Origin of the sequence: Kitasatospora sp. NPDC094015, from assembly GCF_040304075.1 — a bacterium.
Classification (GTDB): Bacteria; Actinomycetota; Actinomycetes; order Streptomycetales; family Streptomycetaceae; genus Kitasatospora.
The window spans coordinates 1-114,571 of record NZ_JBEOUL010000020.1; the positions used below are offsets into that span (position 1 = coordinate 1).

At 75.2% G+C, this 114,571-nt stretch carries 93 protein-coding genes and 1 pseudogene (1 of these 94 cut by a window edge); 49 read left to right on the forward strand and 45 right to left on the reverse strand.

The window, feature by feature from the left end; all coding sequences use genetic code 11:
- Positions 1-66: 66 nt before the first annotated feature.
- The gene (locus ABT014_RS22530; RefSeq protein ID WP_350640809.1) at positions 67-441 is read right to left on the reverse strand and encodes a hypothetical protein; all 375 of its coding nucleotides are present in this window, start codon (positions 439-441) and stop codon (positions 67-69) included.
- A gap of 354 nt (positions 442-795) precedes the next feature.
- Between ABT014_RS22530 and ABT014_RS22535 the strand changes: the two genes are divergently transcribed.
- Both ABT014_RS22535 and ABT014_RS22540 read left to right on the forward strand, forming a co-directional pair.
- Positions 796-3,825 (forward strand): hypothetical protein, encoded by a 3,030-nt coding sequence (locus ABT014_RS22535; RefSeq protein WP_350640810.1) that lies wholly within the window; start codon positions 796-798, stop codon positions 3,823-3,825.
- A gap of 253 nt (positions 3,826-4,078) precedes the next feature.
- Positions 4,079-4,606 carry an EF-hand domain-containing protein gene (locus tag ABT014_RS22540; RefSeq protein WP_350640811.1) on the forward strand — a complete coding sequence of 176 codons (528 nt, stop codon included), beginning with the start codon at positions 4,079-4,081 and terminating at the stop codon, positions 4,604-4,606.
- Between the two features lie 53 nt (positions 4,607-4,659).
- On the opposite strand, the gene ABT014_RS22545 is transcribed toward ABT014_RS22540, so the two are convergent.
- The 3 genes from ABT014_RS22545 to ABT014_RS22555 all read right to left on the reverse strand — a co-directional run bounded on the left by ABT014_RS22545 (position 4,660) and on the right by ABT014_RS22555 (position 7,669).
- Positions 4,660-5,328: a hypothetical protein gene (locus tag ABT014_RS22545; RefSeq protein WP_350640812.1), complete on the reverse strand. Its 669-nt coding sequence runs from the start codon at positions 5,326-5,328 to the stop codon at positions 4,660-4,662.
- Positions 5,329-5,447: 119 nt separating this feature from the next.
- On the reverse strand, positions 5,448-7,085 hold the full coding sequence (gene dacB, locus ABT014_RS22550) for a D-alanyl-D-alanine carboxypeptidase/D-alanyl-D-alanine endopeptidase (RefSeq protein WP_350640813.1): 1,638 nt from the start codon (positions 7,083-7,085) through the stop codon (positions 5,448-5,450).
- A 305-nt stretch (positions 7,086-7,390) separates the two neighbouring features.
- Positions 7,391-7,669 carry a hypothetical protein gene (locus ABT014_RS22555; RefSeq protein ID WP_350640814.1) on the reverse strand — a complete coding sequence of 93 codons (279 nt, stop codon included), beginning with the start codon at positions 7,667-7,669 and terminating at the stop codon, positions 7,391-7,393.
- 147 nt (positions 7,670-7,816) lie between these two features.
- On the opposite strand from ABT014_RS22555, the gene ABT014_RS22560 reads away from it, so the two are divergent.
- Genes ABT014_RS22560 through ABT014_RS22570 form a run of 3 tightly spaced genes read left to right on the forward strand, consistent with a single transcriptional unit; the run spans position 7,817 to position 11,649 of the window.
- A complete protein-coding gene (locus tag ABT014_RS22560) occupies positions 7,817-10,159 on the forward strand; it encodes an FHA domain-containing protein (protein WP_350640815.1) in 2,343 nt (780 codons plus the stop codon).
- Between the two features lie 9 nt (positions 10,160-10,168).
- Entirely contained in the window at positions 10,169-10,693 is a 525-nt protein-coding gene (locus ABT014_RS22565; RefSeq protein ID WP_350640816.1) for an SH3 domain-containing protein, read from the forward strand.
- Positions 10,690-11,649, forward strand: a complete 960-nt coding sequence (locus tag ABT014_RS22570; protein WP_350640817.1) for a serine/threonine-protein kinase — start codon at positions 10,690-10,692, stop codon at positions 11,647-11,649. The genes ABT014_RS22565 and ABT014_RS22570 overlap by 4 nt, the downstream gene beginning before the upstream one ends.
- 23 nt (positions 11,650-11,672) lie before the next feature.
- Here the strand turns inward: ABT014_RS22570 and ABT014_RS22575 are convergent, their stop codons facing one another.
- On the reverse strand, positions 11,673-11,978 hold the full coding sequence (locus ABT014_RS22575) for a hypothetical protein (protein WP_350640818.1): 306 nt from the start codon (positions 11,976-11,978) through the stop codon (positions 11,673-11,675).
- 88 nt (positions 11,979-12,066) lie between these two features.
- Positions 12,067-13,281: a streptophobe family protein gene (locus ABT014_RS22580; RefSeq protein ID WP_350640819.1), complete on the reverse strand. Its 1,215-nt coding sequence runs from the start codon at positions 13,279-13,281 to the stop codon at positions 12,067-12,069.
- A 518-nt stretch (positions 13,282-13,799) separates the two neighbouring features.
- On the opposite strand from ABT014_RS22580, the gene ABT014_RS22585 reads away from it, so the two are divergent.
- The gene (locus tag ABT014_RS22585) at positions 13,800-14,873 is read left to right on the forward strand and encodes a DUF6777 domain-containing protein (protein WP_350640820.1); all 1,074 of its coding nucleotides are present in this window, start codon (positions 13,800-13,802) and stop codon (positions 14,871-14,873) included.
- 124 nt (positions 14,874-14,997) lie between these two features.
- On the opposite strand, the gene ABT014_RS22590 is transcribed toward ABT014_RS22585, so the two are convergent.
- Positions 14,998-15,894: a lysophospholipid acyltransferase family protein gene (locus tag ABT014_RS22590; protein ID WP_350640821.1), complete on the reverse strand. Its 897-nt coding sequence runs from the start codon at positions 15,892-15,894 to the stop codon at positions 14,998-15,000.
- Positions 15,891-16,736, reverse strand: a complete 846-nt coding sequence (locus ABT014_RS22595; RefSeq protein ID WP_350640822.1) for a GNAT family N-acetyltransferase — start codon at positions 16,734-16,736, stop codon at positions 15,891-15,893. The genes ABT014_RS22590 and ABT014_RS22595 overlap by 4 nt, the downstream gene beginning before the upstream one ends.
- 350 nt (positions 16,737-17,086) lie before the next feature.
- Between ABT014_RS22595 and mptB the strand changes: the two genes are divergently transcribed.
- The 4 genes from mptB (at position 17,087) to ABT014_RS22615 (ending at position 21,197) form a co-directional block, all read left to right on the forward strand.
- A complete protein-coding gene (gene mptB / locus ABT014_RS22600) occupies positions 17,087-18,511 on the forward strand; it encodes a polyprenol phosphomannose-dependent alpha 1,6 mannosyltransferase MptB (RefSeq protein ID WP_350640823.1) in 1,425 nt (474 codons plus the stop codon).
- Entirely contained in the window at positions 18,508-19,806 is a 1,299-nt protein-coding gene (locus ABT014_RS22605) for a glycosyltransferase 87 family protein (protein WP_350640824.1), read from the forward strand. Before mptB ends, ABT014_RS22605 begins: the two co-directional genes overlap by 4 nt.
- A gap of 97 nt (positions 19,807-19,903) precedes the next feature.
- Positions 19,904-20,614 carry a peptidoglycan-binding domain-containing protein gene (locus ABT014_RS22610; protein WP_350640825.1) on the forward strand — a complete coding sequence of 237 codons (711 nt, stop codon included), beginning with the start codon at positions 19,904-19,906 and terminating at the stop codon, positions 20,612-20,614.
- A 7-nt stretch (positions 20,615-20,621) separates the two neighbouring features.
- Positions 20,622-21,197 carry a DUF1877 domain-containing protein gene (locus ABT014_RS22615; RefSeq protein ID WP_350640826.1) on the forward strand — a complete coding sequence of 192 codons (576 nt, stop codon included), beginning with the start codon at positions 20,622-20,624 and terminating at the stop codon, positions 21,195-21,197.
- 16 nt (positions 21,198-21,213) lie between these two features.
- Here the strand turns inward: ABT014_RS22615 and ABT014_RS22620 are convergent, their stop codons facing one another.
- Positions 21,214-21,954: a FadR/GntR family transcriptional regulator gene (locus ABT014_RS22620; RefSeq protein WP_502895067.1), complete on the reverse strand. Its 741-nt coding sequence runs from the start codon at positions 21,952-21,954 to the stop codon at positions 21,214-21,216.
- A 255-nt stretch (positions 21,955-22,209) separates the two neighbouring features.
- Here ABT014_RS22620 and ABT014_RS22625 point away from each other — a divergent pair, with 255 nt between their 5' ends.
- Genes ABT014_RS22625 through ABT014_RS22645 form a run of 5 tightly spaced genes read left to right on the forward strand, consistent with a single transcriptional unit; the run spans position 22,210 to position 27,956 of the window.
- Positions 22,210-23,754: an amino acid permease gene (locus ABT014_RS22625; RefSeq protein ID WP_350640828.1), complete on the forward strand. Its 1,545-nt coding sequence runs from the start codon at positions 22,210-22,212 to the stop codon at positions 23,752-23,754.
- A complete protein-coding gene (locus tag ABT014_RS22630) occupies positions 23,751-25,109 on the forward strand; it encodes a glutamine synthetase family protein (protein WP_350640829.1) in 1,359 nt (452 codons plus the stop codon). Before ABT014_RS22625 ends, ABT014_RS22630 begins: the two co-directional genes overlap by 4 nt.
- Positions 25,106-25,807, forward strand: coding sequence for a gamma-glutamyl-gamma-aminobutyrate hydrolase family protein (locus ABT014_RS22635; RefSeq protein ID WP_350640830.1), 702 nt, complete (start codon positions 25,106-25,108; stop codon positions 25,805-25,807). Before ABT014_RS22630 ends, ABT014_RS22635 begins: the two co-directional genes overlap by 4 nt.
- A complete protein-coding gene (locus tag ABT014_RS22640; RefSeq protein ID WP_350640831.1) occupies positions 25,804-27,177 on the forward strand; it encodes an aldehyde dehydrogenase family protein in 1,374 nt (457 codons plus the stop codon). Before ABT014_RS22635 ends, ABT014_RS22640 begins: the two co-directional genes overlap by 4 nt.
- A complete protein-coding gene (locus ABT014_RS22645; protein ID WP_350640832.1) occupies positions 27,174-27,956 on the forward strand; it encodes a 3-oxoacyl-ACP reductase in 783 nt (260 codons plus the stop codon). Before ABT014_RS22640 ends, ABT014_RS22645 begins: the two co-directional genes overlap by 4 nt.
- A gap of 75 nt (positions 27,957-28,031) precedes the next feature.
- On the opposite strand, the gene ABT014_RS22650 is transcribed toward ABT014_RS22645, so the two are convergent.
- Positions 28,032-28,388: a hypothetical protein gene (locus ABT014_RS22650; protein ID WP_350640833.1), complete on the reverse strand. Its 357-nt coding sequence runs from the start codon at positions 28,386-28,388 to the stop codon at positions 28,032-28,034.
- A gap of 143 nt (positions 28,389-28,531) precedes the next feature.
- Positions 28,532-32,326 (reverse strand): SpoIIE family protein phosphatase, encoded by a 3,795-nt coding sequence (locus tag ABT014_RS22655; protein ID WP_350640834.1) that lies wholly within the window; start codon positions 32,324-32,326, stop codon positions 28,532-28,534.
- Positions 32,327-32,504: 178 nt separating this feature from the next.
- On the opposite strand from ABT014_RS22655, the gene ABT014_RS22660 reads away from it, so the two are divergent.
- From ABT014_RS22660 to ABT014_RS22675, 4 genes are all read left to right on the forward strand, one after another.
- Positions 32,505-33,422, forward strand: coding sequence for a pseudouridine synthase (locus ABT014_RS22660; RefSeq protein WP_502895068.1), 918 nt, complete (start codon positions 32,505-32,507; stop codon positions 33,420-33,422).
- Positions 33,423-33,831: 409 nt separating this feature from the next.
- Positions 33,832-35,367, forward strand: coding sequence for an MDR family MFS transporter (locus ABT014_RS22665; RefSeq protein WP_350640919.1), 1,536 nt, complete (start codon positions 33,832-33,834; stop codon positions 35,365-35,367).
- 191 nt (positions 35,368-35,558) lie between these two features.
- Entirely contained in the window at positions 35,559-36,881 is a 1,323-nt protein-coding gene (locus ABT014_RS22670; RefSeq protein WP_350640836.1) for an aldehyde dehydrogenase family protein, read from the forward strand.
- A 178-nt stretch (positions 36,882-37,059) separates the two neighbouring features.
- The gene (locus ABT014_RS22675) at positions 37,060-38,157 is read left to right on the forward strand and encodes an NAD(P)-dependent alcohol dehydrogenase (protein WP_350640837.1); all 1,098 of its coding nucleotides are present in this window, start codon (positions 37,060-37,062) and stop codon (positions 38,155-38,157) included.
- Between the two features lie 91 nt (positions 38,158-38,248).
- Here the strand turns inward: ABT014_RS22675 and ABT014_RS22680 are convergent, their stop codons facing one another.
- On the reverse strand, positions 38,249-39,538 hold the full coding sequence (locus ABT014_RS22680; RefSeq protein ID WP_350640838.1) for an FAD-dependent monooxygenase: 1,290 nt from the start codon (positions 39,536-39,538) through the stop codon (positions 38,249-38,251).
- Positions 39,539-40,880: 1,342 nt separating this feature from the next.
- Here ABT014_RS22680 and ABT014_RS22685 point away from each other — a divergent pair.
- Positions 40,881-41,612: a transglycosylase family protein gene (locus tag ABT014_RS22685; protein ID WP_350640839.1), complete on the forward strand. Its 732-nt coding sequence runs from the start codon at positions 40,881-40,883 to the stop codon at positions 41,610-41,612.
- A gap of 309 nt (positions 41,613-41,921) precedes the next feature.
- On the opposite strand, the gene ABT014_RS22690 is transcribed toward ABT014_RS22685, so the two are convergent.
- Positions 41,922-44,231, reverse strand: coding sequence for an ATP-binding protein (locus ABT014_RS22690; RefSeq protein ID WP_350640840.1), 2,310 nt, complete (start codon positions 44,229-44,231; stop codon positions 41,922-41,924).
- A gap of 372 nt (positions 44,232-44,603) precedes the next feature.
- On the opposite strand from ABT014_RS22690, the gene ABT014_RS22695 reads away from it, so the two are divergent.
- From ABT014_RS22695 to ABT014_RS22715, 5 genes are all read left to right on the forward strand, one after another.
- Positions 44,604-46,748, forward strand: a complete 2,145-nt coding sequence (locus ABT014_RS22695) for a WD40 repeat domain-containing protein (protein ID WP_350640841.1) — start codon at positions 44,604-44,606, stop codon at positions 46,746-46,748.
- A gap of 59 nt (positions 46,749-46,807) precedes the next feature.
- On the forward strand, positions 46,808-47,332 hold the full coding sequence (locus ABT014_RS22700) for a hypothetical protein (protein WP_350640842.1): 525 nt from the start codon (positions 46,808-46,810) through the stop codon (positions 47,330-47,332).
- Between the two features lie 66 nt (positions 47,333-47,398).
- A complete protein-coding gene (locus tag ABT014_RS22705) occupies positions 47,399-49,249 on the forward strand; it encodes a WXG100-like domain-containing protein (RefSeq protein ID WP_350640843.1) in 1,851 nt (616 codons plus the stop codon).
- Positions 49,250-49,372: 123 nt separating this feature from the next.
- Complete coding sequence (locus ABT014_RS22710) at positions 49,373-50,356, forward strand: hypothetical protein (RefSeq protein WP_350640844.1); 984 nt, start codon at positions 49,373-49,375, stop codon at positions 50,354-50,356.
- A gap of 1 nt (position 50,357) precedes the next feature.
- Complete coding sequence (locus ABT014_RS22715; RefSeq protein WP_350640845.1) at positions 50,358-55,043, forward strand: WXG100-like domain-containing protein; 4,686 nt, start codon at positions 50,358-50,360, stop codon at positions 55,041-55,043.
- A 93-nt stretch (positions 55,044-55,136) separates the two neighbouring features.
- Here ABT014_RS22715 and ABT014_RS22720 read toward each other — a convergent pair whose 3' ends face one another.
- Positions 55,137-56,678 carry an ATP-dependent DNA ligase gene (locus tag ABT014_RS22720; RefSeq protein ID WP_350640846.1) on the reverse strand — a complete coding sequence of 514 codons (1,542 nt, stop codon included), beginning with the start codon at positions 56,676-56,678 and terminating at the stop codon, positions 55,137-55,139.
- A gap of 230 nt (positions 56,679-56,908) precedes the next feature.
- Between ABT014_RS22720 and ABT014_RS22725 the strand changes: the two are divergent.
- Positions 56,909-57,127: pseudogene (locus tag ABT014_RS22725) on the forward strand (DUF6480 family protein); the annotation flags it as partial.
- Positions 57,128-57,183: 56 nt separating this feature from the next.
- Positions 57,184-58,695, forward strand: a complete 1,512-nt coding sequence (locus tag ABT014_RS22730; RefSeq protein ID WP_350640847.1) for a M1 family metallopeptidase — start codon at positions 57,184-57,186, stop codon at positions 58,693-58,695.
- Here ABT014_RS22730 and ABT014_RS22735 read toward each other — a convergent pair.
- Both ABT014_RS22735 and ABT014_RS22740 read right to left on the reverse strand, forming a co-directional pair.
- The gene (locus ABT014_RS22735; protein WP_350640849.1) at positions 58,631-58,876 is read right to left on the reverse strand and encodes a hypothetical protein; all 246 of its coding nucleotides are present in this window, start codon (positions 58,874-58,876) and stop codon (positions 58,631-58,633) included. The genes ABT014_RS22730 and ABT014_RS22735 overlap by 65 nt on opposite strands.
- A gap of 115 nt (positions 58,877-58,991) precedes the next feature.
- Entirely contained in the window at positions 58,992-60,191 is a 1,200-nt protein-coding gene (locus ABT014_RS22740) for an FAD-dependent oxidoreductase (protein ID WP_350640850.1), read from the reverse strand.
- 240 nt (positions 60,192-60,431) lie between these two features.
- Here ABT014_RS22740 and gnd point away from each other — a divergent pair, with 240 nt between their 5' ends.
- Together gnd and ABT014_RS22750 are read left to right on the forward strand one after the other, a co-directional pair.
- A complete protein-coding gene (gene gnd / locus ABT014_RS22745; protein WP_350640851.1) occupies positions 60,432-61,874 on the forward strand; it encodes an NADP-dependent phosphogluconate dehydrogenase in 1,443 nt (480 codons plus the stop codon).
- 109 nt (positions 61,875-61,983) lie between these two features.
- Positions 61,984-62,463, forward strand: coding sequence for a hypothetical protein (locus ABT014_RS22750; RefSeq protein ID WP_350640852.1), 480 nt, complete (start codon positions 61,984-61,986; stop codon positions 62,461-62,463).
- Here ABT014_RS22750 and ABT014_RS22755 read toward each other — a convergent pair.
- Both ABT014_RS22755 and ABT014_RS22760 read right to left on the reverse strand, forming a co-directional pair.
- A complete protein-coding gene (locus ABT014_RS22755) occupies positions 62,417-62,689 on the reverse strand; it encodes a hypothetical protein (protein WP_350640853.1) in 273 nt (90 codons plus the stop codon). The genes ABT014_RS22750 and ABT014_RS22755 overlap by 47 nt on opposite strands.
- A 106-nt stretch (positions 62,690-62,795) precedes the next feature.
- The gene (locus ABT014_RS22760) at positions 62,796-63,623 is read right to left on the reverse strand and encodes an alpha/beta fold hydrolase (RefSeq protein WP_350640854.1); all 828 of its coding nucleotides are present in this window, start codon (positions 63,621-63,623) and stop codon (positions 62,796-62,798) included.
- 286 nt (positions 63,624-63,909) lie between these two features.
- Here ABT014_RS22760 and ABT014_RS22765 point away from each other — a divergent pair, with 286 nt between their 5' ends.
- Positions 63,910-64,812, forward strand: a complete 903-nt coding sequence (locus ABT014_RS22765) for an AurF N-oxygenase family protein (protein WP_350640855.1) — start codon at positions 63,910-63,912, stop codon at positions 64,810-64,812.
- A gap of 58 nt (positions 64,813-64,870) precedes the next feature.
- Here ABT014_RS22765 and ABT014_RS22770 read toward each other — a convergent pair whose 3' ends face one another.
- Positions 64,871-65,866, reverse strand: a complete 996-nt coding sequence (locus ABT014_RS22770) for a Gfo/Idh/MocA family protein (protein ID WP_350640856.1) — start codon at positions 65,864-65,866, stop codon at positions 64,871-64,873.
- 179 nt (positions 65,867-66,045) lie between these two features.
- On the opposite strand from ABT014_RS22770, the gene ABT014_RS22775 reads away from it, so the two are divergent.
- Positions 66,046-66,267, forward strand: coding sequence for a hypothetical protein (locus ABT014_RS22775; protein ID WP_350640857.1), 222 nt, complete (start codon positions 66,046-66,048; stop codon positions 66,265-66,267).
- A gap of 50 nt (positions 66,268-66,317) precedes the next feature.
- Here the strand turns inward: ABT014_RS22775 and ABT014_RS22780 are convergent, their stop codons facing one another.
- From ABT014_RS22780 to ABT014_RS22795, 4 genes are all read right to left on the reverse strand, one after another.
- A complete protein-coding gene (locus ABT014_RS22780; protein ID WP_350640858.1) occupies positions 66,318-66,731 on the reverse strand; it encodes a hypothetical protein in 414 nt (137 codons plus the stop codon).
- Between the two features lie 3 nt (positions 66,732-66,734).
- Positions 66,735-67,109: an RNA-binding S4 domain-containing protein gene (locus ABT014_RS22785; protein ID WP_350640859.1), complete on the reverse strand. Its 375-nt coding sequence runs from the start codon at positions 67,107-67,109 to the stop codon at positions 66,735-66,737.
- A 30-nt stretch (positions 67,110-67,139) separates the two neighbouring features.
- Positions 67,140-67,673 (reverse strand): GNAT family N-acetyltransferase, encoded by a 534-nt coding sequence (locus tag ABT014_RS22790; RefSeq protein WP_350640860.1) that lies wholly within the window; start codon positions 67,671-67,673, stop codon positions 67,140-67,142.
- A gap of 68 nt (positions 67,674-67,741) precedes the next feature.
- Positions 67,742-68,284, reverse strand: coding sequence for a YbaK/EbsC family protein (locus tag ABT014_RS22795; protein ID WP_350640861.1), 543 nt, complete (start codon positions 68,282-68,284; stop codon positions 67,742-67,744).
- A gap of 82 nt (positions 68,285-68,366) precedes the next feature.
- On the opposite strand from ABT014_RS22795, the gene pgm reads away from it, so the two are divergent.
- Positions 68,367-70,007, forward strand: coding sequence for a phosphoglucomutase (alpha-D-glucose-1,6-bisphosphate-dependent) (gene pgm, locus ABT014_RS22800; protein ID WP_350640862.1), 1,641 nt, complete (start codon positions 68,367-68,369; stop codon positions 70,005-70,007).
- Between the two features lie 67 nt (positions 70,008-70,074).
- Here pgm and ABT014_RS22805 read toward each other — a convergent pair whose 3' ends face one another.
- On the reverse strand, positions 70,075-70,515 hold the full coding sequence (locus ABT014_RS22805; RefSeq protein ID WP_350640863.1) for a hypothetical protein: 441 nt from the start codon (positions 70,513-70,515) through the stop codon (positions 70,075-70,077).
- A 393-nt stretch (positions 70,516-70,908) separates the two neighbouring features.
- On the opposite strand from ABT014_RS22805, the gene ABT014_RS22810 reads away from it, so the two are divergent.
- The 8 genes from ABT014_RS22810 to ABT014_RS22845 all read left to right on the forward strand — a co-directional run bounded on the left by ABT014_RS22810 (position 70,909) and on the right by ABT014_RS22845 (position 79,203).
- Positions 70,909-72,231, forward strand: a complete 1,323-nt coding sequence (locus ABT014_RS22810) for an ABC transporter substrate-binding protein (RefSeq protein WP_350640864.1) — start codon at positions 70,909-70,911, stop codon at positions 72,229-72,231.
- A gap of 115 nt (positions 72,232-72,346) precedes the next feature.
- On the forward strand, positions 72,347-73,354 hold the full coding sequence (locus tag ABT014_RS22815) for a carbohydrate ABC transporter permease (RefSeq protein ID WP_502895069.1): 1,008 nt from the start codon (positions 72,347-72,349) through the stop codon (positions 73,352-73,354).
- Positions 73,355-73,365: 11 nt separating this feature from the next.
- A complete protein-coding gene (locus tag ABT014_RS22820) occupies positions 73,366-74,244 on the forward strand; it encodes a carbohydrate ABC transporter permease (protein WP_350640865.1) in 879 nt (292 codons plus the stop codon).
- 205 nt (positions 74,245-74,449) lie between these two features.
- A complete protein-coding gene (locus ABT014_RS22825; RefSeq protein ID WP_350640866.1) occupies positions 74,450-75,934 on the forward strand; it encodes a GH1 family beta-glucosidase in 1,485 nt (494 codons plus the stop codon).
- Positions 75,935-76,022: 88 nt separating this feature from the next.
- A complete protein-coding gene (locus ABT014_RS22830) occupies positions 76,023-76,643 on the forward strand; it encodes a GNAT family N-acetyltransferase (RefSeq protein WP_350640867.1) in 621 nt (206 codons plus the stop codon).
- A gap of 205 nt (positions 76,644-76,848) precedes the next feature.
- The gene (locus ABT014_RS22835; protein WP_350640868.1) at positions 76,849-77,706 is read left to right on the forward strand and encodes a peptidoglycan recognition protein family protein; all 858 of its coding nucleotides are present in this window, start codon (positions 76,849-76,851) and stop codon (positions 77,704-77,706) included.
- A 49-nt stretch (positions 77,707-77,755) separates the two neighbouring features.
- On the forward strand, positions 77,756-78,793 hold the full coding sequence (locus ABT014_RS22840; protein WP_502895070.1) for a WD40 repeat domain-containing protein: 1,038 nt from the start codon (positions 77,756-77,758) through the stop codon (positions 78,791-78,793).
- A 194-nt stretch (positions 78,794-78,987) separates the two neighbouring features.
- Complete coding sequence (locus ABT014_RS22845; RefSeq protein ID WP_350640869.1) at positions 78,988-79,203, forward strand: hypothetical protein; 216 nt, start codon at positions 78,988-78,990, stop codon at positions 79,201-79,203.
- Positions 79,204-79,222: 19 nt separating this feature from the next.
- Here the strand turns inward: ABT014_RS22845 and ABT014_RS22850 are convergent, their stop codons facing one another.
- Positions 79,223-79,987, reverse strand: a complete 765-nt coding sequence (locus ABT014_RS22850; RefSeq protein ID WP_350640870.1) for an SDR family NAD(P)-dependent oxidoreductase — start codon at positions 79,985-79,987, stop codon at positions 79,223-79,225.
- A 138-nt stretch (positions 79,988-80,125) separates the two neighbouring features.
- Entirely contained in the window at positions 80,126-80,446 is a 321-nt protein-coding gene (locus ABT014_RS22855; RefSeq protein WP_350640871.1) for a hypothetical protein, read from the reverse strand.
- 310 nt (positions 80,447-80,756) lie between these two features.
- Between ABT014_RS22855 and ABT014_RS22860 the strand changes: the two genes are divergently transcribed.
- The 3 genes from ABT014_RS22860 (at position 80,757) to ABT014_RS22870 (ending at position 82,658) form a co-directional block, all read left to right on the forward strand.
- Complete coding sequence (locus ABT014_RS22860) at positions 80,757-81,866, forward strand: PQQ-dependent sugar dehydrogenase (RefSeq protein WP_350640872.1); 1,110 nt, start codon at positions 80,757-80,759, stop codon at positions 81,864-81,866.
- A gap of 153 nt (positions 81,867-82,019) precedes the next feature.
- Positions 82,020-82,148: a hypothetical protein gene (locus tag ABT014_RS22865; RefSeq protein ID WP_350640873.1), complete on the forward strand. Its 129-nt coding sequence runs from the start codon at positions 82,020-82,022 to the stop codon at positions 82,146-82,148.
- 147 nt (positions 82,149-82,295) lie between these two features.
- Complete coding sequence (locus ABT014_RS22870) at positions 82,296-82,658, forward strand: cupin domain-containing protein (protein ID WP_350640874.1); 363 nt, start codon at positions 82,296-82,298, stop codon at positions 82,656-82,658.
- Here the strand turns inward: ABT014_RS22870 and ABT014_RS22875 are convergent.
- From ABT014_RS22875 to ABT014_RS22885, 3 genes are all read right to left on the reverse strand, one after another.
- Entirely contained in the window at positions 82,636-83,556 is a 921-nt protein-coding gene (locus tag ABT014_RS22875) for a hypothetical protein (protein ID WP_350640875.1), read from the reverse strand. The genes ABT014_RS22870 and ABT014_RS22875 overlap by 23 nt on opposite strands.
- Positions 83,549-84,364, reverse strand: a complete 816-nt coding sequence (locus ABT014_RS22880) for a hypothetical protein (RefSeq protein WP_350640876.1) — start codon at positions 84,362-84,364, stop codon at positions 83,549-83,551. Before ABT014_RS22880 ends, ABT014_RS22875 begins: the two co-directional genes overlap by 8 nt.
- A gap of 153 nt (positions 84,365-84,517) precedes the next feature.
- Positions 84,518-84,739 carry a hypothetical protein gene (locus tag ABT014_RS22885; RefSeq protein WP_350640877.1) on the reverse strand — a complete coding sequence of 74 codons (222 nt, stop codon included), beginning with the start codon at positions 84,737-84,739 and terminating at the stop codon, positions 84,518-84,520.
- 184 nt (positions 84,740-84,923) lie between these two features.
- On the opposite strand from ABT014_RS22885, the gene ABT014_RS22890 reads away from it, so the two are divergent.
- Together ABT014_RS22890 and ABT014_RS22895 are read left to right on the forward strand one after the other, a co-directional pair.
- On the forward strand, positions 84,924-85,841 hold the full coding sequence (locus ABT014_RS22890) for a phosphatidylinositol-specific phospholipase C (RefSeq protein ID WP_350640878.1): 918 nt from the start codon (positions 84,924-84,926) through the stop codon (positions 85,839-85,841).
- Positions 85,842-85,958: 117 nt separating this feature from the next.
- On the forward strand, positions 85,959-87,182 hold the full coding sequence (locus tag ABT014_RS22895; protein ID WP_350640879.1) for a saccharopine dehydrogenase family protein: 1,224 nt from the start codon (positions 85,959-85,961) through the stop codon (positions 87,180-87,182).
- 35 nt (positions 87,183-87,217) lie between these two features.
- On the opposite strand, the gene ABT014_RS22900 is transcribed toward ABT014_RS22895, so the two are convergent.
- The 8 genes from ABT014_RS22900 to ABT014_RS22935 all read right to left on the reverse strand — a co-directional run bounded on the left by ABT014_RS22900 (position 87,218) and on the right by ABT014_RS22935 (position 102,411).
- On the reverse strand, positions 87,218-88,585 hold the full coding sequence (locus tag ABT014_RS22900; protein WP_350640880.1) for an FAD-dependent oxidoreductase: 1,368 nt from the start codon (positions 88,583-88,585) through the stop codon (positions 87,218-87,220).
- 177 nt (positions 88,586-88,762) lie between these two features.
- The gene (locus tag ABT014_RS22905; protein WP_350640881.1) at positions 88,763-91,615 is read right to left on the reverse strand and encodes a condensation domain-containing protein; all 2,853 of its coding nucleotides are present in this window, start codon (positions 91,613-91,615) and stop codon (positions 88,763-88,765) included.
- Positions 91,612-93,417 (reverse strand): non-ribosomal peptide synthetase, encoded by a 1,806-nt coding sequence (locus ABT014_RS22910; protein WP_350640882.1) that lies wholly within the window; start codon positions 93,415-93,417, stop codon positions 91,612-91,614. The genes ABT014_RS22905 and ABT014_RS22910 overlap by 4 nt, the downstream gene beginning before the upstream one ends.
- Positions 93,418-93,474: 57 nt before the next feature.
- Positions 93,475-95,349 carry a non-ribosomal peptide synthetase gene (locus ABT014_RS22915; protein WP_350640883.1) on the reverse strand — a complete coding sequence of 625 codons (1,875 nt, stop codon included), beginning with the start codon at positions 95,347-95,349 and terminating at the stop codon, positions 93,475-93,477.
- Positions 95,350-95,376: 27 nt separating this feature from the next.
- Positions 95,377-96,549 (reverse strand): acyl-CoA dehydrogenase family protein, encoded by a 1,173-nt coding sequence (locus tag ABT014_RS22920; RefSeq protein WP_350640884.1) that lies wholly within the window; start codon positions 96,547-96,549, stop codon positions 95,377-95,379.
- Complete coding sequence (locus tag ABT014_RS22925) at positions 96,546-99,665, reverse strand: non-ribosomal peptide synthetase (RefSeq protein ID WP_350640885.1); 3,120 nt, start codon at positions 99,663-99,665, stop codon at positions 96,546-96,548. The genes ABT014_RS22920 and ABT014_RS22925 overlap by 4 nt, the downstream gene beginning before the upstream one ends.
- Positions 99,666-99,741: 76 nt before the next feature.
- Positions 99,742-101,031, reverse strand: coding sequence for a non-ribosomal peptide synthetase (locus ABT014_RS22930; protein WP_350640886.1), 1,290 nt, complete (start codon positions 101,029-101,031; stop codon positions 99,742-99,744).
- Between the two features lie 51 nt (positions 101,032-101,082).
- Entirely contained in the window at positions 101,083-102,411 is a 1,329-nt protein-coding gene (locus tag ABT014_RS22935; RefSeq protein WP_350640887.1) for an MFS transporter, read from the reverse strand.
- A gap of 417 nt (positions 102,412-102,828) precedes the next feature.
- On the opposite strand from ABT014_RS22935, the gene ABT014_RS22940 reads away from it, so the two are divergent.
- Entirely contained in the window at positions 102,829-103,248 is a 420-nt protein-coding gene (locus tag ABT014_RS22940) for a DUF732 domain-containing protein (protein WP_350640888.1), read from the forward strand.
- 107 nt (positions 103,249-103,355) lie between these two features.
- Here the strand turns inward: ABT014_RS22940 and ABT014_RS22945 are convergent, their stop codons facing one another.
- From ABT014_RS22945 to ABT014_RS22965, 5 genes are all read right to left on the reverse strand, one after another.
- Positions 103,356-106,274: a hypothetical protein gene (locus ABT014_RS22945; RefSeq protein ID WP_350640889.1), complete on the reverse strand. Its 2,919-nt coding sequence runs from the start codon at positions 106,272-106,274 to the stop codon at positions 103,356-103,358.
- Between the two features lie 153 nt (positions 106,275-106,427).
- Positions 106,428-107,141, reverse strand: a complete 714-nt coding sequence (locus tag ABT014_RS22950; RefSeq protein ID WP_350640890.1) for a hypothetical protein — start codon at positions 107,139-107,141, stop codon at positions 106,428-106,430.
- 218 nt (positions 107,142-107,359) lie between these two features.
- Positions 107,360-108,112 carry an ArsR/SmtB family transcription factor gene (locus tag ABT014_RS22955; RefSeq protein ID WP_350640891.1) on the reverse strand — a complete coding sequence of 251 codons (753 nt, stop codon included), beginning with the start codon at positions 108,110-108,112 and terminating at the stop codon, positions 107,360-107,362.
- 32 nt (positions 108,113-108,144) lie between these two features.
- Positions 108,145-108,645 (reverse strand): protein-tyrosine phosphatase family protein, encoded by a 501-nt coding sequence (locus ABT014_RS22960; protein WP_350640892.1) that lies wholly within the window; start codon positions 108,643-108,645, stop codon positions 108,145-108,147.
- Positions 108,646-108,759: 114 nt separating this feature from the next.
- The gene (locus tag ABT014_RS22965; RefSeq protein WP_350640893.1) at positions 108,760-109,143 is read right to left on the reverse strand and encodes a MerR family transcriptional regulator; all 384 of its coding nucleotides are present in this window, start codon (positions 109,141-109,143) and stop codon (positions 108,760-108,762) included.
- A gap of 76 nt (positions 109,144-109,219) precedes the next feature.
- On the opposite strand from ABT014_RS22965, the gene ABT014_RS22970 reads away from it, so the two are divergent.
- Together ABT014_RS22970 and ABT014_RS22975 are read left to right on the forward strand one after the other, a co-directional pair.
- Positions 109,220-110,464 carry an MFS transporter gene (locus tag ABT014_RS22970; protein WP_350640894.1) on the forward strand — a complete coding sequence of 415 codons (1,245 nt, stop codon included), beginning with the start codon at positions 109,220-109,222 and terminating at the stop codon, positions 110,462-110,464.
- 80 nt (positions 110,465-110,544) lie between these two features.
- A complete protein-coding gene (locus ABT014_RS22975) occupies positions 110,545-111,408 on the forward strand; it encodes a poly-gamma-glutamate hydrolase family protein (RefSeq protein ID WP_350640895.1) in 864 nt (287 codons plus the stop codon).
- 50 nt (positions 111,409-111,458) lie between these two features.
- Here ABT014_RS22975 and ABT014_RS22980 read toward each other — a convergent pair whose 3' ends face one another.
- The 3 genes from ABT014_RS22980 to ABT014_RS22990 all read right to left on the reverse strand — a co-directional run bounded on the left by ABT014_RS22980 (position 111,459) and on the right by ABT014_RS22990 (position 114,261).
- Positions 111,459-112,304 (reverse strand): pentapeptide repeat-containing protein, encoded by an 846-nt coding sequence (locus ABT014_RS22980; protein ID WP_350640896.1) that lies wholly within the window; start codon positions 112,302-112,304, stop codon positions 111,459-111,461.
- Positions 112,305-112,414: 110 nt separating this feature from the next.
- Positions 112,415-113,071, reverse strand: coding sequence for a response regulator (locus tag ABT014_RS22985; RefSeq protein WP_350640897.1), 657 nt, complete (start codon positions 113,069-113,071; stop codon positions 112,415-112,417).
- Positions 113,068-114,261 carry a sensor histidine kinase gene (locus ABT014_RS22990; RefSeq protein WP_350640898.1) on the reverse strand — a complete coding sequence of 398 codons (1,194 nt, stop codon included), beginning with the start codon at positions 114,259-114,261 and terminating at the stop codon, positions 113,068-113,070. Before ABT014_RS22990 ends, ABT014_RS22985 begins: the two co-directional genes overlap by 4 nt.
- A gap of 131 nt (positions 114,262-114,392) precedes the next feature.
- Here ABT014_RS22990 and ABT014_RS22995 point away from each other — a divergent pair, with 131 nt between their 5' ends.
- Positions 114,393-114,571 carry the beginning of an ABC transporter ATP-binding protein gene (locus ABT014_RS22995; protein WP_350640899.1) on the forward strand. The gene runs 757 nt beyond the window's last position, so 179 of the gene's 936 nt are visible here — the first part of the coding sequence; it begins with the start codon at positions 114,393-114,395; the stop codon falls past the right edge of the window.

Sequence of the window (114,571 nt, forward strand, 5' to 3'; positions counted from 1 at the left end):
CCCGCCCGCGCCGCCCCCGCCGCCGGGCCCCCTACCCGCGCCCGGGCGCGGGTCGGGGCACCGCGCTCACCGCTCCTGCGCGGCCGCGCCGGACGGCCACTCCACCGCGCCGCGCCGGACCACCAGGGGCTCCGCCGCGCCGTCGCCCGGTCGCCTCAACTGGCCCACCACCAAGGGCCCTTGGACGCCGCTGAGCCGCGCCAGCCCGACCAGCAGGGTGTCCAGCGCCGGGAACTCGTCGGCGCGGATCTCCCGATGGGCCGTCACCGCCCAACCGTCGCCCGCCTCGCCCAGCGCCCCGCAGTCCGCCAGCAGCGGCTCCGCAGCCGCCCCACAGCGGTGGTCCGCCTGCCCCAACTGCCATTGCAATTCGGCCAGTTCGCCCGCCCCGACACCGCTCGGCAGCAGCACCGACAGGGTCATCTCGTACGTGTCGCTCACCTGCCCAGCCTAGAGCTCGGTGCAACGGTCCGGGGGAGGACGGGTCCGCGACCCGTCCGACCTCCTGGTTCCGTCCGATCCCGGGCCGCACCACGGGGCGGTGGTAGGCGCGCCCGGGCTGCGTGACGTTCGGATCGGCGGCCCGCCATCCGGGCGTGCGGGTGGTTCCCGGTGGTGCTGGGGAGGGCCGTTGGTACGGCACTGTTTCTGGCCATTTCGCCCGAAGCGTGCTGCTGCTGTGATCGTGCTGTGTAGGTTCGCGATCCGGAAGGCGTCATTCGCCTTGGCGCCCGGCGCAGATGGGGCCCGGTGCCGTGCCGCTCCACCTTCTCCTCTCCGCAGACGGGATTCGTGATGACCACCCCGAGCACCGGAACACCCGCCACCACCCCGACCGCCCCCGCGAGCACGTCGCCCGCGTTCGAGGTGGACAAGGCGATGCTGGACGGCGCGACGCCCAAGGACCTGCTGCCGAGCACGGGCAACTACCCGACGGAGATCGTCCGGTACCGCTCGGTGGTGCTGACCGACATCCCCAACGCGAAGCCGGCCCGCAAGCTGACCGGGGCGATCGACCTCGGCGAGGAGAACCTGCCGTTCTACGACCGGCCGGCCGAAGGCATGATCGTCACGACCGAGCAGAGCTGGTCGGCCCAGGGCGTCACGCTCGGCCGCCTCCTGCACAGCCTCGCACTCGCCCCTGGGGAGAGCACCAAGGTCGCGGTCGTCGACTGGCAGGGCACCACCAAGGCCACCGGCACCGAGAAGACCACCGAGGCCGACACCCTCTCCTCCACCACCGACCAGAACCGCTCGATCAGCGAGGTCGCCAACGCCATCGCCCGCGAGGAGCAGCACGGCGACTCCATGGGGCTCCAGTTCAGCAAGTCGTCCAGCTCCGGCGGCAGCGCCGGCTTCGCGTTGTTCAACCTCGGTATCGGGGGGAACTGGAGCAACTCGGAGAACACGGGCTTCTCGACCGCGGTGTCGCGCTCCACCGGGGTGAAGTCGGTGGCGGACGAGGCGACGCAGCGGATCAGTGCGCGGACCCAGCAGCTGGCGACGGCGGCGCGCAGCCGGAACATGACGGTGGTGCGCGAGACCTCGCAGTCGGAGAAGGACCAGGTGCTGACCCGGGTCGTCACCAACTACAACCACATGCACGCGATGTCGGTGCAGTACTACGAGGTCGTCCAGGTGTACGCCGTGACGACCAGGCCGACCAAGCTGGAGCGCTGCCTTTTCATCCCGCTCCAGGAGTTGACGTTCACCTACTCCAGTCTGCAGCGGTACAAGGAGGTGCTCGCCTCGGCGGCGCCGACCGACTGGGCGGCGAAGATCCGGGCGGCGAACCCCTTCGACACCACCGTGCGCAGGCTCGACGCGCTCACCGCGCCGGAGGCACTCCAGGCGCAGGTCTTCGACGGAGTGGACCTCGCGGAGATCGCCGCCGGCCCCATGGGCGTCCACGGGGTGCGCAAGGCCGACGGCAGCCCGGTGCGGTTCGACCCGGTGGCCCGGCAGTGGAACCCGCTGCCCACCACCGGACTGACCGGCGGCCTGACCCGGATCGCGCCGGGCAAGGACGTCGTCTGGGGGCTGCGGGCCGACCGGACGGTCGTGCACTTCGACGGGACCACCTGGCGCGCCGATTCCCAGGACTTCAAGGGGATCGCTCTGGTCTGCGGAGGCGACGGCACGCTCTACGTCGTCGCGGCGGACAACACGCTCTGGCAGCGGACCCTGAACACCCCGTGGCAGACGTTGAACGTCCAGGCGGACGAGGTCGCCGCCACCGGCAGCAAGGTCTGGTACATCCGGCAGGGGAAGACGTACGAGCGGAGCGCCACCGGCTGGACGGAACGGGCCCAGGGGAGCCTGCAGCGCCTGTTCGGCACCGCCGACGGTGTGCTCTGGGGCTCCGTGAAGACCGCGAACGACGGCGCGGCGGCCCTCGTGCTGGAGCCTGGTGCGGCGAACTGGGCCCAGACCACCAACCCCTACCTCAAGTTGGCCCTGACCGCGACCACGGCGGTGGTCTCCGCCGTCGGCGGGGACTACTGGCTGCTCAGGACCGACGGGACGCTGTACCGCCTCCTCACCGCGCAACGGGAGGCCCCGGCACCGTTCGACGTCCAGCCGAAGGCCGACTCCCCCTACGCCTCCAGGATCGACGTCTGGTACGACGACGCCGGCATCCGCAGCATCCAGGTCGTCTTCCCCGGCCAGACCGCCCGCTGCGGCGACACCGGCGGCTCGGGCGTGCTGCGTCAGGCCTCCTACACCTTCGGCGGCGCCGACAAGCTGATCTCGGTCGACGCCTGGTCCGGCACCGCCGCGCGTGGCAGCCTCGCCGGGCTGCGGCTGACGATGACCTCGGGCGTGGCCAACTTCGGGATCGCCGAGACCGCCACCGTGGCCCCCGACCTGACCGAGGACGCCGGCGGCGCCTCGGCGATCTGCGGGCTGTTCGGTTCGACGGTGAAGACCGGCAGCCGCACCTACGTCTCCTCGCTCGGCTTCTACGTGCGCGGCGGCAACGTCTCGCAGGCGGTCCTGGACCACCTGAACGACAACCGCCGCCACTACAGCCAGGCCGTGTGGGCGAACGCCGACGAGCTGACGCTCAGCCGCATCCTGGCCAACTACTCGTACGCGCCCTCGGGTTCGAGCGCGGCGCCGGTCCCGCTCGGCATGCTGCTGGACCCCAAGCCGATCGCCGCCACCGGCAACTACCTGGGCTTTCGCTGGAACTTCACCAGCGAGCAGGAACGCGAGACCTGGACCAACACGCGGAAGGCGGCCGACAACACCTTCGGGACGCCGGTGACCAGCACGGTCGCGATCGCCACCAAGGGTGTCTTCGCCGAGGCCGTGCTCGGGCGGGCCAACTCGGCGGAGAAGATCGACCTCACCCGGTTCTGGAACTGGAAGGACTCGCCCATCCAGATCACGCCCGCCGACATCGCTCCGGTCTCCACCGCCTCGCGCGCGCAGAACCTGGACACCAAGGTGGCCGCCCTGAGCCCCTCCGAGGCCAGGTACACGCCGCTGGTGGCGATGCCCGACCCGGCCGGCCTCCAGACGGCGCAGGCCATCGCCACCGCCAACCTGTTCCGGGACATGAGCGGCATCAACACCGTCAGCCAGGTGCTCACGAAGGGCATCGAAGCCGCCGCGAGCAACGACAAGGCGGCCGGTGAGCGCGGTCAGGAGGCCCTGAAGACCGCCACCGAGCACCTGCAGAAGATGCAGGAGCTCGCCAACGACGCCGCTGCCAAGGGGGTGTCGGCCGGGGCCGGACTGCCGGCCGGAGGCGGCAACCTCAGTGCCCTCGGCGGCCTGCTGAACCAGGGCGGCAAGGAGGGTTCGGCCAAGAAGTAACCCGGCCGCACCGGCGCCCGGTACGGCGTTCGGCCCGCCCGCGGCCCGCCCCGATCCGTCCGGGCGCGGGTCGCGGACGGTCCTATCGACCGGTTGTCCGACTACTCGGCCGCTCCGGTGACCCTCCTTGACCGGGTGGTTCGTGGCCGAAAGGATGGCGTGAGGATGGCGCCGCGCTCCCGATCGTCCTGTTGGGATGGGGAGTTGACTCCGGCGCGCGCCAACCCCGCGACCACCCATGAGAGGACCGGACATGGCGGACGGCATCCGGGAGCGCAAGCTCCACCGGCACTTCGAGCTGCTCGACTTCGACGGGAACGGTTACATCGAGCAGAGCGACATCGCCGAGTTCGTCGAGCGGATCACCGAGGCCGCCGGCGCCGAAGGCACCCCGCAGGGGCAACGGTTCAAGCAGGACGGCGACCGGCTGTGGCAGCAGCTGGAGCAGGCGCTCGACGCCGACGGCGACCGGCGGATCAGCCGGGACGAGTTCGTGGGCGCGGTGGACCTGCACGCGGTGCTGAACGAGGCCGTCAAGCTCGGTGCCGCCGCCTTCGACGTCACGGACACCGACCAGGACGGCCGGATCAGCATGCAGGAGTGGATCCGCAAGGACCAGAAGCTCGGCGTGCCCCGGGCGGAGAGCGAGCAGGGCTTCCGGTGCCTCGACCTGGACGGCGACGGGTTCGTCAGCAAGGCCGAGTACGTCAAGGGCGTCGAGGAGTTCTACCGCAGTGACGACCCGCAGGCACCCGGCAACTGGGCCTTCGGCAGGTTCTGAACCCCTGACCCCCCGGCCGCCCGCGCCGCCCCTCGCTGCGCCCGGTGCCCGCCTCAGCTCTCCTGCTCGGCCGTTCCCTCGGCCGCGCCGGCGGGTTGGTCCTCGTCGGCGCGCTGGGCAGGGAGGTCCTCGGCGGGGAGATCCTGGGCGGGCAGGTCCTCGGCGAGCAGGGCTCGCGCCGGCACCACGTCCGACTCGTCCGCCTGCTTGCCGAAGTAGATGACCCTGGCCCGCCCGCGCCAGGCCGGGTCCGCGCAGACCAGGCCCTCGGGGTAGGCGGGGTAGCCGTACGACTCGACGTAGTCGGAGCGGCGGCGGTAGCTGCGCAGGTAGACGCCGTCGCCGTTGGGGGAGCCGTTGTCGTTGGTATTGCCCGCCACCACCGTGATGGTGTCGATGGTGTAGGCGATGCAGAGGCCGGTGTGGGTGCCGCCCGGGCCGTCCGGGTTGCCGGGCGCGCCGAAGAACACCTGGGCGCCGATCGCCGGGTAGACCGACAGCCGGCCCCGCTGCTTGAACCAGCCGCGCCCGATCGAGCAGGAGGCGGTGTTCGGGAAGTACGCGGCGTTGCCGGTCTCCCGGGCCACGGCGGCGACGAAGTCGGCGCACCAGCTCTCCGGCGGCCGGTTCAGCTCCGCCGAGAAGCGGTTGGCGTTGCCCGGGCCCTCCCGGTAGCCGATCCAGCTCCGGGCCTTGTCGATCATCGCGCGTGCGCCTGCCATGGTGCTCCTCCCAACGGCGGGGCCCTGCCGACCGGCGTCGACAGGGCCCTGGTCAGGGAGATGGTGCGCCGACGACCGAGTCCGCAAACCGGTCGGCCGGCGACACGCCCGACCGCAGGTCAGCAGCGGGTGAACAGTTCGCAGTCGTCCCAGCGGGTGCCGCCCGGAACCTCGGACGTCGCGGCGGTCGCGGCGGCTGGGGCTTGGGCGGAGCGCGCACCCGGCGCGCCGAATGACTTCACGCCGGGGGCGCTGCTCGGGGTGCTACCGGTGGCGCCCGGGTGGCCGCCGGCCAGTCGGACGGCGATCGAGTCGATCACCGAGCGCGGGCTGGCACCCGCGAAGTTGTTCAGCATCACGGTGAAGGCCAGCCGGCGCCCGTCGGGCGCGGTGGCGTAGCCGGACAGGTTGTCCACGCCGCTCATCGAGCCGCTCTTGGCGTGCACGTTGTTCTCGGCGGCGGTGCCGCGCATCCGCAGCGCCAGGGTGCCGCCGACCAGCCGCTCCGGGTTGCCCGCCACCGGCATCGCGTCGTACCAGGCCTTGAACCACGGCTTGTCCTGGGCGACCTTGAGCAGCCCGGTCATCTTGGCCGGGGTGATCAGGTCGTAGCGGGACAGGCCGGAGCCGTCGACCTGGCGCCCGGCCGGGTTCTCCAGGCCGTTGGCCTTGAGGAAGTTCTTCACCTGCGCCAGCCCGGCGGTCCAGCTGCCCTGGCCGCCCTTGACCTTGCCGAGCTCCTTGGTCAGGTGCTCTGCCAGGCCGTTGTTGCTGATCTTCAGCATCGGCACGATCAGCTCGCCGATCGGCTTGGAGTCGTGCGAGGCCAGCGGCTGCGAGGCCTCCGTCCCGGTGGCGGACGCGACCGGGCGGACCACACGGACACCGTGCCGGGCGAGCGCGCCCGCGAACACCTGCCCGGTGTAGTCGGTCGGGTTCTCGACCGTGGTCAGGAACGAGGAGGGTGCGGCGCCGGCCGCGACCGAGCCGGTCAGCGCCAGCTCGTTGACCCCGCGCCGCCGCTCGACCCCGGCGCCGCCGCCGCTGCCGGCGGCGCCGGTGGTGATCGTTCCGGACAGCTTCACCGGCGCCTCGGCCGGGAACAGCGAGACCTTCGCCGCGTCACCGGCGGCCGCACCCGGGGTCACCGTCACCTTGACGGTGTCCATCGTGTACTCGGTGTCGGTGGCCACGGTCAGGCCGGAGATCTGCGGGCTGTACGAGTACGGCTCGTCGTCCCAGGCCCAGCCGGGGCCGAGTGGGGTGGAGTCGTAGCGGGTGCCGTCGGCCAGCACCCGGCCGGTGACGGTGGTGATGCCGGCGGCCTGGACCTTGGCGGCCAGGTCGTCCAGGTCCTGGGGCAGCAGGCTCGGGTCGCCGCCGCCGCGCAGCACCAGGTCGCCGACCAGGGTGCCGTTGTAGCGGGTGCCGGTGGTGCGCACCTCGGTGGTGAAGCGGTGGTCGGCGCCGAGCAGGTCGAGCGCGGCGGCCGAGGTGACGGTCTTCAGCGTGGACGCCGGCGTGAGCAGGGCGTCGGCCTCGTGCTGGTAGACCACCTGGCCGGTGGTGGTGTCGATGACCTGGACGCCCGCCTGGGCGTTCGCCAGCCTGGCGTCCGCGAGGATCGCGTCCAGGTCGGCCACGAGGGTCGGGTCGGCCGGGGTGGCGGTGTCCGCGGCGGCGGAGCCGACCAGCAGGGAGGCGGCGATCGCGGCCGCCGCCAGGGGCAGGGCGCGGCGCTTCAGGCGTGTGGGCAAGACTGCTCCATGGTCCGGACGGCGGGGAGCGCATCGCCCGGTGCCGTGCCCGGTGACCGGACACGGTCGGCCACAACCCCCCGTTGGCGTGTGCCGGACAGATCATAACCTGACAAACCATCAGCGAATTCCCAGGTCGGCCCACCCGCGGACGGCCCACGACAGCGGCCCGGGATCACCACGGAGCGGGCACGCCGAAGCGGCGCCCGAACCACGGCCACCACCGGCCATTCTCGGCCGCCCCGGTATCGCCCCCGTATCGCGCCACCCCCCCCGCAGGGTCCGCCAGGCCCCGCAAGGGCCCGTCAGGCCTGCGGGGCGACCGCCTCGTGATCCGACTTGACCGCCTCCACCAGCCGCTGGTGGAGCTCCCGGGCCGCCGCCTCGTCGGTGGCCGGCACCGGGCTGCCCTCCACCGTGAACCAGTCCAGCGCGCCGCTGTACTGCACCGTCATCCGCGCCTCGCCGTCGATCCACATGGTGTGCACGGTGAGATCGCCCTTGATCACGCCGATCTCGACCGTCCGCACCCCGCCATGGCCCGCCAGGATCCCCTGCGTCGTCCAGGTCGCCCAGGTGTTCACCAGCCCACTCCCAATCCGGCGCCGCACGCACCGCCTCGCCCTTCCCTCACAGGTACCCACCCTGCGCCCGACGGAGCCCGATGTCACCCCGACGGCTCAATCCCGCCCCCCGGGCGGGTGGCTCCCGGCGGGACTAGCATCGTCGGTATGGCAGAGCGACAGTTCGCGCTCACCGCGCCGAAGCTGGTTCTCGAGGCCGCTGGCGACACCCGGGTGATCAATCCGGGCCGCAGTTACCACGTCGGCCGTGACCCGGCGAGCGAGATCGTCCTGACCGACCCACGGGTGTCCTGGCACCACGCCGTCCTGCACGTCGGGGACGGCCACTGGATGCTCGACGACGTCGGTTCCACCAACGGTACCTACACCGAGGGGCACCGGATCCGGCACCTGGACGTCGGCCCCGGCAGCGAGCTGCGGTTCGGCAGCCCGGCCGACGGCCCCCGGGCCACCCTCAGCGCCGTGCGCGAGCCGCCCGCCGCCCCCCGCCGACGGCCGTCCGCGCTGACCTCGCTCACCGGCTCGTACCGGCCACCCACCACCGTGCGTCCGCTGCCCGTCAAGGTGATCCGGATCGGCCGCGCCCCCGACAACGACGTGACCGTGGCCGACCTGTCGGTCTCCCGGTACCACGCCGAGCTGCGGCCCCGCTCGGACGGCAGCTACGAGATCGTCGACCTGGGCAGCCACAACGGCACCTACCTCAACGGCCAGCCCGTCGACCGGGCCGGGGTCGGCCCGCAGGACCTGATCGGCATCGGCCACGCGATGTTCTGCCTGGTCGGCGACGAGCTCCAGGAGTTCGTCGACACCGGCGACATCGACCTCGACGTCGACGACCTCACCGTCACCGTGGGCGAGGGCCGCCGCCTCATCGACGGGATCAGCTTCCCGGTCGGGCAGAAGACCCTGCTCGCGGTCGCCGGCCCCAGCGGCGCCGGCAAGTCCACCCTGCTCAACGCGCTCACCGGCCTGCGCCCCGCCGACCAGGGCACCGTCCACTACGACGGCCGTGACCTCTACCGCGACTACGCCGAGCTGCGCCGCCGGATCGGCCTGGTCCCGCAGGACGACATCCTGCACACCCAGCTACCGGTCCGCCGCGCCCTGCGCTACGCCGCCGAACTCCGCTTCCCCGGTGACACCGACCCCACCGAGCGGGCCGCCCGGGTCGAGGAGGTGATCGGCGAGCTCGGCCTCGAGAAACGCGCCGACCAGGTGATCTCCAGCCTCTCCGGCGGCCAGCGCAAGCGGGTCAGCGTCGCCCTCGAACTGCTCACCAAGCCCTCCCTGCTCTTCCTCGACGAGCCCACCAGCGGCCTCGACCCCGGCATGGACCGCTCGGTCATGCAGATGCTGCGTGGCCTCGCCGACGACGGCCGCACGGTGGTCGTGGTCACCCACAGCGTGCTCAGCCTGGACCTCTGCGACCGGCTGCTGCTGCTCGCCCCCGGCGGCCGGATCGCCTACTACGGCCCGCCCGGCGAGAGCCTGGACTACTTCGGCTTCACCCAGTGGCCCGAGGCCTTCGAGGCCTTCGAGAACGAGACCGACCGCGACTGGGCCGGGCAGTACCGCGGCTCCGAGCCCTACCGCCGCTACATCGCCTCGGCCTCCCCGGCGCCCGGCCGCCCCGCCGCCGCGCCGCCGGCCGTCCACCCGCCCCCGCCACCGCCGCAGCGCTGGCACCGGCAGGTCGGCACCCTGGTGCGCCGCTACGCCAGCGCGCTCACCGCCGACCGCACCTTCCTCGCCGTGATGATCGCGTTGCCGTTCGTGATGGGCGCGATGGCCCGCGCCCTGGCCGGCAGCAAGCTCACCGTGGACTCCGCGCTCAACGCGCTGCTCATCCTGTGCGTCGGCGGCGTGCTCACCGGCGCCGCCAACGCGGTGCGCGAGCTGGTCAAGGAACGCACCATCTACCAGCGCGAGAGAGCCGTCGGCCTGTCCAGATCGGCGTACCTCTGCTCGAAGATCATCGTGCTCGGCACCATCACCGTGGTGCAGGCCGTCGTCCTGACCATGGTCGCCCTGGTCGGCGTGCAGCTGAGACCCGGCGGCGGGGGCGGAGTCCTCCTGCCACCCCTGGTCGAGATCACCCTGGCCGTCGCCCTGCTGTCGCTCACCGCGATGATGCTCGGGCTGGTGATCTCCGCGCTGGTCAAGAAGGAAGAGGTGACCATGCCGCTGCTGGTGCTGGTCGCCATCATCCAGGTGGTGTTCTGCGGCGCCCTGCTCCAGCTCGGCTCCATCCCCGGACTCAACCAGCTCTCCTGGCTGGTGCCCTCCCGATGGGCGCTCGGAGCGATGGCCAGCACCATCGACCTGCACGCGATCGTCCCCGGCGACCTCACCGGCGACCCGCTCTTCAAGCACCAGACCTCCACCTGGCTGATCGACATGGGCGCCATGGTGGCCCTGTCGGTGCTGTACGGCCTGCTCGTCGCCCGGCTGCTGCGCCGGCACGAACCCGCCGTGATGCGGCGCTAGGCGGCGGCGATGGGGATCCCGTCCGAGTTCCACCCGACCCATGTCGCGCCCGCCGACGGCCTGCAGACCTGGTACTCCCCGGACCCGACCCGCCCGGCCGTCCGGCTGGACCCGCTGCTGCCCGTCCGGCTGGCCGGCACCGAGGGCAACTGGGCCCGGGTCGTCTGCGCCAACGGCTGGACCGCCTGGGTGGACGGGCGGCTGCTGGTCACCCTGCCGCACCGGCCGCCCGGCACCGGCCGGCCGCTCGGCACCACCGACGACCCGCGGCCGCTGCTCGCCGCGCTGGAGCACGCGCTCGCCGACTACCGGCAGCTGGTCGACGAGTACGCCGACGGCCGGATCGACCTGGCCACCTACCAGGCCCGCAGCCGCGGGCTGCGGCTGGGCGCGGTGCTCGACGGCACCCACGCCTGGCTGCTCGACCTCGACCACAGCCGCTGGTTCTACTGCGACGGCGCCCAGCTGCAGACCTTCGCCGCCGTCGACCCGGACGCGGCCGAGGCGGCCGGGAGCGCCGGGGAGCGGCCGTGACCACGACAGCCAGGTCCGACCTGACCGGCCACCAACTGGCCGGCTACCGGCTGGGCAGCCTGATCGGGCGCGGCGGCATGGCCGTCGTCTACCGGGCCGAGGACCTGCGCCTGGGCCGGACGGTCGCCGTCAAGCTGCTCGCGCCGGAGCTGGCCCGCAACGACGTGTTCCGGCAGCGCTTCGCCCACGAGTCCAAGGTCGCCGCCGCCATCGACCACCCGCACATCGTCCCGGTCTACGAGGCGGGGGAGGCGGAGGGGCTGCTCTACATCGCGATGCGGTACGTGCGCGGACGCGACCTGCGGGCCCTGCTGGACCGGCTGGGCCCGCTCGACGTGGCGCAGACCGCCCGGATCGCCGGGCAGGTGGCCTCCGCCCTCGACGCGGCGCACGCCCACGACCTGGTCCACCGTGACGTCAAGCCCGGCAACATCCTGGTCGCCGAGGGCACCGACCCCGAACACCCCGAGCACGCCTACCTGACCGACTTCGGCCTCACCAAGAAGTCGCTCTCGCTGACCGGCCTCACCACCGTCGGCCAGTTCGTCGGCACCCTGGACTACGTCGCCCCCGAGCAGATCTCCGGCAAGCCGGTGGACGGGCGCTGCGACGTCTACAGCTTCGGCTGCGTGGTGTACGAGATGCTCTCCGGCGCACCGCCGTTCGAACGCGACGACGACCTCGCGCTGCTCTGGGCCCACCTGCACGACGCCCCGCCGCGCATCACCGAACGCCGCCCCGACCTGCCCACCGCCCTCGACCCGGTCCTCGACCGCGCCCTCGCCAAGGCCCCCGAGGACCGCTACGACGGCTGCCTCCCCTTCGTCGCGGCGCTCCGCGAGGCCGCCCACCCCGAACCCCCGGCCGCACCCGCACCCGCCCCCACCCCGGAACCCACCGCCGACCCCGAGGCACCACCACCCCCCGCCTGGGCCTGGCCGGTCTTCGACACCTGAGCACGGCCACGGCGGCCGGCGGGTCAGCCCCGGAACACCTCCCACGTGGTGGCGGACGGGTCCGCCCGGGTCGCCCAGTGGTCGAGCGGCAGCGCCGGAAGGTGCGCGAGCGAGGGGTCGCGCTCGATCAGGTGCGCGGCGTGGATCAGCCGCGGGGCGCCCATCAGCCACCGGGGCTCGACCGCGGAGAAGGCCTGCCAGTCCCCGTCCCGGTCGAGGTGGACACTCACCACGGGCTGCCCGCGGTGCACCCGCTTCGAGGCGAACACCGGATCGTCCGGTGCGAGAGAGTGCAGCGGACCGCAGTCCTCGTGCGACTCGGCGGTCACGTCGGTCTCCTCGTTCGATCGGACCCCCATCCCAGCACAGGGCCGCCTAGTCGCCGAGGCCGGGCCCGGCTCGCCCTGACCGGTCGGCCTACGGGCGGTGGCGGCGCAGGTGGGGGGCGAGCAGGGCGCCGAGGAAGCCGGCGGCCGCGCCCCAGGCGGCGCCCAGGGGGATGGCGACCAGCAGGTTCGGTTGCAGTTCGGTGGAGCCGCGGCCGCCGAGGCCGAACAGGTCCAGCCCGATCGAGGCCGAGATCCGGGTCAGCACGCCGATCAGCAGCATCGCGACCGCGAGGGACACCGCGAGCTGGACGGCGTGCCGCCAGGCGGGGACGGTGGGCGGCGCGTGCAGCGCGGTGCCGACCCCGGCCAGCAGGACGGTCACCGCGGCGAGGGGGAGCAGCAGCCAGGCACGGCCGTCCTGGTCGGCGAGGGTGCCGAGGTCGAGGGTGACGTCCTGGCCCGAGTGCAGGACGGCGGCCAGCGGTTCCGGTACCGGCAGGCCGATGGTGTCCGAGACGTGGCCGTGCCAGGAGGCGCCGAGGCCGACGCCGAGCGCCAGCCAGGCCAGGTTGGGCAGGCCCAGCAGGATCACCGCCATGACCTGCCGCGGCTCGCCCTGGGTGAAGACCGCCACCACACCGGCCACCAGGCCGAGGGCGACGTAGACCAGCACCAGGTTCAGCACGGCGTGCGCGGCCGGCCGGACGGTGGAGTGGAACCGCAGCAGGGAGCTCGGCAGCGGGGTGCGCCGGGAGACCGCGAGGGCCAGCGCCAGCACGATCAGCAGCCAGAGCAGGCCGATCCCGACGGCCGGCAGCGTCTCGACCTTGAACCCCACCGTCGGCGACGCCCCGAGCAGCCCGCCGAGCTCGTCCAGCAGGTCCTCACCGGTGGACACGGTGAAGCTGTGCTCGGCGCCGAGCGAGATCAGCAGGACCGCGATCACCCACAGCACCGCCGTCCGGGCCACCCGCCCGAGCAGCTCACCCGGGTGGACCACCGCGTGCAGCCGCAGCGGGCGCAGGAACAGCGCGCCGGCTGTGAGCGCGCCCACCAGTGAGACCGTCAGCGGCACCACGTCGATCCCGCCCTGAGCGGTGGCCACGAACGCGGCGCTGCCCTCCAGTTGGGCCGGTGCGCCGAGTGCCAGCAGCAGGGTGGCTGCCAGCACCGCGCCGAACCCGCCGCCGGGCAGCGAGTCGGCGCCCGCCGACCACAGCCCCAGCGCGGCCACCGCGCTCATCGCGGCGAGCGCGGCCACCACCGTCACCAGCGCGGCGGACCAGCGGCGGAGCTCGGTCACGGCGGGCGCGCTCCCTCGTTCGGTCGGTCGCATGCGGGCTCCCGGCAGGTCGGCCCCCCGCTGCCCCGGCCGGGTCCGGCCGGACCTGTCCAGCTTGGGTCCTGACGGGACGATCGGCGAACCGGTGGCCGGTACGCCGGGCGCCCGCGGGAAGTCGCGGGCCGGAGGGGTGGCGCTCAGAATGAGGCCCCGGGGGCCCGTCCGGGGCTCCGGGGGGCCCGTGTTCCGATCCGTTCCGATCCGGAGGATGCCCGGTGAGTTCCCAGCCGCCGCCCGACCCGCCGCCCGAGCCGCCGTCAGGCCCCCGCTCCGGGCCGTCGTCCGGTTCGCCGTCCGGCCCGTCACCCTGGCCGCCGTCCGGTTCCTCCGGCAGCACGTCGCCGGAGCGCCCGACCGAGTCAGCCTCAGGAGGGGCTTCCGGTCCGCCGTCCGGCCCACTGTCGGGTCCCGAGTCGCGACCCGACCCGGGCCCGGCGCCGACCGAGGCGGCCGACCAGCCGCCCCCGGTGGTGCCGCCGGTGCCGCCCAAGGGCCCGCCGGACCGGACCGTGGTGTCGGGCAGTGGCGGCGGAGGTGGCGGCGGAGGAAGCAGCGGCGCCGGCGGGAGCCCGCGGCCCTGGTGGCGCGGCCCGCGCGGGCTGGCCGTGCTCGGCGCGGTGGTGGCGGCCGTGATCGTGCTGGTGGTGGTGCTCAGCAGTGGTGGCGGCTCGAAGTCGCCCACCAGCAGCGGCACCCCGACCTCCCAGCAGGTGGCGCTGCAACCGGTGGGCGACGCCGGCCCGGATCCCTTCACCGCCTCGGTGGCCGCCGCCGAGAAGGCCCCGTCCGGCGCGGCCACCGCCTCTCCGCCGGCCGGCGGCACCCACAGCGGTGACGAGCCGGGGCTGTACGCCGGCTCCCGGACGGCGCCGAGCTGCAACGCGGCCCAGCTGGCCGACTACCTGAACGGCGACCAGGCCAAGGCCAAGGCGTGGGCCCAGGTCGAGAACATCGATCCGAGCGGCATCTCGGACTACCTGCAGGGGCTGACCGCGGTCGTGCTGCGGGCGGACACCCGGGTGACCAACCACAGCTACAGCAACGGCCAGGCCACCGCCTACCAGGCGGTGCTGGAGGCCGGCACCGACGTGATGGTGGACGACCGCGGGCTGCCCAGGGTGCGGTGCGCCTGCGGGAACCCGCTGCTGCCGCCGGGACCGGACTCCGGCACGGTGGACTACAGCGGCACGCCGTGGTCGGGTTTCCACAGCGAGTCGGTGGTGGTGGTGACCCCCGCGTCGAAGCCGATCACCAACTTCGTCCTGTTCGACCCGCAGAGCGGCGGGAACGCCACCCGGCCGGCTGCCAGCTCCTCGGCCTCCGCCGCCAAGCCGTCGGGCTCGCACGCCTCGACCTCGGGCTCGGCCTCGACCTCGGCGAGCACCCGCCCGACCGGGTCGACCACCCCCACGACGTCCACCTCGCCCAGCACCGCCAAGTCGTCGGCGGCCTCCTCGGCCCCGGCCTCCAAGAGCAGCCCGCCGGCACCGGGCCCGTCCAGCGGGAGCCCGGCGGCGGCGCCCCCGGCGGCGGGCGGTGACCCGGTGAGGTGAGGCCGTCCGGCGCCGGTCCGCGGGCCGGCCGGCGGGCGGGTACGGCCACCTGGGCGATCCGGGTCCGGACGGCCGTACCCGCCCGCCCGGACCACCCGTCCTCCCGCGCGCCGGCCCGGGGCCGTCAGCTCCACCGGCTGCCCCGGCCGGCGGTCGCGGCCCGGCGCTCCCCGGTGGGGTGCCGGTGCGGCCCCGCCGCCGCGAGGTGGTACTCCCGGACGGCCGGGCCCGACCCGGTGACGGCGGCCTGTGCCGCGTCCGCCAGGGCCCGGCGCCCCGGGTGGGTGCCGGGGGTGATCGGCGGCAGCACGGTCACCTCGCCGACCAGCCCGCGGGCCGCGACCACCCGGCGGACCGAGGCCAGCAGCCCGTCGTCCCCGACGAAGGCCGAGACCGTGGTGGGCTCGCCGCCGGCCGTCCGGTAGCGGATCGTCACCGGCAGGACCGGGACGCCCGCGTCGATCGCGGCCTGGAACAGCGCGGGCCGGAACCGGCCGGCGCCGCGCCCGCACCAGGTGCTGCCCTCGGGGAAGACCACGACCCGCTCCCCGCGGCGCAGCGCCGCCGCGATCTGCTCGACCGTGCCGGGCAGCGAGCGCAGCCGGTCGCGCTCGATGAACAGGGTGCCGCTGCGGGCCACCAGGCCGCCCAGCACCGGCCACGCGCCGACCTCGGTCTTGGCCAGCATCCGGCCCGGCCGGACCGCCGCGACCAGCGCGATGTCCAGCCAGGACACGTGGTTGGCGACCAGCAGGGCGCCCCCGCGCCCGGCGGCGCGGTCACCGCCGGAGCGGATCCGCACCCCGAACCCGGCGGCCACCGCGCGCGACCACACCCGGACCAGCCGCTCCCGCTGCGCCCGCGGCAGCCGGCGCACCAGCGGGCCGAGCGAGATCCCGACCGCCAGCACCGTCAGCCCGGTGATGCACCGCAGCAGGCGCAGCGGCACCGGGACGGTGCTGGTGGCCGGGCGGACGCAGTCCTCCGGGGTGCACGGGGCCGACGGCAGCCAGGCGCTCACGCGGAGGGTCCGGTCGGGGTGGCTGGCGTGCTCTGCCCTGCCGACAGGAAGTGCCGCAGGTAGCGCGGGTCGGTGCGCTCCAGGGAGAGCAGCACGAACAGGTCCGCCACGTTGAAGTCCGGGTCGTAGGCGGGCTCGCCGCAGACCCAGGCGCCCAGCCGCAGGTAGCCGCGCAGCAGCGCCGGGACGGGCGTGCGCTCCGGGCGGACGATGCCGCTCGGGTCCCACACCCGGTGCGGGGCGACCCGGTACTCGGCGGGGGACAGGTGGCGGGCGGCCATCGCGTCCCAGACCCCGGCCGCCGTGCCGCCGCCGTCGCCCAGCGGGACGGAGCAGCAGCCGGCGATCCAGGTGTGGCCGGCCTCGGTCAGGTAGCGGGCGATGCCGCCCCACATCAGGTTGATCACGGCGCCGTTGCCGCGGTGCTCGGCCGCGATGCAGGAGCGGCCGACCTCGACCAGGTCGCCGCGCACGCCGGCCAGGTTGGACAGGTCGAACTCGCTGTCGGAGTACAGCCGGCCGGCCTTGGCCGCCTGCGAGGGGCGCAGCAGCCGGTAGGTGCCGACCACCTCGCCGGTGGTCTCGTCGCGGACCAGCAGGTGGTCGCAGAAGTCGTCGAACTCGTCGACGTCGAAGCCGGGCAGCGGGGTGTCCAGCACGGCGCCGAGCTCCTCGGCGAACACCTGGTGCCGCAGCCGCTGGGAGGCCCGCAGGTCGGCCTCGTCGCGGGCCAGCGAGACGGTGTAGGTCGGCGTCGCCGCGGGTGCGGTCCGGCGGCGGGGGGCCGCGGCCGCGGCGCCGTCGACGGTGGCCGGCAGCGTGAGAGTGGTAACTGCAGTCATGGCGAACTCTCCGTGGATTCGCGGGCGATGGCAGGGCGCGAGGAGCCGGGCACCACCAGGTCCGGGACGACCGTCACGCGATTGGCGTGGCACCCGTATGTCTCCCCGAGTGGGCTGGCGTCGCGGTGGCCATTCGGGGGAGCGCAGATGTGCACCGGCTGAAGGCCTGGCTGCGCCGCCCGGAGCGGCCCGGTCCGCGGTCGTGGCCGGTGCGACGGGTGGGGTGGGCCGGCGTGGGCCCTGGGCTGCGGCGGTCCGGAACCGGCCAGCTGGCGGTCACCTCCGGGCCAAGGGCGCGTCGCCGTCAGGACACCGGGCCCTGGCAGCTTGTCCGCATGCCGATCCGGGGTGTGGCCACTGACCCGTACTGGTGCCGGACCCTCGGATTCGCGGGGACGGCGGCGCTCGCGGTAGGTGGCCTCGCCGCGGGCGCGCTCCCGGTGGGGGAGAGCTTCGGACCGCTCCGCGGCCACCCCCAACTCGGGCTGCTCGTCGTCTACTTCGGGCTGATCCTGCTGATCGCCGGCTGGCTCCGGCTGGGCCAGGTGGTCCGCGGTCCCAACCCGCCGTCCGCCGGCTCGCTGGTGCTCACGCTGAGCCTGTGGGCCGCGCCGCTGATCGCCGGGCCGCCGCTGTTCAGCCGCGACGTGTACAGCTACCTCGCGCAGGGCGCGATGGTCGACGGCGGACTCGACGTGTACGCCCACGGGCCGGCCGACCTGGGCGGCCCGCTGGCCGAACAGGTGCCCGCCGTCTGGCAGTTCACGCCCGCGCCGTACGGTCCGGTGTTCCTCTCGCTGTCCGGGGCGGTGGCCGGGGTCACCGGCCACGCGGTGTACTTCGGGGTGCTGGGCCTGCGCCTGGTCGCGCTGCTCGGGGTCGCCCTGCTGGTCGCGCTGACCCCGAGGCTGGCCCGGTCCTGCGGGGTCGACCCGGGCGTGGCGCTCTGGCTCGGTGCGCTCAACCCGCTGCTGCTGCTCCACCTGGTCGCCGGCGCGCACAACGACGCGGTGATGCTCGGACTGCTGGTGGCGGGCCTGGTACTGGCGCTGGCCCGGCGGCCGCTCTGGGCGGCCGCGCTGGTGACCCTCGCCGCCCTGGTGAAGGCGCCGGCGGCGCTCGGACTGCTGCCGCTCGCCGCGATCTGGACCGACCGGCTGCGCGGCCGGGCCCGGCTGCTGCGCGCGCTGTCCGCCAGCGCGGCGGTGGCGACCGGCACGGCGGTGGCGGTCACCGCCGCGACCGGCACCGGCTACGGCTGGGTGCACGCGCTCTCCACCCCCGTCTCGGCCGGCAACTGGTCGCTGACCAGCGCGCTCGGCCGGGCCACCCGCGGACTGGCGGTGCTGCTCGGCCTCGGGCCCGCGGAGTCCGCCGTCCCGCTGTGGCGCTGGCTCGGGTTGGTCGGCGCCGCGCTGGTGCTGGTCCTGCTGTGGGCCGCCCGCCGGACCACCGACCCGGTCCACACGCTGGCCCTGAGCATGACCGCGCTGGTCGCGCTCGGCCCGGCGCTGCGGCCCTGGTACGCGCTGTGGGGCGTGCTGCTGCTCGCGGTCGCCGCCACCGACGGCCGAATACGCGGCTGGGCGGCGCCGGTCAGCGCGGTGCTCGCGCTCGCCGTACTGCCCAGCGGATTCGCCCCCGAGCTCCCGGAGTTGGCGCTCGCGGTGGCCGGCGCCCTGGCCGCCCTGACCTTGCTGTACGGCCTGCGGCTGCTGCCCGGCGGCCGGCCCGCGCCGCTGGCGCTCGAACCGAGGGGGAGGGCCCTGTGGTGAAGCCGACCACGACCGCCGGCCGCGCCGGTACGCTGACCGCGCTGGCGGTGGCGACCGGGGTGTTCCTGGCCGTGATCCCGGGCCACCGGGGCTGGTTCGACGTCGGGGTCTACTACGGCACCGTCCAGCACTGGACCGCGGGCGGCGCGCTGTACGACTACACCCACCCCAACAGCACCATGGGGTTCACCTATCCGCCGTTCGCCGCCGTCTGCATGCTGCCGATGGCGCTGATCGGCTGGCACACGGCGGTGGCGGTCAGCGTGACGCTGAGCGCGCTGGCCGCGGCCGCGCTGCTGCTCTGGCTGGTGGACCCGATCGCCCGGCGGCACGGCTGGAACCGCTGGTTCACCTTCGGGGTGGCCGGCTGCCTGCTGGGGCTGCTGGAGCCCGTCCGGGACACCTTCAGCTTCGGCCAGGTGAACCTGCTGCTGCTGGCCCTGGTGCTGAGCGACTGGTGGCTGCTGGCCGGTGCGGGGCGCGGGGGCGCGGGCTCCGGACGGACGATCGCGGGGCGCGACCCGAGCCGGTACGCCGGGATCGGGATCGGCCTGGCCGCCGCGTTCAAGCTGACCCCGGCCGTGTTCATCCTGTACCTGCTGGTCACCCGGCGCCGCCGGGCCGCGCTGGTCGCCACCGCGACCGCGGCGGGCGCGACCCTGCTCGGCCGGCTGGCGGCCCCGCAGGCCTCGCACGCCTTCTGGACCGACCTGCTGTGGAACACCGACCGGGTCGGCTCGCTCTCGTACGTGTCCAACCAGTCGCTGCAGGGCATGATCGCCCGGCTGGCTCCGCAGGTGGCCGGGCACGCGCTCTGGGGCCTGGCGGTGCTGGCGGTGCTGGCGCTGTGGGCGTACCGGGTGCACCGGGCGGCCGCCGCCGGCGACGAGCTGACCGGGTTCGCGCTCACCGGGCTGACCTCCTGCCTGATCAGTCCGATCACCTGGATCCACCACCTGGTGTGGGTGCTGCCCGCGCTGGTCCTGCTGGCCGACGCCGGGCTGCGCGAACCCGTCGGCTCCGGCCGCCGCAGGAGGCTGCTGACCGCGGCGGGCGCGGGGTACGTGGTGCTGTGCAGCAGTGTGGTGTGGATCTGGCGGTTCGACACCGCGAGCGTGGGCGGGCTGCTCGGCGGCAGCACCTACCTGTGGATCACCCTCGGCCTGCTGATCGCCCTGCCGGTGCGGCCACTGCCCGCCCGCCCGCTGCGGGCCGGCCCGCTCCCGCCGGCCGGACCGGCCGATGCGCGCAGGCATGAACGTCTGACCGTCAGTTCGGAACCAGGAACGCGCTGATTCGAACAGTTCCTGGCCAAGGGCTCCGTGCGGGCGGGCCGGCGCGTCAGAGTACTCTCGGGCGCCGGCCCGCAGTTCGAACCCGTACGAGGATCCCGTGACAGACCGCTCCGCCACCACGCGCCCCGCCGAGGACACCCTGGTGCGCCCGTACATGCCCGCGGTCGCGATACCGGAGGGACCCGGCCACCTCCCGCCCCCCGTGCTGCCGGAGGTGCCCGCCGCCGCGGTGCGCCCGCCGCTCCCGCGCCCCGCGGCGCGGCCGGTGCCCGCCCGGCGGCGACCCGCCGGCACCACCCTGGGCCTCGCGGCCGTCATCGTCCTGCTGCTCGGCGGCGCGGGCTACCTGGCGCTGCGTCCGGCGCCCGCCCCGCCGCGCCCGGCCGCCGCCCCGGCGGCCCCGGGCGCGCCCACCCCCGCCGTACCGGCGCTCCCCGCGGCCACCGCAGGGACGGCGACGCCCGGTGCGGGCACCGCCGCCTCCGCCGCGGCGGGCGCCACCCGGTCGGCCGCCCCGTCCACCACCCCCGCGACACCGACGTCCGCCCGGCCGTCCGGCACCGGGACACCGTCCGGGCAGCCGACCGCCACCGGCCCGCGGGTGCTCACGCTGGGGGACACCGGGGCGGACGTGGCGGACCTCCAGGAACGGCTGTTCGGACAGGGCTTCACCTACGTCTCCGCCACCGGCACCTTCGACGAGGCCACCCGCCGCGGCATCGCCCAGCTGCAGAGCAACCGCGGCATCACCGGCGACCCGGCGGGCGTGTACGGCCCCCGGACCCGCGCCGCGCTCGAAGGCCGCTGACCGGCCGGTGGCCGACGACGACCCGGCGGACCCGCCGGACCCCGGCTGGACGGCCTGCGGCGGGCTGGCCGTCACACAGCGGCTGGCCCGGGTCCCGGCGGGCTACCTCGCCGCCTGCCGCCGGTCGGCCGCCGCCACCCCCGACGGCGAGCGCGGCTGGGACCCGCCCCCCGAGGACCGCCTCGACCTGGACCGGGCCCCCGAGCCGCTGGAACGCCTCGGCCGGCTGGCCCTGCTGGACAAGGAGCACCTGGCCGCCCTGGAGCGGGCGACGGCGGGCGACGCCGAGCTCGACGCGGCCTTCCTCAACCACCCGCCGTACGCGATCGCCCCCGCCGGGCCTGCCCCGGCGGTCCTTTCACCTGCGGCCGTCGTCGAGATCGCCGCCCTGCTCGCCGGGATCGACCTCACCGCCGCGCTGGCCGCCCTGCCCGCGGACGACGCCGAGGCCAGCGCCCTGATCAGCACCGTCGGCCTGATCCGCGCCCCGCGCGACTACCTCCACCGGCACTTCACCGCCCTGTGCGCCTTCTACCGCGAAGCCGCCCGACGGCACCTCCTGGTGGTCGTCTGGCGCGACTGAGCCGCGCCGGGCGGGGTCAGCCGAGGAAGGCCCGCAGCAGGGTCGCCGTCGCCTCCAGGTGCTCCTCGGTCGCGCGGCGGGCGGCCGGGGCGTCGCCGGCCAGGATGGCGCGGGCCATCGCACCGTGCTGCTCGGCGGCGTGGTCGATGTTGCGGTCCAGCATCGGGATCGCGTTCAGCAGGTCGTTCAGCCGGATGCGGGCCTCGGTGATGCTGGCGGCGAGCGAGGGGGAGCCGGTCAGTTCGCCGATCGCCAGGTGGAAGCGGGAGTCGCACTGGCGGTACTCCTCGGCGCTGGCGCCGTCCGCGTCCGCGAGGCGTTGCAGCAGGTACGCGCGCTGCTCGGGGGAGAGCCGGCGCCGGGCTGCGAGGTCGGCCGCGCCGGTCTCCAGGACCAGGCGGAAGCTGAGCGCGTCCTCCAGCTCCGCGCCCAGGTCCTCCGCGGCACGCCGCAGTTCGCCGACATCGGGGGCGGGCAGCCGGTAGGTGACGAAGGTGCCGCCGTAGCGGCCGCGCCGGGCCTCGACGTAGTCGGCCTGCTGGAGCGAGCGCAGGGCCTCGCGCAGGGTCTCGCGGCTGACGCCGAGCCGGGCGGCGAGGTCCCGCTCCGCGGGGAGCCGGTCGCCGTGGCCGATCAGGCCGAGCTTGATCGCCTGGAGGATCCGTTCGACCGTCTCCTCGAAGGCGTTGCCGGTGCGCACCGGCCGGAAGACGGTGCTCAGTTGCCGGTCCAACCCTGCCTCCTCCACGCGGGGCATCGTACCCAGGACCCGGCGGGAGCCGGTCGGGGAGCCCCCTTGACGCCGAGGCGGCCGGGGGTGAACGATGCTGCCCACACACCCAATGGTCTGCTTCCGGGCCATTGGACGCAAGGAGGGCGCACCACGAAGACGTGGGCGCGCGTGTCGGTCCCGCCTCATTCCCCAGGGGTGCGCATGACTTCCGAAGACCAGGCCGGCCCCCGCCCGGCCGACCAGACTGCCGCACCGGTGTTTCCGGCCGGTTCCCCCACGATGTCCGACCCCGCGCCGCTGTCCACGGACGAGCAGCGGCTGCGCGAACTCGGCTACACCCAGGAGCTCGCCCGCTCCATGTCGGGCTTCTCCAACTTCGCCGTCTCCTTCTCGATCGTCTCGGTCCTCTCCGGCTGCCTCACCCTGTACGGGATGGGCATGAACACCGGCGGCCCCGCCATGATCACCTGGGGCTGGCCCCTGGTCGGCCTGATGACGCTCTGCGTCGGGCTGGCGATGGCCGAGATCTGTTCCAGCTACCCGACCGCCGGCGGGCTCTACTACTGGTCCGCCAAGCTCGCCCGCTCCAAGGGGCCCGCGGCCTCCTGGTTCACCGGCTGGTTCAACTTCATGGGCCAGGTCGCCGTCACCGCGGGCGTCGACTACGGCGCGGCGTTCTTCACCAACGCCTTCCTCGACCTGCAGTTCGGCTTCACCGCCAGCACCGGTCACACGGTCGAGATCTTCGTGGTGATCCTGCTGCTGCACGGCCTGCTCAACACCCGCGGCGTCAAGCTGGTCGCCCTGCTCAACAGCGTCAGCGTCTGGTGGCACCTGGTCGGCGTGGCGGTGATCGTCGGGGCACTCGCCCTGCTGCCCGACCACCACGCCTCCGCCTCCTTCGTGTTCAGCCACTTCGTCAACAACACCGGCTTCCAGAACGGCTTCTACGTCGGGATGCTCGGCCTGCTGCTCGCCCAGTACACCCTCACCGGGTACGACGCGTCGGCCCACATGACCGAGGAGACCCACGACGCGGCCCGCTCCGGCCCGCGCGGCATCGTCAACGCCATCGTGGTCTCCCTGGTGGCCGGCTGGATCCTGCTGCTCGGCATCACCTTCGCCATCCAGGACTACGACGGCGAACTCGCCAGCTCCACCGGCGTGCCGCCGGCGCAGATCTTCATCGACGCGATCGGCCCCACCGGCGCCAAGCTGCTGCTGCTCATCGTGATCGGCGCCCAGTTCTTCTGCGGCATGGCCTCGGTGACCGCCAACTCCCGCATGATCTACGCCTTCTCGCGGGACGGCGCGCTGCCCGGCGCCAAGCTCTGGCACCGGATCAACCCGCGCACCCAGACGCCCACCAGCGCGGTCTGGCTGGCCACCGGCGGCGCCCTGCTGCTCGCCCTGCCGGTGCTGTGGAACACCACCGCCTACGCCGCCGTCACCTCCATCTCGGTGATCGGCCTCTACATCTCGTACGTCATCCCGGTCTTCCTCCGGCTCCGCCAGGGGGACGCCTTCCAGCGTGGTCCCTGGCATCTGGGCCGCTGGAGCAGGATCATCGGCAGCGTCGCGGTCGGCTGGACCGCCGTGATCACCGTGCTGTTCATGCTGCCCACCGTCAGCCCCGTCACCGCCGTCAGCTTCAACTACACCCCCGTCGCGGTCGCCGTGGTGCTCGGGTTCGCCGGCCTGTGGTGGCTGGTCTCGGCCCGGCACTGGTTCACCGGCCCGCGGGTCCAGGACGCCACCGCCCCCGACAGCCAGGAACTGCCGGGCCACCAGGGCACCCTGGCCGACGAATTGGAGATCCGATGACCGCCGCCCGGCTCACCCTCGACCGCCTGGAGGAGCTCGTCGCCGCCGGCACCGTCGACACCGTGGTCCTCGCCATGACCGACATGCAGGGGCGCCTGCAGGGCAAGCGGATCGCCGCCGAGTACTTCCTCACCGACGTGGTGCCCAACGCCGCCGAGGGCTGCGGCTACCTGCTCGCCGTCGACATCGACATGAACACCGTGGACGGCTACCAGATCTCCTCCTGGGACAGCGGCTACGGCGACCTGGTCCTCACCCCCGACCTCGACACCCTGCGGATGGTGCCCTGGCACCCCGCCACCGTCATGGTTCAGTGCGACGTGCACCACCACGACGGCCGGCCCGTCAGCGTCTCCCCGCGGCAGATCCTGCGCCGCCAGCTGGACCGGCTGGCCGGCTACGGCTGGCACGCCTACGTCGGCACCGAGCTGGAGTTCATCGTCTTCCGGGACAGCTACGAGCAGGCCTGGGACAAGGCGTACCACGGCCTCACCCCGGTCAACCAGTACAACGTCGACTACTCCATCCTCGGCACCTCCCGGATCGAGCCGCTGCTGCGCCGGCTGCGCAACAGCATGGCCGGCGCCGGGCTCACGGTGGAGTCCGCCAAGGGGGAGTGCAACCCTGGGCAGCACGAGATCGCGTTCAAGTACGGCCCGGCGCTGACCACCTGCGACGACCACTCGGTCTACAAGACCGGCGCCAAGGAGATCGCCGCCCAGGAGGGCGTCAGCCTCACCTTCATGGCCAAGTACAACGAGCGCGAGGGCAATTCCTGCCACATCCACCTCAGCCTGCGCGACGAGCAGGGCCGGCCGGTGATGGCGGGCGACGGCCCGAACGGCTTCTCCCGCACCATGGAGCACTTCCTGGCCGGCCAACTCGCCTGCCTGGCCGACTTCTCGCTGCTGCTGGCCCCCACCGTCAACTCCTACAAGCGCTACGTCCCGGGCAGCTTCGCGCCGACCGCCGTCGCCTGGGGACGCGACAACCGCACCTGCGCCCTGCGGGTGGTCGGCCACGGCCCCTCGCTGCGGTTCGAGAACCGGGTCCCCGGCGGCGACGTCAACCCCTACCTCGCGGTGGCCGCCCTGATCGCCGCCGGACTGCACGGCGTCGAGCACCAGCTCGCGCTGGAACCGGAGTTCACCGGCAACGCGTACGCCTCCGACGCCCCCCGGGTGCCGGCCACGCTGCGCGACGCGGTGCACGCCTTCGCCCACAGCGAGGCCGCCGCCGAGGCCTTCGGCAAGGACGTCGTCGAGCACTACACCCACGCCGGCCGGACCGAACTGGCCGCCTACGACGCGGCCGTGACCGACTGGGAGCGGCGCCGCGGATTCGAGCGGCTGTGACCGTGCGCCCGATCATCGGCATCACCAGCTACCTGGACGAGGCGGCCTGGGGCGTCTGGCGCCAGCGCGCCGCCGTCCTGCCGCAGACCTACCTCGACGCCGTCTCCCGGGCCGGGGGCACCCCCGTCCTGCTCCCGCCCCAGGACGGCGGCGTCGACCGGCTGATCGGCCGGCTGGACGGGCTGCTGCTGGCCGGCGGCGCCGACCTCGACCCGGCCGGCTACGGCGCCGAACCGCACCCGCGCACCGGCCGCCCGCAACGCGACCGGGACGCCTGGGAGTCGGCGCTGCTACGGGCCGCGCTCGACCGCGACCTGCCGGTGCTCGGCATCTGCCGCGGCATGCAGCTGCTCAACGTCGCCCTCGGCGGTGACCTGGTCCAGCACCTGCCCGACGAGAGCCACCAGACGCTGCCGGCCACCTTCGTCCGGCAGGGCGTGGTGGTCCGCCCGGAGAGCCGGCTCGGCGAGATCCTCGGCTCCGCGGCCCAGGTCAACTGCTACCACCACCAGGCGGTCGGCCGGCTCGGCACCGGATTGCGGGCCACCGCCTGGAGCTCCGACGAGACCGTCGAGGCCCTCGAACTGCCGGACCGGGCCTTCACGGTGGCCGTCCAGTGGCACCCGGAGACCGACCCGGACGACCCCCGACTGTTCGACGCGTTCACCGCGGCCAGCTGCAAGGAGGCAGCCCGATGACCGAACCCGACCTCTACCAGGTGCTCAACCCGGCCACCGAGGAGGTGATCACCACCCTCGAACTCACCTCGCTTGCCGAGACCGACGCCGCGATCGCCCGCGCCAAGGCCGCCTTCGAGACCTGGCGCCGGGTCGCCCCCGCCGACCGGGCCCGGCTGCTGCGCGCCTTCGCCGCCGCCGTGGACGCCGACGCGGAGCACCTGGCCGCCCTCGAGGTCGCCAACGCCGGACACACCGTGGGCAACGCCCGCTGGGAGGCGGGCAACGCCCGCGACGTCATCGAGTACTACGCGGCCGCCCCCGAGCGGCTGTTCGGCCGGCAGATCCCGGTCGCCGGCGGCCTCGACGTCACCTTCCGGGAACCGCTGGGCGTGGTCGGGGTGATCGTGCCGTGGAACTTCCCGATGCCGATCGCCGCCTGGGGCCTGGCCCCGGCGCTCGCCGCCGGCAACACGGTGCTGGTCAAGCCGGCCGAGCTCACCCCGCTCACCGCGCTGCGCCTGGGCGAACTCGCCCTCGCCGCAGGGCTGCCGGAGGGCGTGCTGCAGATCCTGCCGGGCCGCGGCCCGGTGGTCGGCCAGCGCTTCGTCACCCACCCGGACGTCCGCAAGGTGGTCTTCACCGGCTCCACCGAGGTCGGCAAGGGCATCATGGCGGGCTGCGCCGCCCAGGTGAAGCCGGTCACCCTGGAGCTCGGCGGCAAGAGCGCCAACATCGTCTTCGCCGACGCCGACCTCGCCAAGGCGGCCGCCACGGCGCCGTACGCGGTCTTCGACAACGCCGGGCAGGACTGCTGCGCGCGCTCGCGGATCCTGGTCGAGGAGTCCGTCCACGAGGACTTCATGGCGCTGCTGGAGCAGGCGGTGCGGGGCGTGCGGGTCGGCGACCCGGCCGACGAGAAGACCGAGATGGGCCCGCTGATCTCGGCCGCGCACCGGGCCAGGGTCGCCTCCTTCGTCCCCGAGGACGCGCCGGTCGCCTTCCGCGGCAGCGCCCCCGAGGGGCCGGGCTTCTGGTACCCGCCGACCGTGCTGGCACCGGTGCGCCACGACGACCCGGCGTTCACCGAGGAGATCTTCGGCCCGGTGGTCACCGTCGTGCCGTTCCGCGGCGAGCAGGACGCGGTGCGGATCGCCAACGCCACCGAGTACGGCCTGTCCGGCTCGATCTGGACCAGGGACGTCGGCCGCGCGCTGCGGGTGGCCCGCGGCGTGGAGGCGGGCAACCTCTCCGTCAACTCGCACTCCTCGGTGCGCTACTCGACCCCGTTCGGCGGGTTCAAGCAGTCCGGTCTGGGCCGCGAGCTCGGCCCGGACGCCCTCGACGCCTTCACCGACACCAAGAACGTCTTCATCTCCACGGAGGAATGAGCACCATGAGCAAGCGACTTGACGGACGCGTGGCGGTCATCACCGGCGCGGGCAGCGGCATCGGCCTGGCCACCGCCAAGCGGTTCGCCGCCGAGGGCGCCAAGGTGGTCTGCGTCGACCTCGACGAGGAGCGCGGCAGCAAGGCGGCCAACGAGGTCGGCGGCCTGTTCATCCAGGCCGACGTGACCGACAAGGACGCGGTCGAGGCGATGTACCAGCAGGCCGTCGACCACTACGGCAGCCTCGACATCGCCTTCAACAACGCCGGCATCTCCCCGCCGGACGACGACTCGATCCTGACCACCGAGCTGGACGCCTGGCGCCGGGTCCAGGAGGTCAACCTGACCAGCGTGTACCTGTGCTGCAAGTACGCCATCCCGCACATGCGCCGGCAGGGCAAGGGCTCGATCATCAACACCGCCTCGTTCGTCGCGGTGATGGGCGCGGCCACCTCGCAGATCTCCTACAGCGCCTCCAAGGGCGGCGTGCTGGCGATGTCCCGCGAGCTGGGCGTGCAGTTCGCCCGCGAGGGCGTGCGGGTCAACGCGCTGTGCCCCGGGCCGGTCAACACCCCGCTGCTCCAGGAGCTGTTCGCCAAGGACCCGGAGCGCGCGGCCCGCCGCCTGGTGCACATTCCGCTCGGCCGGTTCGCCGAGCCGGAGGAGATCGCCGCCGCGGTGGCCTTCCTGGCCAGCGACGACTCCTCGTTCATGACCGCCAACACCTTCCTGGTGGACGGCGGCATCTCCGGCGCGTACGTCACCCCCGAGTGGCAGTAGCGGACCCCGCGCCACCACGCACCGCGGCCGGGCCCCCGCGAGGGGAACCCGGCCGCGGTGCGTACGGTCGGTGACTCAGGCCGCCGAACCCGCGTCACCGCCGACAGCCAGGGCGTCGCCGCCGTCCGCCATCGCGTCGCCGCCGACCGCGAGGGCCGAACCGTCGATCGCGGAGGCGTCGCCGCCGACCGCGAGCGCGGAGCCCGCCGCCGCCCAGGCGTCGCCGCCCACCGCCAGCGCGTCGCCGCCGTCGGCCATGGCGTCGCCGCCGGTGGCGAGGGCGCTGCCCCCGGTGGCGGAGGCGTCGCCGCCGACCGCGAGCGCGCCGTGCGGGTGGTCGTGCATGTGGGCGGAGGCCGAGCCGGCCGCGCCGATCAGCGCGAGCCCGGCGAAGAGGGCGGCGGTGGTGACCTTGGCAATGCTGGAACGCATCGAGTCCTCCTGGTTGGGATAGGGACGGGACCGATGATCCGCCCCGGCAGGCCGCGCGTGCGCGAACCACCCCGCCGCTTCACCCGCCCGGACCAGCACCGACGCTGCATCGGATGAATGCGGCCCCGCCCGGTCGACGCCGCTCAGCGCCCGTCCGGCCCCTCCGGCCCACCCGGCTCCGGGCCGTCCGGCGGCTCGCCCGCGCCCCGCGCGCCCGGCGGGATCTCCAGCTCGAACCAGACCGCCTTGCCGTCGTAGGTGGCCCGGCTGCCCCAGCGGTGCGCCAGCTCGTTCACCAGATGCATGCCCCGGCCGCCCTCGTCCTGCTCCCGGGCCGTGCGCAGCCGCGGCTCGTGGCTGTCCACGTCCGATACCTCCACGGTCAGCAGCGCGTTGCGGAACAGCCGCAGCTGGATCGGCGCGCCGGCGTGCACCAGGGCGTTGGTGATCAGCTCGCTGGTCAGCAGCTCCGCATGGTCGATCAGCGGCTCCAGGCCCCAGCCGGCCAGCGTCCGGCGGGTGAACCGGCGGGCGTGCCGGACCATCGAGTGGTCGCCCGCCAGCGACAGCATCGCCAGCCGGTCCTTCCCGATCGGCCGGGCGTGCGCCATGATCACCGCCACGTCGTCCTGGCCGTTGTGCGCCCCCAGCACGTCGATCACCTCGTCGCAGGTCTCCTCCAGCGAACCGCTGCGCGCCTCCACCGTCCGGCACAGCAGGTCCATGCCCTCGTCCAGGTCCTGGCCGCGCCGCTCCACCAGGCCGTCCGTGTAGAGCACCAGCAGACCGTCCTCCGGCAGCGTGAAGCCGGTGCTCTCGAACTGCACCCCGCCGACGCCCAGCGGCACCCCGGGCGGCAGCTCCAGCAGCCGGGTGGTGCCGTCGGGGGCGGACAGCACCGGCGGCAGGTGGCCGGCGGTGGCGGCCGTGCAGACCCGCTCCACCGGGTCGAAGACCACCACCACGCAGGTCGCGAACTGGCCCTCGCCGATCGCCCCGGTCGCGTCGTCCAGCCGGCGCAGCACCCGGGCCGGGTCGAGGTCGAGGGTGATCAGGGTCCGGGCCACCGTGCGCAGCTGCCCCATGGTGGCGGCCGCCCGGATGCCGTGGCCCATCACGTCGCCCACGATCAGCGCCACCCGCCCGCCGGACAGCGGCACCACGTCGAACCAGTCGCCGCCGACCTCGCTGATCACGCTGCTCGGCAGGTACCGGGAGGCGATCTCCAGCCCCGGCGTGTGGTGCACGTCCTGCGGCAGCAGGCTGCGCTGGAGGGTCAGTGCGGTGTCCCGCTCCCGCCGGTACAGCCGGGCGTTGTCGATGCACACCGCGGCCCGCGCCGCCAGCTCCTCGGCCAGCGAGACGTCCGCCGTGGTGAAGGCGTCCGGGTTGCGGCTGCGGATGAACTCCGCCCCGCCCAGCACCGTCCCGCGCGCCAGCAGCGGCACCATCAGGTACGAGTGCACCCCCGCGTCCAGGCTCGGCTGCACCCGGTCCGGGTGCGCCACGATCCGGCGCAGCGCCGCCTCGTCCACGTGCGGCACCAGGATCGACCGGCCCGAGCGCAGGCTCTGCGCGTACAGCATCGCCGAACGGGAGGCCGCGCCCACCGGATCGGCGGCGCCCGCCATCCGGCCCTCCTCGTCCACCTCACCGACCGCGATCGCCCGCATCAGCACCGAACCGTCCCGCGGCACCGGGTCCGCCTCGTCGCCGGCCAGCACCGACTCCAGCACGTCGACGGTGGTGAAGTCGGCGAACCGTGGCACCACCACCTCGACCAGCTCCTCGGCCGTGCGGTACAGGTCCAGCGTGGTGCCGATCCGGGTGCTCGCCTCGTTCAGCAGCGCCAGCCTGGTCTGCGCCGCGCCGGCCGCCTCCAGCGCCCGCTGCCGCTGCTCGGCCGCGTCCCGCTCCCGGGTGTACAGCAGCGCGTTGTCGATCGCCAGCGCCGCCCGGGCCGCCAGCTCGGCCGCCAGCGTCAGGTCCTCCTCGTCGTACGGCCGGTCGGTGAGGCTGCGGTAGAAGGTCGCCACGCCCACGGCCGCGCCCCGGGCGATCAGCGGCACCACCATCAGCGAGCGCACACCCTGCTCGCGCACCGCGGCGGCCCGCTCCCGGTCGTCGTTGAACCAGTCCAGCGCCTTCTTGGTCATCTCCGGCAGGAACACCGGGCGCCGGTGCGCCAGCACCCAGGCGTTCGGCGTGCTCGGGTGGAAGCGGTGCACCGAACCGACCGGGGTGATCGGGGACATCCCGCTGCCCGGCACCGTGTGGTACGCCAGCCGGCGCAGCACCGCCGACCGGTCGGCGCGCCCCGGGCCCGGCCCGCTGGCGCCCCGCACCAGCGCGTCCAGCACCTCCACCACCACGGTGTCCGCCAGCCGCGGGGTGGCCATCTCGGCCAGCTCCCGGGCCGTCTGGCCGAGGTCCAGGGTGGTGCCGATCCGAGCGCTCGCGTTGTTCACCAGCGCCAGCCGCTCCTGCGCGGCGCGCGCCTCCCGCAGCGCCTGCTCGCGGGCCTGGGCGGTCTGCTGCTGGCGCTGGTACAGCCGGGCGTTGTCGATCGCCACCGCCGCCCGGGCGGCCAGCTCGTCGCCCAGCGTCAGGTCCGACTCGCCGAACGGCGCCTGCCCGGCCCGGCGCGAGTACACCACCATGCCCAGCACCGTGCCGCGGGCCACCAGCGGCGTGATCACCACCGGCCGCGGCTCCGGGCCCAGGTACCCGCGCAGGCGCTCCGGCGGCACCTCGGCGGTGACCAGCAGCGGCAGTTCCCAGTTCGGCATCGTCACGGTGCGGCCGGTGGCCAGCGCCCGGGCGTACGCCGACCCCGGCGGCACCCGGTGCACCGACTCGGTCGGCAGGTCCTGCACCGGGTGGTCCGGGTCGACGGTGGCCACCGCGAGCCGGCGCACCCGCAGCGCCTCGGTGTCGGCCGCGTGCGGGTCCTCGCCGGTCACCAGGTGTTCCAGCGCGAACACGCCCACCGTGTCGGTCAGCCGCGGCACCAGCGCCTCGGCCAGCTCCCGGGCGGTGCGCCGCAGGTCCAGGGTGGTGCCGATGGAGGCGCTCGCGTCCGCCAGCACCGCCAGCCGGTCCTGGGCCTTGGCGGCGCTCAGCTCGGCCTGGTGGCGCTGGGTGACGTCGACGATCGTCGAGCTGACCCCGAGCAGCTGGCCGTCCGGGCGCTGCAGCCGGAAGTACGAGGCCGACCAGGCGTGGTCGTGCGCCGGATCCCCCGGGGTGCGGCCGTGCGAGCGGGCGTCCACCACCGCGTCGCCGCCGTCCAGCACCTCGCGCATCACCGCCTCGATCTCGGTGCCGTTCAGGCCGGGCAGCACTTCGGTGATGGTCCGCCCCAGGTGCTCGTCCACCGACAGCCCGTTGATCCGGGCCAGCGCCTCGTTCAGCCGCACGAAGCGCAACTGGTCGTCGTAGACCGCCATGCCGACCGGGGACTGGGTGAAGAAACCGTCCAGGACGGCCAGATCGGCCTGCAGCCGCCGCAGCGCGGTCACGTCCGAGGCCACCGCCAGCACCAGCGGCTGCCCCTCGGGGCCCGCGATCGGGTGGGTGCGGAACTCCAGGTTCACGTCGTGGCCGGCCAGGTGCCGGACCGGGAACACCCCGGACCAGGCGCGGCCGTGCAGGATGTCGGAGAACAGCTCCAGCACCTCGGGCCGCTGCTCGCTCGTCACCAGCAGCTGCGCCGCCGGCGCGCCCACCGCCTGCTCCGGACTGTAACCGAGCAGCGCCTCCGCGTCCGGGCTCCAGTGCAGGATCCGGCCGTCCTGGGCGATCAGCGCGGTGGCGATCGGCACCATCAGCAGGCCGTCGAAAGCCTGCTCGCCGCCACCGGACCCGCCCTCCTCGGGCGTGGCCGGGGAGCGGCGGGTCGGGGGGATGATCCTGTGCTGCTGCTCGTTGGTGTCCATCTAGGCACCCGCCCGGAAGTCGGCGTTCCGCCCTGCCATCGTCGCACGCCCGCCCCGCGCCGCCCATCCGGCGGACCGGCCCGGATTGGGCGCCGGGCCCGGCCGGATGATTGGCTGGGGCCGGTTCGAGCGGCTTACGGAGGGTGTCCGGCCGATGAGGCGAAAGTCCGGGGTGCCCATGAGCCCCCTCCCGCAGCGGCGCGGGGTCGACCCGGTCCGGCTGAAACTCCCGGTGACCGGCGACTGGCCGACCACCCGCGCGTACCTGCTGGAACGCTACGCGGCGGCCATCGGCGCCGATCGCGTCGACGCGATGCTGGCCGCCGGCGAGTTCGTGGCGGCCGACGGCCCGGTCACCGCGGAGCGCGCGTACACCCCCGGCGGCTACCTCTGGTTCCACCGCGACCTGCCGCCGGAGACACCCGTCCCGTTCGCCGTCGAGGTGCTGCACCGGGACGAGCGGCTGGTGATCGCCGACAAGCCGCACTTCCTCGCCACCACCCCGCGCGGGCGCCACGTCACCGAGACCGCGCTGGCCCGGCTGCGGCGCGACCTCGACCTGCCCCGGCTCAGCCCCGCACACCGGCTCGACCGGCTCACCGCCGGCGTGGTCATGTTCGTCGCCGACCCCCGCCACCGGGGCGCCTACCAGGGACTCTTCGAGCAGCGCCTGGTCCGCAAGGAGTACGAGGCGGTGGCCCGCCACGACCCCGAGCTCCCGCTGCCGCTCACCGCCCGCAGCCGGATCGTCAAGGAGCGCGGCGAGCTGGCCTCCCGCGAGGTGCCCGGCCCGCCCAACGCCGAGAGCCGGATCGAACTCCTCGCCCACCGGGGCGCGGCGGCCCGCTACCGGCTGCTGCCGCACACCGGCCGCACCCACCAGCTGCGCCTGCACATGGCCGCCGCCGGGCTGCCCATCCTGGGCGACCCGCTCTACCCCGAGGTGCTCGCCGAACCAGCCCCCGACGACTTCCGCCACCCGCTCCAACTCCTCGCCCGCACCCTGGAGTTCACCGACCCGGTGACCGGCCGCCCGATGCGCTTCGACAGCCGCCGCGAACTGGCCGCCTGGAGCGACCCGCGGCCCTGGCTCTGAAGCGCAGCCGACACGGAGGGCGGACGCGCCGGTAGGTGATGACGCAGCAGGCCGGCTCCCGGCGGCGCGTCCAGGTCCCGGCCGGCGTCCTCGCACGGGGTCGAGCCCATCCCGCGCACGCCGACGAGTGGGCACGAGTGGACACGAGTGGAAGCTGATCGCCCTCATTTGGTCTGGAAGGTGGACAGTCTTCCGTTGGAGTCTCGGGGTGTCCGAACGAGGCACCGCAAGGGCGTCGATCGGGGGCCGGGCGAACGCGCCCGGCACGAAGAAGCGCGGATCCGCGCTTCGGGTGAATCCGAGACGTTGGAGAACGACGACCATGGCGACGATCGCACCGGCCCCCGCGCAGGTCCACGCGAAGCCGAAGGGCGCGCCCGAGCCCGCGGCTGACGACGCGAACGCGTCCATGACGCACCGGCAGATCATGAGGGCGCTCTCGGGTCTGATGGTGGGTCTGTTCGCCGCCCTCCTCTCCTCGACGATCGTCACCAACGCGCTGCCGACGATCATCAAGGATCTCGGCGGCGGCCAGTCCGCCTACACCTGGGTCGTCACGGCCGCGCTGCTCTCGCTGACCGCCTCCGTCCCGCTGTGGGGCAAGCTGGCCGACCTGGTCAGCAAGAAGGCACTGGTCCAGATGTCCCTGGTCATCTACATCGTCGGCTCGGTCATCGCGGGTCTGGCGCAGAGCCCGGCGATGTTGATCGGTGCCCGGGTGGTGCAGGGCCTGGGTGCGGGCGGTCTGACCGCTCTGGTCCAGGTGGTCATGGCCGCGATGATCTCCCCGCGTGAGCGGGGCCGCTACTCCGGCTACACCGGTGCGACCTTCGCCGTCGCCACCGCCGGCGGGCCGCTGCTCGGGGGCGTCATCACCGACACCGACTGGCTCGGCTGGCGCTACTGCCTGTTCGTGGGCATCCCCTTCGCGCTGATCGCCCTGGCCGTCCTGCAGAAGACACTCCGCCTGCCCGTCGCCAAGCGGAAGGTCAAGGTCGACTGGACCGGCGCGTTCCTCATCACCGCGGCCGCCTCGCTGCTGCTGATCTGGGTGACGTTCGCCGACGACAAGTACCCGTGGCTGTCCTGGCAGACGTTCGCCATGGTCGGCGCCACCGTCCTGCTCACGCTGCTGTTCGTGTTCAACGAGACGCGCGCCGCCGAGCCGATCATCCCGCTGCGCCTGTTCCGCAACCGCACCATCACGCTCGCCTCGCTCGCCTCCCTGTTCGTCGGCGTCGGCATGTTCTGCGGTTCGGTCTTCTTCTCCCAGTACTTCCAGCTCGCCCGTGACGAGTCCCCGACCATGTCCGGCATCATGACCATCCCGATGATCGCCGGCATGTTCGTCTCCTCCACGGTCTCCGGCCGGTTCATCACCTCCACCGGCCGCTGGAAGGGCTGGCTGGTGTCCGGCGGCGTCTTCCTCACCGCGGGCCTCGGCCTGCTCGGCCTGATGCGCTACGACACCCCCTACTGGCAGCTCGCCGTCGACATGACCCTGCTCGGGGTCGGCGTGGGCATGATGATGCAGAACCTCGTCCTGTCCACCCAGAACCAGGTCAGCGCGGCCGACCTCGGCGTCGCCTCCTCCGTGATCACCTTCTTCCGCTCCCTCGGCGGCGCGGCCGGCGTCGCCGTCCTCGGCTCCCTGATGTCCTCCCGGATCGCCCACCACGCCACCGCCACCATCGGAGGCCTGACCCCCGAGGCGCGGGCTGCGGCGGCTCACGCCTCCGGCAGCGGCTCACTGCCCGTCATGAGCCGGCTCTCCGCTCCGGTCCGCACCTGGCTCGAGAGCGCCTACGGCCACGGCATCGCGGACGTCTTCCTCTACGCCGCCCCGTGCGCGCTCCTCGCCCTCCTGCTCTGCCTCTTCATCGAGGAAGCCCCGCTGCGGACCTCCCTCGAGCCGACCCGGCCCGCCGAGAACCGGGCTGCGTAGCCCCGCCACCTCCGCGACCCGGCCCGCCGGCACCAGCGACACCGGCGAGACGGGCGCGCGTGAACAGGACCGGACGTTCCACGTCGCCGTCGGCTCCGGACACCTGTCGCAGGGTTGCCCGAGCAACCCGCTCCCTCCATCCATCAGGCTCGGCCGACCTCGGCCGTGCCGCACGCCCAGCGAGGCTCCCCATGAACCACATCAGCTCCGAGTCGCCGGCCGACATCGTCGCGCGGCTGCGCGCCACCTTCCGGACCGGCCGCACCAAGCCCCTCGAGTGGCGCACGGCGCAGCTGCGCGCACTGCGCGAGATGCTCGTCGAGGGCGGCGAGGATCTGGCCACCGCCCTCCACGCCGACCTCGGCAAGCCGTCCGGCGACGCGTACCGTACGGAGATCGACTTCACGGTCCGGGAGATCGACCACACCCTCGACCACCTCCGGGCGTGGCTGGCTCCCGAGGCGGTGGCGGTCCCGCCGCAGCTGGGGCCGGACGCGTCGGCCTGGACCCAGTACGACCCGCTGGGGGTCGTACTGATCATCGCCCCGTGGAACTACCCTGCCGGGCTGCTGCTCGCTCCGCTGGTCGGCGCGCTGGCCTCCGGGAACGCGGTCGTGGCCAAGCCGAGCGAGCTGGCGCCGGCCACGTCCGCGGTGCTGGCCAGGCTGCTGCCGGCCTACCTCGACACCGCGGCGGTGGCCGTCGTCGAGGGCGCGATCCCCGAGACCACAGCGCTCCTGGCCGAGCACTTCGACCACATCTTCTACACCGGCAACGGCACGGTCGGCCGGATCGTCATGCGGGCCGCCGCCGATCACCTCAGCTCCGTCACCCTGGAACTGGGCGGCAAGTCCCCGGTCTTCGTCGACCGCGGCACCGATCTCGACGTGGTCGCGGAGCGGCTGGCCCGTGGCAAGTTCCTGAACGCCGGGCAGACCTGCATCGCTCCGGACTACGTACTGACCGATCCGGAGACCGCCGCCGCCCTCGAACCCGCCCTCACCCGCGCCGTCGAACGTCTCTACGGAACCGATCCCGCGGCGTCCGGGACGTACGGACGGATCGTCAACGAGCGGCACTTCGACCGCCTCACCGACCTGCTCGGCTCCGGGCGCGTCGTGGTGGGCGGGGGCAGCGACCGGACGAGCAGGTTCATCGCCCCGACCGTCCTGGCCGACGTCGACCCCGGCTCCCCCGTCATGCAGGAGGAGATCTTCGGTCCCATCCTGCCGATCGTCACCCTGGCCGGCCTCGACGAGGCGATCGACTTCGTCAACGACCGCGACAAGCCGCTCGCCCTGTACGTGTTCACCGAGTCCGACGGGACGCGGCACCGGATCGCCGCCGAGACCTCCTCCGGCGGGCTCGCCTACGGCCTGCCGGTGGCCCACGTCATGGTCCTGGACCTGCCGTTCGGCGGTGTGGGCGCGAGCGGCATGGGCAGCTACCACGGCCGGTACTCCATCGAGACCTTCAGCCACCGCAAGGCCGTCCTCGCCAAGCCGCTGGCCTGAGCGGGTGCCCGGTTCGACGGCCCGGCCGTCGCCCGTCCGGGCCCGCGCGGCCCCGGGGTGCTCGCATGCGGACACCCCTGAGGCGGCGAGAAACAGGAACAAAAGACGTGCCGTCGGGGCGGGCCGTGCTCCGCCAGGAGCTCCGCAGCGCCCACGACATCGGACGAAGGAGACCAGAATGAAGATCGAAGCCGCAGTGCTGCGCGGTGCGAGTGACCCGTACGTGATCGAGCCGGTCGAGCTGGCGCCTCCGGGCCACGGCCAGGTGCTGGTACGGATCGTGGGAGCGGGGTTCTGCCACACCGACCTCCTGCCGAGGACGCCGGGATTCCTGGCACAGCCGCCCGTCATCACCGGGCACGAAGGCTCCGGAATCGTGGAGGAGGTGGGGCCCGGCGTCACCGGAATCGCCCCCGGCGCGCACGTCGTGCTCTCCTTCGACTCCTGCGGGGCGTGCCGGAACTGCCTCGGTGCGCACCCGGCGTACTGTGAGCACTTCTACCGCCTCAACCTCACCGGCTCCGGCCTCGACGCCCCCGGCCCGGTCACCGACCGCCACGGGTGTCCGGTCGCGGCCCGCTGGTTCGGCCAGTCGTCGTTCGCGACGCATGTGCTGGCCACCGCACGCAACATCGTCGAGGTCGACAAGGACCTGCCGCTGGAACTGCTCGGCCCGCTGGGCTGCGCGGTCCAGACGGGCGCCGGCTCGGTGCTCCTCGCCCTGCGGGCCACGGCGGGCTCCAGCATCGTCGTCTTCGGGGCGGGCGCGGTGGGCCTGTCCGCGATCATGGCCGCCCGGGTCGCCGGGGCCACCACGATCGTGGCGGTCGACCTGCACGGGAGCAGGCTGTCCCTGGCCCGCGAACTCGGCGCCACCGCCACGGTGCACGGCGGTGACGACGACATCGTGGAGCGACTGCGCACACTCACCGGGGGAGGAGCCCAGTACGCCCTGGACACCACCGGGGTCCCCGAGGTCATCAACACCGCCATCGACGCCCTGCGGCCCACGGGAACCGTCGGCCTGGTCGGCGCCCCGTCACGGCCGGTGACGCTCCCGCCCGCCGCCCTGACACAGGGCAAGAACGTGAAGGGAATCATGGAGGGTGACGCCGTGCCCCAGCTGTTCATCCCGCGGCTGCTGGACCTGTGGCAGCAGGGACGCTTCCCGTTCGACCGGCTCGTGCGGACCTACCCGCTCAGCGCGATCAACGACGCCGAACGGGACGCGGTGGCCGGCACGACCGTCAAGCCGGTCCTGCTGCCGGGCAGTTGAGCCCGCCGGCGAACGGCCGCTCCGCACGGGCAGCGGCCGCCGGCAGCGGGCCCACCAGGCAGCGAGACCGGGCCTGGCGGTCGGACGCGGCCTACGGTCGGGCCGACGGGGCGGTCCGGGATCCGGCCGGGGTCGCGGAGTCCGGCACCCCCGCGTAGTCCGGCAGCTCGACGCCGTTGATCGCCCGTCCGACCAGCTCGGTGAACCACTCCCCGGTGAAATCGGGGAGCGGCTCGGCGTCCGGGCCGGGGACCTGGCGGCTGCGGGCGTTCAACCGGCCGATCTCCTGGTTGGCCTCGACGAACGGACGCATCCGGGCCTCGTAGCGGGCGAACCCGGCGTCGGCATCCCACCCGGCGGTGGCCAGCTCCCCCGCCAGCAGGTAGGCGCCGACCAGAGCCAGCCCGGTGCCCTGCCCGGACATCGGTGACGAGCTGAACGCGGCGTCCCCGAGCAGCCCCACCCGTCCGCTCGACCAACGCTCCATCACCACCTGGGCGACCTGGTCGAGGTAGAAGTCCGGGGTCTCGTCCAGGTGCGCCAGAATGTCGGGGGCCAGCCAGCCCAGACCCGCCATCCGCTCACGCAGCAGGCGCTTCTGGGCCGCGACGTCACGGTGGTCGACGTCGACGCCGTCCGAGGCGGAGTAGAACATCGCCATCGCCCGGGTGGCGTCCTGGATGGGTCGCAGCAGGACGGATCGCCCCGACTCCTGCTCCTGGTACTCCAGCAGCCAGCGGTCCAAGGCGAACTCGTTGGGCACGCTGTAGAAGGCCAGTACGTGCCCGAGGGGGCGCAGGAACCGCTCGCGCGGCCCGAAGACCATCGCCCGCAGCTCCGAGTGCAGCCCGTCGGCCCCGATCACCAGATCGAAGCGCCGCCGGCCGCCGCCCGCGAGGACCACGTCGACTCCGTCCGCGTCCTGGGCGAGCTCGGCGATCCGGTCGCCGAAGATGTACTCGACGTCGTCGCGGGTGTCGTCGTAGAGCACCTGGGACAGGTCTCCGCGCAGGATCTCGATGTCCGCGATGAACCCGTCGCCACCGTCGTCGTCCGCGCGGAAGGTCTCCAGTACCTGCCCGTCCGCATCCACGGTGTGCGCGCCGGCGGTGTCGGTGCACGCCGCCCGGACCGCTGCGTCCAGCCCCATGCGCGCGATGACCTCCTTGGCGACCCCGCGCGCGTCCACCGCCTGGCCGCCGGGACGCAGCCCCGGGGCCCGCTCCACCACCGTGACCTCCGCGCCCCGCCGGCGCAGCCAGTGGGCCAGGGCGGGACCCGCGATGCTGGCCCCCGCCACCAACACCCTGGGACCAGGCACCGCGGTCCCCTGGTCACCCGCCCGGATCGCGCGCTCCGGCCCGCGGTCGTCGACGTCCATCACTGCCTCCCTGTGCTTCCTCCACCGGCCGGCCGGGGTGGTGCGCCGGCCGGACAGCGGTACTCGATCGCTGTGACGCCCATCCTCGCGCCCGCCCCTGACACCTGGCCGCGACGCCGCGCAAGGTCCCGTGTCGCGGCGGGTGCACCTCGGCAGCCTCCGGAGCCTGTCCGGTCGGTGTGTTGGGGAGGTGCCGATCCCGGCTCCGGTGCGCGCTCAAGCCCGGGTCGGGGTGCTGATGGTGGAGGCGGGGCGTGGGGGGTGGTGCGCGGCGGTGGGCGCGGCGTGCGCGGTCGTCTTCGTCGACATCCCGTTCGCGGCGCCCGCCGGGTGGGAGCCGTGGGCGCCGACGGTCACGGCGCTCCTGGGCGGTGGTCACGGCGCGCGGACGGCAGGGGCCACGGCGGTCGGCGTCCTCGAAGGTGCCGCCGGCCGTGCCCGGCCGGGTCCGGCAGCGTGGGCGACGAAGGCGCGAGAACGGGCTCCGGTGGGGGCTCGGGGCGAGGCGTCCCGGAAGCGTTCCCGCGGCTCACGGGCCTGACGGCGGTCACCTCGTCGGCGGCGCCGCCCTCCGCCGCGCCGGTGTCGGGAAGGGCGGCCCGGGCCGGGTGGCCGCCGGGGCCACCGTTCGTGGCCGGGGCGTGCGCAGGCCGGCGGGCGTGACGGCTGTTCCCGGCGGTGACAGGGGTGCCGATGGGCGTACGCCTCTCGCCGACGGCGCGACGGCCGGCCTCCTGCGCCGGGTACGGACCGGGCGGGGCATCACGCTGTGCGACCACCCCGGGCGTGGTCGATGACGGAGGTGGCCGGTGGGGCTCGTGGGGCCGGTGCTGTCGAGACTGTCACCGGAAGCGGGAACTCCGGCCGATGTGGTGACCGATCGTCACCCGACGGTCGCCTCGGACGGCGTCCGCTGGCGGCTTCGCCGGGGCATTGGCGTGATCGGGGGCGCATTGACGGCCTCCTCTGCCACGAAAACCACCTCAAAAGCGTGGATAACGGGCTCGATTTCCTGGTCATTACCGCCGGTAGCACTCAACTGACCTGCGCTGCACGGGAGTTGCTTGATGACTGACCGCAACCACCCGTAGCTTCTTGGGCGGTGCAACGAGCACCACCCGGGTTCACCCGAGGCACGGCCCGCCGGCCGATCTCCGGTGCGAAGGCCGTGCCCGCCGGCCGGCCGAGGCTCGGAACGGGTCGGCGGCGAGCGGGGGAGAACCCGGGCGGCACGGCACGTCCCGCACGTGCCCGGCCGCCCATCGAGTGCGGCGAGCGGAGTACCGGCCCACCCGGGCCTGGTTCCCCGTGCCCGCCCAGGAGCTCTGTCGAGAGGATGCTCATGACTTCCGGTCACGAGACCGCCACTGCCACCACCTCCACCTCCAGCAAGCCCACCACCAGGCGCAACCGGGTCCGCGCAGCCGTCGTCGCCGGCGCCGCCGCCGCACTGCCGGTGGCCGTCCTCGTCCCGGCCTCCTCCGCCTCGGCCGCCTCCCCCTCGGCCTGGGACGCCGTCGCCCGGTGCGAGAGCGGCGGCAACTGGTCGATCAACACCGGCAACGGCTTCTACGGCGGCCTGCAGTTCACCGCCGGCACCTGGCGCGCGTACGGCGGCACCGCGTACGCGCCGCAGGCGAACCGGGCCACCAGGGCGCAGCAGATCGCCGTCGCCGAGAAGGTGCTCGCCTCGCAGGGCCCCGGCGCCTGGCCGACCTGCTCCAGGAGGGCCGGTCTGACCCGGGCCGGTGCGCCGCCCCGGGCCGGCGCCGCCACCAAGGCAGAGCCGACCACCCCCGAGCCCCGGCCGGCGCACCGGCCCCACCCGAGCCCCGCCGACGCCGGGCGACCGGCCCGGACGCCGACCCCGCCGGCCCCGTCGACCCGGTCGACCCCGGTCAACTCACCGCGGAACGGCGCCCCGACCGGTACCTACACCGTCAGGAGCGGCGACACCCTGAGCGAGATCGCGGCCAAGTTCGGCACCGACGGGCGAAGCCTGTACGCGAGGAACATCCGCACCATCGGCGGCGACCCCGACCTGATCTTCCCGGACCAGGTGCTGGACCTCTGACCCTGCGATGACCCTCCGACACCGGAAGGCCTTGGCAGGCGCTCGGCGTCCTGCTGCGCCGCCACGGCCTCCCGGTCGACCTCGTGCACGGCGAGGACGAGCTGCCCGGCGCGGGCGACCGGGACTACGGGCCCCGCGCAGCCTCACCCCCGCGGCGCCTGTGGACCTCCGAGGACGCCCGGCGCCCGCTGACCACCGCGTACCGCGCGCCCGGCGACGGCTCGCGCGCGGTCGCCACCCGCCGGAACGGCCTGCTGGTCCGGATCGGCCGAGCCCGGCGCGGTGCCTCGCGGTGCCTGCGCCCGGCGCTCAGCCGCGGTGCACCCGGTCGAGTTCGGTGAGTTCGGCGGACACCTCCACCAGGCGGGGGTTGTTCAGCAGGCCGAGCCCGTCGCCGGCCGCGACCAGGTACTCGCGGGCCTCGGGGTAGCGGGCGAGCCGGCGCAGCACCCGGCCGAGGTCGAGCCGGGCGGGCTCGCTCCAGGCGGGCATCTCGGCCGCCTCGAACAGCGTGACGGCCCGCCGCAGCGGCGACTCGGCCTCGGCCCAGCGGCCGAGCGCGGCCAGATCTCGGCCGACCTCCACCAGCGCCACCGCCAGGTACTGGATCACCAGCTCGGGCGCCTGCTCCGGCATGCCCGCCTCGCAGATGGCCTCGCTGCGGCGGTGGATGGCGAGCGCCTCCTCCGTCTCGCCGGCGTCCCGGAGGTGGTGGCCCAGGGTGTTGAGGATCGTCAGCTCGCACAGTCGCCCGTTGGCGGTGGTCTGCCCGGCCAGGCCGGCGGCGGCCTCCCGGAGCAGTCCGGTGGCCTCGCCGATCCGCCCGAGCCGGTGCAGTGCGCTCGCCGAACTGCCCAGCGCCCAGCCCGTCTGCAGCCGGTCCCCGGTCTCCCGGGCCGCCGCCAGGGCGAGCCCGGAGGCCTCCAGTGCGGCCAGGTAGTCGTAGCGGCAGATGTTGTGCGCCCACGCCAGGTAGTTGAGGTGGACCGCCTCCTCCTGCCGGCTGCCCAGGGCCCGCGCGGACTCCACGGAGTGCTCGTACACCTCGCTCCACAGCTCCCAGTGCTGGTAGAGGTCGGAGAACCAGTGCATCGCCTCGGCCGCGTCGATCACCTCGCGGTGGCGGCCGGCGGCCCGCGACCGGCGCAGCGCGGCCAGCCACTGGGCCCGCTCCGCCTCAAGCCACGCGCGGGCCTCCTCGCGGTCACGAGGTGCGCCGGCCGGGTCGGGGTCGCCCTCGGGCTCGTCCAGGTGGCGGTCGGCGTCGAAGCGCAGCGCCGCGGCGGTCGCCCGGCTCAGCATCCAGCGGGCGGCCCGGTCCAGCGCCGCCTCGCACTCCTCGGGGCCGTCCTCGGCGGCCACCTGCTCGGTCGCGAACAGCCGGAGCAGGTCGTGGAAGCGGTAGCGCTCGGTGGCTGCGTGCGGCTGAAGCAGGCCGGCGTCGGTCAGCTCCTCCGCGCACCGCGCGGCCTGCGCCATCGGGAGGTCGGCGAGCACGGCGGCGGCCTCCGGGCCGAAGTCCGCACCGGCGGCCAGGGCGGACCGCCGGAACACGGCCCGGGCGGGCAGGCTCAGCTGCTGGTACGAGAGGGCGAACGCGGGCCGGACCCGGAGCCCGCCTGCCTGCAGCCCGTCGAGCCGCCGTTCCTCCTCGGCCAGCAGGGTGACCAGCTTGCCGATGCGCTCGTGCGGCCTCGCCGCCAGCCGCTGCCCGGCGATCCGGACGGCCAGCGGCAGGTGCCCGCACAGGTCCGCCAGGTCACGTACGGCCTGCGCCTCCCGGCCGACCCGCTCGGGACCGATGATCCGGGTCAGCAGCTCCACCGCCTCCTCGCGGCGCAGGACCGCGAGTTCGACCCGGTGCACGGACTCGAGCCCGGCCAGCGCGTGACGACTGGTCACCAGCGTCAGGGACGGCCCGGCGCCCGGCAGCAGCGGCCGAACCTGCGCTTCGTCGGCCGCGTTGTCCAGGAGCAGCAGCAGGCGGCGCTCGCCCAGGACGGTGCGCAGCAGGCCCGACCGGTCGTCGAGTCCGGCGGGGATCCCGCGCTCGGCGACGCCGAGGGCGCGGAGCAGGCGGGCGACGGCTTCGCGGGGATCGGTCGGCCGGGTGTCCATTCCGTGCAGATCGATCGCGAACTGCCCGTCCGGGAAGTCCGCGGCCAGGCCGTGCGCGGCGTGCACCGCGAATGCGGTCTTCCCCAGGCCCGGCTGCCCCGAGATCACGGCCACCGGGGCGTGGCCCGCCGCGGCCTCCCCGGTCAGCGCGCGCAGTCCGGCCAGGACGTCGCGACGCGCGGTGAAGTCCCGGATGTCGCGCGGCAGCGCCAGCGGGCTCCAGGCCGCCGGAGCCGTCTCGGGCCGCGGGCGGGGCCGCCCCGCCCGGGCGGCCTGCTCCAGGGCCTCGGTCTGCGCGGGATCGAGGCGCAGCGCCTCGGCGAGCGCCTGGACGGTCCGTCGCTGGGGCCCCCGGGTGCGTCCGCGTTCCATGTCCGCCAAGGCCCGGACGCTGATTCCGGCGGCCTGGGAGAGCTCCTCCTGGCTCAGCCCCGAGCCGGTCCTGAGCTCGAGCAACCGCCGGCCGAATCCGTCCGCCGCCCCGGTGTCGCTGCCGCTCACGTCCGTAACCCCCTGACCTGCGGGATCCGGCGCTGCTGCCGGTTGTGCCCCGGCAGAATTATGGCGTGCCGCAGTTCTGCCGGTGGAACCGCCTGGTCCGCTGACCGGGCGCCCGGTTCGATGGAGGAATCCGCTTCCGAGCGGCCGTCGAACGGTCCGAACCGCTCGAACCTGCCGGAACGTGCCTGCGCTCGAAGTGCGGCGGCGCCACGCGCTGCCGTGTGCTTCCGCCACCGCCGTACCGCCCTGTCGCCACCGCACCGCCGTGGCCGTCCATCCGCCGACGCCCGGTCCGACGCTCCTGGGGAGACGATGTCGAGCACCCTTCGCTACACCGCCGGATCCGATCAACTCCCCTCGGGGAGAGTTGAATTGACGATCGACGAGGACGGGTCGGTGCTGGTCCGCCACGACACGCCCGAGGGCGCCACGGTACGACACGGCCGGCTGGACCGAGCGGTGACGGGCCGTCTGCTGGCGCAGCTCCGGGCCGCCGTGCCGGGGCCGGACACCCTGCGGGCCGCCGACCCGGGCGCCGGGCGGCTGGTCGTCGGTGACCGCTGCTGGTCGGACGGCACCGACACGCCGGTCCCGCCGGCCGCCCGCCTGCTGGAGGTTCTCGCCGCGCAGCTGCTCCGGCCACTGGAGTACGGCCGGCTCCCGCTCGCCGTCCTGCGTCCGGACAGCGCCGAGGCGACCTCCGGGTCGGTCCGCCCGACCGCCACGATCGGCACGGTCGGCGGCGGCCCCGCGTTCGCGGTGACCGACGGCGGCCGCGGGTTCGGGATCGGACGGCTGCCGGACGGCGGCTCCCTGGGCGGATCCGACGGCGAGGCCGGGCTGCTCCCCAGCGCCGTGGCGCTCGGTACGGTCCAGGGCCGCGAACTCTTCGCGGTCGGCGCGGCCGACGGCGCCGTGCAGGTCTGGGACGCGGCCACCGGCGCGCGGCGGTACGGCACCTCGGGCGGCGAAGGGGCGCAGGTGGTGGCCGCCGGGTCGGTCCAGGGCGTACCGCTGGTGTTCTCCGGGGGCCGCCACGGGGAGGTCCGGGCCTGGCGGGCCGAGGACGGCCGAAGCCTCGGGCTGCTCGACTGCGAGGGAGCGGGCGCGACCGCGCTGGTGCACGCCGGCTGCGGCGGTCTCGACCTGGTCGCCGCCGCCTCCCCCGACGGCACCGTCCGGGTGTGGGACGCCGGCGCCGGCGTCCTGCTGCACCGGCTCGTCGGCCACACCGGGCCGGTCACGGCGCTGGCCGTGCTCCCGCTCGGGGACCAGGCGGTGCTGGCCTCCGCCGGCCAGGACCGTGACATCCGGCTGTGGGACCTCGCCACCGGCCGCTGCGCCGGGGTGCTCGCGGGCCACGGCGCGTCCGTGACCGCCCTGGCCTTCACCGAGCTGGACGGCCGCCCGGTGCTGGCCTCGGCCGCGCTCGACGGCACCCTGCGCACCTGGGACGTGTACGGGGGCACCGCGCTCGGTGGCCGCCCGCTTCCGGGCGGCTGGCCGACCAGCCTGGTCGAGGTCCCGATCGCCGGCGTGCGGATGCTGGCCGTGGGCGACGAGCACGGACGGATCCGGTACTGGGACCCGCGGGCCGGGACGGTCTCCGCCGGCTGCGAGCCGCCATGGACGTCGGGCGCCGACCGGGCACCAGTCAATGCCCTCGCGGCCGGTGGGCCGGCGGGCCGGCCGGTGCTGGTGGCCGGCTACGGCGACGGCCGGGTCCGGGTGTGGGACGCGCCGCGGCGTACCGGAATCTGCACCGTGGAGCCGGACGGCGGACCGGTGGGATCGGTCGCCGTGGTGAGCGTCGCGGACGAACCGGTGCTGGTCTGCGGGACCGTCTCCGGCGGCGTGCGCTGTCACCGGCTGCGCGACGGCGCCCCGCTGTCCGTCCCCGCCCCGCACACCGGGCCGGTGACCGGGTTGCTCTTCGCGGACGCGCAGCCCGGCGTGGCGCCCGTCCTGGTCTCGGGCGGAGCGGACGGCACGGTCCGGGTCCGGGACGCGCGCGACGGTTCGGCGCTGCGTCAACTGGCGCTCCACCGAGGCGGCGTGACCGCGCTGGCGTGCGGTGCGGTGGGCGGACGCCGGGTGCTCGCCAGCGCCGGCCGGGACCGGGTCGTCCGACTCCGGGACCTGGACGGCGGACAGCTCGGCCCGGTGCTGGAAGGGCTGCGGGCGCCCGCCGAGGCGCTGGCGATCGGCACCTTGGCCAGCCGTCCGGTGGTGCTGGCCGGCAGTGCGGACGGCACGGTGCTGGGCTGGGACCTGGTCGGCGGCCACCGGATCGCCGACCTGCCCGGCGGCGCCGCGGGGATCCGCTCGCTCGGCTGCGAGGAACTGGACGGCGAGACGGTGGTGGTGGCCGGGGACGCGCACTCGACGCTCCGGGTCTGGCACCTGGCCAGCCGGAAGCTGCTCGACGAAATTCGGCTGGACCGCACGCCGCTGGCGGTCGCCTTCGGCGACGGCGGCCTGTGCGTGGTCGGAGCGGACGGCCCGGTCACGCTCTGACCGGGGCGCCGGCTGCCGGCAGCAGGACTCGACATCGCGATGTTCAAGGGAGGGCCCAGGTGGCTGCGGCGGAATTCCGGATCGACCTTTCCGAGGTGGAGACGGCGGCACGACTGATTCGCGGGATGGTGGACGACCTGGAGGCGCCGACCAACCACCTGGAGGCGGTGGTGAAGCAGATCAGGCCCTCCGTGTACGGCACGGACCTGCTGGGCAAGGCCCTCCAGGGTGGGGGGTCCTCGGTCGGCGGCCTGGCGGACCACCAGGAGCAGGTGCTCACGGGCATCCGGGCCTTCCTGAAGAACTCCGCCGCGATGGCGCAGAACCTCCGGGTGATGTGCGACAACCACCGTGCCACGGACGACCTGCACGCCTCGGACCTCACCCGGGTCCTGGACGGCGCCGGCGCCCCGGCCGCGCCGCCCGCCCTGCCGGCCCCCGGCGCTGCTCCCGGGCCCGCCCCCGCTCCGGTGACCGCTCCGGGCAGCGGCTACCAGGGTGCCGCGGCGCCCGAGCTGACCTACAACACCCCTCGGCCGCACGACCCGGCCCCGCACGGCGGCGGCCGCAACCTGCTGATCTGATCCGCCGCCGGATCCACGACCCGCGCCCGCCCGTCCCGACCACCGCCCGAGAGAGTGAGCCTCCCCATGATCGAACTTCCGGCCGACCTCGCCGAGGTCCTGAAGATCGTCCAGTCCAACGAGCACGGCGCGGACATCGCCTTCCCCGACGCGAACGAGGACCTGCTCGCGGACCTCGCGACCGCGTGGGAGAAGTGGAACGAGGTGGCGGACGGCTACGTCCGGAGCATCGTGGACCACGCCCGGCGCGCTCTCGACGGCATGACGGGAGAGGCGGCGGACGCCTTCCAGCAGTACCTGGACAAGTACGCCGGGCGCGCGGACTCCCATGCGCCGACCACGCTGCTGGCCGCCCAGGCGGTGGCGCAATCGGTGCGCGGCGCCGGCCAGGCCGTCACCGAGACCAAGACGGAGATGGTGCGCGAACTCACCTACGCCAAGCAGTACATCGAGCAGAACCCGGCCGGGAAGCACGACGACCTCGCCAAGTCCGCCGGCATCCGGACGGCGGCGGACACCTACCACGGCTACGTCGGCCAGGTCGGCTCCAACGTCGACACGATGCTGCGGGGGAGCGCGGGCCACATCGAGTCGATGACGGGTGCGGGGAAGTCGGCCACGCTGACGGGCGCGGGCGGCGCGGGCGGCGCGGGCGGCCCGGGCGGCCCGGGCGGGGCCGGCGGCGGGGGGATGGGCCTGGACGGCGCCCCGCCGCCCGGAGCCGGGGACCTCGGCGGTGGCCCTACCGGCGGCGGCCTCCCGGGATCGGGCGGCGACGGTGACGCCGGTGGAGGTGCGGGCGGTGGCGCGGGCGGCACCGGCGTGCCCCGGAGCGGGCACGGCAACGCTCCCGGTCTCAAGCCCTTCCGGCCGCCGACCCCGCAGCTACCGTCGGCGGGCGGACGTACGGCGCCGGGCCTCCCGGTGTTCAGCCCCGTACCGGCCGGCCGGACGGGGAGCCTCGACCTCGCGGGCCTGCCGGGCTTCGACCCCGGCAGGGGCGGCGGCGGTGCGGGCTCGCTGGCCCCGTTCTCCGGCGCGGGTGGTTCGGGCGGGGGCGCGTTCGCGGGTGGTTCGGCGGGGGGTCTCGGAGCCCTTGGCGGCGGGGGCGGCGGCGTCGCCGGTTTCACCGGTGCCGCCGCGCAGGTCGGGGGAGCGGCCGCCGCAGCAGGTCGCGCGGCCGCCGCCGGACGGACGACCGCGGCGGGCGCCGCGGCCGGGTCGGCCGGCCGACCCGGGGCCCCGGGAGGGGCCCACCTGCCGGGTGGCGGGGGCGCCGGCGCGGGCCGAGGCGGCAAGGAGGGCCGGGCCGGCAGCCGGTTCGTGCGCCCGACCCGCTTCGGCACCGACGGCGAGGACGCGGCGACGGCCGCGCGCACCGACGCCGGGATCTTCGGCGAGGCCGCCGACGCGCCGGCGGCCGAGCAGCGCTGGCGGCGGATGCGGCAGCGCTGGCTGGACGAGGCCCGCACCACCGAGGTCGACCGGGCGGGCACGACGACGACGGCCGAACCACCGGCCCCCGACCAGAACGCCCTGCTGACCCAACTGGCGGGGGCACTGCTCGGGACCGGCACCGGCCCTGATCCCACCGCGGCTCCGGCGGCCGGAGCCGCGGGGGCGGCCGAGCCTGCCGAGGGCACGGCATCCCCCGACGCAGCCGTCCCCGGCGCGGCCGCTTCCGGCGGTGGCGCGCCCGATGCTGCCCGCACGGCGGAGGACGAGTACCTGGACCGGGCGCGGGCGGCGGCCGCCCGGCGGGGACGACCGGACGGCGAGGACGCCGGAGCGCCGCGGAGCGCGGACCGGGCCGCCCCGCCGGCGCCGACCCCGATCCGGGAGGAGGGCGGCTACCAGGTGCCCAGCCCGTTCCTGCGGGCCGCCCTCGCCCGGATCGCCACCGGCCCGACCGCCTGAACCACCGGCCCGACCGCCGGACGCACCGGCCCGCCCATGCCGGCCCGCCCATGCTGGCCGCCCTCGAGCCGCCACCCGGCGGTCCGCCCCACCCACCCGTTGCTGCCCCGATGAGGAAGCGTCATGACCGAGTACCAGGCGGCCGAGTACCGCCCCAGCCGACCCGGACGTCCGAGCGAGGACGGGAGCGAATTCGTGCCGGCCTCGCCGTTCGAGACGGTCGTCCCGGCCCGGCAAGGGCGCCCGGAGGACCAGGCGGCGGCCGAGTTCGTGCCGGCGCAGGTGGCGGCGGCGCCGCGCGGTGCCGAGCCGGAGTTCGTACCGGCGCAGCCGGCGCCCGCCTCCGGATACCCGGAAGGCGTGACGCCGGCCCTCCGGGTCTCCGCGGGGCCCGCCGGGTCCGAGCAGGTGGCCGCCGGCCCGCTCGGCAGCGTCGTCGCGGCCCGGAAGACCTCGGGTGACACCCTGGAAAGCCGTCCCGCCGACGAGGCGGTGCCGCTGGAGGGGGCCTCGGTGTCCGCCGGTGCGCAGGAGTTCGGGGCCAGGAGCACCGGCGTGCCGCCTGCCGAGGGCCGGGTTCCCGACGGCGGGTCCGTTGCGGTCGCGGGCCGCCCGGCCGTTGCGGGGCAGAGCACCCGCGCGGTGCCCAAGTCGTCCGGCGCGTCGGCGGAGGGCGGCTCCGGCCAGGGGTTCCGGGTGAACCCCGACCAGTACCGGGCCGCGGTCCCGCCGATGCTGGCGGTGTCGGACCGGATCGCCGCGCTCCACTCGGCCCTCAGCTCGTACCTGCCCGGCATGGAGGGCAACTCCCCGTGGGGGGACGACGAGTCCGGCAAGCAGTTCGCCGAGGGCGAGAAGGGCTACCTGCACTACAGCGCCCAGACCCTGAAGGCCCTCAAGGGAATGCCCGACGGGATCCGCTACATCGCCGACGGCCTCAAGGCCATGGCCGACGGCTACGACGGCAGTGAGGGATCCGCGACCTCCGACTTCTCCGGCGACCCCGAAGGTGCGGCCGTCGCCCCACCACCCGCCTACACCCCCACCCAGCACATTCCCGCCCCGGTCTCCATGGGGCACCACCCGAGCACGAGCGGAAAGCACTGACATGGCAGTCGAACTCCCCGAGCCGCTCCAGTGGGTCCTGCTGCTGCTGGCCGGCACCCGCTGGCCGGAAGCCGACGAGGACCAGCTGCGCGACATGGCCGAGCACTGGCGCAGGACGGCCACCGGCCTCCAGGACGCCGCCCACGCGGCCGACGCCACCGTCAAGCGTTCGCTGGACGGCCAGACCGGCCGGGCCGCCGAGGCGCTCACCGCGCACTGGGCCCAGTACATGGTCGGCAAGGGCACCGAGGACGAGCCCGGCTACCTCCCGGGCCTGTACCAGGCGTGCGCCGGCATGGGGGACATGCTGGAGTCGATGGCGAACTCCGCAGAGACCGCGAAGATCCAGATCATCGCGCAGCTGGGAATCCTGGCGTTCGAGATCGCCACCGCCGAGGCCGAGGCCCCGGTCACGGCCGGCGCCTCCCTGGTCCAGGTCCCGGTGATGATCGCCACCGGCCGGGCCGCCGTCCAGCAGATCCTGAAGACGCTGCTCAAGGAGATGCTCGCGCTCGCGGCGAAGCAGGCCCTGCAGATGGCGGCGATCAACCTGATGGCGCAGGCCATCGAACTCGCCGAAGGCCACCGCAAGAGCATCGACATGAAGGAGGTCGGTCAGAACGCCCTGGGCGGCGCGGTCGCCGGTGCCACCGGCCACCTCATCGGCAAGGGCGTGGGAGCGGCCGGGGCCAAGCTCGGTCTCGGCCGGGCCATGGAGTCCACGGTCGGCAAGATGGCCGTCGGCGCCGGTGTCGGGGTCGGCACGGACGCTGCCACCCAGCTGATCACCACCGGCAAGGTCGACGGCGGCTCGCTGCTCGGCTCCGGACTCAGCGGGGGCGCGGGGGCGGGTCTGCACGCCGGGGCCGCCGCTGCCAGGTCCCACTTCAGGGAGCCCACGCTGCCGGGCTCGCACGCCGGCATCCCCGATCCCGCCGCGCACGGCCGCCAGGACGGGCCGCCGACGTTCAGCACGGAACGCGGCGCCGGCGGACCCTCCGCCTGGTCCGGAAGCGGGTCCGGGAGCGGGGCGGACAGCGGATCCGGCAGCAGGTCCCGGAGCGGGCTCGGCGGCGACGAGGCCTACGTCGGCCCCACCGGGGGCGAGGGCACCGGAGCGGGCGGTTCCCGGGGCATCGCGAGCGGTGATGCTCCCCGGCCGTCCGGCCTGGTCCCGTTCGGCTCGGAGCACCCGCCGAGCGCGCGGCCCGACAGCCCGGCGGCCGATCACCGGCCGCCGGCCGAGCAGCCATCGATCACCGAGCACGCCGCGGGCGGGCACGCGGGTGGGGACTCGGGTGGTGGTCCGGTGCGCGAGGAGCGTCCGCGGCATCCGGACGGTGGTGCGGGCGAGGTCGCCGGGGGTTCCGGCGGCGGGCCGGTGCGGGAGCACGGTCGGGTCGTGGCGCCGGACGACGCGCCGTCCGGGGGTTCGCCGCGCCCGGAGCACGGGCGGGTGGAGACGCCCGTCGAGCGGCCGCTCGGTCGGTCCGTCGAGCACCCGGTCGCGGGTGGGGACTCGGGTGGTGGTCCGGTGCGCGAGGAGCGTCCGCGGCATCCGGACGGTGGTGCGGGCGAGGTCGCCGGGGGTTCCGGCGGCGGGCCGGTGCGGGAGCACGGTCGGGTCGTGGCGCCGGACGACATGCCGTCCGGGGGTTCGCCGCGCCCGGAGCACGGCCGGGTGGAGACGCCCGTCGAGGGCGGCCATTCCTCCGCGCAACCCGCGCCGCCGCCGCCGGTTCCCCCGTCCCACGCCGCACCGGATTCCGGGCCGGCCGCCGGTGGCGGAGCCGGCGGCCCGGGCGGGACCCACCTCGACGGCACCCGAATCGCCGCCGGTCCCGCCCCCGGCCGTACCCCTGCCGAAGAACGCCCCGCCGGCCCGGCGCCCGCCACCCCTACGCCGACCGGCGCCGCCGGCGACGGAGCCGTACCCCCGTCGACCGCCGGAGCGGGCGCGGCCCTGCCCTCGGCGGGCGGCTTCACCACCGGACACGCCCCGGCCGGACACGCCCCGACCGGACAGTCGCCGGTCGGTGGACACCCGGGCGGTGGTTCCGGGCACCAGCAGTCCGCCTCGCCCGGCGGCTCCCACGGGCAGCCCTCGGCCCCCGCCAACGGGTCGGCCCTCGGCCCGGTCCGCCGTCGTGGCACGAACCCCACCGGCCCGAGCCGGCCGCACACCCTGGAGCAGCGCGAGCACCGGCGGGAGCAGGAGGAGCTGTGGCGGGCCCGGCCCGGCGACGACCCGAGTGGCGTCGTGCACGTCCCCACCCGTGATTCGATCCCGCGGATGACCCAGCGGGACCGCCTCCGGGCCCTCGGCGACATGACACCCGAGATGCGCCGCCACCTCTCCCGGGACCAGGCCTTCGTCGACAGCCTGCGGGACCTGTCGCCCGGCGACTTCGCCCAGACGGCGGCGCACCTGATGGTGCACGTCGACCCCCGGGCCACCGAGCCGGGCGCGGCCCGCCACGAAGCCCAGTCGCAGGTGGCCAGGATGCTGCGGGATCCTGCCGTCACCGCCCGCCTGCTGGTGTCGGGCGCGGAGGTGGTGGTCGTACCGCGGGACATCCGGATGACCAGCGTCCCGGGCTTCGAGAACCTCCGCGGGCAGGCTGCCGGCGGCGAGTCCGGACACGGACGCGGATGGGACGACATCCGGGGCTCCGGTGGTCTGCGTGCCGGCGTCACGGAGGAGAACCTGCTCGGCGGGCGGACGCCGATCGGACCGGGCGGCGGCTACCAGGACGGGTACTCCACCACCACACACGAATTCGCCCACACCATCCACCAGTTCGGCCTCGAAGCCGGCGACCGTACGGCGATCACCGAGGCGTTCGCCAGGCGCCGGGCCCAAGGCCACGACGTCGAATGGGTGGACGGAACCCGGCGCAGGCACGGGCTGGAGTCCGAGAACTACAGCTCGACCGACGAGTTGGAGTACTTCGCCCAGGTCAGCAATGCCTACCTGTCCACCAACCACGGCACGGATCCGGGCACCGGGCAAGCGCGCCACACCGGTCCGGACTGGGTCCGCCGCAACGAGCCGGACCTGATCGACCTGCTGGAACGGCTCTACGGCCCGGACCCGCTCGCCCTGAACACCGGCGGCCGGGCCAATCCGGTCGACGCGGCCGGCGCGCTCGCGGACGTCGGCGCGTTCTTCGCCCTGTCGGACGTTCCGGGCCCGCTGCGCCCCGCGGACCGGGCGACCATCGACGAGCGTTACGCGGTCGAAGGTTCGGGGACGCATCCGGGTCCGGTGCCGGATCGGGTGGATCCGGTGTCGGGGCACGATGCTGCGGAGTTGGCGCGGCGTCGGGAGGAGATGCGGGTGATCCGGGAGAGCGTCGACGAGAACGGCAATTACGTCGTGGTGGGTTCGGGGACGCATCCGGGTCCGGTGCCGGATCGGGTGGATCCGGTGTCGGGGCACGATGCTGCGGAGTTGGCGCGGCGTCGGGAGGAGATGCGGGTGATCCGGGAGAGCGTCGACGAGAACGGCAACTACGTCGTGGTGGGTTCGGGGACGCATCCGGGTCCGGTGCCGGATCGGGTGGATCCGGTGTCGGGGCACGATGCTGCGGAGTTGGCGCGGCGTCGGGAGGAGATGCGGGTGATCCGGGAGAGCATCGACGAGAACGGCAACTACGTCGTGGTCGGCACCGGGACGGGGCCGGAGCCGCCGCAACCGCACCCGGCCCCGCCGCCGCCCGCGGTGTCCGAGGAAGGCAGCGGTCCGGCCGGTCACCCCGGTGCCCGGTCCGGGGCGCCGGCGCCGACCGTCCACCATGACGGGATCACGGCCGACCACCCCCGGGGCCCCGCGCACCCTGACAGCGTCGACGGCACCGCCGGCCTCGACACCGCCCACGTGCCGGCCCCGGACGCCGGGTCGCCGCCGCGGGAGCGCGCGAGGTTCGAGGTCGCGCAGCGGTTGACCGGTCTGCAGGACGTGAACCTGGTGGTGGGAGGCAGCCAGGCGCTGAAGATCCACGGCTTGTTGGACCGCCCCACCGACGACATCGACCTGTTCCCGGGCGCGCACGGCGAGCCGATGGCAACCGGCCGCGTGGCGGAGCTGCTGAACGGCCGGATGGCCTCGGAGCACATGTTCACGCTGGACCACGGCGGGGAGCGGATCGAGGTGGAGGTGCCACCGGGGTTCCTCCCGGCGAAGTCGGTGGAGACCGTCAACGGCGTACAGGTGGTCGGCCTGCACGAGGCCATGCTGGGGAAGGCCGACGCGGCCAACAAGCCGTTCGACAGCAACACGCCCGAAGCGGACCTGCGGAAGATCCGCAAGGGGATGATGGACCTGCACAAGATCTTCGGGGTCAAGGGCACGGACTGGCTGGTGACCGACGCCCCCACCAGCAAGGAGGTCGGCATCGGGCTCGGGCTCGGCAGGGCGTTGAGCAGGCTGAACGGAAACGACCCGAACGGGATGGTGCTGACCGGCGAGGACTTCCGGGCCGCTGGCATCCCGCCCGGCCCTGGCGGCTACGAGGCCATGCCCGGCGAACTCAGGGCCCACGGGGCGAACCTGCTGGCCGAGCTCTACCGCCGGCACCCGGCGCTGGATCCCGACCAGCGGCCCGCTCCGGTGCCCACCGGACCGGTGCGCCCGCGCCCGCCGCGGCACGCCGAGGGCAGCTGTACCTGCTGCGTCATCCAGTAGCGGCGGCGATCCGCCGACCTTGCCGGCCGGGGTCCACCGGCCTGGCCGGCAAGGTCTTGCGTCGGCCCGTCAGCCCGTCAGCCCGTCAGCCCGTCAGCCCGTCAGCCCGGTCGCCAGGGCCCGGACCGTCGCCACCGTGTCCGCCTCCGCGGCCGGCTTGTCGTCCCGGTAGCGGACCACCCGGGCGAACCGCAGCGCCAGGCCCGCCGGGTAGCGGGTGCTGCGCTGGAGGCCGTCGAAGGCGATCTCCACCACCAGTTCGGGCCGCACCAGCACCGCGTACCCGTCCCGCCCGGTCTCCCGGGCCAGCAGCTCGCGGGTCTGCCAGACCAGCAGCGCGTCCGTCAGCCCCTTGAAGGTCTTGCCGAGCATCACCCACGGCGGCAGCCCCGGCTCACCGCCCGAGCGTGCGCCCAGGTGCAGGTTGCTCAGGAAACCCCGGCGGCGGCCGGAACCCCACTCGGCGGCCAGCACCACCAGGTCCAGGGTGTGGTGCGGCTTCACCTTGATCCAGCCCGCGCCGCGCCGCCCCGCCGCGTACAGCGCTGCCGGGTCCTTCACCAGCACGCCCTCGTGCCCGTGCCGGAGCGCGTCGCGCAGGAACTCCGCCGCCTGCCCCGGGTCGTCCGTCAGCAGGCCCGGCACCCGCTGCCCGGCCGGCACGGCCCGCCCCAGCGCCGCCCAGCGCTCGGCGGCCGGCCGGTCCAGCAGGTCCTCGCCGTCCAGGTGCAGCAGGTCGAAGAAGTACGGGGTCAGCGGGGTCTCGGCGCGCAGCCGGGCCGGATCCTGCCGGGACGCGGTCCGGGCACCGGTCACCTGGAACGGGCGCGGGCGCCCGTCCGGGCCGAGCGCGATCGCCTCGCCGTCCAGGACGGCCGAGCGCACCGGCAGGGCGAGCGCCGCCTCCACCAGCTCGGGCACCCGGCCGGTGATCTCGTCCAGGCTGCGGGTGAACACGGCGACCTCCGGGCCGTCCCGGTGCACCTGGACCCGGATCCCGTCGAGCTTCCACTCCAGCGCCGCCGGGCCGGTGATCCGCTCCAGGGCGGCGGTGGTGTCCGGGGCGGTACCGGCCAGCATCGGCCGCACCGCCCGGCCGACCTCGAGCCCGAAGGCGCTCAGCCGCGGCTCGCCGCCGGTCAGCGCCGCGTCGGCCACCGCGCGGGCCGAGCCGCGCAGCATCAGCGCCCGCCGCACGGCCGTGGCGGGCACCCCGGCGGCCTTGGCGACCGCGTCGCCCAGCAGCGCGTCCAACGCGCCCTGGCGCAGGTCGCCGACCAGGACCCCGGCCAGCAGCTCCTGCTCGGGGCCGGTGGCCCGGCCGAACAGGCCGTCCAGCAGCTGCCGCCGCTGCGCCTGCGCCCCGGCGCCGTGCACCCCGGCGATCCGCTCCAGCGCCGCCTCGGTCTCCCGCACGCCCAGCGAGGGCCGCTCCGCCGGCGCGGGCAGTTCGCGCAGCGCCGCCGGGCCGACGCCGACCCGCAGGCGCCGGGACTCGCCGGACAGCAGGGCGACCGCCGCGGCGGCCTCCGCCGGACCGAGCTCGCGCAGCAGGTCGGCGAGCAGGGCGGTCTTGGCGTTGCGGGCCGGCTCGGCGGCGACGGCCCGGGACGTCTCGGCGACGCGGTGCAGCACGGCGGCCTCCAGGGGCGGTGGTCCTCGGGCGGTGGCCCCCGGCCGGTTGCTGTCCCGGGGTTCCCATGCTGGCCGGTCCGCGCCCGGGGTGCGCGGCGGCGGCCACGAGCGGCCACGAGCGGCCACGAGCGATCGCGGGCGGCTGCGAGTGGCCCCGGCCGCCGGTGCGCGGGACGCTGGTCGGGTAGGCCTGGCCCGCTCCCGGGCCGGGGAGGCGTGAGGACCCGGAGGCCACCGTGACCACTGCCGTGAACCCTGCCCGCCCGGCCCCGCGCGGGCCGCGGCCGACCGAGACCCCGGAGTGCGAGTCGAGCACCAGCCACGAGATCTCGACCCCGGAGCCGCCGGAACTGCACAACGCCTGGCCCGGGTGGGCACCGATGCTGCTGATCGCGGTGCTGGTGGCCACCACCGTCCTGTTCATGGTGGGGCGGATCTTCTCGATCTGACGGGGTGTCGGCCCCGATTCCGTTGCCGGTTACCATGTGTGACGTTCCCACGGCACATGGAAGTGGTGGTTGACCTGAAGCCCTCCCGTATCGGTCCGGCCGTACTGCTGGCAGCCGCGATGGTCTGGTCCGCGGGCAGCCCGGCCGCCCCGTTCGCCCCCCGGGGCCCGGCCGACCCGGTCTATCCGGCGCTCGGCAACGCCGGGTACGACGTGCAGCGCTACGACCTCGACCTGACCTACCGCGCCGGCACCCGGACGGTGGACGCCACCGCCGAGGTGACCGCCCGTGCGGGCCAGCGGCTGCCGTCCTTCGAGCTCGACGCGCTCGGGCTCGACGTGCACGCCGTCCTGGTCGACGGCGCCCCGGCGGCCTTCCGCGCGCACGACGAGAAGCTCACCGTGCTGCCGCGCTCGGCGGTGCGGCCCGGCGCGCTGATGCGGGTGTCGGTGCGCTACACCGTCGACCCGCACGCCGCGCTCGCGCACACCGGCTGGGTGCGCACGGCCGACGGCTTCGCCCTGGCCGGCCAGCCGGACGGCGCGCACACCGTGTTCCCGTGCAACGACGTGCCGTCCGACAAGGCGCAGTTCTCCGTCCGGATCACCGCGCCGGACAACCTGACGGGTGTCGCCAGCGGTGCGCTGACCGGGACCGGTTCGAGCGGCGGGCAGACCACCCGCACCTACGTCTCGCGCGACCCGATCGCCACCGAGCTGCTGCAGGTCTCGGTCGGCACCTACACCGTCCGCCAGCAGCAGGGGCCGGGCGGCCTGCCGCTGCGCGACGTGGTGCCCACCGCCAGGGCCGCCGCCACCGAACCCGCGCTCGCGCTCACCGCCGGGCAGCTGGGGTGGCTGGAACAGCGGCTCGGCCCCTTCCCGTTCGAGACCTACGGCCTGCTGCCCGCCGACACCGACGACCCGGCGGCCTTCGACTTCACCGGCCTGGAGACCCAGACACTGACCCTGTACAAGCCGGGCTTCCTGCTCCAGCCGGAGGCCAAGATCGGCTCGCACATGGTGCACGAGCTGACCCACTCCTGGTTCGGCGACAGCGTCACCCCGCAGACCTGGGCCGACCTGTGGCTGAACGAGGGCCACGCCGACTACTACGGCCTGCTGTACCGCTACGAGCGCGGCTGGCCCGACAGCTCGGGCTTCACCACGCTGGAGGCGCGGATGAAGGACACCTACGCGCGCGGCGACCAGTGGCGGCACGACTCCGGACCGGTGGCCGCGCCGAACGCCGCGAACCTCTACGACAGCCAGCGCTACCTGGGCGGCGTCCTGGCGCTCTACGCCCTCCAGCAGGAGGTCGGCGACCAGGTCTTCAACCGGATCGAGCGCGAGTTCCTGAAGCGCTTCCACAACGGCAACGCGAGCACCCGGGACTACATCGCCACCGCCTCGCAGGTGGCCGGCCGCGACCTCGGCCCGTTCCTGACCGCCTGGCTGTACGGCGACCGGACCCCGCCGATGCCGCACCACCCGGACTGGACCGTCACCCCGGCGGCCGGGCAGCAGCGCGCCTTCGCGGCCGTCCCGCGGGGGAGCGCGACGCTCTGACCCGGCGCCGCCCCGGGCGCCGGCCGGTCGGCCGGCGCCCGAGGGCCGCCTCGACCCGCCGCAGCAGGGTCTCGTCCGCCAGCGCGGCGAGGGCGAGCAGCAGCGGCTCCAGCGCCGCGCCGTCGCCACCGTCCACCGCCCGGCGGATCCGCTCGACCAGGCCGTCCCGACCGGTGGTCATCGCCCTCGCCTCCCTCCGGCAGGGGCACCCGCAGCACCGAGCGGGCGCCCACCGGTCATTCGGAGCCGGGTGGCGCCCGGATGGGTCCGCTCCCCGGCGCCGGACCGCCGCCGGCTCAGCGGCCCCGGTCGGCCAGCAGCTCCCGGGCCGCCCGCGCCCCGGAGGCCAGCGCCCCCTGGAGGGACCCGGTGGCCCGGTGGTCGCCGCAGACGTAGCGGCCCGGCCCGATCCGGGCGGGGCGGCTCAGCCGCAGCGGCACCGGCATGGCCGGCAGCGCGTCCGCGATCCGGTACGCGGCCAGCGGCTCCCAGCCGGACGGGTCGCAGTCGTACAGCTCGCCCAGCCGGGCCCGGACGGCGCCCTCCTCGGCCCCGGTGCCGAGCACGGAGGTGGAGACCAGGGCCCGGCCGTCGCCGGACAGGGCGGGCACCACCTCGGAGAGCACCACCGTGTTGAGGACCGGCCCGTCCCGGTCGACCAGCAGGGTCGGCTCGGCCAGCGGCGACCGCTCGGCGGCGTGGTAGAAGGTGGTCACCGACCGCATCGCCGGCACCTCCAGGCCCGGCAGCAGCGCCGCGGCGGCGGCCGCCCCGGTGGCGACCACCACGGTGGGAGCGGCCAGTTCGGTGCCGTCGGCGAGCCGCACCCCGTCGTCGGTCAGCCCGGCGACCGGCGCCGCCAGCCGGACCGGCAGGTCCTCGGCGAGCTGGTCGGCCACCGCGCCGATCCCCGCCTGCGGCAGGCAGAGCGTGCCCCGCAGCATGCTCCGCCAGACCAGGTGGAAGAAGCGCGAGGAGGTCTCCAGCCGGTCCTCCAGGAAGACCCCGGACAGGAACGGGCGCAGCAGCGTCTCCACCCCGCCCGCCGAGCGCAGCGCCGCGTACGTCTGCGCCTCGGGTGCCCGGCGCAGCACGGCCGGCGGCAGCAGCGCGTCCCGGGCGCCGAGCAGGCCGAGCGCGGCCAGGTCGCGGGCCGAGCCGAGCCGGCCCGGCCGCAGGTCGCCGGCCTGCCGGGGGCGCCGGGTCGGGTCGACGAAGCGCAGCCGTTCACCCCCGGCCGCCAGCAGGAACCCGGGCGTGAACGGGTGCAGGCGCAGCGCGCGCAGCCGTAGCCGGCGCCTGACCTGCGGGTAGGAGGTGTTGAAGACCTGGAAGCCGCGGTCCAGCCGGAAACCGTGCACCAGGTCCGTCCGCAGCCGGCCGCCGACCCCGTCCGAGGCCTCCAGCACCTGCACCCGCAGCCCGGCGGCGGCCAGGTCGCGCGCGCAGGCGAGCCCGGCCGCGCCGGCCCCGACCACCAGGGTGTCGACGGTCATGCCGCCCTCCTCGCCTGCGGTTGCCGGCCTCCGGCCCGGGCGGCCGGTCGACGGGTGCGGGGGCACCGCTGTACCCGGATTCCACCGTGCAGTCATACCCTCCGGGTGCCCCGGGCGCCGGGAGCCGCGCCCGGCGGCCACCGCGCGGGCGAGGCCCGGCGGTCGGGGTGCGGGAAGCGGGGCGGCCCGGCAGGCTGGGGGCGTCATGTCCTCTCGGCGAACCACTTGGAGCTTCCCGTCATGACCGAGCAACCCAAGGCTCAGATCGGCGTCACCGGATTGGCCGTGATGGGCCGCAACCTGGCCCGCAACTTCGCCCGCCACGGCTACCGGGTCGCGGTGCACAACCGCACGGAGGCGAGGACCACCGCGCTGGTGGAGGAGTTCGGGCACGAGGGCGCGTTCGTCCCGTCCGGGTCGGTGGAGGACTTCGTCGCCTCGCTGGAGCGCCCGCGCCGCCTGGTGATCATGGTGAAGGCGGGGGCACCGACCGACGCGGTGATCGACGAGCTGGTGCCGCTGCTGGACGAGGGCGACGTGGTGGTGGACGGCGGGAACGCGCACTTCCTCGACACCCGCCGCCGGGAGAAGGCGCTGCGCGAGCGCGGCCTGCACTTCGTCGGGAGCGGCATCTCCGGCGGCGAGCAGGGCGCGCTGGAAGGCCCGAGCATCATGCCGGGCGGCACCGCGGAGTCCTACCGGGTGCTCGGGCCGCTGCTGGAGGACATCGCGGCCCGGGTCGACGGCGAGCCGTGCTGCACCCACGTCGGGCCGGACGGCGCCGGGCACTTCGTGAAGATGGTGCACAACGGCATCGAGTACGCCGACATGCAGCTGATCGCCGAGGCGTACGACCTGCTGCGGCACGGCGCCGGCATGCAGCCCGGCGAGATCGCCGAGGTGTTCCGGGCCTGGAACGGCGGCCGGCTGGAGTCCTACCTGATCGAGATCACCGCCGACATCCTCGCCCACACCGACGGGGCGAGCGGCAAGCCGTTCGTCGACGTGGTGCTGGACCAGGCCGAGCAGAAGGGCACCGGGCGCTGGACGGTGCAGACCGCGCTCGAACTCGGCGTCCCGGTCAGCGGGATCGCCGAGGCGGTGTTCGCCCGCTCGCTGTCCGGCAGCGCCGAGCTGCGGCGGGCGACCAGGGACCTGCCGGGCCCGACCGAGACCTGGCTGGACAGCGCCGCCGCCGACCGCTTCGCCGAGGACGTCGAACAGGCGCTCTACGCCTCGAAGATGGTCGCCTACGCGCAGGGCTTCAACCAGATCCAGGCCGGCAGCCGGGAGTACGGCTGGCAGATCGACCCGGGCGCGATGGCGGTCATCTGGCGCGGCGGCTGCATCATCCGGGCCCGCTTCCTGGACCGCATCAGGGCCGCCTACCAGGGCGACCGCGAGCTGCCCACGCTGCTGACCGACGACCACTTCCAGCAGGCCCTCAAGGGCGCCCAGTCGGCCTGGCGCCGGGTGGTCTCCACCGCGGCCCAACTGGGCGTCCCCGCCCCGGGTTTCGCCACCGCGCTGGCGTACTACGACAGCCTGCGCGCCGAGCGCCTGCCGGCCGCGCTGATCCAGGGGCAGCGCGACTTCTTCGGCGCCCACACCTACCAGCGGGTGGACCGGCCCGGCACCTTCCACACCCTGTGGGGCGGTGACCGCACGGAGGAGCAGCACTGACGCACCGCCCCCGCGCCCGTTCCCGTTCCGTTCCCCGGCCGCCCGCATGGGACGGGCCCGGGACGGGCATGCAGCGGGCGCCGGGAACGGGTGCGGGGGAGGGGCGGGGATGGACGAGCGGACCGAACGAGGCCGGAGGCGGTCGGCCGGCCTGCCGGGGAGGCCGGCCGCGGCGCTCCTCGCGCTGGCGGCGGTGCTGGTGGTGGCGTACTGGGTGATCTGGTACACCGACCGGGCCGTGCTGGCCGCCGCCGGCACCGCCGCCTACGAGGAGTTCGAGAACGCCTTCCCGCTGGCCGACCTGTGGCTGGCCGGCACGCTGCTCACCGCGGCGGTGCTGGTCGCGCGGCGCCGCCGGGCGGCCGGGTACTGGCTGGCGGTGGCCGGCTCCGCCGGGGCCTACCTGTTCTGCATGGACGTCCTGTACGACCTCCAGCACGGGATCTGGACCCGGGGCGCCGGCGGGGCGATCGAGGCGGGGGTCAACGTGGCGACGCTGGCGCTGAGCGTGCTGGCGCTGCGCTGGGGCCGGGCGGTGCTGCTCACAGCCAGGCCGGCTGCTCGCCCAGGGCCTGGCGCAGCCGGATGACGGTGCCCCGGATCGCCTCGCGGGCGACCGTGTCGGGGCACCAGTCCCCGGCCGCCTCCAGGAGTTCGGCGGCGGCCTCCGCGACGGCGGCGGGCAGCGCGATGTCGCGCAGGTCGTGCAGCCGGGCCGCGGCCCGCAGCCCGGCCGAGGACCGTTCGTTCTGCGGCGTGGCCACCGGGAGGGACGGCTGGCTGGTGTGGTGGGCCTGGAACTCGTAGACGGTCATGCCCCATGCAACCGTCGCGGGGCCCCGCTGGTCACGGTCGGACCGGCGGGGGCCCGCGCGCGGCGCACGGGGACCGACCCCGTGGGCGGCCGGGGCAGCCCCGGGCTCAGCCGCGGGCGAACTCCAGCAGGTCGGCGTTGAAGGTCTCGGCGTACTTCGGCACCATGGCCAGCCCGTGCGGGGCGCCCGGGTAGACCTTGTAGACCACGTCCTTCACCAGCTTCGAGGACTTCTCGGCCGAGGCCACGATGGGCACGATCTGGTCGTCGTCGCCGTGCACGATCAGCGTCGGCACGTCGATCCGCTTGAGGTCCTCGGTCAGGTCGGTCTCGGAGAACGCCTTGACGCAGTCGTACGCGCCCTTGATCCCCACCGACATGCTCCAGAGCCAGAACTGGTCGCGGGTGCCCTGGGTGACGGTGGACCCGTCCCGGTTGGCACCGTAGAACGTGGCGCTGAGGTCCCGGTAGAACTGCGAGCGGTCGCTCGCCACGCCCTGCCGGATCTCGTCGAAGGCCTCGATCGGAAGCCCCTCCGGGTTGGCCTCGGTCCGCAGCATCAGCGGCGGGATGGCGCCGACCAGGACGGCCTTGCCGACCCGGCCGGAGCCGTGCCGCCCGAGGTAGCGGGTGACCTCGCCGCCCCCGGTCGAGTGGCCGACCAGGATGGCGTCCCGGAGGTCGAGGGTGTCCATCACCGCGGCCAGGTCGTCGGCGTAGGTGGTGAGGTCGTTGCCGTCCCAGGGCTGGCCGGAGCGCCCGCCCCCGCGCCGGTCGTGCGCGATGGCGCGGAAACCGTTGTCGGCCATCAGCTTCAGCTGGGCGTCCCAGGCGTCGGCGGTCAGCGGCCAGCCGTGCGAGAACACCACGGGCCGGCCGGACCCCCAGTCCTTGTAGAAGATCTGCGTGCCGTCCCCGGCGGTGGCAAAGGGCATGGTCCATTCCCTCGAACGATCCGGAACTCCACGGGAGTTCAGTGCCCCGGTCGAAAGGTGCGGGCGCGCCGCGCACCGGCGGTGATCCAGGGGGTCGACGGAGGGGTCAGCGGCGCGTGGTGACCGGACGGCACGTCGTTCAAGCCACTCTAGTCGAGCCCCCGGGGCCGGGCATGCCGGGACGGGAGGCGGCCCGGGGTCGGAACCGCCCGCTCTATTGACGTGGCGTCTAATAACTCCTACCTTCTCGGCAGAGGGGTACCGCCGCCACCGAGGAGGCCCAGCCGTGACCACCCAGCCCACCGAGCCCCGTGTCCGGGACCGCGAGCAGACCGCCGAGCGGCTGCTCGCCTCCTCCGCCAAGCTCTCCTTCGACCCGCTCCAGGACGTCGACTGGCAGTCCCCGCCCGTCCCCGGCCGCTACTACTCTCCCGCCCACCACCTCTCGCTCTACGGCACCGACCTGTGGGAGCGGCTCACCGAGGAGCAGCGGATCGAGCTCAGCAAGCACGAGGTCGCCAGCATCGCGGCGGTCGGCATCTGGTTCGAGGAGATCCTGATGCAGATGCTGCTGCGGCACGCCTTCGACCGGGACCCGACCACGGCGCACGTGCAGTACGCGCTCACCGAGATCGCCGACGAGTGCCGGCACTCGGTGATGTTCGCCCGGATGATCTCCTGGATGGGCGTGCCCGCGTACGGGCCGGACCGGCTCGCGCACAACCTCGGCCGGATCTTCAAGGCCACCTCCACGCACAGCCAGACCTTCGGCGGCACCATGTACGTGGAGGAGATCCTCGACGCCTTCCAGCGCGAGGTGATGAACGACGAATCGCTCCAGCCGCTCACCCGCCAGGTCTCCCGGATCCACGTCATCGAGGAGTCCCGGCACATCAGTTACGCCCGCGAGGAGCTGCTCCGCGGGCGGCTCGGCCCGGTCCGCCGCCGCTGGGAGCAGCTCTTCGTCGGCCTGATCGTCTACTTCGCGACCACCAGCCTGATCAACCCCCGGCTCTACGCCGCGGTCGGCATCGACCCGCAGGCCGGACGCCGGGCCGCGGCCGCCAACCCGCACTGGCGGGCCACCAAGGTACGGCTGGCGGGCAAGGTGATCACCGTACTGGACCGGGCCGGCCTGGTCGGGCGGACCAACCGGTGGCTGCTGCGCCGGGCCGGGGTGCTGGCCTGAGGCGCCGTCAGCACCGGATGGGCTCGCCGGGGTGGGGCTCCGGGGTGGGGCACCGCGGTCACTCGCCGGGGTAGCGCACCCCGGTCTGCGCGCGGACGGCGTCCAGCGTCCGCATCACGGCCAGCGACCCGTCCAGCGGGACCAGCGGTGATTCGGTCAGCCCCGCGCGCAGGCAGCGGCCCACCTCGGCCGCCTCCGGGCCGAGGCCGTGGCCGGGCGCGCGCGGCGCCTCGATCCGCTCCGGCTCCCGGCCCTCGCGGTGCAGCACGAAGCCGTCCGGGTGGAAGAAGTCCGTGGCCAGCTCGATCCGTCCCCGGGTGCCCTGCACCGAGGCGTGCTGGGCGGTGGAGGCGGCGATCGAGCAGCCGAGCAGCGAGAGCGCGCCGCCCTCGTGCCGCAGGACCACGGCGGTGCTCTCGTCGACCCCGTCCGCGGTCAGCGACGCCACCGCGCGCACCTCCTGCGGCTCGCCGAGCAGCAGGTGCGCGAACGAGACCGGGTACACCCCGAGATCCAGCAGCGCCCCGCCGCCGGCCTTCGGGTCGCGCAGCCGGTGGGCCGGGTCGGGCGGCGCCACGATGCCGAACTCGGCCTGCAGGCAACGTACTTCACCGATCGCGCCGTCCCGCACCAGCTCGGCGACCCGGCGCACGGTCGGGTCCAGGTACATCCACATCGCCTCCATCAGGAAGCGGCCCCGGGCCCGCGCGAGCGCGACCAGATCCTCGGCCTCGGCGAGGTTGAGGGTGAACGGCTTCTCGCACAGCACCGCCTTCCCGGCCTCCAGCAGCAGCCGCGCGGCGGCGTGGTGCGCGGTGTGCGGGGCGGCCACGTAGACCGCGTCCACCTCGTCGTCGGCGGCCAGTTCGGCCCAGGAGCCGTACGCCCGGGGGATCCGGTGGCGCTCGGCGAAGGCCCGTGCGGAGGCCTCGCTCCGGGAGGCCACGGCGACCGGCTCGGCGCCGGGCACGGTCAGCAGGTCCTCGGTGAAGGCGGTGGCGATCCCGCCGGTGGCGAGCACGCCCCAGCGGATCGGTCGTTCGGAGCTGGTCACGGTGGGTCGAGCCTTCCGACGGGCCGGCCGGCCCGCTCGGCGTGCGGCCCGGCCACGGCGGGGTCAGCGTACCGACCGCCGTGCCCGGTTAGCGCGGACGGCGGCGCCGGGATGGCGACACCCGCGGGCCGGACCGACGCTGGGGGAACGTGTGCCCGCAACCCCACGGAGGATGTCCCATGACCGTCACCGCCGACCTCGACAAGGTGCTCGACAAGGCCTACGAGAACCTCACCCTGACCGAGGTGCTGGACGCGCCCGTCGCCGCCCTCTCCGGCCTCACCGACGCCCACGGCGAGGCGCTGTCCGCGCTCCGCATCAAGACCGTCGGCGACCTCGGCCGCAACAAGTACATCCGCTGGGCGGTCGCCATGGCGGACCTCCAGGACCGCACCAACTGACCCCGCCCGCCCCGGGCCCGCCCCCAGCCGGGGGCGGGCCCGGCCGGCGTTCACCCCCGGACGGTCACCACGACGACGCCGCCGGCCCGCAGGCGCAGCGCGAGCTGCTCGGCCTCGGCCAGGGTGCCCGACCACCGGCCGGCCAGGATCCCCTCCCAGGTGGCTTTCGTGGCGGCGGGGGTGCCACCGGATTGCGCGCGCAGCACCTTCATCGCCGCGGCGCCGCCGCCCGGCGGACGATCCGCCCGCAGGCCGGTCGGCCCGTGCTCGGCCAGCAGCCGCACCCGCAGGTCCTCCGGGATCGTCCCTCGGCCGCAGTGAGCCACCTGTGACCCGCACACCGGACAGCTCGTCTCGTACGACCACTCGATCTGCCCGCCCATCAGGGCCGCGCCGGCCGTGCAGGACCCGGCCCCGCCGCACTCGGGGCAGGTCACCCCGTACCGGACCCCCTCGCCGCCCATCCGCTACAGCCCGCGCAGGCGCTCGGTGTCGCGGCGGTCGCGCTTGGTCGGGCGGCCGGCGCCGCGGTCGCGGGCCGCGACCGCCACGGCCTCCTCGCGCGGTGGGGGCGGCGGGCTGTTGTCGACGTAGCACTCGGCGGCCGGCGCCGGGCCGACCCGCTTGCGGACCAGCTTGGCGACCACCACCACCCGCTCCCGGCCGGCGTGGAAGACCCGCACCTCGTCGCCCGGCCGCAGCGGCTGGGCGGGCTTGGCCCGGTCACCGTTCACCCGCACGTGGCCGGCCCGGCAGGCGGCGGCGGCCAGCGCTCTCGTCCTGGTCAGCCGGACCGACCAGATCCAGCTGTCGACCCGTACCGCAGTGTCCTCGGACTCCATACCCACGACCCTAACCGGCACCCGCCCCGCTCAGCGGCCGGCCGGGACCTCGAAGATGATCTCCAGACCGTCCCGCTCGTCCCACTGCTCCCCGACCTCGGTGAAGCCGAAGTCCCGGATCGTGGCCAGCGACCCGGCGTTCTCCGGGCCGATGGTGGCCCGCACGGTGGCCACCGAGGGCTCGGCCGCCGCCCGCCGCAGCAGCGCGGCGAGCATCGCCCTGGCGTAGCCGAGCCGGCGGAACCCCGGCAGGACCGAGTACCCGACCTCGACCGTCCCGGCCTCGTCCGGCGCTCCGTGGAACCCGGCGTACCCGACCACCGCGCCCCCCGGCTCGGCCACCGCGACCTTGACCAGCCACGGTGCGTCCTGCGGCCGGTCGGCCAGCTGGTCGAGGCGATAGCCCCAGAGCCAGCGGGCGTCCTCGGTGAGGAAGTACGCGTCGAGTTCCGCCCCGACCAGGACGCCGGCGGCGGCGCGGTCACCGGCCAGCAGGGCGGTCATGGCGGCGGCCGGGAGGTCGAGGAAGCGGATCCGGACCGGATCGGGGGTCGAGGTGCTCATGGGGCGGATGATCGCGCCCGGCACCGCCGGAGTCCAGCGAATATCCCCCGACACGGGCGCGGGCCCGCTCAGCCCACCGGCAGCCCGAGTCCGTCCAGCACGGTGGCGGTCGGGAGCGCGGCGAGCAGGGCACCGGGCAGCCAGAGCTTGGAGCCGCGGATGCCGGAGCCGACCACCACCCTCGGGTGCGCGGCGACCGCGGCGTCCACCAGCACCGGCCAGTCGGCCGGGAGCCCGATCGGGGTGATGCCGCCGTACTGCATCCCGGTGGCCGCCAGCACGTCGTCCACCGGCGCGAACGAGGCCTTGCGGGCGTCCAGGTGGCGCCGCACCAGCCCGTTGACGTCGGCCCGGGAGACCGCGGTGACCAGGCAGGCCGCGTACGTGGTGGTGCCGCCGCGGCGGGCGGCGACCACCACGCAGTTGGCCGAATCGGCGAGCGCCACGCCGTAGTGGGCGCAGAACGCGGCCGTGTCGGCGAGCTCCGGGTCGATCGGTGCGACCTCGGTCGCGGCGGCGCCGGCCGGCCAGCCGGCGAGCGCGGCGGCCACCGGTGCGGCGAGCAGGTCGGGGCGGGTCAGGGCGGGCTGCAGGGCGGGTGACGTCTCCATCCCGCAATCCAACCGCATCCCCGGGCGCCGGGGCTGATGTACTGGACCCGAGCGCCGACAGCTGATGACCGAAGGAGACCTGATGGTGCACGCACGGGCCGGCGAGCAGGCGAAGCCGGAGGACCTGGTGGACGTGGCCAGGCTGGTGACGGCCTACTACACCCTGCACCCCGATCCGGACGAGCCCGCGCAGCGGGTCGCGTTCGGCACCTCGGGGCACCGCGGCTCCGCCCTCGACACGGCCTTCAACGAGGACCACATCGCCGCCACCACCCAGGCGATCTGCGAGTACCGGGCGGCCCAGGGCACCACCGGGCCGCTCTTCCTCGGCGCGGACACCCACGCGCTGTCCGAGCCGGCCCTGGCCACCGCGATCGAGGTGCTGGCCGCCAACGGCGTCACCCTGCTGCTGGACAGCGCGGACGGCTGGACCCCGACCCCCGCCGTCTCGCACGCGATCCTCACCCACAACCGGGCCAACCCGCTCTCGCGGGCCGACGGCATCGTGGTGACGCCCTCGCACAACCCGCCCGCCGACGGCGGGTTCAAGTACAACCCGCCGCACGGCGGCCCGGCCGGGTCGGACGTCACCGGCTGGATCCAGGACCGCGCCAACGACCTGATCCGGGCCGGCCTCGCGGGGGTCCACCGGCTGCCGTACACCCGGGCGCTGGCCGCCGACACCACCGGCCGCTACGACTTCCTCGGCCGGTACGTCGAGGACCTGCCCTCGGTGCTGGACCTGGACGCGGTGCGGGCGGCCGGGGTGCGGATCGGCGCCGACCCGCTGGGCGGCGCCTCGGTCGCCTACTGGGGGCGGATCGCGGAGACCCACCGGCTCGACCTGACGGTGGTCAACCCGCTCACCGACCCCGCGTGGCGGTTCATGACGCTGGACTGGGACGGCAAGATCCGGATGGACTGCTCCTCCCCGTACGCGATGGCCTCGCTGATCGGCCGCCGCGGCGAGTACTCCATCGCCACCGGCAACGACGCGGACGCCGACCGGCACGGCATCGTCACCCCCGACGGCGGCCTGATGAACCCCAACCACTACCTGGCCGTGGCGATCGACTACCTCTACCGGCACCGGCGGGACTGGCCGGGCGAGGCGGCGGTCGGCAAGACCCTGGTGTCCTCCTCGATGATCGACCGGGTCGCCGCCGAGCTGAAGCGCGGACTGGTCGAGGTGCCGGTCGGGTTCAAGTGGTTCGTCGACGGGCTGCTGGACGGCTCGGTGGCCTTCGGCGGGGAGGAGTCCGCCGGGGCCTCGTTCCTGCGCCGCGACGGCGGGGTGTGGACCACGGACAAGGACGGCATCCTGCTGGCGCTGCTCGCCTCCGAGATCACCGCCGTCACCGACCGCACGCCGTCCCAGCACTACGAGGAGCTCACCGCCCGCTTCGGCGCCCCCGCGTACGCCCGGGTGGACGCCCCGGCGGACCGGGAGCAGAAGGCCGCGCTGGCCCAGCTCTCCGCGGAGCAGGTCACCGCCGACGAGCTGGCGGGCGAGCCGATCACCGCCGTGCTCACCGAGGCCCCGGGCAACGGCGCCGCGATCGGCGGCCTCAAGGTGTGCACCGAGAACGCCTGGTTCGCCGCCCGGCCGTCCGGCACCGAGGACGTGTACAAGATCTACGCGGAGAGCTTCCACGGTCCGGACCACCTCACCCAGGTGCAGGACCAGGCCCGCGCCCTGGTCGCCGAGGTGCTGGGGGCCTGATCGCCGATCACCGGCCCCGGCCCCGGCCCGGGCCCCGAGCCCCGAGCCCGGGGCTCAAGGCCCGGCCTCAGGCCGGGTACCCGCCGCCGTCCGTACCCTCACCGGTGCGGACGGCGGCGGTGTTCCACGGCTTGCCCACCACGCCCAGCGCGGCCGAGGCCAGTCCGAGCGCCTCGGCCAGCACCACCGCCATCCGGCTCGCCTCGCCGAGCTGCTCCCGGGCGTCGCGGGCGGCGCGGGCGAGGTCGAGGTCGCTGACGTCGGCCGCCGCGGAGCTCAGCCGCCCGGCGGCCTGCTCGCTGCTCAGGAAGGTGGCGAGCCGGTCCAGGAGCTCCGGCAGGTCGGCGGCCAGGTCGTGCAGCGCGCCCACCGTGTCGCCGAGCTGGTCGGCGTCCAGCAGGCCCGGCCGGTCGTGCAGTTGGGCGACGTGGTGGGCGGCCCGGATGGCGGCGGCGGCCTCCGGGACCAGTTCCCCGATCGGGCGGTACGAGGGGACGGTGCGGTTCATCGGTAGCTCCTCGGGTGGCGCGGTCCGGGCGGGGCCGGGGTTCCGGACGCCGCCGGGCCCGCGCCTGCCCGGGCCGCGCCGGTTCACGGGTCCGGATCCGGCCAATCCCGGCCGGCCGACGGCGCCCGGGAGCACCGCCGGGGCGTACGGGAGCGCTCCCGCGCCGGGCGCCTCGTTCAAGTCATGAACACGCTCGGGCCGGTGGAGTCATCAACTCCCTTCCGGACACGCTCCGGTAACGCATTGGACTTCAAGTCTTGACATGGGACCCCCGGGCGAAGGACGCTTCCCGCAGACGAATGGGAGCGCTCCCACGCACTGTGGCAGGGCCCCGTCCCACCTTCGCCCCCGCTCCCGGGACGCACCGCCGCGTCCCGGACCAAGGAGATGGACATGCGCACCTCCCGCGCCGCCCGCACCACCCCTGCCCGCAGAGCAGCGGTGCTGCTCAGCACGGTGCTGAGCGCCTCCGCGCTGCTGGCCACCGGCTGCTCCAGCAGCGGTTCGGGCGCCACCGACCCGAACGAGAAGATCACCCTGACGGTCGGCGACTTCGGGACCTTCGGCTTCAAGGAGGCCGGCCTGTTCGACGCCTACACCGCCGCCCACCCGAACATCACCATCAAGGAGAACACCACCACCCAGGAGGCGGACTACTGGACGGCGGTGCAGACCCACCTGGCGGCCGGCAGCGGGCTGGACGACGTCCAGGCGCTGGAGGTCGGCCGGATCTCGCTGGCCACCTCCGACGCGCTCAGCGGCGCGTTCCAGGACCTCGGCAAGGCGCCCGGCATCAAGCAGAGCGACTACCTGCCGTGGAAGTGGCAGCAGGCCACCACCGCGAGCGGCAGGACCATCGGGCTGGGCACCGACGTCGGCCCGATGGCGGTCTGCTACCGCCAGGACCTCTTCCAGGCCGCCGGCCTGCCCTCCGACCCGGCGGCGGTGGGCGCGCTGTGGGCCGGCGACTGGGCCAAGTACGTCGAGGTGGGCAAGCAGTTCCAGGCCAAGGCGCCCAAGGGCACCTACTTCATGGACTCCGCGACCGGCCTGTTCAACGCCGCCGTCTCCAGCTCCACCGAGCAGTACTACAAGGGCGGCAAGCTGGTCTACAAGGACTCCGCCAGCGTCAAGTCCGCCTGGGGCCTGGCCATGGCCGCCGACGCCGCGGGCTCCTCGCAGGGGCTCAAGGAGTTCGACACCCCCTGGCAGACCGCCTTCACCCAGTCCACCTTCGCCACCACCATCTGCCCGTCCTGGCAGCAGGCCAACATCGAGAAGTACTCCGGCCCCGCCAACGCCGGCAAGTGGAACGTGGCCCAGGCCCCCGCGGCCGGCAACTGGGGCGGCTCCTTCCTCGCCGTGCCCAGCTCCGGCAAGCACGTCGCCGCCGCCCAGGACCTGGTGGCCTGGCTGAGCGCCCCCGAGCAGCAGGCCAAGGTCTTCCAGAAGGTCGGCAACATCCCCTCCAACCAGGGCGCCTACGCGCTGCCCGGGGTCTCGGACTTCAAGAACCCCTACATCGGCCCCGACGCCCCGACCGGGCAGATCTTCTCCACCGCCGCCAAGGCCATCAAGCCCGCCGAGTCCGGCCCGCACGCCGGTGACCTGCAGAACGCCTTCAGCAACGGCATCCTGCTGGTCGAGCAGAACGGCAAGAGCGCGGACGAGGCCTGGAAGGCCACCGTCCAGCAGATCGACAGCACCATCCAGTAGCCATCCCCACCCGGGGCCGCCGGCCACCCCCGCCGGCGGCCCCCACCCAGCCCCGTACCGCGCCGCCCGCCCCGGGGCACCGCACGCCGTCCCCCCACCCGGAAGGAAGCCACCCGTGGCCACCTCCATCAGCGCACGCGGCAGCGGAGTGGATCCCGCCGCCCCGCCGCCCCGACCCGCGCCGAGCGCGGACCAGCGCCGCCAGCTGTGGCGCAGCCGCCGCCACCGATGGGACACCAAGGGGTCGCCGTACGCCTTCGTGGCACCGTTCTTCCTGGTGTTCGCGGTCTTCGGGCTCTTCCCGCTGCTCTACACCGGTTGGCTGTCGCTGCACCAGGTGAGCCTGTACAACGTGGACCAGGCCCAATGGGTCGGCCTGAAGAACTACACCGACCTGTTCACCGGCCCGGCCAGCCACTTCTTCTGGAACGCGCTCGGCAACACCATCACCCTCGGCGCCCTGTCCACCGTGCCCCAGCTGATGATCGCCATCGGCCTCGCCCACCTGCTCAACTACCAGCTGCGCGCCCGGTCGTTCTTCCGCACCGCGCTGCTGGCGCCGTACGCGACCTCGGTCGCCGCCGCCACCCTGGTGTTCGCGCTGATCTTCAGCCCGGAGAGCGGCATGGCCAACTGGTTCCTCGGCCTGGTCGGCATCGACCCGGTCGCCTGGGAGGCCGGCGACTGGACCTCGCAGTTCGCCATCTCGACCATCGTCACCTGGCGCTGGACCGGCTACAACGCGCTGATCTACCTCGCCGCCATGCAGGCCGTGCCCGGCGAGCTGTACGAGGCCGCCGCGATCGACGGCGCCTCCCGGTGGCGGCAGTTCCGGCACGTCACGGTGCCCGCGCTGCGTCCGACCATCCTGTTCACCGCCGTGGTCTCCACCATCGGCGCCACCCAACTGTTCGGCGAGCCCTACCTGTTCGGCGGCCAGAGCGGCCACCAGGGCGGCGCGGCCCACCAGTACGAGACGCTCGGGGTGTTCATGTACGACCAGGGCTTCCGCAACAGCATGCTGGGCCGGGCCTCCGCCATCGCCTGGACCATGTTCGCGCTGCTCCTGCTGATCGGCCTGGTCAACGCCCTGATCGCCCGTCGCCTGCGGAGCTCGCAGTGAGAGGAGCACCCATGTCCGCCGCGCCGCGCGGCCCGCGCCTGCCGCGCCCCCGGGCCGGCCGCCAGCACCACGCCGGCCCGCTGACCTACGCCGTCCTGGCCGTGGTCGCGCTCGTCTCGCTGTTCCCGCTGTACTGGACCCTGGTCGCCGCCTCCACCGACGCGCACGCCGTGGTCTCCACCCCGCCGCCGCTGGTCCCGGGCGGCAACCTGTTCAAGAACCTGTCGTTCGTCTGGCACAACGCCGGCGGCCGTGGCATGGGCGTGGCCCTGGTCAACTCGGCGCTGGTGGCGGGCTCGGTCACGCTCGGCACGGTGACGTTCTCGCTGCTGGCCGGGTTCGCCTTCGCCAAGCTCCGGTTCCGCGGCCGGGGCGCCCTGATGGGGCTGGTGGTGGCGACCCTGGCGGTGCCCGCGCAGCTGAGCGTGGTGCCGCTGTTCATCCTGATGAAGGACCTCGGGCAGGGCAACCACCTGAGCGCGCTCATCCTGCCCGCCCTGGTCACCGCGTTCGGGGTGTTCTTCATGCGGCAGTTCCTGGTCCAGGCGCTGCCCACCGAACTGCTGGAGGCCGCCCGGATGGACGGCGCGCACTCGCTGCGGGTGGTCTGGCACGTGGTGGTGCCGATCGCCCGGCCCGCCATGGCGGTGCTCGGCATGCTGACCTTCGTCCAGTCCTGGAACGACTTCCTGTGGCCGATCATCGCGATGAACGGCTCGACCAACCCCACCGTCCAGGTCGCCCTGGCCGGGCTCGGCACCGGCTGGTCCACCGACTGGTCGGTGATCATGGCCGGTGCGCTGATCGGGACGGCGCCGCTGTTGCTGGTCTTCGTCCTGTTCGGCCGCCACATCGTCGGCGGACTCACCCAGGGCGCCGTCAAGGGCTGACCACCCGCCCCGACCACCGGCCCCGACCACCCGCCCCGACCACCCGCCCCGGCCACTCGCCTGCGCCACCCGCCCGGCGCCGCCCGGCCCGTCCCCGTACCAACCGCACCCGCGGCGGGGCACAGTTGAACCGTACCGGGACCACACGGTCCGGCGGCGTGCCCGGCCGCACCCACTCCAGCACTCTGATCGGAGCGCTCCCCGAATGCCTTCCCCCGCACCGTCCCTGACCACCCGTACGCCCGCCGACCCGGCCGGCCGGCTCGACTTCCCGCCCGGCTTCCTGTGGGGCGCCGCCACCGCGGCGTACCAGATCGAGGGCGCCGCCGCCGAGGGCGGCCGCACCCCGTCGATCTGGGACGTCTTCAGCCGCACGCCCGGCAAGGTGCACGCCGGCGACACCGGCGACGTGGCCACCGACCACTACCACCGCTACCGCGACGACGTCGCCCTGATGTCCGAACTCGGGCTCCAGGCCTACCGGTTCTCGCTCTCCTGGTCGCGGATCCAGCCCACCGGCCGGGGCCCGGCCGTGCAGCAGGGCCTGGACTTCTACCGCCGCCTGGTCGACGAGCTGCTGGAGGCCGGCATCCGGCCGGTGGCCACCCTCTACCACTGGGACCTGCCGCAGGAGTTGGAGGACGCGGGCGGCTGGCCGGTGCGCGAGACCGCCGAGCGGTTCGGCGAGTACGCGGCCATCGCGGCCGAGGCGCTCGGCGACCGGGTCGGCTTCTGGACCACCCTGAACGAGCCCTGGTGCTCGGCCTTCCTCGGCTACGGCTCCGGCGTGCACGCCCCCGGCCGCACCGACCCCGCCGACGCGCTGCGCGCCGCCCACCACCTGAACCTCGGCCACGGCCGCGCGGTGTCCGCGCTGCGCGCCGCACTGCCCGCCGACGCCACCGTCTCGGTCACCCTCAACCTGCACCAGGTCCGCCCGCTCACCGACCGGCCGGCCGACCTGGACGCGGCCCGGCGGATCGACGCCGTCGGCAACCGGATCTTCACCGGCCCGATGCTGGACGGGAGTTACCCCGACGACCTGCGGGCCGACACCGCCCACCTGCTGGACTGGGACGCCCTGGTGCGGCCCGGCGACGAGGCCGCCGCCGCGGCCCCGATCGACCTGCTCGGCATCAACTACTACACCCCGACCCTGGTCTCCGCCCCCGCCGAGGGCGAGCGGTCGGAGCCGGGCGAGGCCGCCCGCAACGACGCCCACGGCGCCAGCGACCACTCGCCCTGGCCCGGCTCCGAGCAGGTCCTCTTCCACCTGCCGCCCGGCGAACTCACCGCGATGAACTGGGCGATCGACCCCTCCGGCCTCTACGACCTGATCACCGACGTCTCCCGGAGCCACCCCGGGCTGCCGCTGATGATCACCGAGAACGGCGCCGCCTTCGAGGACGCCCCCGCCCCCGACGGCGCGGTGCACGACCCGCAGCGGATCGACTACGTCCACCGCCACCTGGCCGCCGTGCACCGCGCGGTCGCCGACGGCGCCGACGTCCGCGGCTACTTCCTCTGGTCGCTGCTCGACAACTTCGAGTGGTCCTACGGCTACAGCCGCCGCTTCGGCGCCGTGTACGTCGACTACGCCACCCAGCGGCGCACCCCCAAGGACAGCGCCCGCTGGTACGCCCGGACCGTCCGGGACAACGCGATCCCCCCGGTCGGCGACCAGGGCTGAGCCCGCCGGGGCGGAGCGCGGGGCGGCGCGGACGGCCGAGGGTCCGTCCGCCCGCCCCGCGCGCCACCGGCCGAGAGAGAGGACCCCGATGCCACCCGTCATCCGTCCCTACCGCGCAGCCGACCGCGAGGCCGTGCACGAGATCTGCGTGCGGACCGGCCACCAGGGCGGCGACGCCCGCGGGCACCACGCCGACCCGCTGCTGCTGCCGCTCACCTTCGCCGCCCCCTACCTGCTGCTGGAACCGGAGCTGGCCTTCGTGCTGGACGACGGCGGGCGGGTGGTCGGCTACGTGCTGGGCGCCGAAGACACCGCCGTCTTCGTCCGGCGCTACCGGGACACCTGGCTCCCCGAGGTCACCCGGTACCGGCCCCCGCCCGCCGGACCGCCGACCACCCCGGACGAGATCGTCGCCGACCTGCTGCACCGCCCCGAGCGGATGCTGCTGCCCGAACTCGACGGCCACCCCGCCCACCTGCACATCGATCTGCTCCCCTCGCACCAGCGCCGCGGCCACGGCCGCCGGCTGATGGACACCCTGCTCACCGCGCTCGGCGAGCGCGGGGTGCCGGCCGTGCACCTCGGCATGGTCACCGCCAACACCGCGGCCCGGGCGTTCTACGACCGGCTCGGCTTCGAGGAGCTCCCGGTGCCCGACCCCGGGCCGCTGACCTACCTGGGCCGCACCGTCCCGTCCCCGCCGGGGTGAGCGGCGGGCTCGGCCAGGCGGCGGTACGCCGTGCCCCCTGCGGTGGACCGGGCCGGGCCGCGCCGGAGGGTCGTACCGGCGGTCGCCGGCGGCTCTGCTAGCGCTCCGGATCCCGGCCCCGCCGGGCCGCGCGACGGTCACCGACCGTTGGCCACCGGTCACCCAGCGCATGCGATCGACTACGGAACGTCCATATCCTCGCCGCATGGACATCGACCGTCGCTCAGTGCTGCGCCGCGCGGCGCAGGCGGCCACGGCGGGAGCGGCGGCGGCCCTGGCCGCGGCGGGCCCGCCACGGCACCGAACATCCTCCGCCCCGGCCGGGCCCGCCGCCGCGGCGGCCGAGGCCCCGGCCCGGCCGTCCGCCCCGCCGCCGCCCCCCGAAGTGGTCCGCCGTACGGCCTGGCAGGCGGTCGAACCGCCCAGCGAGACGCAGTGCGACGCGGTGGTGCGGGCGGTGTTCGTCCACCACACCGACCACCCCAACGGCTACGGGCCGCAGGAGGTCCCGGAGATACTCCGCTCCATCTACCAGGACCACCGCGAGAACCTGGGGTGGGAGGACATCGGTTACAACTTCCTGGTCGACCGCTTCGGCACCATCTACGAGGGCCGGCTCGGCTCCACCGGCCGCCCGGTGGTCGGCGCGCACACCATGGGGTTCAACCGGGAGACCGCCGGGATCGGGGTGATCGGCACCTTCGACGCGGCCACGCCGGTGCCGGCCGCCGTCCTGGACGCCACGGCCCGGGTCGCCGCCTGGAAGCTCGGCACCTACGGCATCGACCCGCGCAGCCGCTCCGAACTCACCTCCAACAGCAGCGACAGCCGCTTCCCGGCCGGCACCAGCCACTCCTTCGACGCCATCTCCGGCCACCGCGACGCCTTCTGCACGCTCTGTCCCGGCGACTCGCTCTACGCGGCGCTGCCCCAGATCGTCGACCGGGCCGCCCGGCTGCTGGCCGGCCGGCCCCTGGATGCCCCGGCTGACGGCACCGGGACACCTCTGCGCCCCGCCTTCGGGCGGACCGACGGGCCCCGCCGGGGCAGCGGGCTGTTCTGAGGCCGCGGGCCCGGGGAAGCTCCCTCGACACCCGTGCGATGATCGCTGGGTGACCAGGCGCGGGGTGGACGGACGGCGGGGGCTGCGGACGGTGCGCGCGAGCGGCGCCGCGCTGGCGGCGGCCCTGCTGGCGATCGGTCCGGCGGCGGCGCCCGCCACCGCGGCCGGGCTGCCCCGGGAGGCCTTCACCATCGGCGATCCCCGGATCACCGAGTCCAGCGGCTTGGCGGCCAGCCGGGCCCACCCCGGCGTCTACTGGACCCACAACGACAGCGACGACGGCCCCTACGTCTACGCGGTGGACTCCTCGGGGCGCACGGTCGCGACCGTCACCCTGCGCGGGATCAAGCCGCGGGACGTCGAGGCGATCTCGCTCGGCCCGGACGGGCAGCTCTACCTCGGCGACATCGGGGACAACCGCGACGGCACCTGGCCCGAGGTGTGGATCTACCGCTTCGCCGAGCCGAAGGACCTGCACGACCAGACCGTGGACGCGGTCCGCTACCGGGTGAAGTACGAGGACGGGCCGCGCGACGCGGAGGCCCTGATGGTGCACCCGGTCACCGGCCGGGCCTACATCGCCAGCAAGAAGCAGAACGGCGGCAAGCTCTACCAGGGGCCGGCCGAACTCTCCGCCACCGGCGTCAACACCTTCCGTCCGATCGCGGACGTCGGCTGGGTCACCGACGGCACGTTCGCCCCGGACGGCACCCGGCTGGTGCTGCGCGGCTACTTCTCCGCGGCGGCCTACCGCTGGCAGGACGACCGCCCGCAGGCCGACGGCTCGGTCAACGTGCCGCTCCAGCGCCAGGGGGAGTCGGTGACCTACTCGGCGGACGGCAAGGCGCTGCTGTTCGGCAGCGAGGGCAAGGGCAGCACGGTCTGGCGCGAGCAGCTCGACGACCCGGCCCCCGCCCCCACGGCCGGGGCCGGCACCGCCGGCGGCACCGGCAGCCCGGCACCCGCGGCCGGCGCCGCCGCCGGCTCGACCTCGAGCGGCGGCGGGGGAGCGGGAGGTTCGGCGGTTGTGGCGGTGCTGGTGGTCGGCGCGGTGGTGCTGCTCCTGCGCCGTCGCAAGAGCGGCTGACCGCCCGGCGTCCGACCCCTCGACAGCCACCCCCGGCGGTGGCACGGTGGGGACGGCCCCACCCCATCGCTGGGGAGCGGCCGGCGGAGGCACCGAGATGAACTGTCCGAGCTGCGGGGCGCTGATGAACGACCAGGGGCGGCAGTTGGTCTGCCACTCGTGCGGCGCCGTGATCGGCAAGTAATCTGGGCGCCATGAGCAGTCAGGTCCACCACTCCCGCTACTGCCCGACCTGTGGCACCCCGGTCAAGGACGGCCCGCGCGGCGGCTACGTGTGCACCCTGTGCTACGCGGTCGAGGAGCCCCCGGGGGCGGTCACCGACCGGACCGAGTGGCGGCGCACCAAGCAGCAGCGGATGGCCGCGGCCCGCGCGGTGTGGGAACGCGAGGGCCTGCTCCGGACGGACTGACCACGGGTCGACCCACTTGTCAACGGCCCAGCACCGCACCGCCGTTGAGGCCGATCACCTGGCCGGTGAGGTAGCCGGCGGCCGGGGAGGCGATGTAGCCGACGGCGGCCGCCACGTCGGCGGGGGTGCCGGCCCGGCCGACCAGCGTGTCGGCGATCTTCGCGGTGTGGAACTCCTCGCTCATCCGGTCGCCGAAGATCGGAGTGTCGGCCACGTAGCCGGGGGCCAGGACGTTGACGGTGATGCCCTCGGGGCCGAGCTGCCGGGCCAGCCCGAAGGCCCAGCCGTGCAGCGCCGCCTTGGCCGCCGCGTACGAGCCGGCCGAGTGGGCGCCCGCGCCGCCGCGCTGAGCGGCCGCCGAGCTGATCATGATCAGCCGGCCGCCCGGCCGACGCAGCCGTCCGAGCAGGGCGGTGGTGAGCAGCACGGCGGTCATCAGGTTGGTGTCGAGGTCGCGGCGCCAGGCCTCGGCCAGCGCACCGAGGCTCCCATCGGCGGGTGGGGTGATGATCGCACCGGCGTTGTTCACCAGGACGTCCACCTCCCCGAGCCCCCCGATGGTCCCGGCGGCCCGGTCGACCTGGGCGGGATCGGTGAGGTCGACCGGAAGCGGCACGACCAGCGCCGCCCCGACGGCCGCGTCCACCACCGCCCCGGCCTGCTCCAGCACCTCGGCCCGGCGGCCGAGCACCACCACCCTGTGCCCGCTCGCCGCCAACTCGTGCGCGATCGCCCGGCCGATGCCCGTCCCGCCACCCGATACCACCGCGAGCCGATCCGACATGGTTCTCCTGTCCGTCCGTGATCCGGTGCTGCGCCGCCGGAAACCGTACCGGCACGCACGGGCCGGGGGTGACGCGCCCTGGTGCTCCGTCACCCCCAATGCCGATGGCGTCGTTCGTCCCACCCCGGGCCGTCGCCGCTAGTCGGTCAGGCCCTGCCGGTCCAGTTCGGCCCGGCGGGCGGCCAGTGCGCGGGCGAGGGCCGGCCCGCGCATCGGGTCCGACTCCGCCAGGCCGCCCGCTGCCGCCACGGCCTCCGCCAGCAGGGCCAGCCGGACGGCGGGCAGCTCCAGCAGCGCGCCGTCGGCGCTCAGCCGGACCAGCGCGCGGGCCAGCTTCGGCCGGTAGGCGGCCGGGCTGACCTCCGCCAGGACGCGGTACGCCCACACCCGCTGCGGCAGGCTCAACCGGTGCGCGTCGAACACCAGCACCCGGGCACGCAGTTCCAGATCACGGTCCATGGTTCCCCCTCGTCGCCACCACCCCCCACGCTCCCGCCGGTCGGCCGGGCAGCGCGCCGCGCGCCCCGGCGGCCTGGGACGGCGCCGGGGCGGGTGGCTGGGGTGGAATGCGTCGAGTCTGCGGGGTGCCGGCCGGTCCGGACAAGATCGACGAATGGTGCCCTTCGTCCTACCGGTCGCGCCGCGGACGGGGCATGATGGACCCGACACTCTGCTGACGGCGCCCCGGTCCGTTCCCGGTGTCGGTCCGGCCGGGCTGTGGTGTGCTGGAGGTGGCAGGCGCAGCCGAGCAGCCGGTCAGGAGCCGCACATGCGAGCGCGAGTGGTCGCCGTCCTCACCGCTCTGGTCCTTGCCGCCGGCTGCAGTTCGGCAGCCACCTCCGGGCCGGCCACGACCGGCTCCGCCACTGCGAACAGCGGGTCGCCGACGTCCGGGGTCCGGGTGATCGGCCAGGTCGCCGACGGCCTGGACACCCCCTGGGGCGTCGCCCTGCTGCCCGGGGGAGACCTGCTGGTCGGCTCGCGGGACACCGGCACGATCACCCGGGTCGCCGCGCACGGCGGGGCGAAGACCGAGGTCGGCACCGTGCCGGGGGTGGCGGCGGCCGGCGAGGGCGGCCTGCTGGGGCTGGCGCTGTCGCCCCGGTACGGTGCCGACCACCTGCTCTACGCGTACCTGACCGGCGACCAGGACAACCGGATCGTGCGGCTGCCGTACCAGGAGCAGCAGCCGTCCGGGCAGCAGCTGGGCGAGCCGACCACCCTGCTCACCGGCATCCCCAAGGGCAACATCCACAACGGCGGCCGGATCGCCTTCGGCCCCGACGGCATGCTCTACGCCGGCACCGGCGAGTCCGGCCGCACCGGCCTGGCCCAGGACCTCTCCTCGCTCGGCGGCAAGATCCTCCGGATGACCCTGGACGGCGCGCCCGCCCCCGGCAACCCGTACCCCGGATCGGTGGTCTACTCCTCGGGCCACCGCAACGTCCAGGGCCTGGCCTGGGACCCGCAGGGCCGGTTGTGGGCCTCCGAGTTCGGCCAGAACACCTGGGACGAGCTGAACCTGATCACGCCCGGCGGGAACTACGGCTGGCCGGTGGTCGAGGGCCAGGCCCACCGCGCCGGGTACGTCGACCCGCTCGTCCAGTGGCACACCGACCAGGCGTCGCCCAGCGGCATCGCCTACTCCGACGGCGCGATCTGGATGGGCGCCCTGCACGGTGTCCGGCTGTGGCGCATCCCGGTGGACGGCGGCCAGGTCACCGGCGACCCGCAGGCGTACTTCACCGACCGCTACGGCCGGCTGCGCAGCGTGCTGGCCGACCAGGACGGCACCCTGCTGGTGAGCACCAGCAACACCGACGGGCGCGGGCAGCCGAGCGCCGACGACGACCGGATCCTGCGGATCGCCACGCACTGACGGCCGCCGCCCCGAGGGGGAGCGGCCACCGCCGGAGTACGGGGCATCACCGGTTCGAGTGGGTCGGCGGCCCCGGGGCGTGGCTGATCACCGGCCGGCCGCACTTCGCTGGCTACGGTCCTTCGTATGCTCCCGACGAGAGGATCGGACCTGATGCTGAACCTGCTGCTGCTCACCGCCCCGCTCCTGGTGGCGGCGGTGCTGGCCGCGACCGATCCGCGCGGACGTGCCCGCGGTGGCGGGCGACATAGCCTCGGCCGGCACCGCCGCCCGCACCGGTGACCGCTCACCGCTGACCGCTCACCGCTGACCACCGGGCGGTCGGCGGCGTCGGGGAGGAGACTTGAGGGACGACAGGTGCGGGCCCGGCGGGTGCGGTGAGGACCCCCGCCCACCGGGCCCGCAGCGGCACCGGTGAAGGAGCGCGCCATGTCCGGTCTGGTCCGCAAGAGCCTCGACGCACCGGAGGAGGTCCGGCCGTTCGAGGACGGCAAGGGGAAGGTGGAGCTGGTCAACCTGGAGGGCGGCGCGGTGGGCCGAGCCGTCTTCGAGCCCGGCTGGCAGTGGTCCAAGCACGTCAAGCCGATCGCGGGAACGGAGAGCTGCCAGGCCCCGCACGTCGGCTACTTCGTCTCCGGCCGGATGAGGATCGTGATGGACGACGGCGAGACGATGGACTTCGGGCCGGGCGACTTCATGACCGCCGCGCCGGGGCACGACGCCTGGGTGGTCGGCGACGAGCCGTGCGTGGTGATCGACTGGCAGGGCTTCACCGACTACGCGAAGCGGTGACCGCAGCGGCCCCGACACCACCGGCCGCCCGTGCGGCGGCCAGTTCGACGAGCTGGTCCCGGGCGATCGCCCGCAGCCACGCCCCCACGTCCAGCGGCCCCCAGGGGTAGCGGCCGATCCGCTCACGGGCCCGCCGGCGGGTCTCCTCGGCCAGCTCGCGAGCAGTGCCGTCGTGCCGCAGGCACTCCAGCAGGTAGTCCGCGACGCTGCCGGCGAACCGGTCGTAGAGCCGGTCGAAGGACGCGGGCTCACCACGGACCGCCCGCTCCAGCAGGCGGCGATGGGCGTCGTCGTAGCGCCACCCACCGGCAGTCGAGGCGGGTGCGGGCGCGGCGGGCCGGGGGTCGAGCAGCCCGGTCAGCGCGGTGACGTCGGCGATCGCCAGCCGGAAGCCGGCGGCGCCGCAGGCCGACCCGGCCCGGGCCGCGGCCTCGACCGCGTCCGCGTCGGCGTGCCGGCCGACCGCCCGCAGCAGCCGCGCCAGCACCTGGGCCGCCTCGCCGTCCCCGGCCGCGGCCGCCCGCCGCAGCCGGAGTTCGGCGCCGAGGAACGCCCGGCGGGCCGGGGCCGCGCGGTGCGCCGCGACGGCGAGCGCGGAGTCCTGGACGAGGGCAAGCTCGGCGCCGGTGGCGCGGTCGGGGGCGAGGTCGCCGGCGCGCCGGGGCGACGGGTGCACCGAGGAGCGTTGCAGGCCGAGCAGGAAGGACCTGACCCCGGCGGGCAACGCGGCATCGGCCCGTCCCGGCCGGCCCTGGGCCACCGGGCGCAGGTGCGCCAGCCACTGGTCCAGCTCGGCCAGGTCGGCGGGCGTCCGGGTGGTGAGGCGGGCGAGTTCGAGCGCGGCCACGGCGCGCAGCACCAGCGCCGGGTCGAGCCGCTCGGCGTCCCGTTCAGTCATCGCTGTCTCCTTCCGGCGGGCCGCCCCGGCGGTGCGCGGCGCGCAGCCGGTGGATGCGCTGGGTGACGGTCTGCGGGTGGGCGATGCCCAGCAGCCGGGCGATCTCCCGGTGCGTCATGCCGGTCATCGCCAGCTCCAGCATCTGCCGGGTCTGCGGGTTGCCGACGGCCTCCAGCACCCTGGCCACCTCGGCGTCCGCGAGCACGGTCAGCAGCGGGTCGCCGTCGGGGCCGGCCCGTTCGGCCAGCGCCGCGAGCACCCGGTCGGCCGTCGGCAGGGCCAGCCGGTCCTGGTCGAACCGGGTGTGCCAGCGGCGGAAGACGTTCGGGAAGTCCTGCAGCAGCGCACCGACGAAGTAGGTCCGCAGGGCGGCGCCGAGCTGCTCGCTCCAGCCCCGGCCGACCAGGGCGTCCCGGCGGAACCGGGGCAGCGCGGCGACCACCACGTCGTGCGCGATCTGCTGCCGGTCGTCCCGCCCGGCCTCGGTGCGCAGCCGCTCCCGGGCGCGGTCGGCGACCCGGACCGGACGCAGCCGGCTGCGGCACTCGCGGAAGACCTGGCCGGTGCGCAGCCACCGGTCGAGCACGGCCAACCCGTAGCGCACCAGGCCGTCCTCGAAGATCACGTACTCCGGTCCGCGCCACCCCAGCTCCTCCAGTCGGGCCACCAGGGCGGCGTCCTCCCGGCGCCGGCGCAGCTCGGGCCCGAGGTCGTCGCCCGCGGGTGCGGCCGGGGGTCGGCCGCGCTGCGGTTCTAGGCCGCCCGGCGCGCGGCGGGCGGCTCCGCCGCTGCGCTCGACCTGCCCCATGCACCCCTCCCGGACCGCCGACGGCGAACGTCCCGCCGTGCTCACGAGGCTGCTTAGGTCGGCCCGGTCCGGGGACATAACGCGCTGCCGCGGGAAGTCCCGGCCGGGCCGCGCCGCGCCCACTATGACAGCGCGTCAGGGCGGTGCGCGGGCTCAACGCCGGAGCAGGTGGCCGAGCAGCACCCCGGCGCCGCCGACGGCCGCGCCCGCCGCCAGCCGGTGCAGGGTGGCCGGCAGGTGGAGGACCAGCCGGGCGCCGCCGATCCGCAGGTCCACCATGGGCTCCGGCGGCGCATCGGCGCCCTCCTGCGGGGCGCCGGACGGTCGCGGGTGGGCGGGTTCGGTGCCGGTCGGCGGCGGCTGAACGGGGATCATGCGCGGTTCCTCGCGGGGTCTCCGGGCCCGCGGGGTGCGGGCCGTCCGTCCGCTCTGTAGGCGGTGCGCGGCCGGGGGGATAACGCGCGCACCACTGTCTGCACGGGTCTGGTCACGGCTCCCGGGCCGCCCTGACAATGCACATGGCAATTCGGCCGGTCGGGGCGAACGACGGGATGGGACCATGGATCTGACGGAACGACGGATCAGTCGGCGCGGGTTCGGCAGGGCGGCGGTGGCCCTCGGCGTGACCGGCCTGGTGGGCGGCGGACTCGGGGTGGCGGCCCCGCGCGCCGGTGCGGCTCAGGTGCCGGGCGGTGCGGACTGGCAGGGGGCGCTGCCGGACGACAGCTGGCTGTCCCGGCTCACCGTGCCCGGCACCCACGACACCTGCTCGCTGCACGGCGGCCCGATCACCCAGACCCAGACCCTCTCGGTGCCCGACCAACTCGCGGCGGGAGTACGGTTCTTCGACATCCGCTGCCGGCTGATCGACGGGGTGTTCGCGATCCACCACGGCCCGGTGTTCCAGGAGATCTTCTTCGGCGACGTGCTCAACCAGTGCCAGGCCTTCCTGGCCGCCCATCCGCGCGAGAGCGTCCTGATGCGGGTGAAGCAGGAGTACTCGACCGCCTCGGCGGCCGACTTCCTGAGCGTCTTCGAGGGATACCGGGCCAGATGGGGCGGCCTGATGTGGGGCGAGAGCCGGATCCCCCGGCTCGGCGAGGTGCGCGGGCGGGTGGTGCTGCTCGCCGACAGTCCGGGTCTGCCCGGCATCCCGTGGGGCGGTGCGCTGACCGACATCGAGGACGACTACGACATCGGGACGATCTTCGAGATCGCCTCCCGCAAGTGGCCCGAGACCTCCTCCCACCTGGACGCGGCCCGCGCCGCCACCGACCCGCAGCGGCTCTACCTGACCTTCACCTCCTCCTCCGGCTGGGGCCTGTGGCCGCGGCAGGCCGCCGACGCGATGGCGCCCCGGCTGGACGGCTACCTGGGCGCCCTGGCTCCCGCGGCCCGGCCGGTCCTGGGCACCGTCCCGATGGACTTCGTCACCGCCGACCGGATCCGCCGGCTGTACGCGCTGAACTTCGGCTGAGCGGCCCTGCCGGGCGGGGCGACGGGCGGGGGCGACAGGCGCGGGTTGCGGTTGACACCGCGACGGCCCGTCCCTAGCGTGAGGCGCTCCGCCATTACCAGCCGGTAGGGAACGCCCATGGATGCCGAACGCCCGTACGACCTGGTCCTGTTCGGTGCCACCGGCTTCACCGGCGCGCTGACCGCCGAGTACCTGGCCCGGAACGTGCCGGCCGGCTGCCGCTGGGCGCTGGCCGGGCGCAACCGCGGCAAGCTGGAGGCGCTGCGCGCGCGCCTGGCCACCCTGGAGCCCGGCTGCGCCGACCTCCCGCTGCTGGCCGCGGACGCCACCGACCCCGCCTCGCTGCGGGAGGTGGCGGCCGCGGCCCGGGTGGTGGTCTCCACCGTCGGCCCCTACCTGCACCACGGGGAGCCGCTGGTGGCCGCCTGCGCGGACGCCGGCACCGACTACCTGGACCTGACCGGCGAACCCGAGTTCGTTGACCGGATGTACCTGCGGCACCACCGCCGGGCGGTCGCCACCGGTGCCCGGTTGGTGCACTCCTGCGGCTTCGACTCGGTGCCGCACGACCTGGGGGTGCTGTTCACGCTGGAGCGGATGCGCGAGCAGGGCCTGCTGGCCGAGGAGGTGCCGGTCTCGGTCCGGGGGTTCGTCCGGGTCGGCGGGAGGTTCTCCGGCGGCACCCTCGCCTCGGCGCTGACGGTGATCTCCCGTCCCCGGGCGGGGGCCCGCGCCGCCCGCGAGCGCCGCGCCGCCGACCCCTGGCCGTCCGACCGCCGGATCGTCGCCACCGCCGGCCCGGTGCGGCGCTCGGCCGAGGCCCGCGCCTGGGCGGTGCCGATGCCCACCATCGACCCGCTGGTGGTGGCCCGCTCGGCGGCGGCCCGGCCCGACTACGGGCCGGCCTTCCGCTACGGCCACTACGCGGCCGTCCGGCGGCTGCCGGTGCTACTGGCCGGTGGGGCCGGGCTCGCCCTGCTCGCGCTCGCCGCCCAACTGCCGCCGCTGCGACGGGCGCTGAGCGGTCTGCACAAGCCCGGGGCCGGGCCCAGCGCCGAGCAGCGCGCCGCCTCCTGGTTCACCGTCCGGTTCGTCGGCGAGGTCGGCCCGGGGCAGCGGGTCTTCACCGAGGTGTCCGGCGGCGACCCGGGCTACACCGAGACCGCGAAGATGCTCGCCGAGTCCGCGCTCAGCCTGGCCTTCGACGACCTGCCGGCCACCGCCGGCCAGGTCACCCCGGCGGTCGCGATGGGCACCGCCCTGATCGACCGGCTCAGCGCGGCCGGCCTGCGCTTCACCGTGCTGGACACCCCGCCGGCGCACGCCCCGGGCCGGGCCTGACGGGCCGTCCCGCCGAACGAGCGGCCCGGGCGGGGTCAGCGCGGTGCGGCGCTGGCGCGGAGCATCTCGGCGCGCGGGACCACCTTGATCCGCTCGCGGCCCTCGCGGGCGCCGAGCTCCCGCTCGTGGGCGTCCAGCCGGTGCCAGCCCTCCCAGGTGGTGAACTCGACGCCGGCGGCGGCCAGGAAGGCGGGGACGGCGTCCTCGGCCGGCTCGGCGGGGGTGCGCAGGCGGCCCTCCAGGTGGTCGGCGACCAGGCAGGCCACCGTCTCGTTGGCGTCGCCCTTGGTGTGCCCGATCAGGCCGACCGGGCCGCGCTTGATCCAGCCGGTGACGTAGGTGGAGGCCAGCGGCGCACCCGCCGCCAGCACCCGCCCGGCCCGGTGCGGCACGGTGGCGGTGAGCGGGTCGAAGGGCAGCTTGGGCAGCTCGTCGGAGCGGTAGCCGACCGCCCGGTAGGCCGCCTGGACATCCCAGTCCCGGAACCGGCCGGTGCCGACCACGTTGCCGCTGCCGTCGAGCTCGGTGCGCTCGGTGCGCAGGCCGACCACCCGGCCGTCCGCGCCGAGGATCTCCACCGGCGACTCGAAGAAGTGCAGGTAGAGCCGGTGCGGCCGGTCGCCGGCGTCCCGGATCGCCCAGTTCTCCAGGGTCGCGGCGACCATGTCGGCCTGCTTGTTGCCGCGCCGGGTGGCGATCGAGCCCTCGTCGTACTCGATGTCCTCGGGGTCGACGATCACCTCGATGGTCGGCGAGTGGTCGAGCTCGCGCAGCTCCATCGGGCTGAACTTGGCCTGGGCGGGGCCGCGGCGGCCGAACACGTGCACCTCGACGGCGCGGTTGGCGGCCAGCCCCCGGTGCACGTTGGGCGGTATCTCGGTGCTCAGCAGCTCGTCGGCGGTCTTGGCGAGGATCCGCGCGACGTCCAGGGCGACGTTCCCGACGCCCAGCACCGCGACCCGCTCCGCCTCCAGCGGCCAGTCGCGCGGGACGTCCGGGTGGCCGTCGTACCAGGAGACGAAGTCCGCCGCGCCGTACGAGCCGTCCAGCCCGATGCCCGGGATGTCCAGGTCCCGGTCGGCGTCGGCGCCGGTGGAGAAGATCAGCGCGTCGTAGAACCGGTGCAGGTCGTCCAGCCCGATGTCACCGGGGTAGTCGACGTTGCCGAACAGCCGGACCTGCGGCTTGTCGAGCACCTGGTGCAGCGCGGCGACGATGCCCTTGATCCGCGGGTGGTCGGGGGCCACGCCGTAGCGGATCAGGCCGAACGGCGCGGGCATCCGCTCGAACAGGTCGACCGAGACGCCCGGGTCGCCCGTCAGCTCGGACTTGATCAGGGCGTCGGCCGCGTAGATCCCGGCGGGGCCGGCCCCGACGATCGCGACCCGGACGGGACGAGGCATGGCAGGCAGTCCTTCGCTCGGCGCTCGGCCGGGTGACCACCGGCCTGACCGTCACCCTCTCCGCTGCCCGGGTGCCGCAGTAGGGCACCCGGGCTTATGTGGCCATAGGGCGGTCCTATGGCCGGACGGGGAACGAATCCGGCGGGCGCGCCGCGCCGCCGGGTCCGGTGGCGTCCGCTACCGCACCATCGCGGCCAGCACCGTACGCCAGTCCTCGCCGGGCTCCGGGCGCACCGCCGCGGCCAGCGCGTCGGCCCGGTACCGCCAGGGGCGGGCCAGCTCCGGGTCGGCGCCGGCGGCCAGCCGCACCGCGGACGGCGAGTCGAGCAGCCGGGCCAGCTCGGCCGCGAACTCGGACCAGGCCAGGTGGCCGGAGACGGCGTTGACCACCCGGCCGGCGGCCGGGCCGCGCTCGTCGAGGGCGGCGACCGCGGCCCGGGCGAGCGCGCCCGAGTGCACCCAGGACGCGCCGTACCAGCTCCGACCGTCGGCCGCCGGGTCCGGCAGCACCAGCTCCCGCCCCGCCTGCGCGGCCTGGAAGAGCTCGCCGGTCGCGCCCCAGCGCAGCTGCTCGCGCAGCCGCCGGTGCGGACCCCAGACGATCGGCGAGCGGACCACCGCGGCCGGTCCCCGGTCGCCGTCGCCGGCCGCCGCCAGCAGGATCCGCTCGCAGTCGAGCTTGGCCTGCCCGTAGGCGGTCACCGGCAGCTGCTCCGGCGCACCCTCCGGCACCTCCTCGTCCACCGGGCGGCCATAGGCGTCGATGCTGCTGATGAACACGAAGCCGCCGCGCTGCCAGGACTCCACCAGCACCCGCATGGCCGCCACGTCCACCTCGTGCCGCGTGAATGTGCAGGCCGCGTGGATCACGGCGTCCGCGCCACGGGCGGCCGCCCGCAGGCTGTCGAGGTCGGCCAGGTCGCCCTCGGCCACCTCCACGCCGTCCAGCGCCACCAGGTGCGCGGACTCCGGGCGGGCCAGCGCCCGCACCGGACGGCCCTGCGCCATCAGTTCCTGCAGCACGGCCGCGCCGACGCCGCCGGTGGCACCCGTGACCAGCACCGTGCCCGGGCGGACCGGCCGGCCCCCGCCCGCCGCGCCCGCGGGCCGCCGCGCCTGCGCCGCCCGCTGCTCGTCCGCCCGGCCCGCCAGCAGGGCGGCCAGCGCGCGCGGGGTGCGCTGCTCCAGGACATCCAGCCCGGTCAGCGGCAGCCCGGTGCGCAGCCGCAGCCGCTCGGCGAGCTGGACGGCGACCAGCGAGTGCCCGCCCAGCACGAAGAAGTCGCCGTCCGGTCCGGGCCGGCTGCCGAGCAGCTCGCCGAAGGCCGTCCGGACGGTGTCCTCGTGCGCGCGGTGGGCGGCCGGCGTCTCCTGCGCGGTCGGCCGGGCGCCCGGCAGCCGGTCGGTGTCGACGGCGCCGTCGGCGGTCCGGGGCAGCGCGTCCAGCAGGGTCACCGCGGCGGGCACCCGGTCGGCCGGCAGCAGCGCGCGCAGCGCCGTCCGCAGCTCGGCTGCCGGTACGCCGAGCGGGCCCCGGGCGACCGCGTACGCCAGCGGCGGCAGCCCGTCGCGCTCCAGCACGAAGGCCTCGCCGAGCCGGGGATCGGCCAGCAGCGCCGCCACGGCGGGGTGCTCCGACTCCCAGGCGCGGACCGGCAGCCGGTCGAGCCGCAGACCGTCGTCCCCGGCCACGGCGGTGAGCAGCGCCGCGAAGTCGGCCAGCAGGTGCGCGCCGTCCGGCCCGCTCAGCGCGCCCTCGGCGTGCTGCACCAGGCAGCGCGGCTGCGGGCCGTCCTCCAGGAACAGGCCCAGGTCGAACTTGGCCAGGCCGAGGTCGAGTTCGACGGCCTGCGCCGCCACCCCCGGCAGCCCGAGCGCGTCCGTGGGCGCGACCAGGTCGCAGGTGACCGAGAGCAGCGGGGAGCCGTCCTGCCCGCGGGCCGCGGCGCCGAGCCGCTCCACCACCAGGTCGAACGGCACCTCGTGCCGGCCCTGCGCCGCCAGCTGGGCGGACCGCACCCGGCCGAGCAGCTCGGCGAAGGTCGGATCGCCGGTCAGGTCGGCGCGGATCGGCAGGGTGTTGACGCACAGGCCGACCAGCCGGCGCAGCTCCGGCCGCGAGCGCTGGCCGCCGGCGCAGCCGAGGGTGAGGTCGCCGGCTCCGGTGGCGCGGGCCAGGGTGGCGAAGGCGGCGGTCAGCACCACGGTGAACAGCGTGGCGCCGTGCCGGCGGCCGAGCGCGCGCAGCCCGTCCACGGTCGCGGCGGGCAGCTCCGCCGTGTGCAGCCGGGCCGTCCGGTCGCGGCCGGCGCCGGCCGCCGGCCGGGGCAGCGGCACCGGGCGGGCGCCGTCGAGGAGCTCGGCCCACTCGGCGACCCGGGCGTCCAGCTCGGCCTCCCGGCCGCGCTCCCAGCGGGCGAAGTCCGCGTACTGGAGCGGGACTTCGGGCAGCTCGGCGGGCCGGCCGGCGAGCGCGGCGGCGTACAGCGCGGCGAGCTCCTCGGTGACCACCGGCAGCGAACCGCCGTCCACCGCGATGTGGTGCAGGGTGAGCAGGAGGGTGTGGTCCTCGGGCCCGTGCCGCAGCACCAGCGCGCGCAGCGCGGCGCCGGCGGCCAGGTCGAACGGGCGGGCCGCCTCGGCCCGCAGCAGCTCCTCGGCGGCGTCGGCGGCCACCTCCACCACGGGGACGGGCACCGGGGCCGGGGCGATCGGCTCCTGGAACGGCTGCTCGCCCTGCTGCCCGTAGCGGGTGCGCAGGATCGCGTGGCGGGCCGTCAGGGCGGTCAGCGCCTCGGCGAGCGCGCCGGTGTCCAGCGGGCCGCGCAGCCGGGTGGCGAGCGGCACGTGGTACAGCGCGCCGGCCCGGCCGAGCCGCTCCATCAGCCACATCCGGTGCTGGGCGTGCGAGAGCGGCGCCGGGCCGGGACGCCCGCCGGGGCGCGGCCCGGCGGGGCGGGCGGCGGCGGAGCGCCGCTTGGCCAGCAGGAGCAGTTCGGCCTGCCGGGCCGGGTCGGTGGCGGCGGTCATCGCTGCTCCTCGGTGGGCTCGCCGTGGGCGGCGAGCAGGGCCCGTTCGACCAGTTCGGCCTGGGCGGCGACGGTGGGGTGGGTGAAGAACTGCGCCAGCGAGAGGTCGACGCCCAGGTCCTCGCGCAGGTCGTCGACCACCCACATGGCCATCAGCGAGTGGCCGCCCTCGGCCAGGAAGTCGGCGTCCGCCCGCTCGACCGGGTGGCCGAGCGCCCGGGCCCAGGCCGCCGCCACCTCCTGCTGGAGCGGGGTCAGCGCGTCGCCGTCCGCGGGCCGGGCCGGGGTGTCGCCGTCCGAAGGGTCGGTGTCGGCGAGGGCCCGGCGGTCGACCTTGCCGGTGCCGGTCAGCGGGAGGGCGGCCAGCACGGCCCAGCCGGTGGGCACCAGGTGGGCGGGCAGCCGCTCGGCCAGGTGGCCGCGCAGGGCCTCGCCGGTGGGCCGGTGGCCCTCGGCGGGCACCACGAAGGCGGTCAGCGCGGCGTCCTCGGCGCCGGCCCGGCGGACCACCACGGCGGCCTCGGAGACCTCCGGGTGCTGCCGCAGGGCGTGCTCGACCTCGCCCGGCTCGATCCGGAAGCCGCGGACCTTGACCTGGTCGTCGGCGCGCCCGTGGAAGTCCAGCGCGCCGTCCGGCCGGGCCGAGACCAGGTCGCCGCTGCGGTACATCCGCCCGGCGCCGGGGATCTCCCGGAACCGCTCGGCGGTCAGGCCGGGCTGCCCCAGGTAGCCCGGGGTCAGCCGGGCGCCGCCGATCCACAGTTCGCCGCGGCCGCCCTGCGGCACCGGCTCGAACCGCTCGTCCAGCACCCGCACCCGGGCCCCGCCGAACGGGCGGCCGATCGCCACCGGGCCCGCGCAGTCGGCCTCGCGCACCCGGTGCAGGGTGGTGAAGGTGGTGGCCTCGGTGGGCCCGTAGACGTTCACCAGGTCGAGCCAGGGGAAGGCCCGCAGCACCGTCCTGGCGTGCTCGGGGGAGAGCGCCTCGCCGCCGACCAGCAGGGTGCGCAGCACCCCGAAGATCCGCGAGCGGCGGGCGGCCAGCTGGTGGAACAGCGCCGTGGTCAGGAAGGCGGTGGTGACGCCGAACCGCTCCACGTCGCGGGTCAGGTCCTCGGCGGTCGCGCGCTCGGCGGGCGAGACCATCACGGCCGCGCCGGCGGCCAGCGGCGACCAGATCTCGAAGGTGGCCGCGTCGAAGGTGGACGGCGAGTGGAACAGCACCCGGTCGCCCGGCCCGAGCGCCACCGCGTCCGGCGCGGTGACCAGGTCGGCGATGGCCCGGTGGGTGACCTGCACGCCCTTGGGACGGCCGGTGGAGCCGGAGGTGTACATCACCAGGGCGAGCGCCTGCTCGCCGTCGGGCGCGGGGTGCGGCGCGGTGGTGGCCGCCTGCGGCAGCCCGTCCGGGTCCAGGGCGAGCGCCTGCGCGGCCGGGATGCCGGCCTCGGCGAGCAGCGCCTTGTCGCCCACGGTCAGCACGGCGCCGGCGTCGGCGAGCATGCCGGCGGTGCGCGGCCGCGGGTAGGCGGGGTCGAGCGGGACGGCGTGGCCGCCGGCCCACCAGACGGCGAGCTGGGCGACCACCAGCCGGGTGGAGCGGGCCGCCAGCAGGCCGACGGCGCTGCCGGGGCCGATGCCCCGGGCGGTCAGCTCGGCGGCCAGGGCCGAGGCGGCGGCGACCAGTTCACGGTAGGTCAGGGTGGTGTCGCCGTCCGAGACGGCGAGCGCCTGCGGCCGCAGCTCGGCCTGGTGGGCGACCAGCGCGGGTACACCGCCCGGCGGGAGAACGGGGGAAGTCATGGATGGTCCCTTCCGGGTGCCCCGGCCGAGGCCGGGGCACCCTGTACGGCGGGCGGGTCAGGAGACGGCGACGGCCGGCCGGCTAGCCTCGACCAGCGCCGCCACGGCGCGCAGGTCGGGCTGGCGCAGCAGCTGCGGCGCGCGCAGCCGGACGCCGAAGGCCTGCTCCAGCTCGACCAGCAGGCGGGCCGCGGCGAGCGAATTGCCGCCCGCGTCGAGGAAGTTGTCCTGCGGGCCGAGGTCGGCGCGGTCCAGCAGCTTGCGGCACAGCCGCAGCACCGTGCGCTCGGTGTCCGAGCCGCCGTCCTCGGTGTCGGGCGTGGCCGGCCCGGCGTCGGCGGCGGCGGCCTGGGCAGCCCGGTCGGTCTCTTCCGCAGCCAGCAGGGCGGCCCGGTCGACCTTGCCGTTGGCGTCCAGCGGGTAGTCGTCGACCAGCCGGACGACGGTGGGCACCGCCTGCTGCGGCAGCCAGGCGCGGACCTGCGGCAGCAGGTCGGCGGCGGTCACCGGGCCGGTGGTGGTCACCGGGCCGGCGGGAGCGGCGGCCTGGACGAACGCGAGCAGCCGCGCCCCGCCGTCCTCGTCCCGGCGCACCGCGACGACCGCCCGGCGCACCCGCGGGTCGCGCTCGAAGGCGGCCTCGACCTCGGCCGGCTCGATCCGCACCCCGCTGACCTTCACCTGGTCGTCGAGACGGCCCTCGAACTCCAGCACGCCGTCCGCCCGCATCCGCACCCGGTCACCGGTGCGGTAGACCAGCCCGACCCCGGGCACGCCGTCCGGCGCCGGCACGAACCGCCGCCCGGTCAGCTCCCGGTCCAGATAGCCGAGCGCCAACGGGCGCCCGCCGACCCGGAGTTCACCCGACTCGCCGCGCGGCACCGGCCGCCCGTCCGGGTCGGTGACGACCAGCACGGCGCCGGGCACCGGCAGCCCGATCGGCGGCGCCCCCTCGCCGCCCGCGCCGGGGGCCATCGAGTGCACGGTGGTCACCACGGTCGCCTCGGCCGGCCCGTACGCGTTGTGCAGGTGGGCCGTCACCTCCGGCGCCGGGTGGCGGCGCAGCCGGTCGCCGCCGGCCATCAGGTGGCGCAGCACCATGCCCTGCGGCCACGGCCGCTCCAGCACCGGCTCGGCCAGCGGGGTGGGCAGCACCGAGACGGTGATCCCGGCCTCCCGCCACCAGTCGGTGAGCGCGCCCGGGTCCCAGCGCACCGCGTCCGGGGCGACGCACAGCGCGGACCCGGCGGTGAGCGAGGCCCACAGCTCCATCATGTGCGGGTCGAAGGCCACCCCGATCAGCAGGCTGTGCCGGTCGCCGGGGCCGAGCCCGGTCAGCTCCCGGTACCAGTGCAGCAGCGCGCCGAGCGAGGGCTCGCCGACCGCCACCGCCTTCGGCAGGCCGGTGGAGCCCGAGGTGAGCACCGCGTAGTAGCTGCCCTCGGGCGCGCCGACCGCGCCCTCGGCCGGCGGCGCGAACGCCGCCACCACGGTGGCCGCGGCGGTCGCCCCGGCGGTCGGCAGCTCCAGCCGGCGGTGCTCCGCCGCCCGGTGGGCCGGCGGCAGCAGGTCGGGGTCGCCGATCAGGCAGGTCAGCCGCAGGTTCTCGGCGACGGCCTGCAGCCGCCGCTCGCCGGGGCGCGGCCCGAGCGGCAGGTGGACAGCGCCCAGCCGGGCCACCGCCAGGGTGGCGGCCACCAGGGCCGCCGAGTGGTCGAGGCAGACGCCGACCAGGTCGCCGGGGCGCACCCGGTCGGCCAGCCGGCCGGCCAGCGTGTCGGCCAGCAGGTCGAGTTCGGCGTAGCTCCAGCTGTGCTCGCCGTCGATCAGCGCGGGCGCGTCCGGGGTGCGGCGCACCCACGCGCGGAACAGCTCCAGCACGGGGGAGTCCTGGTGGTCCCGGCCGCGCTCGATGGATTCGAGGATCGTCATGTCGTGGTCTCCGAACAGTGGTTGCGGTCAGCCCAGGCCCATGGCCCGTGCGACGATCACCTTCTGGACCTCGGAGGTCCCCTCGATGATCGTCATCATCCGGACGTAGCGGTACAGGAACTCCAGCGGATGCCCGCGCACCCAGCCGGTCGCCCCGTGCACCTGCAGCGAGCGGTCCACCACCCGCACCGCGGTCTCCGAGGAGGTCAGCTTCGCCAGCGCCGCGTTCTCCGGCGCCTCGGTGCCCTCGTCCACCAGCCGGGCGCAGGCGAGGGTGAGCAGCTTGGCCGCCTCCACCTCGGCCCGGCTGCGCACCAGGTGCTCCTGGACGTGCTGGTAGCTGCCGATCCGCTCGCCGAACGCCTGCCGCTCGCGGGCGTACTCCACGCCCAGGCGCAGCGCGTACTCGGCCACGCCGTTGCACATCGCGGCCACCACCAGCCGGCCGCGCGAGAGGCTGTCCATGGCCAGCGCCGTCGCCGCCCCGACCCCCTCCGCGCCGCCGATCACGGCGTCCATCGGCACCCGGACCCGCTCCAGCAGCAGCTCGAACATCGGCTCGCCCGACATGCCCTCGTAGCGCTGGCCGATCCGCAGGCCCGGGGTGTCCATCGGGAGGACGAACGCGGTCGCCCCGGCGCTCGGGCCCGCACCCAGGTCGGTGGCGGTGACCACCAGCGCGAGGTCGGCCCGGTCGGCGTTGGAGACGAAGGTCTTGCGGCCGCTGATCAGCCAGCCGTCACCGTCCCGGACCGCCGTGGTGGTCAGCCGGAACGCGTCCGAGCCGGCCTGCGGCTCGGTCAGCGCCAGGCAGCGCGCCGAGGTGCCCCGCACCAGCGGCACCAGGTACTTCTCGATCTGCTCCGGCGTGCCGTGCCGCAGCAGCGGGCTCGGACCGTCGGAGCCGGCCAGCGCGTACGGCGCCAGCGAGCAGCCGCTGCGCCCGGCCGCGTGGTGCAGCAGCACCACCGCCGTGAACGGCATCCCGGAGCCGCCCAGCTCCTCCGGGTAGTCCCCGGCGTAGAAGCCCAGCGCGGCCGAGCGCTTGCGCACGTAGGACCGCAGGTCGGCGGGCGGCAGGTCGGCGGTCTCCGGCAGCTCGGCGGCCAGCGGGACCAGCTCGCGCCGCACGAAGCTCTCGAACGCCTCGACCAGCTCGCGGTGGCCGTCCTCCAGGACGGCGGAAGGGGTGGAGATCACGACCGGCCTCCCGTCAGGGCACGGGCCTGGTCGGCCAGCACCGGGTGCTGGAACAGCACCCGCAGGGACGGCCGGTGGCCGAGGTGCGGCTCCAGCCAGGCGGCCAGCTGGGCGGCCAGCAGGGAGTGCCCGCCGACCTCGAAGAAGTGCGAGTCGGCGGTGAACCGGTCGTGACCGAGCGCATCCCGCCACGCCTCGGCCACCAGCGCCTCGCCCGGCCCGGTGAAGCCGGCGTCGGCGCCCCCGCCGTCCGGCTCCTCGCCCGGCGCCGGCAGCTCGCCGACGGCCCGGGCCAGCGCGGACCGGTCGGGCTTGCCGCCCGGCAGGGTGGGCATCGACTCCAGCGCCACCCACAGGCCGGGCACCAGCCCGCCGGGCAGCCGCTGCGCCAGCGCCGCGTGCAGCGCGGCCTGGTCGGGCTGCTCGACGCCCTCCAGGAAGCCGACCAGGCGGGGGCCACCGGGCCCCTCGCGGTCGAGCACCACCGCGCAGGAGCGGCCGGCCAGTTCGGCCGAGGCCGCGGCCTCGATCTCCTCCAGCTCGATCCGGTACCCGCGCAGCTTGACCTGGTTGTCCTGACGGCCCAGGAACCACAGCCGGCCCTGGAGGTCGCGGTAGCCGCGGTCACCCGTGCGGTACACCCGCTCCCCGCCGAGCGCCTGCGGCGTGACGAACCGCTCCGCCGTGACCTGCTCAAGCCCGAGGTAGCCCTCGGCCAGCGAGCCGCCGCCGACGGCGAGTTCGCCGATCGCGCCGGCCGGCAGCGGGCGCAGGCCCTCGTCCAGGACGTGCACCCGGGTGCCGGGCAGCTCGGCGCCGAGCGGGATCTCGGCCCCGTCGGCCAGATCGGCCGCGGTGATCGCGTGCACCGTCGAGGTCACCGTCGCCTCGGTCACGCCGTACGCGTTCAGCACCGTCGCGGTGGTGTCCTCGGCCAGGCCGCGCAGCGCCGCGGCGGGCAGCCGCTCGCCGCCCAGCACCAGCAGTCGCGGCGCCCAGCGCCCGTCCCGCAGCGCCTCGCGCAGCTCCTCGCGGACGGCCAGGAAGTAGCTGGTCGGCAGGTTGGCGACGCTCACCTGACGGGCGGCCAGCACCGCCACCAGCTCCGGGCCGGTCGGCACCTCGCGCTGCGGCAGCACCAGGCAGGCACCGGCGGCCAGCGAGGGAAGCACCTCCTCCAGCGCCACGTCGAAGGACGGCCGGGCGAACAGCAGCACCCGGTCCTGGACCCCCAGGCCGTACCGCTGCGCCAGCGCGCCCACGTAGCCGGCCAGCGCGGCCCGGCCGACCAGGACGGGCTTGGGCACGCCGGTCGAGCCGGAGGTGTGGATCACGTATGCGGCGCCGGGCAGCTCCGCGGCGGGCTCGGCCTTCGGGAACGCGGGGCCGTCCAGCAGCGCGGGGGTGCGGCCCTCGGCGGACAGCGCCAGCGCGCTCTGCCGGGTGGCCAGCACCAGGGCCGGGGCGAGCCGGTCCAGCAGCAGGTCGAGCCGGGCCGCCGGGTCCTCCGGGGAGAGCGGCGCGTACACCGCCTCCAGTCGCAGGCAGGCGAGCAGGGCGACCACGCTGTCCACCCCGCGCGGCAGCACCGCGGCCACCGGCCGGCCGGCCGTCACCCCGGCCGCGCGCAGCCGCTCGACCAGCTCGGCCACCCGGCGGTCCAGCTCGCCGTAGCTCAGCCGCTCGGCGCCGGCGATCACGGCCGGCTGCGCCGGGTCGCGGCCCGCCAGCGGGTCGAGCACCGCGAGGTCCGGTGCGACCGGCCCGGCAGCGACCGGGACGGCCGGCGCGACGGGCACCGCGAGGTCGGCCAGCTCGGCCTGCGGGCGGTCCAGGTAGGCGCGCACCAGGTCGAGCAGGCGGCCGGCGAGCAGCTCGGCGACCTCCCGGCCGAACACGTCCTCGTCGTAGTCCCAGACCATGGTCATCCCGGCCGCGCCGTGCCGCTCGCCGACCACCCGGCGGTCGTCCGGCAGCAGCACCAGGTCCAGGTCGAAGCGGGTGGTGCCGGTGTTGAACCCCTCGTAGAGCGACACCTCGAGGTCGGGCGCCTCGACCACCGGGAGCGTGGCGTCGTGCGCGCTGAACATCACGCTGAACAGCGGGTTGTCGGCGCCGCTGGTGTGCAGGCCCAGCTCGCGGGTCAACTCCTGGACGGGCACGTCCTGGTGGGGCAGCGCGCGGAGCAGGGTGTCGGTCACCTCGTCCACGGCGTCGGTGCCGGGCGCGGCCGGGTCCAGCCGCAGCCGCAGCGGCACGGTGTTCACGAACATGCCGACCGTGCCCTCGTACCCGACCGGGCGGTTGCCGACGGCGGTGCCGACCACCAGTTCGCGGTGCCCGCTGTGGCGGCGCAGCAGCTCGGCGAAGAGCGTGAGCAGGGTGGAGAACGGGGTGTGCCCGTCGGTCCGGCTGCGCTCGCGCAGCCGCTCGGCGAGGTCGGCGCCGATCGACTGCCGCAGCTGGCCGCCGCGGTGCGCCCGGGTCGCGCCCGGCCGGGCCAGGCCGGGCAGGGTCAGGGTGAGCGGCGCGTCCCGCAGCTCGTCCTGCCAGAACGCGAGGCTGGCGGACCGGTCGACCCCGGCGGAGGAGCGGGCGTGCTCCTCGTACGAGGGGGCGGTCGGCAGCTCGGCCTTGGTGCCGAGCACCTCGGCGCGGTAGACGGTGAACAGGTCGCGCAGCAGGATCGCGAACGAGTGGCCGTCGTGGATCAGGTGGTGCTCGACGTGGACCAGACGGTGGTGCCGCTCGCCGATCCGGACCAGGTGCCAGCGCAGCAGCGGGGCCTCCTCGGTGTCCAGCGGCTCCTCGGCCTCGGCCCGCAGCAGGTCCTGGAAGGCGGCCTCCGGGTCGCTCTCGCCGGACAGGTCGCTGGTGCGCAGCCGCGGTACGGCGTCGATCCGGACGCGCTGGCCGGGCAGCCCGCCCTCGCGGGCGACCAGCTCCAGGCGCAGCCCGGGGTGGTGGGCGACGACCGCGGCGAGGCCGGCGCGCAGGGCGTCCCGGTCGAGCGTGCCCCACAGGTCCAGGGCGGCGGTGAAGTTGTAGGCGCGGCTGCCGGGCTGCAACTGCTCGTGCAGCCAGACGATCTCCTGCGAGGAGGAGAGAGCGAACATGGGTGGTTCCCCTTGCTTGTGGCGGGAGTCGTACGGGTTCGGGGCCCCGGCCGGTGGTACCGGCCGGGGCCCGGGGTCAGGCTCCGGTGGCGGGGGCGGTGGCCCCCAGGTGGTGCCGGAGGGTGTCGAGCAGGGTGTCGAAGGCCTCGGCGGCGGCCGGTTCGGGCCGCAGCCGGCGGTCCCAGGCGAACCTGACCAGCAGGTCCTGGCCGTGCGAGGCGGAGACGGCGAACGGGGCCGCGAGCGGGCGCCCGGACAGGTGCGTCTCGCGGCCGGCGGCCGCACCGAGCCGTAGCGGCGGGCGGCGGTCCAGGTCCTCGAAGGTGAGCAGGCCGTCCAGCGCGCCGGTCCAGCGCGCGCCGGCGGCGCGGGCCGCGTGCACGACCTCGTCGAACGGCAGGTCGGCGTGGTCCAGGTCGTCCCACCAGGCGCCGCTGAGCTCGTCCAGCGCGGCGGGGCCGGGGGCGGCCGGATGGACCAGGGTGTTCAGGAAGCACCCCAGCACCGGGGCGGCCGCGGGCGGTCGCCCGCCCCACGGGTAGCCGAGCGCCGGGGTGGCGGCGCCGGGGCCGCGCAGGCTGCGGGCGGCGGCCGAGACGGCGTCCAGCAGGGCGGGGAAGACCGCGCCGCGGGCCGCTCCGGTGGCGGCGGGCAGACGGTGGGTCAGCATGCCGGTGGACGGTTCGGCGGCCGGTGGCGCCGGTGGCTCGGAGCGCAGCCCGCCGAGTCGGGCGGCCCAGTGCGCCCGGCCGCGCTCGTCGGAGGCGGCCGCCTCGGCGGCGAGTTGCAGCTCGACGGCCTCGCGGTAGGCCTCGGTGCGCTCCTGCTCGCTCCCGTCGCCCGCCGGCTGCTCATCCTGGTAGGCCGCGCTCAGGCCGGCGGTGACGATGCCGAGCGACTGCTCGTCGCAGGCCGCGTGGTCCAGGACCACCGCGAGCAGCTCCTCCTCGTCCGCGGGGCCGCCGGCCAGCAGCAGCCGCAGCGCGGGGCCGTCCGCCGGCAGCGCGAGCAGCTCGCGCCGCAGCGCGTCGGCGGCGCTCTCGCCCGGTGCGGCGGTGACCCGGCGGACGTCGGCCTGCGCCGGTCCCAGCCGCAGCACCGGCGTGCCGCGCAGCGAGGCGAACCGGCCGCGCAGCGCCGGGTGGTGGGCAGCCAGCCGGAGCGCGGCCGCCCGCAGCACGGCGAGGTCGACGGCCCCGCGCGGGAAGGTGAAGAACAGCGGGACCAGATCGGGCCGGCCCAGCGGATCGAGCCGGCGGGCGAGCAGGAAGCGCCGCTGGGCGCCGGTCACCGGCAGCAGCTCGGCCGAGCCGGCCGCCACCGAGCGGTAGCGGGCGAGGTAGGCGGTGGTGATGCTGGAGGACACGGTCGGATCTCCGGTCGGTGGTTCGAACGGTTCGGGTGGGCGTCGGGCCGGTCAGCCCGCGGCGGGGGCGGTCTCGGTCGCCGGCGTGACGTCGGCATCGGCGTCGGCGTCGCCGGTGTCGGGGGCGTGGGGGCCGTCCGCGGGTAGGTCCCGCAGGCCGCGCAGCGGCGACAGCAGCAGGGGCAGCGGCACGGCGAGGAAGCCCGCGGCGCACACCCACAGGGCGGCGCGCGGTCCGGCCGCGGCGGCCAGGGTGCCACCGGCCAGCGCGCCCAGCGGCATGGTGCCCCAGACCAGGAAGCGCATGGTGGCGTTCATCCGGCCCAGCAGCTCGGGCGGGCAGATGACCTGACGGAAGCTCACCTGGGCCACGTTGTAGACCACCGCGCCGAACAGCACCACGGCCGAGGCGACCCCGAACAGCAGCACCCCGGCGCCCCGGCCGGAGAGCGGCCAGAGCACCGCGAACGGCGAACTGACCACGGTGGAGAGCCAGATCAGGCGGGCCTGGCCCACCCGCCGGGCCAGCGCCCCCGCGCACAGGGCGCCGGCCAGGCCGCCCAGCGCGGACACCGACAGCAGCAGGCCGATGGCGCCGGCGGAGAGCCCGAGCACCCGGACCCAGAAGACCGTCTGGACGGCCATCAGCAGGGCGCCGAACAGGTTGGAGGCGGCGGTGGCGGCGGCGATCATGCGCAGCAGCGGATGCTTCAGCACGAAGCCGACGCCCTCGCCGATCTCCGCCCGCAGCGAGCTGCCGGGCACCGGCTCGGGCTTCGGCTCCTCGGTGCGCAGGCCGAGCAGGAAGAGCGCCGAGGTGAGGTAGCCCAGGGCGTCGGCGACGATCGCCAGGGGTGCGCCGAGCAGCTGGACCAGCCCGCCGCCCAGGCCCGGGCCACCCACCTGCGCCACCGAACGCACGGTCTCCAGCGCGCCGTTGCCCGCGACCAGCTGCTCGCGCGGCAGCAGCTGCGGCAGGAAGGACTGGTGCGCGACGTCGAAGAACACCGTGGCCACACCGGTGATCAGGGCCACCAGGTAGAGCTGGGCCATGGTCAGCGTGTCGGTGACGGCGGCCAGCGGGACGGAGGCCACCGCCAGGCAGCGCACCAGGTCGGCGCGGATGAGCACCGGCAGCCGGCGGACCCGGTCCAGCCACGCGCCGGCGGGCAGGCCGACCAGCAGGAACGCGGCCGTCTCGGCGGCGGTCAGCAGGCCGACCTGGAACGGCGAGGCGTCCAGTTCCAGGACGGCGACCAGCGGCAGGGCGACCAGGGTGACCTGGCTGCCGAACTGGCTGGTGGCCGCGCCGGACAGGAGCAGGCGGAAGTCTCGATGGCCCAAGAGCGGTCCCTGGCCCAGGCGCTGAATGATGTTCATCTGTTCGACTGTCGGTGAAGGGCGCTATTCCGGGCAACCGCCGCAGAGGATTCCGGACTTCTCGCGGGGTCGCGTCCCGACGGCCGCCGTCCGGATCCGATGATCGACATTCGGACGCCTGCGCGGCCCCCGGGCCCGCGCATGGCGGTGGCGGCGGGGCCGCCGGCAGCCCGGCCGGGTGACGTCCAGGTGTCCGCCTTCCGGACACAACTCTTCCGCCCATCGGACGCGGACCTTCATATATGGCCGGATCGAGTGGATTGATGTTGCTTCTTCATCTTCTGGTCGAGGCGCTGTGATAGATGCTCCCGGCTCGGCCGTTCCGGCCCGGTGCGGGAGGTATCGAGTCGCCTGTCGGACCGTCACGGGCTCGTCACAGCCGCCGGTCCGGCCCGCGCCGTGTGGCACGGTGACGGCATGCGTATTCGAGTCATCACCATCGGCGTGGCCGCCGCCGGCGCCCTGCTCTCCCTGACCGCCTGCGGCAGCAGCGGCGGCCCCGCGACCCCGAACCCCGCTCCGACCCAGGCGGCGGCCACCTCGGCCGCCGGGGCCACCAAGCCGTCCGCCCCGCCGGTGGTGCCGAGCCCCAACGCCGCCCAGCAGGCCGGACTGCTCGCCGGACTCAAGATCGTCAACCCGGAGCTGGCGGCCGACCCGACCAAGGCCGTGGCCGGCGCCCAGTATGTCTGCGCCCAGATCCAGTCCGGCAAGGACGAGGCCACGGTGGCCAAGGAGGCCGCCGCCAAGTTCAGCGGCGGCAGCGTCACCCTGAACGACCAGCAGGGCAAGCTGGTCGCCACCGCCGTGAAGACCTCCTTCTGCACCATGCCGTGACGCTCCCGGTGCCCGCGGAGCGCTCGGCGCGCCGCGGGCACCGCAGTGGTCCGACCTCGCCGGCCGGGCACCGCGCCGGGTTCAACTCCGCGGGGCGGAGGCCGGGTTCACGGCAGGCAGCCCTGGAGTTCGGTGGTGCTGCCGGCCGGGCGGCCGCAGATCCGCTCCGGCCGGGGCCGCCCGTCGGAGTCCCGGACCACCCGGATGATGTTGATGCCGTGGCCCGGCTGGGTGCCGGTGGCCGGCAGCGGGCGGGTCTCCCGGAAGTCGATCGTCCCGGTCGCCCGGTTCTTCAGCTCGACCGCGCGCAGGCCCGCCATCACCGCGCCCCGCCCGCCGTCCTGGTCCGCCCCCGCCTTCTCCGCCCCGGCGTGCAGCGCGGCGGTGGCGTCGTACGCGAGCGCCAGCGAGCCGTCCGAGAAGACGTCGTCCTCGTACGGGTTGCCGCCCGCCGGCTGCGGGACGATCCGCAACTGCGCGGCGGCGGTCTCGGCCAGGTCGGAGTCGCGCGCGGTGACGGTCGGGTCGGTCAGCGCGATGTAGTACAGGGTGGCCTGCGGTGCCATCCAGGTCGCCCCGGACCGGAACTGGGCCTTCGTCAGGTCGTCGCCGGTCAGGATGGTCAGCGGGTGGTTGCAGCCCGGGTCGGCGGCCAGCCGGCGCATCAGCTGGTTCACGTCGTCCGCCCGGCCCGCCAGGTAGATCACCGTCGGCGGGTGGGCCGACTGGCAGCTCTCGCGCAGCGCGTCCTCGAAGTCCGGGTCCCCGTTGCTGTTCAGCCCGTACTCCAGCGGGCGTCCGCCGGCCAGCCGGAAGCCGGCGTCCGGCAGCATCTGCCCGCCGTACCTGGCCTGTTCGGGGCTGTACAGATCGTCCCGCCCGGTCCGCCGGGTGAACACGGCCGCCCAGCGCTCGCCCGCCGCCGGGGCCAGGCCGTCGGCGATCTGCCGGAGCGCGGCGGCCTCCTCCTGGTCGGTGGCGGCCAGCCCGAAGTAGTTGACGTGCCGCCGAGCCAGGTCGGTCCCGGAGTTGGTGGTGTCCACCACGGCCAGGCCCGCCCGCTGCAACAGGCCGACCGCCCGGTCGCTGTCGGCGGTGTCCCGGCCCAGCCCGACCACCCCGACCACCGAGCTGTCCCGGGCCGCCACCGCCACGATCCGCTCGGTCATCTCGGTCTGGAAGTACATGTCCTGGCCGCCGTTGGCGATCAGCACCTTGATCTTCAGCGGCTCGCCGGCGTTGTTGCGCAGCTGCGCGAGGTGCACCCCGGTGAGCTCCTTGAGGCTGTTCAGCGCCCGCGGCTCCTGCCCGGCCGCGGTGGTCAGCGAACCCGCGTACACCACGGTCACGTACCGCACGTCCGGCAGCGCCGCGACCCGCTCGTTCTCCCGCCGGATCGACGCCTCCAGGACGCCGAGGTCGATCGCCGCCCCCGCCGCCTGCGGCTCGCCCGCCGCACCGGGCAGCGTGCCGCTCAGCCGCACGTCGTGCCCGGACGTGAACGACACCCCGCCGGTCGCCACCCCGACGCACTCGCGCGCCCCGCCCTGGTCCACCAGCCACACCGCGTCGTGGTTCGAACCGATCAACCGCCCCTCGCAGTACCGGTCCGAGAGCTGCCCGCTGCGCACCGCACCGCCCGCCGCGGCCGCCACCAGCACCAGCAGCAGCGTCCAGCGCGACCACAGCACCCACCAGGACCGGCGCACCGGCACCGCCGCCAGCCGGGTGGTGTTCCCGGCGCTCAGCTGGAGCCGGCCGAGCCCGATCGGCAGCGTCCAGGCCAGCGCCCGGCCCCGGCTGGGCGCCTGCCGGACCCGCAGGTCGCTCACCCAGTTCTCGTACGGGCTGCCGCGGCGCGGCCCGCCGGGGTGCAGCGGGGCCGGCCCGCCGGCGTCCGCCCGCAGCCAGCGCGCCACGTCCGCGTGCGCGACGCCGGCCAGCACCAGCAGCGGGTCCTGCTCGCTGCGGCGGCTGCGCACGTCGCTGATCGCGCCGAGCACCCTCAGGCCGCCGTTGGCGGTGCCGGCGCTGGGCAGGAAGACCACCGGCGGAACCCGGCGCTTGCGGGCGCGCAGGTCCGGGGCCCAGGAGCGGTGCGCCGAGCGCAGGTCCTCCAGCAGGGCGAGGGTGCGCAGCTGGAGGTGGAACTGCTGGGCGCGCTCGCGCTCGTCCGCCGGAGTGGCGGGCAGCTGGGCCTTGAGGATCTCGCCGGCCACCTCGCGGGCCCGGGCCTGGGTGACGTCCCAGGACATCCGCGGCCGCCAGATCGACCAGGCCGCGGCCTGCCGGCCGGAGGCGGCGAGGAACGTGGTGGTGGCGAACCACCGGCTGGCCTGCCCGAGCCAGGACAGCGGGGCGGTGTTGCGGCGGATCCAGCCGGTCACCACCAGCAGCAGGAAGGTGGCCAGCACCACCCCGAGCACCAGCTCCCAACGCGCCTGGGTGAGCAGGGTGGTGAGGCCGGCCAGCACCACCGCACCGATCAGCGTGGTGGAGTTGAGCAGCGGCGAGAGGGTCTGCTGGAGCGTGCTGCCCGCGGTGCGGCGCTCCGGCCGCCAGTGCAGGTCGCGCAGCCGGGTCAGCACGTCCTCGACCTGGTCGTCCAGCGGTCGGGCTGCGCCCGCGGGCGAGGCCAGCACGTGCTGGGCCGCCGCCTCGACGGCGGCGATCAGCCGCGACCTGGGCACCGCGTAACTCCGGTACCAGGACGGGCCGCGCCGGGCCCACGGGCCGCGCGCGACCGCGTCCAGGATGCCGATCGCGTTCAGGTGCGGGTCACCGCCGCCCACTCCGCCGCCGACCACCCGGTAGGGCAGGCCGCCGCCCTCCTGCGCCTCCTGGACGGCGGTGACCACCCCGGTCACCTCGCGGTCGAGCGCCGGGTCGGCCTCCTCGGCGTGCAGCACCACCACCGGCATCGGCAGCCGGGCGGCGCGGAACTGGTCGATCAGCCCCTTGACGAGGGTGTCGACCTCGTACTTGGCCGTGGTCGGCAGACCGCCGAGCCCCACGTCCCCGTGCATGGATCCCTGTGCCACACCATCCCCCCGAACGTCCCCGAACCACCGGTGCACGCGCACATGTCTGATGTTCCGTCAGGCCGCGAGTCTAGTCGCGGGCCCCGACAGGAGGACATGTCCCGGACACCGGCCGGTTGCGCCGGGGGGAGGGGGACGTCAGGGCGTCGTGGTGGCGGGGAGCGGGAGGCCCAGCTTCCGGGCGTCGGCGGCGGCCGGGGGAGCGGCGCCGAGATCGGAGAGGGTGGTGACCACGACGGCGGCCACGTCCGGGATCCAGTTGCTGGTCTTGGACTGCACCACGACGGTCTGGTGCTGCGGGGTGCCGTCGCAGACGATCACGGTGGGGGAGCTGCGGGTGGCGCCGAACGCGACGGTGGCCGGGTCGGTCGGGTCGGTCTGCTCCACCGAGGTGTTGAGCGAACGCTCGCCGGTGGGCGCGGTGCACAGGTAGTCGAGGTCGACCTTGACCCGGCTGGGGATCTTCGGGTCGATGGCGGCCGCGGCGATGGTGATGGTGGTGGTCGCCGGCGGCGTGTCGGCGGGGGTGGTCGCCGGGCTGTCCGCAGGGGTGGTCGCGGGGGTGTCGGCCGGGCCGTCCGCGGGGATGCCCGGGGTGTCGGGCGCCGGTTGGTCCACGGGTGACGCCGGGGCGGCCGGGTCGGCCGGTGTGCCGGCGTCGGGCGAGCCGGCGGGGGCCGGGGGCCCGTCGGGCGCGGCCGGGTCGGCCGGGTCGGCCGGCGAGGCCGCCGGTGCCGGGTCCGCGTCCGCCGAGGCGGCCGGGGAGGTCGAGGTCAGCGCGAGGGCGCTCGCTCCGAAGGTGCTCACCCCGAGGGCGAGTACGAGCGCGGCGCCGAAAGTCCTGCCGGGCATGGTCCTCCTCGTGTCAAGATCCGTGAACCGACTATCTGCCAGCACGGCTCCCTCGGCGAGTCCGGTGGCCCGGGCAGGGGCCCGCCCGGGCGGCCACCGGCCGCAGGACCGGCCCGGAGCGGCGGCCCCGGGCTCGGCCCCGGGCTCGGCCGAGCGGGTGAGTGCGGGACGGCCCTCCCGACCCCACCCCGACCTCGGCCCCGGCACCCGGCGGCGGCTCAGGTGTACATCAGCGAGCCGGGCGTGGTGAGCAGTTCGCCGGTCTCCAGCCACGTCTTCAGGCCGGAGAGGATCATCGGCCAGCCGCCGTACAGCTCGTCGTTGGCGCCCTCGCGGAGCTCGTCGTGGGTGACGGTGAGGCGGCAGGAGTCACCGACCGGCTCGATCTCCCAGGTGACCCGGCTGGTGCCCTCGCTGCGCACCTCCTCGCTCCAGAGCGCCATCATGCTCTGGACCAGCCGGCGGGGCGGGTCGACCTCGAGGTTGACGCCCTCGCCCAGCCGCACGCCGGCCTTGGGGGAACCCATCTCGTACCGGGAGCCCGGGGTCCAGTCCGAGGTGACCTCGGCACCGAAGTTGTACTTGGCGCGGATCTTCGGGTCGGTGATCGCCTCCCAGAGGCGCTCCGGAGTGGTGCGGATGTAGATCTCGAAGACCTTCTGCATGGGACTCTCCAGTCGACTCTTGAGGTCACTGAGCGCGGCGGCCCACGGCCCCGTGTACTTGCTCACCCACCGGTCGTGGACGAGCCGGATGGGGACCGGGTTGAGGAAGTGCAGCTTCTCCCGGCCCTGGCGCCTGGTGACCACCAGGCCCGCCTCCTCCAGCAGTTTGAGGTGCTTCATCACGGCGAAGCGGGTCATCTCGAAGCGGGCCTCGAGCGCGCCGAGGCTCTGCCCGTCCTCCTGGAAGAGCGCGTCGAGCAGGCTGCGCCGGGTCGGGTCGGCCAAGGCTTTGAACACCAGATCCACCCTTCGACCATAGGTGACCAAAAGGTCACATGTCAACGGGAGCGATCGTGGGGCCCGGGCAGCCGCAGCGTCCACTCCCGCTGCTCGGGCGTGTCCGGTACGGCGAGACCGCGGGCCGCCTCGATCGCGGCCCAGGCCTCCCCGGGTGCCGTCCCGCCCAGGATCAGCAACGCGGCGGCCAGCAAGGAGGCCCGCCCGATCCCGGCCCGGCAGTGCGTCACCACGTGTGCCCCGCCGCAGAGTTCGGCGGCCAGCGCGTGCAGCTGCGGCAGGACGGCCGCCAGGTCCGGCACGCACCGGTCGGGGATCGGCACCGGCACGAACCGCAGCCCCGCCGCCCGCGCCGCCCGGCCCTCGGCGGCCAGCCCCAGTTCGCCCAGCTCGGGCCCGGTCAGCGCGCAGACCAGCACGTCGACACCGGCCCGGACGAGCGCGGCCATCTCGTCCTCCAGCCAGTCCGCGCCGCGCGGCCGGGCCATTGTGCTCAGCCGCCCGGGGCCGGGCAGGTCGACGGTGAACAGGGCAGCGCGCACGGCGACTCCTCGGGGAGGTGGAGGTGGAGGGTGTGCGGGACCGCACGGGTGGAGCGGAGCGGGCGCGCGGGGCGTCAGCGCGTCAGCGGGTAAGGGCGTCAGTGGGTGCGGGCGTCAGCGGGTAGAGGCGTCCGCGGCCGGCCGGACGGCGGCCAGATAGGCCAGGATCGCGTCGCGGTTGCGGGCCAGGCAGTCGATCCGCTGCTGGATCCGCTCGGCCTCGCCCCGCATCAGGGCCTCGGTCTCGGCCGTGAGGCAGCGCGGGTCGAGGTGGATCCCCTGCGGCCCGTCCAGGAACGGCAGGATCCGGCGGATCAGCTCCGTGGTCAGACCCGAGTCGAGCAGGCCGCGGATCTGCTGCGCCCGGCCCACCTCCGGCTCGCGGTAGACCCGGTAACCGTTCTCCGCCCGCTCGGGCCGCAGCAGGCCCTGCTCCTCGTAGTAACGCAGCATCCGGGCCGGGACGCCGGTGCGCCGGGAGAGTTCACCGATCCGCACGGCCGCCCACCTCCGCCCGCCGCTCCGCAGGGCCACGCTTGCCTTCACACTGATGTGAAGGTTCCAGCATGAGTCTATGCCTGCCACCTCGACCCCGACCACCGCGATTCCCGGGCCCGGCACCCCCGGGACCTTCCCGCTGCGCCCCCTGCTCGCCCTGTTCACCGCCGCGTTCGGCGCCGTGCTGACCGAACTGCTCCCTGCCGGACTGCTGCCGGCGATGAGCGCCGGACTGACGGTCCCGCAGGCCCGGATCGGCTACCTGGTCACCGGCTACGCCGTCGCCTCAGGCCTGGCCGCGATCCCGGTCACCGCCGCCCTGCGCGGGGTGCGCCGGCGCCGGGTGCTGATCGGCCTGCTGCTCGCCTTCGCCGTCGCCAACACCGTCACCGCGCTCTCCACCACCTACCCGCTGACCTTCGCCGCCCGGCTGCTGGCCGGCGCGGCGGGCGGCACGCTCTGGGCGATGCTCGCGGGCTACGCCGCCCGGATCGCGTCGCCGGAACACCGCGGCCGGGCCATCGCCGTCGTCCTGGCCGGCATCACCGTCGCCCTGGCGCTCGGCATCCCGGCCGGTACCGCGCTGGCCGGCGCCGCCGGCTGGCGCGCGGTGTTCGGGGCGCTGGCCGCGCTCGCGCTGGCCCTGGTCGGCTGGGCGCTGGCCGACCTGCCGGACCTTCCGGGCGAGCCGGCGGCCGGGCGCCTCCCGCTGCGCCGGATCGCGGCCGTCCCGGGGATCCGCCGCACCCTCGCCGTGACGCTGCTCCTGCTCCTCGGCCACCAGGCGATGTACACCTACCTGGCGCCGTACGCGGCCGGCGCCGGTCTCGGTGGGCCGGGTGTGCTGCTGCTGACCTTCGGTGTCGCCACGGTGGCCGGGGTCTGGTGCGGCGGGGCCCTCGCGGACCGGCACCTGGGGGCGGTGCTGCCGGGCGCCCTGGCGTTGATCGCGGGCGCGCTGCTCGTCCTCGGCCCGGCGGCCGGCTCCCCGGTCCTCGTCGCGGCTGCGGTGGCCTGCTGGGGTACGGCCTTCGGCGCGGCGCCCACTCTGCTGCAGACGGTGCTGGTCGACCTCGCCGGCCCCCGGCGGGCCGATCCGGCCACCGCGCTGCAGGCCACCGTCTACAACCTCGGCATCGCCGGGGGATCACTGACCGGGGGCGTCGTGCTGGCCCGGGCCGGCGCCGGGGCGCTGCCCTGGGTGGCGGCGCCGCTGGTGGGCGCCGCCCTGGCGGTGGTCCTGCTGGGCCGTCGCCGGGCCTACCCGCCCCGCCGGACGCAGCGACCGCGGGCACGGACGGTGGAACGCGCGGCGGGCTGAGGCTGCGGCGGGGCGCGCGCCCGGGCGGTGCCGGTGTGCCGTCTGGCCCGGGGCGCGGCGCGCTGACAGGCTGGGCTGCCATGGTCCTCAACAGCCCTGAGCCGCCCGCCACCAGCCCGGCCACCGCCACCGTCACCGCCGCCGTGGACACCGACCCGGCGGGCGGCCCGACAGTCGACCCGGCCGGTGACCCCGTGCCCGGCGCCAACGACACCTACCCGTCCAACACCGCGCTCTACGCCGACCCCGGGCTGACCGAAGGCGTGGACTACGGGCGGCGCTACCGCCGGCACCGGGTGGACGCCGGGCCACCCGGCGCCCCGCCCAGGTGGATCCGGACCACGGTGATCGCCCCGCACGGCGGCGGCATCGAGGAGGGCACCTCGGAACTGTGCCTGGCCATCGCCGGCTACCACCCCGCCGACCTCTCGCCCGGGCCGGACGGCGGTCCGCCGCACGACTTCTGGATCTTCGACGGGCTGCGCGCCGCCGGCAACGCCCCGCTGCACGTCACCGCGACCCACTGCGACGACACGGTGGCCCGCGCGCTGGCCGCCGGCAGCCTCAACGTGCTCTCGGTGCACGGCTGTTCACCCGCTCGCGCCGGCCTGGAGGCCGGCGCCCGGGCGGTGCTGGTGGGCGGGCTCAACGCGGCCTTCCGGCGCTACCTGGTCGAGGAGTTCACCGCGGCGGGGATCCGGGCGGTCGGGGCCACCGGGCAGGAGCGGATCGCCGGCCGTTCGCCGGAGAACATCTGCAACCGCACCCTGCTCGGCATGGGCGCCCAACTGGAGATCACCGCGGAGCTGCGCCGCGCGCTGTTCGCCGAGGGGAGCAACACCCTGGCGCTGCGCGCGACGGCCACCCTGCCGCTGTTCTGGAGCTTCGCGGGGGCGACCCGGTCCGCGATCCGGCGGCTGGAGGCCGACCAGCCCGTGGCCTGACGGGCCGGCCGGCGCGAGGCCGACCCCCGGCCGCGATGCCCGCCGGGGCACTACCAGTGTGACGGCCGGGCCAGCTCCCCGGGCAGCCCGGTCGAGGCGTCGCCCTTCGCGGTGTTGAGCTGCCCCTGGGTGAGGAAGACGCTCCCGCGCAGGTCCGCCCCGCGCAGATCGGCGTCGCGCAGGTCGGCCCCGATCAGGTCGGCCGAGCGCAGATCGGCCCCGCGCAGGTCCGCACCGATCAGGTACGCGCCGCGCAGGTTCGCCCCCCGCAGGTCGGCGCCCTTCAACCGGGCGCCGACCAGGTCGGCCCCGCGACGGTCCTTGCGCCGCTGCGGGAAGCCGGCCCGCACCAGCTCGCTGACCTTCAGCAGCACCTGGTTGACCACCCCCCGGTGGGCCGCCACGTCCAGCTCCAGCAACGCCTCCGGCTCCAGCCCGGCCAACTGCTCGGTGTGCGCCAGCAGGTTGCGCACCTCCCGGTGCACCGGCCGGGCGGCGGGCAGCGCCAGCGCCTGGTTCAGGTACCAGAGCAGCTCGTGCAGCTGCCGCATCACCGGCTGCACCCGGAACATCTGCTGCGCCGTACCCGCGTCCTCGCGCCAGCTGTGCCCGCCGAAGGTCTGCTGGGAGACCCGCTGGCCCGCGCCGAAGCAGTCGTACCCCGTGCAGCCCTGGAAGCCGCTCGGCCGCAGCCGGGTGTGGATCCCGCAGCGGTAGTCCTGCTGGAGGTTGGGACACGTCGTCCCGGCGTCCTTGTCGATCGCGAAGTCCGAGGAGGCGGTGAAGGCCAGCGCCACGCAGCACAGGCCGAAGCAGTTCCCGCAGTCGGACCTCAGCAGCTCCAGGCCGCCGGACGCTGCCCCCGCGGGCCGATGGTTCTCGGACAAGACGCGCATTCTCCCGTGTGCCGCCGGCGCCGCCGCTGCTCGGTGCGCCGCCCCGACCGCCCAGTCTCCCAGATCCGCCCGTCGCCCACTGCCCGCCCGCCCGCCGGTCCAGGCCCTCGCTAGGCCCGCACCAGCCCCAGCTCGTACGCGATGATCACCAGCTGGACCCGGTCCCGGGCCCCAAGTTTGCTGAGCAGCCGCGCCACATGGGACTTGGCGGTGGCCACCGTGATGAACAGCTCCTCGGCGATCTCGCCGTTCGAGCGCCCGCGCCCGACCAGGACCAGCACCTCGCGCTCCCGCTCGGTGACGCCGTCGACGGGATGCGCCACCCGCGCCTCCGGCCGGGGCGGGGTCCGGACGAACTCCGCGATCAGGCGGCGGGTCACCCCGGGCGCGATCAGCGCATCGCCGGCGGCGACCACCCGGACCGCCGCCAGGATGTCCTCGAGCGCCATGTCCTTGACCGCGAAGCCGCTCGCACCGGCCCGCAGCGCCGCGTGCACGTGCTCGTCCTCGTCGAAGGTGGTCAGGATCAGCACCCGGGCCGCCCCGCCGGCGGCGGTGATCCGCCGGGTGGCCTCGATCCCGTCCATCCCCGGCATCCGGATGTCCATCACCACCACGTCCGGCCCGGTTCCGGCGGCCAGCCGGACCGCCTCCGCGCCGTTCGCGGCCTCACCCACCACCACCAGGTCCGGCGTGTCCGCCATCAGCACCCGCAGTCCCGACCGCACCAGCGGCTGGTCGTCGGCGAGCAGCACCCGCACCGTCACCGGACCTCCGCCCCCGCCCCGTGCAGCGCGGCCGTCCCCGAGCCGGACACCGGCAGCGGCAGCCGGGCCGTCACCCGGAAGCCGCCGCCGGGGCGCGGGCCCGCGCCGAACTCGCCGTGCAGCAGATCGACCCGCTCCCGCATCCCGGTCAGGCCGAAGCCGCGGCCGGGCCCGGCGGCCGCCGTCCCGCGCCCGTCGTCGAGCACCTCCACCACCAGCTGCCCCTCCTCGTGCCGCACCGTCACCAGGCAGTGGTCGGTGCCCGCGTGGCGGACCACGTTGGTCACCGCCTCCTGCACGATCCGGTACGCGGCCAGCTCCAGGTCGGCCGCCAGCGGGCCGGGCTCGCCGACCGTCCGGAGCTCGACCCGCACCCCGGCCTCCGCCGTCACCTCCGCCAGCCGCGCCAGGTCCGCGAGACCGGGCTGCGGGCCGAGCGGCACCGGCTCCGCCGCCGACCCGCCCTCCGGCTCCGCCCGGCGCAGCGCCACCAGCGTCCGCCGCAGCCCCGCCAGGGTCTCCCGGCTGGTCGCCTCGATCGCCCGCAACGCCGCACGGGCCTCGGCGGGCTGGGTCTCGATGACCCGGCTGCCCACCCCCGCCTGGATCGCGACGATTCCGATGCTGTGCGCCACCATGTCGTGCAACTCCCTCGCGATCCGCAGCCGTTCGGCGGTCACCGCGTCGGCGACCGCGCGGGAGCGCAGCTCGGCCGCGTGCTCGCGCCGCTCACGGGCCAGCAGCCCGAGCGACGCTGCCGTGACCATCGCGAGCACGGCGACCACCACCGACCCGGTCAGCTCGTCCGGCCCATGGCTGAACCCGGCAACCACCCCCACCTGCAACGCGACCGAGGGCGCCACGACGGCCACCGAGGCACGCCAGGGCCGGACGGCGACCAGCACGCCCAGCACCACGTCCATCCCCAGGAAGGCCAGGAACTGCCCCGGCCCGACGCCACCGGTCGCCGGCACCAGCAGCGCCGGCCCGAGCGCGGTCAGCACCAGCGCGGCCCGCGGCGCCCGCCGGACCAGCGGCACCAGCAGGCCGGTGGCGAGCAGGGCGGCGAGAGCGTGCACGGAGTCCGAGGCCCGCGGCCCGCCGCCGACCAGCAGACCCAGCGTCAGCGCGTAGAGCACGGCCCCGGTCCAGGCCGTCGTCCTGCCGGGCGCAGGCGGGGTGGGATTCATGGTGCGACCCTAAACGGCCGGGTCGCCGCACCGCATCCGCCCCCGGGCGTACGCCCCGAGGCGCACCCCGACCCCGAACTGCCGCCCACGGCCCCATGACCCGAACCGGTGCGCCCGGCAGGCTCGACACCGTGATCGAAGTCAACGAACTCAGCAAGCGCTTCGGCGCCAGGACCGCCGTCGACCGGCTCTCCTTCACCGTCCGGCCCGGCGAGGTCACCGGCTTCCTCGGGCCCAACGGCGCCGGCAAGAGCACCACGATGCGGCTGATCCTCGGCCTGGACGCGCCCACCGGCGGCACCGCCACCGT

Excerpts from the sequence above, each read along its gene's own strand:
- ABT014_RS22950 (WP_350640890.1), bottom strand. The coding sequence starts at position 107,141 with ATGCCCGGCAGGACTTTCGGCGCCGCGCTCGTACTCGCCCTCGGGGTG.
- ABT014_RS22975 (WP_350640895.1), top strand. The coding sequence starts at position 110,545 with ATGGTCCTCAACAGCCCTGAGCCGCCCGCCACCAGCCCGGCCACCGCC.
- ABT014_RS22945 (WP_350640889.1), bottom strand. The coding sequence starts at position 106,274 with ATGCACGGGGACGTGGGGCTCGGCGGTCTGCCGACCACGGCCAAGTAC.
- ABT014_RS22790 (WP_350640860.1), bottom strand. The coding sequence starts at position 67,673 with ATGAGCACCTCGACCCCCGATCCGGTCCGGATCCGCTTCCTCGACCTC.
- ABT014_RS22645 (WP_350640832.1), top strand. The coding sequence starts at position 27,174 with ATGAGCACCATGAGCAAGCGACTTGACGGACGCGTGGCGGTCATCACC.
- ABT014_RS22845 (WP_350640869.1), top strand. The coding sequence starts at position 78,988 with ATGAGCAGTCAGGTCCACCACTCCCGCTACTGCCCGACCTGTGGCACC.
- ABT014_RS22810 (WP_350640864.1), top strand. The coding sequence starts at position 70,909 with ATGCGCACCTCCCGCGCCGCCCGCACCACCCCTGCCCGCAGAGCAGCG.
- ABT014_RS22685 (WP_350640839.1), top strand. The coding sequence starts at position 40,881 with ATGACTTCCGGTCACGAGACCGCCACTGCCACCACCTCCACCTCCAGC.
- ABT014_RS22650 (WP_350640833.1), bottom strand. The coding sequence starts at position 28,388 with ATGCGTTCCAGCATTGCCAAGGTCACCACCGCCGCCCTCTTCGCCGGG.
- ABT014_RS22640 (WP_350640831.1), top strand. The coding sequence starts at position 25,804 with ATGACCGAACCCGACCTCTACCAGGTGCTCAACCCGGCCACCGAGGAG.
- ABT014_RS22865 (WP_350640873.1), top strand. The coding sequence starts at position 82,020 with ATGCTGAACCTGCTGCTGCTCACCGCCCCGCTCCTGGTGGCGGCGGTG.
- ABT014_RS22990 (WP_350640898.1), bottom strand. The coding sequence starts at position 114,261 with ATGAATCCCACCCCGCCTGCGCCCGGCAGGACGACGGCCTGGACCGGG.
- ABT014_RS22675 (WP_350640837.1), top strand. The coding sequence starts at position 37,060 with ATGAAGATCGAAGCCGCAGTGCTGCGCGGTGCGAGTGACCCGTACGTG.
- ABT014_RS22735 (WP_350640849.1), bottom strand. The coding sequence starts at position 58,876 with ATGACCACCGGTCGGGACGGCCTGGTCGAGCGGATCCGCCGGGCGGTG.
- ABT014_RS22775 (WP_350640857.1), top strand. The coding sequence starts at position 66,046 with ATGACCGTCACCGCCGACCTCGACAAGGTGCTCGACAAGGCCTACGAG.
- ABT014_RS22825 (WP_350640866.1), top strand. The coding sequence starts at position 74,450 with ATGCCTTCCCCCGCACCGTCCCTGACCACCCGTACGCCCGCCGACCCG.
- ABT014_RS22915 (WP_350640883.1), bottom strand. The coding sequence starts at position 95,349 with ATGACGATCCTCGAATCCATCGAGCGCGGCCGGGACCACCAGGACTCC.
- ABT014_RS22545 (WP_350640812.1), bottom strand. The coding sequence starts at position 5,328 with ATGGCAGGCGCACGCGCGATGATCGACAAGGCCCGGAGCTGGATCGGC.
- ABT014_RS22855 (WP_350640871.1), bottom strand. The coding sequence starts at position 80,446 with ATGGACCGTGATCTGGAACTGCGTGCCCGGGTGCTGGTGTTCGACGCG.
- gnd (WP_350640851.1), top strand. The coding sequence starts at position 60,432 with ATGACCGAGCAACCCAAGGCTCAGATCGGCGTCACCGGATTGGCCGTG.
- ABT014_RS22875 (WP_350640875.1), bottom strand. The coding sequence starts at position 83,556 with ATGACTGAACGGGACGCCGAGCGGCTCGACCCGGCGCTGGTGCTGCGC.
- ABT014_RS22885 (WP_350640877.1), bottom strand. The coding sequence starts at position 84,739 with ATGATCCCCGTTCAGCCGCCGCCGACCGGCACCGAACCCGCCCACCCG.
- ABT014_RS22625 (WP_350640828.1), top strand. The coding sequence starts at position 22,210 with ATGTCCGACCCCGCGCCGCTGTCCACGGACGAGCAGCGGCTGCGCGAA.
- ABT014_RS22895 (WP_350640879.1), top strand. The coding sequence starts at position 85,959 with ATGGATGCCGAACGCCCGTACGACCTGGTCCTGTTCGGTGCCACCGGC.
- ABT014_RS22665 (WP_350640919.1), top strand. The coding sequence starts at position 33,832 with ATGACGCACCGGCAGATCATGAGGGCGCTCTCGGGTCTGATGGTGGGT.
- ABT014_RS22880 (WP_350640876.1), bottom strand. The coding sequence starts at position 84,364 with ATGGGGCAGGTCGAGCGCAGCGGCGGAGCCGCCCGCCGCGCGCCGGGC.
- ABT014_RS22905 (WP_350640881.1), bottom strand. The coding sequence starts at position 91,615 with ATGACCGCCGCCACCGACCCGGCCCGGCAGGCCGAACTGCTCCTGCTG.
- ABT014_RS22630 (WP_350640829.1), top strand. The coding sequence starts at position 23,751 with ATGACCGCCGCCCGGCTCACCCTCGACCGCCTGGAGGAGCTCGTCGCC.
- ABT014_RS22565 (WP_350640816.1), top strand. The coding sequence starts at position 10,169 with ATGGGGATCCCGTCCGAGTTCCACCCGACCCATGTCGCGCCCGCCGAC.
- ABT014_RS22705 (WP_350640843.1), top strand. The coding sequence starts at position 47,399 with ATGATCGAACTTCCGGCCGACCTCGCCGAGGTCCTGAAGATCGTCCAG.
- ABT014_RS22755 (WP_350640853.1), bottom strand. The coding sequence starts at position 62,689 with ATGACCGTCTACGAGTTCCAGGCCCACCACACCAGCCAGCCGTCCCTC.
- ABT014_RS22860 (WP_350640872.1), top strand. The coding sequence starts at position 80,757 with ATGCGAGCGCGAGTGGTCGCCGTCCTCACCGCTCTGGTCCTTGCCGCC.
- ABT014_RS22730 (WP_350640847.1), top strand. The coding sequence starts at position 57,184 with ATGGAAGTGGTGGTTGACCTGAAGCCCTCCCGTATCGGTCCGGCCGTA.
- ABT014_RS22655 (WP_350640834.1), bottom strand. The coding sequence starts at position 32,326 with ATGGACACCAACGAGCAGCAGCACAGGATCATCCCCCCGACCCGCCGC.
- ABT014_RS22780 (WP_350640858.1), bottom strand. The coding sequence starts at position 66,731 with ATGGGCGGCGAGGGGGTCCGGTACGGGGTGACCTGCCCCGAGTGCGGC.
- ABT014_RS22830 (WP_350640867.1), top strand. The coding sequence starts at position 76,023 with ATGCCACCCGTCATCCGTCCCTACCGCGCAGCCGACCGCGAGGCCGTG.
- ABT014_RS22835 (WP_350640868.1), top strand. The coding sequence starts at position 76,849 with ATGGACATCGACCGTCGCTCAGTGCTGCGCCGCGCGGCGCAGGCGGCC.
- ABT014_RS22785 (WP_350640859.1), bottom strand. The coding sequence starts at position 67,109 with ATGGAGTCCGAGGACACTGCGGTACGGGTCGACAGCTGGATCTGGTCG.
- ABT014_RS22620 (WP_502895067.1), bottom strand. The coding sequence starts at position 21,954 with ATGCCCCGCGTGGAGGAGGCAGGGTTGGACCGGCAACTGAGCACCGTC.
- ABT014_RS22970 (WP_350640894.1), top strand. The coding sequence starts at position 109,220 with ATGCCTGCCACCTCGACCCCGACCACCGCGATTCCCGGGCCCGGCACC.
- ABT014_RS22540 (WP_350640811.1), top strand. The coding sequence starts at position 4,079 with ATGGCGGACGGCATCCGGGAGCGCAAGCTCCACCGGCACTTCGAGCTG.
- ABT014_RS22935 (WP_350640887.1), bottom strand. The coding sequence starts at position 102,411 with ATGAACATCATTCAGCGCCTGGGCCAGGGACCGCTCTTGGGCCATCGA.
- ABT014_RS22660 (WP_502895068.1), top strand. The coding sequence starts at position 32,505 with ATGAGCCCCCTCCCGCAGCGGCGCGGGGTCGACCCGGTCCGGCTGAAA.
- ABT014_RS22740 (WP_350640850.1), bottom strand. The coding sequence starts at position 60,191 with ATGACCGTCGACACCCTGGTGGTCGGGGCCGGCGCGGCCGGGCTCGCC.
- ABT014_RS22900 (WP_350640880.1), bottom strand. The coding sequence starts at position 88,585 with ATGCCTCGTCCCGTCCGGGTCGCGATCGTCGGGGCCGGCCCCGCCGGG.
- ABT014_RS22560 (WP_350640815.1), top strand. The coding sequence starts at position 7,817 with ATGGCAGAGCGACAGTTCGCGCTCACCGCGCCGAAGCTGGTTCTCGAG.
- ABT014_RS22715 (WP_350640845.1), top strand. The coding sequence starts at position 50,358 with ATGGCAGTCGAACTCCCCGAGCCGCTCCAGTGGGTCCTGCTGCTGCTG.
- pgm (WP_350640862.1), top strand. The coding sequence starts at position 68,367 with ATGGTGCACGCACGGGCCGGCGAGCAGGCGAAGCCGGAGGACCTGGTG.
- ABT014_RS22670 (WP_350640836.1), top strand. The coding sequence starts at position 35,559 with ATGAACCACATCAGCTCCGAGTCGCCGGCCGACATCGTCGCGCGGCTG.
- ABT014_RS22805 (WP_350640863.1), bottom strand. The coding sequence starts at position 70,515 with ATGAACCGCACCGTCCCCTCGTACCGCCCGATCGGGGAACTGGTCCCG.
- ABT014_RS22870 (WP_350640874.1), top strand. The coding sequence starts at position 82,296 with ATGTCCGGTCTGGTCCGCAAGAGCCTCGACGCACCGGAGGAGGTCCGG.
- ABT014_RS22850 (WP_350640870.1), bottom strand. The coding sequence starts at position 79,987 with ATGTCGGATCGGCTCGCGGTGGTATCGGGTGGCGGGACGGGCATCGGC.
- ABT014_RS22890 (WP_350640878.1), top strand. The coding sequence starts at position 84,924 with ATGGATCTGACGGAACGACGGATCAGTCGGCGCGGGTTCGGCAGGGCG.
- ABT014_RS22940 (WP_350640888.1), top strand. The coding sequence starts at position 102,829 with ATGCGTATTCGAGTCATCACCATCGGCGTGGCCGCCGCCGGCGCCCTG.
- ABT014_RS22760 (WP_350640854.1), bottom strand. The coding sequence starts at position 63,623 with ATGCCCTTTGCCACCGCCGGGGACGGCACGCAGATCTTCTACAAGGAC.
- ABT014_RS22925 (WP_350640885.1), bottom strand. The coding sequence starts at position 99,665 with ATGTTCGCTCTCTCCTCCTCGCAGGAGATCGTCTGGCTGCACGAGCAG.
- ABT014_RS22980 (WP_350640896.1), bottom strand. The coding sequence starts at position 112,304 with ATGCGCGTCTTGTCCGAGAACCATCGGCCCGCGGGGGCAGCGTCCGGC.
- ABT014_RS22710 (WP_350640844.1), top strand. The coding sequence starts at position 49,373 with ATGACCGAGTACCAGGCGGCCGAGTACCGCCCCAGCCGACCCGGACGT.
- ABT014_RS22595 (WP_350640822.1), bottom strand. The coding sequence starts at position 16,736 with ATGACTGCAGTTACCACTCTCACGCTGCCGGCCACCGTCGACGGCGCC.
- ABT014_RS22820 (WP_350640865.1), top strand. The coding sequence starts at position 73,366 with ATGTCCGCCGCGCCGCGCGGCCCGCGCCTGCCGCGCCCCCGGGCCGGC.
- ABT014_RS22910 (WP_350640882.1), bottom strand. The coding sequence starts at position 93,417 with ATGACTTCCCCCGTTCTCCCGCCGGGCGGTGTACCCGCGCTGGTCGCC.
- ABT014_RS22535 (WP_350640810.1), top strand. The coding sequence starts at position 796 with ATGACCACCCCGAGCACCGGAACACCCGCCACCACCCCGACCGCCCCC.
- ABT014_RS22750 (WP_350640852.1), top strand. The coding sequence starts at position 61,984 with ATGGACGAGCGGACCGAACGAGGCCGGAGGCGGTCGGCCGGCCTGCCG.
- ABT014_RS22795 (WP_350640861.1), bottom strand. The coding sequence starts at position 68,284 with ATGGAGACGTCACCCGCCCTGCAGCCCGCCCTGACCCGCCCCGACCTG.
- ABT014_RS22680 (WP_350640838.1), bottom strand. The coding sequence starts at position 39,538 with ATGGACGTCGACGACCGCGGGCCGGAGCGCGCGATCCGGGCGGGTGAC.